This window comes from Bradyrhizobium prioriisuperbiae (assembly GCF_032397745.1).
GTDB classification, from domain to species: Bacteria; Pseudomonadota; Alphaproteobacteria; order Rhizobiales; family Xanthobacteraceae; genus Bradyrhizobium_A; species Bradyrhizobium_A prioriisuperbiae.
On sequence record NZ_CP135921.1, the window covers coordinates 1,547,385 to 1,662,727 of the forward strand.

Genomic DNA, 115,343 nt, shown 5'->3' on the forward strand with positions numbered 1-115,343 from the left:
CGCACCGCCGGCTTCCAGGCGTCAGCCACCGGCAACGCAAGCGCGGCGGAGGCCGCATCGATATAGTCATTGAGCGGATCGGAAGACGTCATGCCATCCCTGCTGTCGTTTCTGTCATTGCCACGCAAACGCTCTCAGTGAACCGGGAGCGGCGGGTGCGGGATCGCCGCCAGCAGCTCGCGGGTGTAGGCGGCTTTCGGATCGTCGAGCACGGCGGCACATGCGCCTTCCTCGACGATTCGTCCCGCCCGCATCACAATGACACGATCGCACAGCAAACGCACCACGTTCAGGTCATGCGATACGAACAGGTAACTCATGCCCAAAGAGTGCTTGAGATCCTGCAGCAGGTTCAGCACCACCGCCTGGACCGAGACGTCGAGCGCCGCGGTCGGCTCGTCCAGGATGATCAGGTCCGGCTTCAGAGCAATGGCGCGGGCAATGCCGACGCGGGCCTTCTGGCCACCGGACAATTGATGCGGAAAACGATCGAGCAGCGCCACCGGCAGGCCGACCTGGACTGCCAGTTCCTCGCAGCGCGCCCGCAGGGCACCACGACTCATCGCCTCATCCATCTGCAGGATGGGATCGGCGATGGCACGCGCCGCGGTGAAGCGTGGATTGAGGCTGTCGGTCGGATCCTGGAACACCATCTGGATCCGCTTGCGCAGCGCCGAGCGCGCGAACGCCTTCGGCAGCATGCTGCCGATCTCCTCGCCGTCGAACGCAATCCGGCCCGAGGTCTGGTCCAGCAGGCGCATCACCATCATCGACGTGGTCGATTTGCCGCAACCGGATTCGCCGACCAGGCCGACGCTTTCGCCCCGCTTGATGGAGAAGCTGATGCCGTCTACCGCCCGGAACTGCTCCGGCTCGACCGGCGGTTTGCGCGAGAACAGCTTTCCCAGCGAACTGCCGATGCCCTGGCGCGGGTATTCCTTGACCAGCTTTTCGACCAGCAGCAGCGGCCGCTCGGTCGAGGTCACCGTCGGTGCAGAGGCCACACTGTCGCTGAGCGCAACACGATCCTCGTCCGGCAGCAGGTCACGCAGTGAAACGCCGAGCCGCGGCGTCGCCCGCATCAGCTTGCGGGTGTAGGGGTGGACTGGATTGGCGAACACGTCGGCCGCGGCCGCGGTCTCGACCACCCGCCCCTTCTCCATCACCACCACGCGGTCGCAATACGCCGCCGCGAGGCCAAGGTCATGGGTGATCAGAATGGTGGACATGCCGCGCTGCCGGGTCAGCTCAACCACCAGATCCATCACCGCCTTCTGCGTCGTGACATCGAGACCGGTGGTCGGCTCGTCGGCGATCAGGAGCTGCGGATTACAGGCCAGCGCCAGCGCGATAACCACCCGCTGGCACATGCCGCCGGACAACTCGAACGGATACGCGTGATAACGTTCGCGCGGCCTCGCGATCTTGACCTGCTCCAGCGCCTCGATCGCCTTTTCGCCGCGCTCGGTATTCGAGGCCTGCGCGTGCTGGCGCAGTACGTCCTCGATCTGGTCGCCGACTTTGCGAATCGGATTGAGTGCGGCGCGCGGGTTCTGGAAGATCATCGAAATCTCCCGTCCCCGCAGGTCCCGCATCTGCGCCTCGCTGGCGTTCTTGACGTCGACCCCGGAGAACATCACCGATCCCTCGGCGATCCTGCCGGCCCGATCGAGAATCCGCATCACCGCATAAGATGTGACCGACTTGCCGGAGCCGGATTCACCGACAATGGCGAGGGTCTCACCCTTCGCCAGCGAGATGTTGACACTCTGCACCGCACGCACCGGACCGCGCCGGGTGGCGAATTCGACTGTCAAATCCCTTACGTCGAGCATTGGCACCGCGGACATTCTCATGTCCTCCGCTGCGGATCGAAGATATCGCGCAGGCCGTCGCCGAGCAGATTGAAGCAGAACACCGCGATCATCAGCGCGAGGCCTGGGAACAGCGCAATCCACCATTCCCCCGACACCATGAAAGCGGCGCCTTCCGCCACCATGATGCCCCACTCAGCGGTAGGCGGGCGCACGCCGAGACCGATGAACGAAAGCCCCGCGGCATTGAGGATGGCGTACCCCATGGTCAGCGACATCTGCACGATCATGATCGGCATGATGTTGGGCAGGATGTGACCGAGCAGGATGCGGAATTCACCATTTCCCGACAGCCGCGCCGCCTGCACGAAACCGGCCTCGCGGCGTATATTGGCCTCGGCGCGGGCCACCCGCGCATAGAGCGGAAAATTCACAATGGCTGTGGCGATGATGATGTTCTGCACGGTGTTGCCGAGCGCGGCGACAATCCCCATTGCCAGCACGAACAGCGGAAACGCCATGATGGTATCGGCGATCCGGCCGACGATGCGATCGGTCCAGCCACCGAAATAACCGGCGGCGACACCGGCAAGCCCGCCCATCAGGAACACCAGCACCACCGAGGCGACAGCAATGAACACGTCGAGCCGGGTGGCCACCACAACGCGGCTGAGAATATCGCGTCCGAGCTGATCGGTGCCGAACCAGTGCGCCACCGACGGCGGCTTCAGTGCCACGGCCGTGTTGCTGGCCAGCGGATCGTAGGGGACAAGCCAGGGCCCGAACACGGCGGCAATCAGGATCAGCACCAGCAGCCCGAACGCGAACGCCGTCACCGGGTTTTCGCTGAGGATGTAACGCGCGTGCTGAAATGTGGCTCCGAACCGCGAGGCCTGCGGCGTGGACGAGAGATCCGTTGTGGGCGCGACTGTGCTCATCCGTTCCCCCTCACCCTTCCATCCGTACCCGTGGATCGATCACACCGTAGAGAATGTCGATGATGAGATTGAGCAGCACATACATCACCGCCATGGTGAGCACGAAGCCCTGCACCGGTGCGAAATCGGACGCGATCAGCGCCTCGACCGCGTAGGAGCCGATGCCCGGCCATGCGAATACTTTTTCGACCAGAACATTGGCGCCGAGCAGGAACGAGAACACCATGCTGAGCGTGGTGATCACCGGCAGCATGGCATTGCGGAAGGCATAAGTGACGATCACGGTGCCGGGCGACAGGCCGCTGGCGCGCGCGGTGCGGACGAAGTCCGACGCCAGCACCGCCAGCATTGAGGCTCTGGTCATGCGCGCGATCGGCGCCAGCGAAAAGATCGCCAGCGTGGCGGCTGGGAGAATCAGCTGATTGAACGCGGAACGGAAGGCTTCAAAATCACGGGCAAACAGGCTGTCGATCAGATAGAAGCCGGTCACGTTTGCCGGGGCGGTGGCGAACACATCCAGCCGTCCCAGTGGCGCCGGCGACCATCCCAGCTTGAAATAGAACACGTAAACGAGCAGGAGGCCGGTGAAGAACACCGGCAACGACACACCCGCCGTGGTGGTGACCCGACACAGATGATCGATCCACGATCCCGGCTTCGTCGCCGCCAGGATGCCGAGCGGAATAGCAATGACCACTGCGAGCACCAGTCCGATCAGCGTCAGTTCGGCCGAGGCCGGTAACCGATTGCGCAGTTCAGTGGCGACCGGCTGTCCCGTGGTCAGCGAGGTGCCGAAATCACCACGCGCGAGATCCGCCGTATAGTTGAAGAATTGCTGGATCAGCGGCTTGTCGAGTCCCAGCTTCTTGCGGATCTGCTCGACGGCCTCCTTGCCCGCTGAAGGGCCGGCGAAGTAGGCGGCGGGATCGCCGGGCAATGCGCGGGTCAACAGGAACGTCACGATCACGACCCCGATGAGGCTCGGGATCGCGAACATCAGGCGCTTGCCGATCAAGCCGAGCATGCGACCACCCTCGCCTGTTACGCCTTTACCAGCGCGCGATAATCGAGCCGGCGGTGGAACCAGTATTGATAGCCGGAGATGTTTTTTTGCATCGCGACGTTGACATAGGGCTGATAGAGCGGAATGCGCGGGACATCGTTGAAGGCGAGATCGACGAAACCCTTGACGTCGGCGTCGTAGGCTGCGGTGTCGCCAACGGCCGCGGCCCTGCGCGCGCCGTCGATCAGCTTGTCCATCTCCGGCGACTTGTAACTCATGGTGTTGAAGACGGAATTGTTGCCGTGGTAGCACCAGTAGAAGAAGTATTCGGGGTAATCGAGCCAGCCCGAGAACACGTTGGTGTAGAGCGGCATCTCCTTCTTGTTCAGTTCGGTGCGCCAGTTGGCTCCGGGAATCTTGTTGAGCGTGGTCTTGATGCCGATCTGCGCCAGGCTTTCCTGCACCAGCACACAGAGTGGCTCATTGACTACCGCGAAACCGAGATCGAATGACAACGTGGTCTCGAAGCCGTTCGGATAACCGGCCTCTGCCAGCAACGCCTTGGCCTTGTTGATATCGGTGTCGTATTTCGTCGGCTGCGGCCATGACACATCGGTCGGCTTGGCGCCTGCCGCACCGAACATCGGATTGGCGAGCCCGAACAGCACCGCGTCCATGATCTTCTGATAAGGAATGGCGTAGGCCACTGCCTGACGGACCTTGGGATTGTCGAACGGCGGCTTGGTAACATTCATGCCGATATACTGGATGCCATTGCTGAACGGCAGCGACACGATGTCGAGCTTGCCGGCTTGCTTCAACTCGGCGAAGTCGCGATACGGCAGCTCGTAGGAGATGTCGGCGTCGCCGCGTTCCAGCAACGCGCGGCGGTTGCCGGCCTGCGGCACCATGCGCCAGATCACGCGCTTGATCTTGGGAAGGGGACCACCGACCCAGGCGTCATTGCGCTCCATCACCACTTCGGTGCCGGCGGTCCATTTGGTCACCTTGTAGGCGCCGGAGCCCGCGGTCTGCTGCTTGGTGTATTCGAGCCCCCAGGGGTCCTTTTCGGTCGCGCTCTTCTTCACCAGTTCGGAATTGACCACACAGGGCACGATGACGGCGAGGTCGGGAATCGTCAGCCGATCTTTCGTGGCAAAGTCGACCCGCACCGTGTTGTCGTCGACGACGACAAACTGCTCAGGCTTGGTCAGCGAGCCCGCACTCATCTGAAAAGTCGGAAACCCGCCGACACTGACGGCGCGGTCGAGCGACCATTTCACGTCCTTCGCAGTCACCGGCGCGCCGTCGTGGAAGGTCGCCTTTTTCTTCAGCTTGAAGGTCACGGACATGTCGCCGACGTTCATGTCTTCGGCGAGTTCGGGCTTGAACTTGTCGCGGTCGTAATAGGGCACCCCGCCGGGGCCGCTTTTCATCTCGTGGCCGATCAGGCGGTCGTAGCAGTTCCACGACACCTCGTAGCCGGGCACGTTGGTGCCGACGCCATGGATGTCCAGATTGTTCGGTCCGCTCTCGGATACGACCAGGAGTGTTTCGGAGCGCGCATCCGCCTTGGCAGCGGACCAGATCGCGGGCGCCGGCACCATGGCACCCGCCGCGAGCCCGGACAGTTTGAGGAAATCGCGACGCTTCATAAACATCTCCAAACGCGGTTTGGAGATGGCATCGCAAGGACTGTGCCAAAGCTTAGCAGTCGTTAGTATAAGGTATAAACATTTGATAAAATTAATATTTTTCTATTCGACGGTTAGGAGGAGGCGTAACCGCAATGCATACAACAGACCACCAATGCTTAATATTTAGACGACAGAGGTTGTTTGCACATGAATTGTCGGCCAACGCTCGATCGAAGACCGGGAAATTATCCCGGTAAAATCGGGATAATTTTCCTGTCGCCGAGCTCTTCCCCGAGGGTCATGATCGCCCCGCAACCAAGTCGCGTTGTTAGAATTGGTCAAATCGACCACTGCGAGGGACGCAGCGAATTGCCGCACCGCGCGTGCAGCGACTACAAGAAAGGGAGCGTGCGGCGCCGCCGAGCCGGGCACCGCACTGAAAAATAAGCCGCTTTTGTTGCGGCAACGACACCTCGGACCGATCGGCCATCCATGACCAGACACAACAGACCTTGCCGCGGCGGCGCGACCAGCAATTCATTCTCCCACGGCGGAGGGACCAGCCTCCTCTCGCCTGCCGCGCTCATCTCAGCAACGCTGCTGGCAATGTCGCCAGACACCGCACATGCGGCCACGGCCAACGCGCTATTGCCGCGCGACCTGTCACCCTGGGGCATGTTCATGAATGCCGACATGGTGGTGAAGGCCGTCATGGTTGGCCTCGCTCTTGCGTCACTGGTCACCTGGACGGTGTGGCTGGTGAAAAGCTGGGAATTGGCGCGCGCGACACGGCTGGCGAAACGGCGACTTGCGATCCTGGAGAGCGATACGACCCTCGCCGAGGCCGCGGGCGAGACCAGCGGCGGTGAAGACGCGGTCGCTCAAATTATCCAGTCGGCCTCGCGTGAACTGTCGCTCTCGGACCATGTGTATGATGACGGGCTGAAGGAACGCACGGCGCTGCGACTGGAACGGGTCGAGAGCGCAATGGCCCGGCGAATTAATCGCGGCACCGGCGTGCTTGCCACCATCGGCGCCACCGCGCCGTTCGTCGGCCTGTTCGGCACCGTATGGGGCATCATGAACTCCTTCATCGGCATCTCGGAGGCCAACACCACCAACCTCGCGGTGGTCGCGCCCGGCATCGCCGAAGCGCTGCTGGCGACCGCGATGGGCCTGATCGCCGCGATTCCGGCGGTGGTGATCTACAATCACCTGGCTCGTGCCACGACGGCGTACCGGGCGCTGCTCGGCGACGCCTCGGCGCAGGTGCTGCTGCTGATCAGCCGCGACCAGAGCCGGCGTCTGCCGCATATCGCGCGCGCCGCGGAGTAAGTGGAGTAACCGACGATGGGCGCAAGGCTCGGTGGCCGACGTGCGGCGGATGACGAACTGGTCGAAACCCACGAGATCAACGTCACGCCGTTCATCGACGTCATTCTCGTCCTTTTGATCATTTTCATGGTGGCGGCGCCGCTCGCGACCGTCGACATCGGCGTCGATCTGCCGGCGTCCACCGCCGAGCAGCAGCCGCGGCCGGACAAGCCGGTGTTCCTGACCGTGAAGCCGGACGCGACCATCGCCGTTGGAGAGAATGTGATTGCACGCGACGGGCTCGCGGCCACGCTGGACACTGCCACGGGAGGCAAGAAGGACGAGCGGATCTTTCTGCGCGCCGACAAGACCGTGAGCTATGGCGACCTGATGGAGGTGATGAACCTGCTGCGGGACTCCGGCTACCTGAAGATCGCGCTGGTCGGCCTCGAGGCGCGGGACGGCGCGCGATGACCATGCTTGCGCTCTATCAGGAGCCGGAGCGGCACGAGTTGCGGCGCTGGTCACTCGGCGCGCTGATCATCATGGCCCTTCATGTCGGCGCGCTGATTGGCGCCACCTATTGGTACCGAAGCCTGCCACCGCCCGGCACCACGATCCCCTCGATCCTGGTCGACCTGTCGCCCGTATCAACGGCACCGCAAACCCAGGTCGAGGATCCAAATCGGGCCCCAGGTCCTCAAATCGAACAGACGGAGGCCGCCACTCCACCGCCGCCTGAACCGCAGGTGGAGGAGACCATCGCCCCGACCCCACCACAGCAAAATCCGGTGGTGGCTGCGCCACCCGAAGAAAAGCCGAAGCCGATCACCGAGCCGGCCAAGCCGACCCCGGTCAAGGAGAAGGTTAAAAAGCCTGTCGAAAAGCGAGCCGTGCCGACAGCCACTGCGCCGCCGCGTGTCGAGCGGACCGCGCCGGTTCTGCAGTCCGCGGTGTCCGGCGCTTCCGCGGCCCGGGCCGCGGCCTCCTACGGCGCGCAACTGTCAGCGCATCTGCAACGCTTCAAGCGCCCCGCCGGTGCAGCGACCGGATCGGTCGTGCTGTTTATTACGGTTGGACGCAACGGCCAGTTGCTCGGCAGCCGTCTTGCGCGATCATCGGGCAATCCCGCAATCGACACTGAAGCGTTATCCTTGGCACGCCGGGCCCAGCCTCTTCCTGCATTCCCCCCCGAGATGAAGGAGAATTCGAAGAGTTTCAACGTGCCCTACAAGTTTTCGCCGGGCTGAAAAATTACGGTTGACCTAAGCGCGCCAATTCAGGCTTTCCGCAGAGCCGGTCAAGGATTCGCCCGCTCGAACTGCCGCAACAGCTTGTTGCCGCGCTCCACCGCCGCATCGAGCGCCTCCTGCGCGGTCTTTTTGCCGGAGAACGCCTGCTCCAGCTCTTCCTCGATCGCATCGCGGATCAGGACGAACGAGCCCAGACGAAGTCCTTTGGAGTTTTCCGTCGGCGGCCTCAGCGTGATCTGCTCGATGGCGATCGCCATGCCGGGATTGCGGTCATAGAAGCCTTGATTGCGCGTCAGGTCGTAGGCGGCACGGGTGATCGGCATATAGCCCGTATTCTGGTGCCAGGCCGCCTGCACTTCCGGACGCGACAGATAGGCGAAGAAGCGTGCAACGCCCTTGTATTCGTCGCGCGGGCGATCCTTCAGCACCCACAGCGTGGCGCCGCCGATGATGGAATTCTGCGGCGCACCTGGCACATCGGGCCAGTAGGGCAGCATGCCGTAGCCAACCTCGAACTTCGAATTGGCCCGGATGTCGGCTCGGGTGGCCGAGGATCCCAGGAAGATCCCGCACTCGCCGCGCTGGAAGCGTGGCTCGGCGGTGGTGGCCCGGCCGCTATAGTCGAAGACCTTGGTCTTTTGCCACGCGGCGAGCTGTGCGATGTGGCGAACCATCAACAGGTTGTTGAAGGTGAGCACGGCATCGATGCCACCCATGCCATTCGCCTTGGTTGCGATCGGCACGTTATGCAGTGCCGAAAAATTCTCGACATTGATCCAGGACGGCCAGTGGGTGGTGAACCCGCAGGGAGCACCGGCGGCACGCAGGCGCTGCGCCGCAGCCCCGAGCTCCGGCCAGGTCTTTGGCGGCACCTCCGGATCGAGCCCCGCCGCGCGAAACAGAGTCTTGTTGTAATAAAGGATTGGCGTCGAGGCATTGAACGGAAACGACAGCATGTTGCCGTCGAGATCCGTGTAATAGCCGGCCACGGCAGGCAGATAGGCCATCGGAAAGAACGCCTCGGCCTCGTCCCGCATCAGTTCGAACACCGGATAGGTCGCGCCTTTTGCCGCCATCATGGTCGCGGTGGCGATCTCGTTGACCTGGACGATGGCCGGCTGCGTTCGCGAGCGGAAGGCGAAAATCGCCGCGGTGACGGTCTCGGTGTAGTTGCCCTTGTAGACCGGGACGATCCGGTATTGAGCCTGCGAGCGGTTAAAGTCGTCGGCGAGCTTGTCCAGCTGCCGGCCAAGCTCGCCCTGCATGGCGTGCCACCAGACGATATCGGTCGCGGCGCGGACCGGGGCGGACAGCAGCGGCAGCAGCAGGGCGGCCGCCACAAGCCTCGATCGCCAGTTGCACCCCGTCCTCATCGAACTGTCCTTGTCCCAGCCTACTTCCGGGCCATGATGGGCCGGAAGGCTGGTATTTAACCCGCCGGACAGGCTTTTATGCCATCAGGACCCGGTTTTCCGGCCCTGGCGCACCGATAGCCAGCTCCGGGCGCTTTCTGTTAAGATCAAGTACATACCAATGTTTTTCGAAATTGATATTGGCCATGGGGTGATAAGTTGCCGCTGTTTCGTCGATCCCTCCCCGGCACCATCGCGGCTTTTGCGCTGACTGCGGCATGGACGGCGTTGGCCGGGCAGGCGGTTGCGCGAGAATTCCGCGCCGCGGACACCCAGGCCGAGGATTATCCAACGGTCCAGGCACTGCGCTACATGGGCAAGCTGGTGGCCGAGCGCAGCCACGGCGAATACATGATCCGGGTGTTTCATTCCAACCAACTCGGCGAGGAAAAAGAGACCATCGAGCAGACACGAGTCGGCGCCATTGATCTGAACCGCACCAATGTGGCGCCGATCGGCAGTTTCGTGCCCTCCGTCAACGTGCTGGCGCTGCCGTTTCTGTTCCGCTCCAATGACCACCTCAACAAGGTGCTCGACGGGCCGATCGGCAAGGAGATCCTGGCCAGTTTTGAGCCCTATGGATTCGTCGGTCTGGCGTTCTTCGATTCCGGGGCGCGGTCGGTCTACAACAGTGTCCGCCCGATCCGCAGCCTGGCCGACATGAAAGGCTTGCGGATTCGCGTGCAGCAATCGCCGCTGATGGTCAGCATGATCAAGGCGCTCGGCGCCGAACCGGTCGAACTGCCTTATGGCCAGGTGCGCACCGGGCTTGCCACCAAACTGATTGACGGCGCGGAGAACAACTGGCCCTCCTACGTCACCACGGATCACTATAAGTACGCCGGCAATTATACGCTGACCGAGCACACCATGAGCCCCGAAGTGCTGGTGATGTCGAAGAAGGCGTGGGACAGCCTGCCCCCGACAGGCCAGGCCATGTTCCGCGAGGCCGCGCAGGAAGCGAGCCTGTTCATGCGCAAGAAATGGAAGGAGCTTGAGGACAGTTCGCGGCAGCAGGCCGAGGCGGCCGGCATTTCGATCATCACCGAATTCGACCGCAAGCCGTTCGAAGCGGCAATGGCCGACGTGCACAAGCAGGCACTGCTCGATCCGGTGATGAGCGACCTCCTCAAGCGGATTCGCGATGTTCATTGAACCAACTGCGATAAATCGGGTCCAATACATCAAGTTCAGTCATCAGGTGCAGTGAGTTGCCCACCGTTTCCCCGACACCCAGCACGGCGCAGAGCACGAACGAGGGCGAGACCCTGGTCGCGCGCAGCCGCTTTGGCATCGTCAACCTGGTGCGTGCGGTACCGATCCGCTGGCGCATCCTCTCGATCGCGGCGCTGAACTCGGCCGTTGTCCTGGTGCTGGCCGGCCTGATCTGGAGCGGCGCCAAGGTGCTGGATTCGGCATGGGACGACGTGCGGCAAGTGCGCAAGTCGGACAAGGTGCTGGCGCTGCTGGAAAGCGAAACCGGGCGCCTGCAGAACCTGATCCATCGCTACATCAACCAGCCGAGTCCGGATCTGTTCGCGGAAATCCTGCTGCTGCGGGAAGCGGTGCTGGGAACGCTGAAGAGCCGCGCTTCCACCGACCCGATGCTGTCGGGATCGGTCGAGGAGCTCGAGCGGGTCACCGAATCGTTCCTCGACGGGTTCGGCGAGCTGCGTTCGGTGCAGGCGACCATCGCCAAGACCTATGAGCAGCAGGTGCTAACGCCGGCCAAGGACATTGCCGGACTCTACTCGATCATCGAAGGCGCCACCGGCCGGCGCGAGGCGCTGATCTGGCCGGCGCTTGGCAAATCGCGCGAAGCCTTCACCGCGATGCTGGTGGCGGCGAACGCCTATTATCTTTCACTTGCCAGTGAATCCGCTGAAGAGGCCCGCCGCAACACCGAGACCATTGAGCGCACCATTCCGGTCATGACGGATCTGGCCGAGAACGACCTGCAGCGCATCGCCCTGCAACGACTGAAGCAGCGCACCACGGCGCTGCGCGACGGCCTCGGCAAGCTCGCCGAGCAATTCGCATCACGCACAGCCCTGCTGCGCAACTCGATCGACGCCAGCCAGGCTGAAACCATCGCAGCCATCGACGGGCTGTCGGTGAAGATGCGGCAGCGCGAACAGCTCGCGCAAGAAAAATTCGACCGGACGCTGGCCGACATCTCGCGCAAGGTGCTGTCGATCTCGTTGTTCTTCCTCGCCGTCATCATTGTCGCCGGCATCGTGATCGCGCTAAGCATCCGCCTGCCGCTGCAGCAGATCATGACATCGATGCAGGCGATCACGTCCGGCGATCTCGACCGCAAGGTTCAGGGCACGCATGCCGTGGACGAAGTCGGCGCCATGGCCCGGTCGGTCGAGGTCTTCCGCGAAAATGCCATCGCCAAACGCACCGCCGAGGACGAACTGCGCGCGTCCAAGGAAAAAGCCGAGAACGCGCTTGCCGAGCTGAGCGCGGCCCAGCAGAACCTGATCGACGCGGAGCGGCTGGCCGCGCTGGGCGGCCTGGTCGCAGGTGTCGCCCATGAGGTCAACAATCCGATCGGCATCAGCCTCACGGTGGCATCGAGCTTTGCCCGGCGCACCGAAATGTTCGCCAACGATCTGAATGGGAGCGCACCGCTGCGGCGCTCGCAGCTCGACGAATTCATTCGCCTGTCGCGCGATGCCGCCCAGCAATTGGTCGGCAACCTGCAGCGCGCCGGTGAACTGATCCAGTCTTTCAAGCAGGTCGCTGTCGACCGATCCCATGCCGAGCAGCGAGAATTCGAATTGCGCGAAGCCACTGACCAGATCGTCGCCAGCCTCAGGCCGGTGCTGAAGAAGGCCCCGATCACGGTGGCCGTCGACGTGCCGGACGACCTGTTTCTCAACAGCTATCCTGGCTCCTACGGGCAGGTTCTGACCAATCTGTTCCTCAACGCCGCCACCCACGCGTTTCCCGACGGACGCGCCGGCACGATCAGCATCAGTGCGGCGCCGCATGGCACCGGCGATATCGAGCTGGTGTTCGCCGATGACGGCGTCGGCATGACGTCCGAGGTGCAGCGGCAGGCGTTCGATCCGTTCTTCACTACCCGCCGCAGCGAAGGCGGCACCGGGCTCGGCCTGCATATCGTCTACAATCTGGTCATCCAGCAGCTCGGCGGACGCATGAGACTGGAGTCACGGCCGGGACTGGGCACAACATTTCGCATTATCATCCCGAGAAACGCCCTGCGCGGCTCGGGATCCACCAGCAACGCAACAGAACGCGGAACAACGCAATGGCCGACCAGGACGATGTCCTCCATTTGATCGACGACTCCGGCCACGCGCCGGAGACAATCACCGGCCGCAAATGGAAGATCGCCGTGATCGATGACGATCATGCCGTGCACGAAGGCACGCGCTTTGCGCTGAGCGACTACAACCTCAACGGCCAGACGCTCGAAATTCTTTCAGCGTACTCCGCCGCCGACGGCCGGCTGCTGTTGCGGGAGCACCCCGACATCGCCGCCGTGCTGCTCGACGTGATCATGGAGACAGATGCCGCGGGTCTTGAACTCGTGCAGTACATTCGCAACGAGCTGAAGAACGAGACCGTGCGCATCATCCTGCGCACGGGACAGCCCGGGCAGGCGCCGGAGCGCCGCGTCATCGTGGACTATGACATCAACGACTATAAAGCGAAGACCGAGCTCACCGCCGACAAGCTGTTCACGTCACTGACCGCGGCGTTACGCAGCTACCAGCAGCTGGAACGGATGGTGCAGACCCGGCGCGGCCTCGAGATCATCATCGATGCCGCCTCCACTTTGTACGACTTCAAGTCGATGCAGCGCCTGGCCGAAGGCGTGCTGACGCAGATCACTTCGCTGCTGAACGTCGATTGCGCGGGGATTCTGGTGCTGCGCGACGGCGGCGACGTCGGCGACACGTTCTCAGTCCTTGCCGGCTCCGGCTGCTATAGCCGTTTTACCGGCTGCGATGCGTCGCGCCAGCTCGATATCGAGCTCCGCAACATGGTGGAGGCCGCATTCCACCGTCGCCGGCACGAGTTCGCCGATCATCGCACCGTGCTCTATGTGCGCACCGGCAGCGGCCGGGAGGTGATCGTGCTGCTCGAATCCGCCAAGGAGCTGTTGGATACCGACCGCGCACTGGTCGAGATTTTCGGCAGTCGGCTGTCGATCGCGTTCGACAACGTCATCCTTTACCAGCAGCTGCAGGACGCCAACGCGCAGCTCGAGGGCCGCGTGACGGAGCGAACCCGCGCGCTGATGACCGCCAACCGCCGGCTGTCCTCGCAGTGGCTGCGGCTGCAGCGCGCCAATGCCTTCAAGAACGAGGTGCTGGGCACCGTCGCTCACGACCTGAAGAATCCACTCGGCGTGATCCTCGGACGCACCGAAATGCTGAGTGAATTGATCAGCGTCGATTCCGCCCGGGAGCACGTCGTGGCGCAGGTCGATCACATCCGCGACGCCACCAAGCGGCTGACCACCATGGTCGATCACCTGATTTCCGATGCGATGGCGGATGCCTTCGACATCACCATTCGCCGCGAGCCGGTGGACATCGCCCTTCTGGTCACCGAAGTGGCGGAAGCAAACCAGCCTCTGGCGGTCAACAAACAGCAATCGCTGACGGTCTCGGCGCCGACCAACCAGATGGCGATGTGCGATTCCGACCGGATGCGAGAGGCGATCGACAACCTGGTCAGCAACGCCATCAAATACAGCCCGATCGGCGGCAAGATCTCGCTGGCCGTCGCCCATGATGCGGAGCAACTGACCATTCGCGTCACCGATCAAGGCGCCGGCCTTTCGCCCGAAGACATCGGACGGCTGTTCGGCCGCTTCCAGCGGCTGTCCGCCAAGCCGACCGCGGGCGAAAGCTCCACCGGTCTCGGCCTCTCCATCGTCAAACGGATCATCGACATGCACGGTGGCAACGTCTCCGCGCACAGCGCCGGCCCCGGTCAGGGCGCCACCTTCTCCATCACGTTGCCCAACAAGAAAACGGACTGACATGAGCCAGACGCCACACATCATTATTGTCGACGATGAAGCGCCGGCGCGCGAAATGGTGGGCGACTATCTGCGCATGCACGGATTTGGCGTCACGCTTTGCGACGGCGGCAAAAGCCTGCGCAGCGCCATCGAGATCGGCATGCCCGATCTGGTGGTGCTCGATCTGAACATGCCTGAGGAAGACGGGCTTTCGATCATTCGCGACCTGAAAAGCCGAATGAATGTTCCGGTCATCATGCTGACGGCCACCGCAAGCCCGATCGACCGGGTCGTGGGCCTCGAACTCGGCGCCGACGACTATCTCGCCAAGCCCTGCGAGCTGCGCGAACTGATGGCGCGGATCCGTTCGGTGTTGCGCCGAAGCGCTCCCGCAAAGGGCTCTGCGGCCGGCCCGGCGGAGGCCGCCAAGACCTCGAAAGACGCCTTGGTCCGGTTCGGAACCAAGTGGCTCGATCTCGATGCCCAGGCGCTGCGGGACGACGAAGGCAACGAGCACCCGCTGACGGCCTCGGAGTACGGGCTGCTCAAAGTGTTCGCCGCCAACCCGAAGCGGGTGCTGTCCCGTGAACGGCTGCTCGAACTGGCAAATGCCAGGGATAGCGAGGCTTTTGACCGGGCCGTCGACCTGCGGATCATGCGGATCAGGCGCAAGATCGAGCCGGATCCGGCCCGCCCGAGCGTGATCCGGACCATTCGTGGCGGCGGCTACCTTTTCTCGCCGACCGACGAAAAGGGCTAAAACCGCGCCCCGTCCGACAGGCTGGCAACGAGAACCCGCCATATCGCTCGAAAATGCTCTTCTTTTTCGTGCCGACGGCCGTGGAACCAAAAGGCCCGCGCGACAATGGCTTGACGGGTAATATTGAAATCATTGAGTTTTTTGGCCTATTGTTTCGTCGGACCTGTCGCGGCGAAACAAAAAGGTCCGGTCATGAAACCATTTTCCGCTTTCCGCGGAAACGGGATGAAACGCAGGTCCCTTATCAATCTCCCCAACGACGCGCGCCGAAGCGCGAGAGGGAGCCGATCATGCAGACCGCATTCGCAATCACCAACGCAGCCGCCCAAGGCGTTCTCGCCGCTCAGGCCACGTCGGATGAGATGTTGATCGAGAGCATCGCCGACGGTGAAAAGGGCGCAATGCACATCCTCTATGCCCGTCATCACGTCCGCGCCTATCGCTTCATTCTCCGGATCGTCCGGGACGCTTCGATCGCCGAGGACCTGGTCAGCCAAGTCTTTCTGGACGTGTGGCGCACCGCCGGCCAGTTCGAGCAGCGCTCGCAGGTGTCGACCTGGATCCTGTCAATCGCCCGTTTCAAGGCTCTCACCGCCCTGCGCCAGCGCCGCTTCGAGGATATCGAGCAGGACGAGGTGATGCAGATCGCCGATGAAAACGATACCCCGGAAGCCGCGTTCGATCGCTCCAGGACCAGCGCCATGCTGCGCGCCTGCATGAACAAGCTGTCGGACGCCCATCGCGAAGTGATCGATCTCGTCTACTACCACGAGAAGTCGGTGGAAGAAGCCGGCGCGATCATCGGTATTCCGCAGGCGACCGTGAAGACCCGCATGTTCTATGCCCGCAAGGCGCTGGCGGAGCTGCTCAAGAGCCAGGGCATCGACGGCCTGGCCGCATAAGGAGAGCACCATGCTGAAGCCAAGTCTTCTGAAGTCAAGTCTTCGCTTTTTCATCGTCCCGCTCGGCGCGATCTCCATGCTTGCGACACAGGCGAGCCAGAACCCGCAGCTCCGCGCCCAGCGCGATGGCGGAGCCAGCACAGTGCGCGAACAAGTGACCGATTGCAGCTTCAAGAGCTCGGCGGATGTCTGCGTCATTACTCCCGGCATTGATGTTCGCTAATTCTTCTTTCTGACTAAACACCTCCAAACGGCCCAAGCGGGATGCCCCCCGTCCGGGCCTTGGTGTTTTTGGGCCCCGCGCCAGATCGGTTTGATCCGCTTCACGCACACGTGAGGCCGGCGGTGTAACGCCGGGGACGTGCACCACGAAGATCGATCCATGCCCGCTTATCACGAGCGGCCTGCCTGATCGGTGTAACCTTGCCGGATCTCCTCCTTGCGCTGCTTGCCGGCGTTGTAACCATCGCCGCACCGTGCACCCTGCCGGTGCTGCCGATCCTGCTCGGCGCATCCGTCAGCCAGGACAGCAAGACCAGACCGGCTTTCATTGCACTCGGCTTTGTCGCCTCGTTCGCTGCGGTGGCGCTGCTGCTCAGCTCGCTCACGCGCGCCTTCGGTGTCGATCCGAATATTCTGCGCACCTTTGCAATCATCCTGCTTGCGGCCTTCGGCATGCTGATGCTCTGGCCGGCGCCGTTCGAGTGGCTGACGACGCAGATCGCGGGCCTGTCTCATGGTTTGCAGGGCCGTCGCCTTGGCGACCACTCCGGCAATATTGGCGGCTTCGTCCTCGGCGCCACGCTGGGCCTGGTGTGGACGCCTTGCGCTGGTCCGGTGCTCGGATCGATCCTGACCGTGATCGCGACTGCCGGCTCGTTTGGCTGGTCCGGCGTGCTGCTGCTGGCCTACGCGGTCGGTGCAGCCATTCCCATGCTTGCAATCGCCTATGGCGGCCAGGCCGTCACCACCCGCGTCCGCAGCGTCGCGCGTTTCGCTCCGCGATTGCAGCAGGCTTTCGGCATCATCGTGATCGCCTTCGCGGCCGCCATGTACTTTCAGTACGACACGGAAATCGCGGCATGGCTGACGGAATTTTATCCAAGCGGCCAGACCGGCCTCTAAACACAAGGGAGACATCCATGATCCGAGCCAGAATGTTGAGAACCACATTAACGTCCGCGGCCGTCGCCGCTCTCTGCCTGATCGGCGCTCCGAGCCTGGGCTGGAGCGAAGACGCCTCCGTCTCCGCTTCGCTCAGGCTTGCCGACACCAGCACCAGCGCGCCGGATTTCGTCGGCATCACGAGCTGGCTCAACTCCGCGCCATTGAACATCGCATCGTTGCGCGGCAAGGTGGTGCTGGTCGATTTCTGGACCTATGGCTGCATCAACTGCGTCCGCACCTTGCCGCACGTGACGCAGCTCTATGAAAAATACAAGGACAAGGGCCTGGTCGTGGTCGGTATCCACACGCCGGAATTTCCGTTCGAGCATTCCACCAGCAACGTCCAGTCCGCCCTTAAGCGGCACGGCATCCGATACCCGGTCGCACAGGACAACAATTCTGCAACCTGGAACGCGTATCGCAATCAGTACTGGCCGGCGCAGTACATCGTCGACCGCACTGGAAAGATCGTCTTTACCCATGCCGGCGAGGGCCAATACGACGAGATCGAACGCACTATCCAGAAATTACTGAGTGCAGAAAGTTGATTCGCCATCCGGTGAATGCCCTTCATTGGCCACGCTCGCTTTGTTCTGCATGCGGCGCGAGGAGCCGGTCCTGCGATAGGACAACTCGGCATATATCCATCACCGGCATGGCGTGATACATAACCGTTGCGATTCATCGTGACGGATACTCGCCATGCTGGAAGGTCTCGACGCCGTCGTTCTCGCACGCGCGCAGTTTGCGTTCACGATGTCGTTCCACATCATCTTTCCGGCCTTCTCGATCGGCCTCGCCAGCTATCTCGCGGTTCTGGAAGCGTTGTGGTTGTGGAGCGGCCGTGAGGTCTTCATCAATCTGTTCAACTACTGGCTGAAGATCTTCGCGGTGGCGTTCGGCATGGGTGTCGTGTCCGGCATCGTGATGTCGTATCAATTCGGCACAAACTGGGCGGCATTTTCCGACAAGACGGGACCGGTGATCGGCCCGCTGATGGCCTATGAGGTGCTCACCGCCTTCTTCCTCGAAGCAGGCTTTCTCGGCGTAATGCTGTTCGGGTTGAAACGGGTCGGCCCCAGGCTGCATTTTTTCGCCACGCTGATGGTGGCGGTCGGCACGCTGATCTCGGCGTTCTGGATTCTGTCAGCGAACTCGTGGATGCAGACACCAGCCGGCTACGCCATCAACGCTGCCGGGCAGTACATCGCCGCCGACTGGTGGAAGGTGATCTTCAATCCGTCATTTCCCTATCGCCTGGTGCACATGGTGCTGGCGGCCTATCTCACCACGGCCTTCGTGGTCGGCGCGGTCGGCGCTTTTCATCTGCTGCGGGACAGCGTCGGAGACGGCCCGCGCGTGATGTTCTCGATGGCGATGTGGATGGCGGCGCTGGTCGCGCCGGTCCAGATCCTGGCAGGCGACCAACACGGGCTTAACACGCTGGAGCATCAGCCCGCCAAGGTGATGGCCATGGAAGGCCACTTCCAGAGCCATCCGGATGGGGCGCCGCTGATCCTGTTCGGATTGCCGAGCCAGGATCGCGCAACCGTGGACTATGCCCTGCAGATCCCGAAGGCCTCGTCGCTGATACTCAAGCATTCGCTCGATGCACCGTTGAAAGGCCTCGACAGCGTCCCGCGCGAGAATTGGCCGTATGTGCCGATCGTGTTCTGGTCGTTCCGCATCATGGTCGGCATCGGCTTCCTGATGCTGGGCCTCGGCCTGTTCAGCCTGCTCGCACGCTGGCGCGGCGCCCTGTATCAATGGCGCCCCCTGCACTGGATGGCGCTGATGATGGGGCCCGCCGGCTTCATCGCCGTGCTGGCGGGCTGGGTCACCACCGAAGCCGGCCGGCAGCCATTCACCGTCTATGGCCTGTTGCGAACCGTCGACGCCGCATCGCCGCTCGCCGCACCGGCGGTCGCATCATCGCTGATTGCCTTTGTCATCGTCTACTTCGTGGTGTTCGCCGCTGGCGCCGTCTACATCCTGCGGCTGATGGCGGCACCACCGCATCATGGCGAGGAAGGTCCGAGCGCCGAGATGCCGGGACGTGCCGCCGGCCTGACGCCTGCGGTGGCAAGCGTCGCGGCCGGGCCGTCGCATCAGGGGAGGACATAGGCCATGCCGGATGTTCTCGACCTCACGATCATCTGGGCCTTCATCATCGCCTTCGCGGTGTTCGCCTACGTGGTGATGGACGGATTCGACCTCGGCCTTGGCATGCTGTTTCCATTCTTTCCCAGGAAACAGGATCGCGATGTCATGATGAATACGGTCGCGCCGGTCTGGGACGGCAACGAGACTTGGCTGGTGCTGGGGGGCGGCGGACTGTTCGCCGCATTTCCGCTGGCTTACGCAGTGCTGATGCCGGCACTGTACACGCCGATCATTGCCATGCTGCTGGGACTGGTGTTTCGCGGCGTCGCCTTCGAGTTCCGCTGGCGATCGCAGCGTGAACGCAATCTATGGGACATCGCCTTCGCCGGCGGCTCGCTGCTGGCCACACTGGCGCAGGGAATCGCACTTGGGGCCATCCTGCAAGGAATCAAGGTCAGCGGGCGCATCTACGGCGGTGGCTGGTGGGACTGGCTGACACCATTCAGCGTGCTTACCGGACTCGCTCTGGTCGCCGGATATGGCCTGCTCGGCGCAACCTGGCTGGTCATGAAGACCAACGGCGACCTCCGCGATCGCGCTTATGTGCTGAGCTGGCGATTCCTGGTGGCGACGCTGCTTGCCATTGCCGTTGTCAGTCTCGCAACGCCATTTCTCGAGGCGGAATATTGGCGGCGCTGGTTTGCCTGGCCCAACATCCTGCTGACCGCACCGGTGCCGATCGCGGTTGCCGCTGTTACGCTGCTGCTGGTCAACAGCCTCAGCAACAAGCAGGACTACCGTCCGTTCTTCCTCTCGCTGGTGCTGTTCGCTTTGTCCTATGCCGGCCTCGGCATCAGCATGTTTCCCTACATCGTGCCGCGCAGCATCACGATCTGGCAGGCCGCCGCACCGACCAACAGCCAGCAATTCATGCTGGTCGGCGTCGCGATCATGGTGCCGATCATCCTGATCTATACGGCCTTCGCCTACTGGGTATTCCGTGGCAAGGTCGACCACGGCACGGGCTATCATTGATGAAAGGCCAGCAGGCATCGCTGGCCATGCGGCTCGCCTGGTTTGTGGCCCTGTGGCTCGCCGGCGTTCTGACCGTGACGGTGATATCGTATGGGCTGCGGCTTTGGATCGCGCCTGCCTAGAATGCGCCAGCATCAGTTCGCGCGGCGATGCCTCACGCGAACCCGCCTCAAGATCGACGACATCAGGGTTTTACGAGAATCAGTCAAGTCAACCCCTATGCGGCTAACCCTTGCCAGCCTGCGACGGCTGGGCTTTGATGGCGCCGCTCTGCTCGACTAGATTATGATGCGATTAAAGGGAATCGCATCATAATCTCTTCTCTTTGTTTGAGCATGATCTTTTCGGAAAACCGGTTTCCACTTTTCCGGATCATGCTCTAGCGATGGACCGAATGGCAATGATCCGATTTCTCATCTGCATCCAGCTCGCGATCTTCGCGCTTCTGATTGCTCCCGCCTCCGAAGGCTTCACCCAGAACGCCGAGATGAACATCGACGATCAACCCGGCTTCGTGCCGGAGGATGAATCGCTGCCACCGGAGTATCAGCGCCAGATGGTGTTCTTCCGCACCACCGAGCCACCCGGCACCATCGTCATCCAGACAGCGGAGCGCTATCTCTATCTGGTCCAGGGCAACGGCCGGGCCATGCGCTACGGCATCGGCGTCGGCCGCGAAGGGTTCCAATGGCAAGGCTTGCTGAAGATCTCACGCAAGGCTGAGTGGCCCGACTGGACACCTCCGTCGGAAATGATCCAGCGCCAGCCTTATTTGCCGCGTTTCATGGCTGGCGGACCGGGCAACCCGATGGGCGCGCGGGCGCTGTATCTCGGCGCCACCGTCTACCGCATCCACGGCACCAACCAGCCGCAGACCATTGGAAGCGCGGTGTCGTCGGGCTGTTTCCGTCTGGTCAATGCCGACGTGACCGACCTGTTCAATCGCGTACCCGTGGGCACCAAGGTCGTTGTCCGGCAGCGGCCGGAGATCTGACCGTCGCATTCTCTGCCCAGCACAAATTCGCAAGACCCCGTCTTAACGAGAGAGTCCGATGTTCAAATCACTCGCTTCGCTGTCCAAATCTCTTGCTTTCAAGACGCTTGCCCGCGGACTCTCCGCTTCGGCGCTGACCGCGACGATCGGCCTTGCCGCCACAACGGCGCAGGCCCAGACGCTCACGGCGATCAAGGATCGCGGCCGCTTGCTCTGTGGTGTGTCCACCGGACTGACCGGATTCTCGATCGCTGACGACAAGGGCAACTGGACCGGTTTCGATGTCGATTTCTGCCGGGCGCTGTCGGCCGCGATCTTCAACGACGCCAGCAAGGTGACGTACGTTCCTCTCAATGCCAGCGAGCGATTTGCGGCCCTGAAGTCCAGCAAGATCGATGTGCTGTCGCGCAACTCGACATGGACGATGTCGCGCGAGACAGAATTCAATCTCCACTTCACCGGCACGACCTACTACGACGGTCAGGGCTTCATGGTGCGGCGGGCGCGCAACGCGGATTCCGCGCTTGATCTCAACGGAGCCAAGGTCTGCGTGCAGTCGGGAACGACAACGCAGTTCAATCTCGCCGACTACTTCCGCGCCAACAACATCAAGTACGACGAGATCCAGTTCACCACCGTCACCGACCTGATCAAGGCCTATGACAGCGGGCAGTGCGACGTCTTCACCAGCGACGTCTCGCAGTTGCATTCGGAACGCGCCAATTTCGCCAAGCCCGGTGACCACGTTATTCTTCCGGATGTCATTTCCAAGGAACCGCTGGGTCCGGTGGTTCGTCAGGGCGACGATCGCTGGCTCGAAATCGTCAAATGGACGCACTTCGCGATGCTGAACGCCGAAGAGCTCGGCGTGACCTCCAGGAACATCGATCAAGCGCTGCAATCAGCGAAGCCGGACGTGAAGCGGCTGGTCGGAACCGAAGGCAGCTATGGCGAAGAGATCGGCCTCACCCGGGATTGGGCCACCCGTATCATCCGCCTGGTCGGCAATTATGGCGAGGTCTACGATCGCAATGTCGGCGTCGGCACCAAGCTCGCCATCCCACGCGGATTGAACCAGCTGTGGAATTCCGGGGGAATTCAGTATGCCCCACCGATCCGCTGACGGTCCGGCAACAACCTAATGACGGGTTGGCGCAGTTTGCTGTGAGGTTATTCGCCGCAGCCGCCCGGTCAGCGCATCGATGGAAAACGGCTTTGCCAGAATTTCCGTCCCGGGTTCAAGGAAGCCGTCGCGCATGGCGGCATCTTCCGCATAGCCGGTGATGAACAACACCCGCAGATTCTTGCGTTGCAGGCGGGCAAAATCGGCGATCTGACGGCCATTCAGGCCGGGCAATCCGACATCGGTCACCAGAAGATCGATACGCCGGCCAGATTCGAGCACTGGAATGGCCCCTTTGTCGTCCGTGGCTTCGATCGTGGCATAGCCGAGGTCCTGCAAAGCTTCGATGAGCATCAGCCGCACCGCGCTGTCGTCTTCAATCACCAGCACTGTCTCCTCGGATGGCGATTGCGCGTCGTTTCCATCGCCTGAGGCCACCTTCGCCGGACCAAGATAGCGCGGGAGATACAGCGAAACGATTGTTCCCTCGCCCTCCAGGCTGTCGAGATGAATATGGCCGCGGGCCTGCTTGGCGTAGCCATAAACCATCGACAAACCGAGACCGGTGCCCTGCCCCATCGGCTTGGTGGTGAAAAACGGATCGAACGCACGTTTCTGGACGTCGGACGGCATGCCGACGCCGTTATCCCTGACGCGCATCACGATATAATCTCCAGGCGCGATCTCGCGCTGCGGATCGCCGGCGGCCACCGTCACGTTGTCGGCTTCAATGGTGAGCAGGCCGCCATCCGGCATCGCATCGCGCGCATCGATCGCAAGATTGATCAACGCGGTTTCGATCTGGTTGGCGTCGCCTTCCGCAATCCACAGATTGTCCGGCGTCGCGATGCGCACATCCACCTGCTCACTCAGCGTGCGCCGAAGCAAATCCTCCAGCGATACGATGAGGTGCTTGAGATCAAGCGGCTTGAGATCGAGCGCCTGACGCCGGGAGAATGCCAGCAACCGGTTGGTCAACCCTGCGGCCCGATTGGCGGACGTGACGGCGGCATCGATAAAGCGATCGACATCATTGGTGCGGCCCGAGGCGAGCCGCCGCTTGACGAGATCGAGGCCACCGATGATGCCAGTCAGCAGATTGTTGAAATCGTGCGCGATGCCCCCCGTCAACTGACCGACGGCCTCCATCTTCTGCGACTGCCGCAATTGCTCTTCCGCGGTCTGCAAGGCCTCCTGGGCCTTCTTTTCAGCGGTTACGTCGCGGCCCACCGCGTAGACCTGGCCATCGTCACGTGCCGCGGTCCAGGAGATCCAGCGATAAGACCCGTCCTTGTGACGAAAGCGATTTTCAAAGCGCGGCATCACGCCATCCGTGGCCAGATACGCGACCTGCGCCCGGGTGCGTTCGATATCGTCGGGATGTTCCAGCCACTCCGACGTCTTGCCCAGCAAGTCCTCCTCCGACCAGCCCAGCACGCTCGTCCAGGCCGGGTTGACGCTGAGGCACACGCCGCGCTTGTCCGTCACCAGCAGCATGTCCTCCGAGACGCTCCAGAGGCGATCGAGTTCGCGCGTGCTCTGCTCGACTTTCTGTTCCAGTGTCGTGTTGAGGCGCGCAAGCTCTGCCGCGGCAATCTCGCGCTCGGTGATATCGATATGCGCGCCGACCAGCCTGACGGCGCGGCCGTTCGCATCGCGCTCGATCTCGGCACTCACGGAAATCCAGCGGGTTTCTCCGTCACTGGGGCGGATAATGCGATATTGCGCATTATAGTCGCGTCCGCTCCCGGCAATCGCATCACGAAACTGCTTTTCGGTGAACACGCGATCGTCTGGATGGATACGCGCGACCCAAGCCTCGTGACTCTCATGCGCCGCTTCCGGCGGCAAGCCGTGAATCGTCAAATACTCGGGCGACCTGCGATTCTGGAAGCCGTTCTCGAAAAACACCTCGACGCCACCGACCTTGCCGATGCGCTGGACCCGCGCGAGCTCCGCCTCGCGTGCCCGCAACTGCCGCGCGGCAAGAACCTGCTTTGTGGTGTCCGACACGATCGCCAGAACGCCGGCCGGCAAGCCCTCCTCGTCGCGGATCGGGCTGTAGTCGAGATTGAGCCAGACGTCTTCCGGTCTACCGTTGCGGTTGAGCACGAGATGCTGATCGCGAAACGAGACCGCACGACCGGCAAGTCCGGCATCCATCACTCGCCGATTGAAATCGGCAACTTCGGGCCAGGTCTCGAAGATGGATTTGCCCAGCATCGCGGGATGCCGGTTGCCGGCGATGCCGACATAGGCATCGTTGTAGACCGTGATGCCATCGGCGCCCCACAGCAGGCACATCGGAACCGGTGACTGCATCATCATGTCGATGGCGGTCTTCAGGCTCTGTGGCCAGCGCAAGATCGGGCCCAATTGCGTCCGCGACCAGGGATGGTTGCGGATGAGAGCGCCCAGCCGGCCACCGCCGACAGGGAACAGGTCTTCGCTGAATCGCAGGGCAGGCTCTGCCGGGACCATTCGATGCTCACGGTAGCAGGCCAGGCGCGGGGATGCCCCTCATGCTACTTTAGTATGAAACTTGCCGGCCTTGGTCGTGCCCCGTCCGTCGTCAGCTTTTCCCGGTGCGGCACGCCTCGATTGCCGACAGAAAGCAGCTTATTTTCAATAGGTTATGCGAATTCAAAGAGATGAACCCGCGTCAGTATTTTCTCAGCCGCGCTAGTTGATCAGCATGAAAGTTTGAATCGCCAAAAAGTTCCTGACAAACACGTGCCCGCTTCATAAAAAATCCAATGTCGAACTGATCCGTCATCCCCATGCCGCCATGCATCTGCACCGCCTCCTGCACGGCAAGGGTCCCAGTGGTGCCAGCCTTGGCTTTGGCAACCGCAACCGCGGGGCCGGCCGCCTCGAAATTCTCGTCCAGCAGTTGCAGCGCCTTCAGCACCGTGGCCCGGGTCAGTTCGATTTCGCAATAAAGGTGGGCGGCGCGGTGCTGCAGGGCCTGAAACTCGCCGATCAACTTTCCGAACTGCTTGCGCTCCTTCAGATAGGTGACTGTGCGGCCGAAAACCTCTTCGGAGGCGCCCAGCAGCTCGGACGCGACCACACCGCGGCCGACATTGAGGATGCCTTCCAGCAGCACCCCGCCCTGGTCCACTTCCCCGAGCACGCCGTCCGCGGTCACGTCCACATCATCGAACACGATCCGCGCTGCATTGTGCGCGTCGACCATGGCGGTGCGTTCGACCGCGATGCCTTTGCTCTTCGGATTCACCAAAAACAGCGTCAGGCCGCCGGCCTCGCCCGGCGATCCCGAGGTGCGCGCCGCCACGATCAGAAGATCAGCCACATGACCATCGATCACGAAGCCCTTCGCACCGCTCAGCTTGAAGCCGTTGCCGGATCGTGTGGCCTGCATCGCCGTCTGCAGCGGCCGGTGCTTTGCCCCCTCGTCCACGGCCAGGGCGGCGATCAAGCCGCCCTTGGCGATTCCAGTGAGATACTCGGACTTCTGCGCCGCCGTTCCGCCGCGCGACAGCGCCAACGTCGCAAGCACGGCGGTGGACAGAAACGGCGAGGGCATCAAGGTGCGGCCGATCTCCTCCATGATAATGCCCGCTTCGACACACCCGAGCCCGGTGCCGCCGAATTCCTCCGGCACAAGCAAGCCGGAAAATCCCATCTCCGCAAAAGTGCCCCAGAGTTCGCGCGAGAAGCCCGTCGGGTCCTTGCTGTCGCGCAGTTGCCGCAGGTGCGACACCGGCGCCTTGGTACCAATCAGGCCGCGCGCGCTGTCGCGCAGCATCGATTGTTCTTCGTTGAGGACGAGTGCCATGACAAAAATCCGTTCAGATAAGAGATCGAGAAAAAGCGCCGCGCAGAGGCGGCGAGAGCCGCATCACGCGCCGGGCAGATCGAGAATGCGCTTGGCAACGATGCCGAGCATCACTTCGCTGGTGCCGCCCTCGATCGAGTTGGCCTTGGTCCGCAACCAGGCACGCGCGCGCGCGCCATCCTTGGACCGCTCACTTTCCCATTCCAGTGCGTCGCTGCCGCCGGCCGACATCAGGATTTCATACCGGCGCTTGTTCAGTTCGGTGCCGTAATATTTCATGGCCGACGAGAACGCCGGATGAGCCTGGCCGGCTTTGGCGAGATCCACCGCGCGCTCAGCCGCGCAGGCCAGCGCCGCTTCGTCGATTTCAAACGTCGCGATCTGGCCACGCAGCACCGGATCGTCCAGATGCCCGTGATCGTCGGTGCCGATCGAATCCGCGGCCACCTGCCCGAGCGGCCGGCCAACGCCGCGCTCGCCCATGCCGCTGATCATGGCGCGCTCATGCTGCAACAGGTATTTCGCCACGTCCCAGCCACGGTTGACCTGACCCAGCACATGGGACTGCGGCACCCGCACATTGTCGAAGAAGGTTTCGCAGAATGGCGACTTGCCGGAGATCAACAGGATCGGCTTGGTCGAAACGCCCGGCGAGGTCATGTCAAACAGGATGAAACTGATGCCGTCGTGCTTCTTCGCCGTGGAATCGGTGCGCACCAGGCAGAAGATCCAATCCGCGAAGTTCGCATACGACGTCCAGATCTTCTGGCCATTGATGATGAAGTCGTCACCATTGACCTCGGCGCGAGTCTGCAGCGAGGCGAGATCAGAGCCTGCATTCGGCTCGGAATAGCCCTGGCACCAGCGGATCGATCCCGCCGTGATCTTTGGCAGATGCTCGCGCTTCTGCGCGTCGGTGCCGTATTTCAACAGCGCCGGCCCGAGCATCGAAATGCCGAAGCTCACCAGCGGCAGCCGCGCCGATATCGCCGCCATCTCCTGGCGCAGGATCTTCGCCTCTTCACCGTCGAGGCCGCCGCCGCCATATTCCTTCGGCCAGTGCGGCACGGTCCAGCCCTTGTCGCGCATACGCTCGAACCAGATCCGTTGCGGCTCCGATGAAAAGGTCGCGTTGCGGCCGCCCCAGAAGGTGTCTTCCTCCTTGGTCATCGGCTTGCGCATCTCAGGCGGGCAATTGGCCTCCAGCCAGGCACGTGTGTCTTTGCGGAATTGATCGAGATCGGCCATCGCGCGTTTCCTGTGATTTAAATGTTGGACGCGACTTTAGCCGCGGCCTTGCGGAATTCAACAGATCGATGACAATTGGCCGCGCTTCGCACGACATGGCTGCCGCGCCTGTCAATCCCTCGCTCCAACAACAAGAACCGAAACCGGAGGAAATTCAACATGCGCCTCACCTGGATTTCGCCTAGCGAAATGACCGAGCATCAGCGCGCCACCTACGACGAATCCATCGCCAGCAAACGCGGCCGGCCACCGGAGCCGATGATGGCATGGTTGCACAGCCCGGAAATGGCGCGGCACGCGACGCGGCTCGGCGCCTTCCTGCGCTACGACACCACGCTGACGCCGCAACACTCCGAGCTTGCGATTCTGGTGACCGCACGGCACTGGAGCGCGAAGTTCGAATGGTATGCCCACAAGAAGCTGGCATTGGCCGCCGGCATGGACCACCGCATCATCGACGACATCAATGCGCGGCGTGTGCCGCAGTTCGACGATCCGAAGGCGCAAGTGATCTATGACGTCAGCAGATCGCTGCACGAGACCCATGTCGTCCCCAAACCGCTCTATGACAAAGCGCAGGAGTTGCTGGGACAACGAGGTTTCGTCGAGGTGATCGGCCTCGTCGGCTACTACACGCTGGTGTCGATGACCCTCAATGCCTACGAGTTCGGCCTGCCGGAGGGCGAGGTCTCCGATCTTGCGCCGTGAGAGCGTCGCCCCCACATAGCGGCATTAGCGTCCATGTGGGGACCGAGAGGTCATGTCCGATCCAGTTTCATCCGCCAGGCCGATCATTGCGGGCACCCGCATCGGCCATATTCACCTCAAGGTCGCCGACCTCGATCGCGCGCTCGGCTTCTATCGCGGCGTGCTCGGCTTTGAGCTGATGCAGCGTTATGGCGATCAGGCCGCGTTCATCGCCGCGGGAGGCTATCACCACCACATCGGACTGAACACCTGGGAAAGCAAGGGCGGCCATCCGCCGCCACCCGGCACCACCGGACTGTTTCACACCGCGATCCTGTATCCCACCCGCGCCGCGCTGGCGGATGCCCTGCAGCGCCTGATCGACGCGGGCATCGCGCTTGACGGCGCCAGCGATCACGGGGTCAGCGAGGCGCTTTATCTGCGCGATCCGGATCAGAACGGCGTCGAGCTTTACTGGGATCGCAGCGAGGACAAATTGCCGCGCAATGCTGACGGATCACTCGCCATGTTCACGCGCCGGCTTGACCTGCAGGATCTGCTGAAGCAGCGCGAGAGCGCCTGATCAGATGTCAGGCCTGTAGCCCGGATGAGCGCAGCGACATCCGGGAATCGTGCATGATGAGAATCCCGGATATCGCTTCGCTCATCCGGGCTACTTTCCCGAAAATCACGCCACCGCCCTGGGCCGCCGGCGAATCAGAACACCGATGGCCGCCGCGACTTCCAGCCCCATGCAGACATAAAACGGCAGGATGTAGCTGCCGGACAGGTCACGCAGCACGCCAATCACCGCCGGACCGCAGGCGGAGATCGCACTGCTGATCGCCGTGGTCAGGCTGACCACGACCCCGAAGGCGCGGCCATCGAACTCCTGATGCACAAGCATTGAGGGCAGCGTGATGGCATTGCCGACGGTGAAGCCGAACACCACGCTGGCGGCGAACAGAGCGGTTTCGCCCGGGATGTTGATCATCGCCAACAGCGCCAGCGCCTGGCTTGCGAACAGAACCGCCGAGGCGACGCGCTGATTGAGGCGGGAAATCAAGAAACCCATGATGACACGACCCACCACCGCCATGACGGTCATCAGCGACATCGCAAGGCCCGCCTTCTCGCGGCCGATCATCGGCTCCATGAACGAGATCAGATGCACGATGAAGCCAATCTGCGCCAGCAGCACCAGGGCAAACGGCAATGTAATAGTCCAGAACGACAACTGGCGGACGGTGTCGCCGCGAATTTGAGAGGGGGTCAGGGCTGCGATCTGGTTGCCATTGCTGTCTTGTCCGTGATGATCCCGATGTGGCGGCTGTCCGATCCCGAACAGGATGGTCGGCAACAGCACCACCGCCATGACCACGGCGATGCTCACGACGGCCGTCGTAAACCCGACGGCGCCGATCAAGGCGACCAGCAATGGCACGCCAACGATGCCGCCAACGCTTGCGCCATTGAGCGCCAGGCTGATGGCAAGCGCGCGCCGTGTGTCGAACCACTGGCCGATGGTGTTCGAAATCGACGCCATGGTCAGCCCGGCCCAGCCGAACGCCATCAGCGTGTAGACCACGTAAAGTTGCCAGGGCGCATTGACAAAGCCGAACAGCACGGTCGCCGATGTCATGCAGACGACGGCACCCGCCAGGAACGTTCGCAGTCCCAGCGCCCTGATGCCGTCGCTGACGAACACCACCAGGACTGCGCTGAACAAATAGAAGAACGTGGTTGCGGTCGAGATCGTCGCGGTCGGCCAGCCATGGGAGCGCTTCAGCTCGGCGAGATAGACGCCCTGGCCATAAAAGCCGAGCGCCCAGGCGAACGCCGCCATCAGGAAGCAGATCAGCACCACCCGCCATCCGCCATAGCGGATCGAGCTTTCATCGACGGCGGGTAGATTGGGGGAGGCATCCATCTGCAGCGCCTCCGGCAGTGCGGTGCAATAAAGAAAGGGGTGACACACCAGCGTATCACCCCTTCCCTACTCATTTGAAGCGCGGCTAGTGTGCTGAACGCGAAGTTCCTGTGAATGTGCAGCATGCTCTTTCAGGAGCTTCGCGTTCATAAGCACACTAGAAACTTATAAATTGCCAGTGTCCTTATCGCTTCGCAAGTTCGTACAGAGATCGCCGGAAACTCAACGAACTTGCGAAGCGGGACACTGGCGCATGCCTTCCGGCTGGACTATTCCCAGCTCAGCGCCCCGCCACTCTGGTATTCGATCACCCGGGTCTCGAAGAAGTTCTTCTCCTTCTTCAGGTCCATGGCTTCCGACATCCAGGGAAATGGATTTTCTGTCTGTGCAAACACCGGAGCCAGGCCAATCTGGGCGCAGCGGCGGTTGGCGATGAAGTGCATGTACTGTTCGCACAAAGCCGCGTTCAGGCCGAGGAAGCCGCGCGGCATGGTATCGCGACCATAACCGGCCTCCAGCTGTGCCGCGTCGTGCAGCATCTGCCGTGCCTCTTCCTTGAAGGCCGCCGTCCAGAGATGGGGGTTCTCGATCTTGATCTGGTTGATCACATCGATGCCGAAATTCAGATGGATCGATTCGTCGCGCAGGATGTACTGATACTGCTCGGCAATGCCGACCATCTTGTTGCGGCGTCCCAGCGACAGGATCTGCGCGAAGCCGGTGTAGAACCACATGCCTTCGAACACGACGTAGAACGCGATCAGGTCGCGCAGGAACGCCTGATCCTTCTCCAGCGTGCCGGTGGAGAACGACGGATTGTCGATGTTCTGGGTGTGCTTGAGCGCCCACGCCGCCTTCTCCGTGATCGAAGGAACTTCGCGGTACATGTTGAACAGCTCGCCTTCGTCGAGGCCGAGACTTTCCACGATGTACTGGAAGGTGTGGGTGTGCACCGCCTCCTCGAAGGCCTGGCGCAGCAGATACTGCCGGCATTCCGGATTGGTCAAATGGCGGTAGATCGCCAGCACGATGTTGTTGGCGACCAGCGACTCGGATGCGGCGAAGAATCCGAGATTGCGCTTGATCATGCGCCGCTCGTCCTCGGTCAGGCCGTCACGTGATTTCCACAACGCGATATCGGCCTGCATCGAGACTTCAGTGGGCATCCAGTGATTGTTGCAGCCGGCGAGATATTTCTCCCACGCCCACTTGTATTTCAGCGGCAACAGCTGATTGACGTCGGCGCGGGAGTTGATCATCGCCTTGTCGTCGACGCGAACGCGGCCGCCGGCGCGATCGATCACGGGGTCGACCGCGCCTGCCGGGGCGACCGCAAACGTCGGCGGCACGGGAACGATCACGGGCTTCACCAACGTGGATGAAGGGGTATCAGACCAGTCGAGCATGAATTGGTGTCCTTTGAAACTTGGTGTCGTGTGCCGAGGCGCATCGATTCCCCTCCGCGTCATGCGCGGGCTTGACCCGCGCATCCAGCTTCAAAACTCAACGCACATGCCGAGAAAGCTGGATTGCCGGGTCAAGCCCGGCAATGACGGAGGGAGAGGACTGCGCTTACTGGCACGCCTCGCAGTCCGGATCGTTGATCGAACATGCAAGTTGCGTCGGCAGCAGGATCGGCTCGGCGGCTTCCACTACGTTCGCCGACACGGCATTGAGCTTGCCGTCGGTGCCCTTCAGGGTCGACTTCTCGACATGGGTGGCGCTGCGCGAACGCAGGTAATAGGTGGTCTTCAGGCCGCGCTGCCACGCCAGCCGATAGAGCTGGTCGAGCTTCTTGCCCGACGGGTTGGCAATGTAGAGGTTGAGCGACTGCGCCTGGTCGATCCACTTCTGCCGCCGCGCGGCGGCCTCGATCAGCCAGGACGTGTCTATCTCGAACGCTGTGGCGTACAGCGCCTTGAGATCGTCGGGCACCCGATCGATCTGGCCAACGCTGCCATCGAAATACTTCAGGTCGGAGATCATCACCTCGTCCCACAGGCCGCGGGCCTTGAGGTCATGCACCAGCGCCGCGTTCACCACGGTGAAGTCGCCGGACATGTTCGATTTGACATACAGGTTCTGGTAGGCCGGCTCGATCGACTGCGCCACACCACAAATGTTGGAGATCGTCGCGGTCGGCGCGATCGCCATCACGTTGGAGTTGCGCATGCCGACCTTCTTGACCCGCGCACGCAGTGGCTCCCAGTCGAGTGCGACTGAGCGATCGAGATCCAGCACGCCGCCTCGCGCACCGGCCAGGTGCTCCACCGAATCGATCGGCAGGATGCCCCGGCTCCACAACGAGCCATCAAACGACGGATAGCGCCCGCGCTCGGCGGCGAGATCGACCGAGGCCGAGATGGCGTGGAAGCTCAGCGCTTCCATGCTCTGGTCGGCGAAAGCCACGGCGGCATCTGACGCATAGGGCAGACGCAGGATCTGGATCGCATCATGGAAACCCATGATGCCGAGCCCGACCGGGCGATGCTGCAGGTTGGAACGGCGCGCTTCCGGAATCGTGTAGAAATTGACATCGATGACGTTGTCGAGCATGCGCACCGCGGTCTTCACGGTGCGGGCGAGCTTGGCCTGGTCGAGACCAGTCGGTGTGACATGGGCGACGAGATTGATCGAGCCAAGGTTGCAGACGGCGACTTCGGTGTCCGAAGTGTTGAGCGTGATCTCGGTGCAGAGATTGGAGGAATGCACCACACCGATGTGATTCTGCGGCGAGCGGATGTTGCAGGGATCCTTGAAGGTGATCCACGGATGCCCGGTTTCGAACAGCATGGTCAGCATCTTGCGCCAGAGGTCGACCGCGCGCAGCGTCTTGTACACGCGCATGTCGCCGCGCGCCGCCTTGGCTTCATAGGCCTCATAGGCTTTGGCAAACGCCGGCCCGTAGAGATCATGCAGATCGGCGGTCTCGTCCGGTGAGAACAGCGTCCACTGGCCATCGGCCTCGATGCGCTGCATGAACAAGTCGGGCACCCAGTTGGCGGTGTTCATGTCATGGGTGCGGCGGCGATCGTCGCCGGTGTTCTTGCGCAGGTCGAGGAATTCCTCGATGTCGACATGCCAAGTCTCGAGGTAAGCGCAGACCGCGCCCTTGCGCTTGCCGCCCTGGTTGACGGCAATCGCAGTGTCGTTCGCAACCTTCAGGAACGGCACCACGCCCTGGCTCTCGCCGTTGGTGCCCTTGATGTGGGCGCCGAGGCCGCGGACACGGGTCCAGTCGTTGCCGAGGCCGCCGGAGTATTTCGCCAGCAGCGCATTGTCCTTGACCGACTTGAAGATGCCGTCGAGGTCATCGGGAACCGTGGTGAGAAAGCAGGACGACAGCTGCGGCCGCAGCGTGCCGGCATTGAACAGCGTCGGCGTCGAGGCCATGAAGTCGAATGACGACAAGAGTTCGTAGAACTCGATGGCGCGGGCTTCGCGATCGATCTCCCTGACCGCAACGCCCATGGCGACGCGCATGAAGAACGCCTGCGGCAGTTCGAACCGGGTGCCGTCGACATGCAGGAAATAGCGGTCGTACAGCGTCTGCAGTCCGAGGAACTGGAATTGCTGATCGCGCTCCGGCTTCAGGGCCGCCGCAAGCCGCGGCAGGTCGAACCGGCGCAATTCCGGATCGAGCAGTTCGTTGGCGATGCCGACATTGATGTAGGCGTGGAAATAATCGGCATAAAGGCCGGCCATCTCAGCCTGGCTGACCAGTTGCTCGCGCTTGTGCACGAAGGTCAAGGCTTCGCGGCGCAACGCATCCAGCAGCAGCCTCGCGCTGACATAAGCGTAATTCGGCTCCTGTTCGACCAAGGTGCGCGCGGCCATCACCTGGGCCTGGCCGAGCTCCTCGATGGTCATGCCGTCATAGAGATTGCGGCGGGCTTCGCTCAGAACCGGCTCGGTGGAGACGCCCTCCAATCCGGCGCAGGCTTCCGTGACAACGCGCAGCAGCCGCGCCTCATCGAGCGGACGCAATTGGCCATCACTGCCTTTGACATGCAGTGCGAGAGCAGCGGGCGCCGCCGTCGCTTCGGATGATTCGCGGCGCGCTTTTGCGCGCTCTTCGCGGTACAGCACATAAGCGCGGGCGACCTTGTGATGGCCGCCGCGCATCAGCGACAGCTCGACCTGGTCCTGGATGTCTTCGATGTGCAGTGCGCGCTGTGCATCGACGCGCCGGGTCAGCGCGGAGACCACCTGCGCGGTGAGCTCCTCGACAGCTTCGTGCACGCGGCGCGACGCGGCGGCGCTGGCGCCTTCGACGGCGAGGAACGCGCGCGTCACGGCGACCGCGATCTTGCCGGCGTCGAAGGTGCTGACGGTGCCGTTGCGGCGGATCACATGAAATGCCGGCGCGGAGAACGATGCGTCTTGCGGACGCGGTGCCGAAATCGGCGACACGTGACCGTTGTTGGAAATTTCGATGGAGAGAGACATTCGGCAACCCCTTCTTGGATCAGGGGGCTTGGGCCGTGGGACGCTGCGTGAATGCGGCCGACCATATGGCCAGCCGTCAGCAAGCGACCACCGGGGCACCCCGCCCGAGGACGATTCTGGTGTCACGGCAGGTCTCCTGGCTCCGGGTCGTCGCTTCAGTCTGCCTTCCCGGGCGCAAAAAACATGCGTCCAGTGGACTCGTGAGACGTCAGCTCGCCGTTACAGTTGCGGGGGCAGCACCGGCCTGGCCAACGATCGCGGAATGATCGCGCGGCGCACCGGCTTCCCTCTTAGCTTCCAAGACAGAGATCCTAGAAGAACCATGACCACAACATCTGGTATGAGCGCCCGATTCGCGTCAATAGGCTGACCGACTATTTGTTTGTGGATGCGCGTGGACAGCGGGGATGACGCTGCCCGGCAGCCGATGTTGTTACCAGATCGTTAAAACGGAACCGTCTGCCTCAGGTTTTCGGCGGAGTCGGATCGTAAAAGAAGCGCTCACGAAAAACCTTGTCGCCGCGCCACTCCTGCAGCGCGACCTCGTCGACCTTGCGCACGCGGCCCTCCCGGTCGGTGAGCTCGAAGATCCAGTGGATCGCCACATGGTCGCCTTCGACGGTCGAGGCCAGCGCCTTGGAATAGACGTTGGTCATGCGCGCCAGGACCCCGCGCTCATGCGCCACCAGCAGGTCGCGGCCGACACGCGGCGGCGCGGCGTTTTCCTGCATGCTGGCGTCTTCAGTGTAATAGCGCTCGATGGCGCCGGCGTGATCGCCGCTTTCAACCACGGCAATGAACTCATCGAGACGTGCGCGTGACGGCATGGAGACTCCCTTCGATCGGCTTGCGCTTGTTGTTTCAAGCTTCAAGTAAGCAGACGCCGGCCGATCGCAACGTCCGCCGCCCGACGAACCTGGGCGACGCCGTGCCGTGTCGCGCAGACCATTGCTTTTGCGAGTGAATTGCATGTGGCTTGCCAGCTCCTGCCGATCCATGTCACATTCAATTGCGAATAAGTTGCAATAGCAATATCCGCAGGCGCGTGGGGCCGCAATGGGACGTTCGACCGGATGGCCGAAACTGCTGGGTGGGCTGGCCTTGATGATTCCGGCGCTGATGCCGAGATCCGGCCGGGCCGCCGATATCACACTGCCGCTGAAGGCGCCGCTTTGGACAGCAGCCTATGACTGGAGCGGCGTTTATCTCGGCGGCCACGCGGGCTACGGCTTCGGCCGCGGCGATGCCACGGTGCGCGATCCGGATCAGGTCGGCGGACGTCACGGCTTTGGCGGCCAGATCGGCGGCGTGCAGGTCGGCTATAATTACGTGCTGCCGTCGCGCCTGCTGCTCGGCATCGAAGCCGACGCCATGCTGCCGAACTACTTTCTTTCCAACGGCGCGGTGTGGTCCGGCGCAACTGCGCAAAACAGCTTCACCGAGCAGGTCGACTACATCGCCACCCTGCGCGGGCGGCTCGGCTACGTCACCGGCAACTGGATGGTCTATGGCACCGGCGGCCTTGCGCTCTCGAGCAGCCAGGTCACCCGCAGCTCACTGAGCACCGACGACGAACTGACCAAAGGCCTGATGCGCACCGGCTGGGCCGCCGGCGCCGGCATCGAATACGGCTTCGCACGCGACTGGAGCGCGCGCCTTGAATATCTCCACGCGCATTTCGGGCAGTGGCGCACCGAGTTCAGCCCCGGCAGTTCCTATGCCTCCGCCATGAATTTTTCCGCCCTCAGGCTCGGGCTCAACCGCAAGCTCGACTGGTCCGATGTCACCGCCGCCTGGGACGGCCGCCCGATCACCGCCCCGGACAACAGCAATTGGGAAATCCACGGCCAGACCACCTACATCCAGCAGGCCTATCCGTCATTCCGCTCGCTTTATTACGGACCCAACAGCCTGCACGACAGCGCCCAGACCAAGCAGACCTGGAGCACCAGCCTGTTTCTCACCTTCGGCCTGTGGGATGGCGCGGAGCTCTATTACAACCCGGAACTATTGCAGGGCTTCGGCCTCAGCGACACCACGGGCCTTGGCGGCTTCCCGAACGGTGAAGCGCAGAAGTCGGATTTCCTCTATCCGCACTACAACACCTCGCGCCTGTTCCTGCGCCAGACCTTCGGCTTCGGCGGCGAACAGGAGACGATCAACAGCGACTACGGCCAGATGTCCGGCAAGCGCGACATCTCGCGGCTGACCATCCAGGTCGGCAAGTTCGCCGTGCATGACGTGTTCGACAACAACGCCTATGCGCAGGACGCCCGCGTCGACTTTCTCAACTGGTCGATCTGGGCCGCGGGCGCGTTCGATTATCCGGCCGACAAGGTCGGGCTGACTTATGGCGCCGTCGCCGAATTCAACCAGAAACAATGGGCGCTGCGCGCCGGTTACTTCCTCACCGGCAATGAATCGAACTCCAACAATTTCGACGGCGCCGTATTTCGCCGCGGCGCCTATCTCACCGAGATGGAGACGCGCTACACGCTGTTCTCGCAACCGGGCAAATTCCGCATCACCGGCTGGCTGAACAACTCTTTCGCCGGCAACTATCGCGGCGCGATCGATCTTACCGCGGCGATGCCCGGGCTCGATCCGACCGACGCATTGGTCGCGACACGCGAAGGGCGCATCAAATACGGCTACGTACTCGGGCTTGAACAATCGCTGACCGACACCATCGGCCTGTTCGGCCGCTGGAGCTGGAACAACGGCAAGAGCGAGATCGCGGCCTTCACCGACATCGACGCGTCGCTGTCCGGCGGTCTCTCGATCAAGGGCGCATCGTGGGGACGCCCCACCGACACCATCGGCATTGCCGGTGCGATCAACGCGCTGTCGAGGGATCACCGCGACTATCTTGCGATCGGCGGTCTCGGCATCCTGATCGGCGACGGCCAACTCAATTATCGCCAGGAGAAAATCTTCGAGGCGTACTACGCGATGAACGTGTTCGCCGGCACGGTCGCGACCCTCGATTATCAGTTCATTACCAACCCCGCTTACAACGCCGACCGCGGTCCGGTGTCGATCTTTTCCGGCCGCGTCCGCGCGGCTTTCTGACGCAAGCCGAAACCTCCGGGCCTTACCTGCGAGGTAATCGATCCGCGTCTCCGGATCATCAATATGGCCAAACCCGGAAGGGACCAACCTGTTGAAGGAACCAGCATCATGACCGACGCTTTGACCGCCCTGAAGATCGCCGAAGGCTATATCGCGCTGTGGAACGAGCGCAACGACAGCCGCCGCCGCGACCTGCTCGCTTCGAACTGGACACGCGACGCCCGTTACGTCGATCCGCTGATGGCGGGCGACGGCGCCGACGGCATCGACACCATGATCGCCGCCGTGCAGCAGCGCTTTCCGGACTTCGAATTCGCGCTGATCAGCAAGCCCGATGGTTATGGCGACTTTGTCCGCTTCCAGTGGGGCCTCGGCCCGCGCGGCGGCGACAATCCGATCAAGGGCACCGACTTCGTCGTTGTCGAAGCCGGTCGCATTCGCAACGTCACCGGCTTTCTCGATCAGGTCCCCGCGGGCGCGGCTTAAGCGATCCCAGCACAGCGGCTGCCGGTATTCGCCGGCGGCCGCAATCCAGCGATGCGGGCGGCTCACTTTCGTTCTCGCGTCGCCAGGATACAGTAAGCACCATCGATCCAGCACACCGGATGCCACAGACACGAGATGGATACGAAAACACTGAGCGACCTGACCGCGGACACGCGCCACCCCCTTGACGCCGCCACCACCCTTGCAGCGTCGGGCCCGAACCGATGGACCGGCCACACCAGCAAGCGCTATTGGGCCTTCATCGGCCCGTTCGGCGGCGCCACCGCCGCGGCGCTGCTGCGCGCCGCGCTGGATCATCCCGAGCGGATCGGCGATCCGCTGGCCCTGACGGTGAATTATTGCGCGCCAATCGTGGAGGGCGGATTCCACATCACCGCGCGTGCCGCCAAGACCAACCGCTCCACCCAGCACTGGACGCTCGAGCTGTTCCAGCAAGAGGGCGACGTGCTCGCGACTGCCACGGCGGTGTTCGCCAAGCGGCGCCCCGGCTGGACCCATGCGGTAACGACCATGCCGCGGGTGCCGCCACCGGACGGCATCAAGCGTTTTCCCGCCGGCATCACCACCCCTTGGGTCGACCAATACGACATGCGCTTTGCCGTGGGCACGCCGGCACTCGGCAAGACGCCGCAACCTGAGCCGCAGTCGGCGGAAACCATCCTGTGGCTGCGCGACGCGATCCCGCGGCCGCTCGATCATCTCTCGCTGGCATCGATGTCGGACGCGTTCTTCGGCCGGGTGTTTCACGTGCTCGGCGTGCTGGTGCCGTTCGGAACGGTGTCGCTGACCACCTATTTCCATTGCGGCGCGGACGAGATTTCGTCCACAGATGGCTGGGTGCTGGGCCGCGCCACTGCGAGTGCGTTCCGCGCAGGCTTCGGCGATCAGACCGCGGAGTTGTGGTCGCCAGATGGACAGTTGCTCGCCACCAGCGTGCAGGCGACGTATTTTCGCGACTGGAAGCCGGAAGAGTGAAGCTGTGAACGTAGCCCGGATGAGCGAAGCGATATCCGGGTAACCGCATGGCCAGTCAGCTCCCGGATGTCGCGGAGCCTGTCATCGGGCCGCGCTTCGCGCGGACCCGTTGGCTCATCCGGGCTACAGTTGGTAGCTGCCAGCCGCCTACTTGGTCGCGGCTTGCGCAAGTGCTGTGATCTTGTCCCAGTTGCCGGCCTTGATATCGGCGAGCGGGCACAGCCATGAGCCGCCGACGGCGATCACGTTGGGCTCGGCGAGCCATTCGGCCGCATTAGCGGCGCCGATGCCGCCGGTGGGGCAGAAGCGGGCCTGCGGAAACGGGCCGCCGAGCGCGCGCAGCGCGGAGATGCCGCCGGCCTGCTGAGCAGGAAAGAACTTGGTGATACTGAAGCCGCGCGCCAGCGCCGCCATCAACTCGGAGGCCGTGGCAATGCCCGGCACGAACGGCAGGTCGCTGTTAAATGCGGCATCCAGCAGATCTGGGGTCGCGCCGGGGCTCAGCGCGAATTTCGCGCCGATCGCCCGGGACTGCGCGAGGTCGGCCGCCGTCAGCACCGTGCCGATGCCGACGATCGCCTCGGGCACCTGCGCGATGATCGCCTTCGCGGCATCGACGGCAGGCGCGGTGCGCAGCGTGATCTCCAGCGTGCGCACGCCACCCGCCACCAGAGCCCGTGCCAGCGGCACCGCATCCTCGACCCGCTCGATGGTGATCACAGGGATCACCTTCGCCGCCTGGAACAGTTGCAGCAGAGTATCGTGGCGGGCAGAGGAGGAAGCGGTCATGGTGCGGTCTCACGGTGGGGGACAGCCGGCAAAATATCTTTAGGCATCGCTGCGAGCGGAATGATGGCGCCGGGATAGCCGACCACGACACCGGCCAACCGATGGCCCGCAGTCGCGGCGGCAACCGGATCGGCCCCGGCCAGACGTGCGGCGAGATAGGCAGCCGAAAAACTGTCGCCGGCCGCGGTGGTGTCGACGACGCGATCGACCGGCGCGGCCGTAACCATTTGATCGAAGCCTTGTGCCCTGACCCGGCTTCCCGGCTCGTTCAGCTTCAGCACCAGTTCGGGAACCTCGAGGCTATCGGCCACCGCTTCGCCCTTGCCTTCGCCGAACAGCAGATCGAGATCCTCCACCGACGCCAGCGCGATATCGGCGATGGCGAACATGGCGTGATAAACCTGTTGCGCCAGCGCGCGATCGGGCCAGCTCCGCGGCCGGAAATTGGTATCGAACGCCACCCGACGGCCGTCCCTGCGGGCCTGCGCGAGCGCCGCCATCAACCGGCTGCGGCCGGCGGCGTCATAAAGCGACAGCGTAATCCCCGAGAGATAGATCACATCGTAATCCGACAGCGCAGCAAGAATGGCCGCTGTCTGCGGCAGATCGAGCAGCGCGCGCGCCGCCGAACTCTCGCGCCAGTAGTAGAACCGGCGTTCGCCACTCGCGCTGGTTTCGATCACATAAAGGCCGGGCAGCTTGCCGGGGATCCGCACCACATGGTCCGTGCCGATGCCCTCGGCCTGCCAGCCCGCGACCATCTCGTCGCTCCAGGCATCGTCGCCAAGCGCGGTGATATAATCGACACTGGCGCCAAGCCGGGCGCAATAGGTCGCGGTGTTGAGCGTATCGCCGCCATAGCCGCGAGCGAGAGTCCCGCCCGCGGCTTGCGTCAGTTCGATCATGCATTCGCCGATACAGGCGATCTTCATCATGTCAGCCTGGGCTAGTTAACAAAATTGCCGCCCAGCTCATCATCGATGTGGATGCGGATGATGTCGTCGAAAGTCTTCTCGAATGTCGTGAAGCCCACCTTCCGCGCCCGCTCGTCGGAAAAATCACGCGGCCAGCCCGCCACGATGCTGATGATGGTGGGATCCGGTTCGCGCCGGACACGCGCCGCGACTTTTGGCCCGGCGACGCGCGCGAGCGCGGCAATCTGCTCGCCGGTGGTGGCGGACAGGCCCGGCATGCTCAGGCTGCGGCGCCAACCCAGTGTCTGCAGGTCCATGGTGCCGGCGTGCAGCAGGAAGCCGACCGCAGAGCGCGGCGAGGCGTGCCAGTGACGCACATCGTCGGAGACCGGCAGCACCGCCTCATGGCCGCTGAGCGGCTCGCGCAGGATGTTGGAGAAGAAACCGGAGGCGGCCTTGTTCGGCTTGCCCGGCCGCACGCAGATGGTCGGCAAGCGAATGCCGATGCCGTCGAGGAAGCCGCGGCGCGAATAATCCGCCAGCAACAATTCACCGATCGCCTTCTGAGTGCCATAGCTGGTCAAGGGCGTGAGGAAGAATTCGTCGTCGATCTTCTCATGGAACGGTGCGCCGAACACCGCGACCGACGAGGTGAAGACCACCCGCGGCTTGTAGCCGCCACTGATGGCGCGGATCGCCTCGAGCAGATAGCGGGTGCCGTCGAGATTGATGCGATAGCCCTTGTCGAAATCGGCCTCGGCCTCGCCGGAAACGATCGCCGCCAGATGGAAGATGGTGTCGGGCTTGCTGGCGACCAGCGGTTCAACGGCGCCGGGCACCGCGAAGTCGCAGGTGACGGTTTCGACCGGGATCGTCGTGTCGGGCTTTGCCGGCGCGACCACGTCCTGCAATGTGAGTTTTGTAATCGTGTCCTTGCCGAGCCGGCCATCGCGCAGCAGGCGTTCGGTGAGTTTGCGGCCGACCATGCCGGCCGCTCCAAGAATCAGGATATGCAAGACGTAACCCTTTCGTGAGGTTTTGTTGTTGGGGAGCGCCCGTTCCCCTTCCCATATTTCTACTCTATTTCTCTACTCTTTGACGGCGCCAGTCATCGCCGAAACATAGTGCTCGACGAAGAAAGAGTACAGGATCACCACGGGAATGGACCCCGTCAAGGCCGCTGCCATCAAGGCACCCCAGTGATAAACGTCGCCATTGACCAGTTCCGTGATGGCGCCCACCGGGATCGTCTTGTTCTCCGACGACGAGATGAAGGTCAGGGCGTAGATGAACTCGTTCCAGGACAGCGTGAACGCAAAAATCCCCGCTGAAATCAGCCCTGGCACCGATAGCGGCAGCGTGATCTTGGTCAGGATCTGCAGCCGGCTGGCGCCATCGATCAGCGCGCATTCTTCCAGCTCATAGGGAATGGTGCGGAAATAACCCATCAGCAGCCAAGTGCAGAACGGGATCAGGAACGTCGGATAGGTGAGGATGAGGGCGAGATTGCCGTCATAGAGACCGAGCTTGAACACGATGGCCGCCAGCGGAATGAACAGGATCGAGGGCGGCACCAGATAGGCGAGGAAGATCGCCATACCCACATAACGGGATCCCCTGTAGCGCAGACGCTCGATGGCATAGGCCGCGCAGACGCTGGCGAAGATCGAGATGAAGGTGGCCGACACCGAGACCACCACGGTGTTGTACATCCACTGCGGATAGTCAGTGTCGAAGAACAGTTTCTTGATGTGATCCAGCGTGGGATGCGCCACCCAGAACGGATTGTACTTCTCGTAGTCGTACATTTCCGCGTCCGGTTTGAACGTGGTGGTGGCCATCCAGTAGAATGGAAACAGCAGGAAGAACAGGATCAAGCCGAGCGGCAGATAGAGCCGCAGCAGCCGGCGCGGAAACCTGTCGAGATAGGCCATGCCCTCGATGTCGTTGTCGATCGCGGTCATTTCACTCTCCCCCACCCTGCTGCCATTTCCGGCGCTGCAGACCGAAATAACTGAACAGGATCGCCACCACGAGGAACGGAATCATCGCGTTCGCAATGGCGGCGCCTTCCCCGAGATTGCCGCCGGTGATGGCGCGCTGGAACGACAGCGTCGCCATCAGGTGGGTGGCGTTGATCGGGCCGCCACGGGTGATGGTGTAGATCAGCTGGAAGTCGGTGAAGGTCAGCAGCACCGAGAACGTCATCACCACGGCGATGATGGGTGACAGCATCGGCAGGGTGATGTAGCGGAAACGCTGCGCGTTGCTGGCGCCGTCCAGCGTCGCCGCTTCATAGAGCGACGGCGAGATGGTCTGCAGGCCGGCCAGCAGGGTGATGGCCACGAACGGCACTCCGCGCCAGATGTTGGCCACGATCACCGACCATCGCGCATTCCAGGGATCGCCGAGGAAGTCGATGTACGAATGGATGAAGCCGAGCTTGACCAGCACCCAGGACACGATCGAGAACTGCGAGTCGTAGATCCACCAGAACGCAATCGCGGAGAGCACGGTCGGCACCACGAACGGCAGCAGCACGATGGCGCGGATGATCGATTTGAACGGCAGCCGCTCGTTGAGCAGCACCGCGAGATAGAGCCCGAGCGCGAATTTGATGATGCTGGCCACCACGGTGTAGAGCGTGGTGTTGAACACCGACAGCCAGAATACGGTGTCCTTGGCCAGCGACGAAAAATTATTCCAGCCGATGAAACGCCCGGCTCCGCCGATCTTGGTGTCGGTCATGCCGAGCCAGAGCCCAAGCACCAGGGGATAAGCCAGAAACAGCAGCAGAATCGCCGCCGCCGGAAGCATGAACATGGCTCCCAGCGTGTTGCGGCCGTCGAGCATGCGCGACAGCTGGCTTTCGCGCACCCGACGCACGGTCGGTTCGGCAAGAACGGTCATGACCCACCCCAAGAAAAGAGGACAACGCGGCATGGCCGATGCATCGGCCATGCCGTCCATTTGTCTTGGGTCCGGTCAGACCTGATAGTAACGCTTGGCGCGCTCCGCGGCACGTTTCATCGCATCCTTCGGCGACTGGGTGCCGGTGGCCGCCTCGGCAAACATGTCGACCACCACGAAGTCACCCATCACGGCGGCGGAGGCGTAGCCGAGATCGCCGGCAAAGCCGTTGTCCTGGCAGCGCTTCATGCAGTCGCGGAATGGTGTGATCTTGGCATCCGAGGTCCAGATCGGGTTGTCGTTGTAGGCCGGCAGCGGCGGCGACACGTAGCCGTTGGAGGCTTTCTCCCAGGCGTCGTAGTTCTCCTTGTCCCACATGAAGCAAAGATATTCCTTCACCGCCTTGGGATACTTCGAGTGCTTGTAGCCGTAGGCCACCACGACGTTCTGCTGTTCGGTCGGCTTGCCCGACACGCCGATCGGCATCGGCGCATGGTCCATGTCCTTGGCGATCTCCTGCTGCTTCGGATCGGGCGAGTTCTTCGCCACGGTCCAGATCGAGATGCCGTTCAGGGTCAGGCTGAGTTCGCCGGACAGGAACGCCTTGTTGTTGTTGGAGTCGTTCCAGGACAGCACGCCTGGAATGAAGGTCTCGTAGAGTTGCTTGACGTATTCGAGGGCTGCCAGCGTCTCCGGCGATTCGATGACCACCTCGTTCTTCTCATTGACGACCTTGCCGCCATGCGCCCACAGCAGCCACTGGCACCAGCCGTTGGCATCGCCGGTGGCATGTCCCAAGGCAAAGCCGGGTGGCGTGCCGTTCTTCTTCAGGCCCTGGCAGAGCTTCAGAAAGCCGGGGAGATCGGTCGGGAATTTTTCGAATCCGGCCGCCTTCATATGGCTGATCCGATAATTCATGCAGCCGCCGGTCGCGCCTTGCGGGATCGCGATCCAGGTCTTGTCCTTCTTGCCGTACTTCTCCGCGACCGGATACCAGCCGCCGTATTTGGCGCCGAGATATTCGGCGACATCGGTGACATCGATCAGCTTCTCGGGGAATTTGAAGGGATCATCGAGAGTGCCGATGATCAGGTCAGGCCCGGCGCCGACATTGGCGGCCACCGCGGCCTTGGGACGGATATCGTCCCAGCTTTCGGCGTCGAGGCGAACCTTGATACCGGTCTTCTCGGAGAACTTCTTGGTCTGCGCCGCGAACTCGTCGAATTCGGCCTGGATGAACTGCTTCCAGCGCAGCACCCGGATCGACGCGCCGCTTTCCGGGACATTGGTCCAGGTCGGCTCTGCCGCCCGCACGGGAACAATTCCACTACCGCCTAACAACGCCGTCGCCGCAACGCCGGCTTTAATGACGTCGCGCCTGTTGAAGTCGCTCATAGTGACCCTCCCTTTGATTCCCCCGTGACCTTTTTTGCCATGACCTTTTTTGGCCAAGACCGTCTGGTTCTTTTGGGGGCGGCATCATGCCGTTTTCATTTGATCATGCGATTCCCATTCAATTTTCATAAAAACGGATACGCCTCGGCCGCATCGGCCGAGGCAGTTTCACTCAGTGCATGCACCTTTTCGCAGGTGTCTTGTTGAAAGCATGATCCACGGGATCACGCCCGATCGCGGCCGCGTTACGGACACGCTATTCCTTCACGGCGCCCGTCATCGCCGACACATAGTGCTCGACGAAGAAGGCGTAGAGAATCACCAGCGGCAGTGAACCGACGAAGGCGCCCGCCATCAGTGCGCCCCAGCGATAGATATCGCCGTCGACGAACTCGTTGACGATCGCCACCGGCACGGTCTTGTTCGGCGTCGACGACAACAGCGTCAGCGCGTAGATGAACTCGTTCCAGCACAGTGTGAACGAGAAGATGAAGGCGGAGATCAGACCCGGCACCGCCAGCGGCAGGATGATCTTGACCAGGATCTGCCAGCGGCTGGCGCCGTCGATCAGCGCGCATTCCTCGAGTTCGAACGGGATGGTCTTGAAGTAGCCCATCAACAGCCAAGTCGAGAACGGGATTAAAAGCGTCGGATAGACCAGGATCAGCGCCATCGGCGAATCGAACAAGCCATAGGCCTGGATCACCGTGGCCATCGGGATGAACAGGATCGACGGCGGCACCAGATAGGCGAAGAAGATCGCGGCGCCCACGAACGGCGCGCCCTTGAACTGCAGCCGCACGATCGAATAGGCCGCCAGCACCGAGGCCGCGATCGACAGGATGGTGGCGCCGGTTGCGACATACATCGTGTTCCAGAGCCAGCGCGGATACTGGGTTTCCAGCAGCAGCTTCTGAATGTGCTTCAGGGTCGGATGCACCACCCAGAACGGGTTGTAGGTCTCCATGTCGATCAGCTGGGCATCCGGTTTGATCGACGTCAGCGCCATCCAGTAGAACGGGAACAGCAGGACCACCAGGATGATGAACAGCGGGATATAGAGCGTGACGAGGCGCGACGGCAGCGTCTCGAGATAACTCATGCCCTCGGTGTGATCGCTGGCGTCTTTGGTCGACGCCACGTGGCCGGCAGCGGTGTCAGTCATTTTTGGTTCCACCCTGCTGCCATTTGCGCTGCTGCAACCCGAACCAGGACAGTGTGATCGCCGCCAGCAGAAACGGGATCATTGCGGTGGCGATCGCGGCGCCTTCGCCGAGACGGCCGCTCAGGATCGCGCGCTGATAACTCAAGGTCGCCATCAGATGCGTGGCGTTGACCGGACCACCGCGGGTCATCGCCCAGATCAGCTGGAAGTCGGTGAAGGTGAACAGCACCGAGAACGTCATCACCACGGCGATGATCGGGGTCAGCAGCGGATAGGTGATGTAGCGGAAGCGCTGCCAGGGCGTAGCGCCGTCCAGCGTCGCCGCCTCGTACAGCGACGGCGACACCGTCTGCAGGCCGGCCAGCAGCGTGATCGCCACAAACGGCACGCCGCGCCAGATATTGGCGAAAATCACGCTGCCGCGCGCCATGTTACCGTCGCCGAGAAAATTGATGTTCTCGGTGATCAGATGCATTTTCCGCAGCGACCAGGAAATGATCGAGAACTGCGCATCATAGATCCACCAGAACGCGATGGCCGAGAGCACGGTCGGCACGATGAAGGGAATCAACACCGCCGCGCGGATCAGCGCCTTGAACGGCATGTGCCGGTTCAGCAGCAGCGCCAGATACAGCCCGACCGCGAATTTGATGATGCTGGCGATGATCGTATAGAGCAGCGTGTTGAACACCGAGAGCCAGAACACGCTGTCGTCGGACAGCCACTGGTAATTCTCCAGGCCGACGAACTCGCCGACACGCCCGATCCGTGCATCGGTCAGGCTCAGCCACAGGCCGAGACCGAGCGGATAGGCGAGAAACAGAATCAGGAATGCCGCCGCCGGCAGCATGAACCAGAAGGCCAGCCAGTTGCGGTTGGACCGAAGTTGTTGCCAGGCCAGCGTCAGACTTGACGGCTGCTGGCGCGACCCCGAGGAGGCTTCCAAAACGGCCATATCAGCGACTGCTCCGAATGTCAGAACCGGCCCCGGCGTCACGCCGGGCGGAAGACGAAGTCTCGGCGCAAAAACAGAGCTGCGCCGAGACTGGTGTTTGACTTACGAGCGATAGATTCGTTTTGCCTGCCGCTCCGCATTCGCGATCGATCCCTTCAGATCTTCGCGACCGGTGCAGTAGTTGGCGTACATGTCCACCACGATGAAGTCCGCGATCGCAGCCGCGGCCTTTTCGCCCAGCTTGCCGACGCCAGCCGGCGTCAGCGTGCGTTTGGCGACGTCGCGGTACGGCGTCACCTTGGGATCCGAGGTCCAGATCGGATTGGCATCATAGGCCGCGAGGAACGGCGAGAGGTAGCCCTGCGCGGCCCCGATCCAGGGATTGAACTGATCGGCCTCCTGCATGAAGGCGGCGAACGCCTTGCACGCCTGCGGGACCTTGGTGAACGAGAAGGTCAGGATCGGGAACGACAGATGCAGTTCGGTCGGCTTGCCGACCGGACCGATCGGCATGTAGGAGTGATTCATGTCGTCCGCGATCGCCTTGTTCTCTTTCTTCGCAGTGACATAGATCGAGATGCCGTTGTTGGTGCAGTACAGTTCGCCGGCCAGGAACGCCTTGTTGTTGGAACTGTCGTTCCAGGACGCGGTGCCGGGAATGAATGTCTCGTACAGCGCCTTGATGTACTCCAGCGACTTGGCGGTTTCCGGCGAGTTGATGATGACCTTGTCGTCCTTGTCGACCAGATAGCCGCCGTGCGACCACAACGCCCAGTGCAGCCAGCCATTGGCGTCACCTGACGCGTGTCCCATCGCCATGCCGGATGGGGTGTTGTTCTTCTTCAGCGCCTTGCAGAGTTCGAGGAAGCCCGCGGTGTCCTTCGGGAATTCCTTGAAGCCCGCTTTTTCGCAGGCCGAGATGCGATAGTTCAGCAGCGCACCGGTGGTCGCCACCGGAATGCCGAGCCATTTGTTGCCGACCTTGGCATAAGCCTCCGCCGAAGGTGCCCAGCCGCCATACTTGCCGCCGAGATAAGCGGCGACGTCGGCCATGTCGAGGCACTTCTCGGGAAACAAATGCGGCAGCGAATAGAGACCCCAGACCATGTCGAGGCCCTGGCCGGTGTTGGCGGCGACCGAGGCTTTGGGCTGGATGTCGTCATAGGATTCGTTGGAGACGCTGACTTCGACGCCGGTCGCCTTGGTGAACGCCTGCACCATGGCCATGAACGCCTGGTCTTCGGCTTCGACGAAACGCTTCCAGCGCAGCAGATTGATTTTCGCACCCGCTTCCGGCTTCCACTGCGAGGCCTGCGCCCACGCCTTGGCAAAGCCGAACAGCTGGTCGGCAGACATCGCGGAAATACCTGCGGCGGCGGCAACGCCACCCTGCAGCAGTGAACGTCTGCTCGGATTGAAGTCAGTCATCCTCATTCCTCCTTTTTGCGCCGGCTTGTGATGTGCCGGCTGCTTCACGTCGGACCGTTGGTTTTTTGGTTTTGTTCGTGTCGTCTTTTGTCTCGTCGAGCTTCGCCGCAATCCTCGGTACGACGAAACTCCTCTTAATCTTGCCGAGAAAGCGCTCTTACAGGCGCTTGCCGGTTTCCTTGTCGAACAGGTGCACGGCGCTGGTGCGCGGCCGCAACCGGATGTTCTCGCCGGGGCGAACGGTCTGGCGCTCGCGGAACACCGAGATGATGTCCTGATTGCCGACACGGGCGACGACCTGGGTTTCCGACCCGGTCGGCTCGACCACCACCACCTCGGCCAGCACACCGTCGTCGGCCAGTTCGAGATGCTCGGGACGAACACCATAAACCACCGGCTTGCCATCCGAATTGGCGGGCACGTTCGCCAGCGGCAGCTTGGTGCCGTTCGCGGTCTCGACATGTGGCGACCCCGACGCCACCACCTTGCCTTCGATGAAATTCATCGCCGGCGATCCGATGAAGCCGGCAACGAACTGGTTGGCCGGGCGATCATAAAGGTCGAGCGGCGCGCCCATCTGCTCGATGACGCCGTCGTGCATCACCACGATCTTGTCGGCCATGGTCATGGCCTCGATCTGGTCATGGGTGACGTACACCGTGGTGGTCTTCAGCCGCTGGTGCAGTTCCTTGATCTCGGTGCGCATGGCGACACGCAGCTTGGCGTCGAGGTTCGACAGCGGCTCGTCGAACAGGAACACCTGCGGATCGCGCACGATGGCGCGGCCCATGGCCACGCGCTGGCGCTGACCGCCGGACAATTGCCGGGGATAGCGGTCGAGCAAAGGCTTCAAGCCGAGAATGTCGGCCGCCTTGCTGACGCGGGTCTCGATTTCCGACTTCGGCGCGCCGCGCAGCTTCATGGAGAACGCCATGTTGTCGGACACGGTCATGTGCGGATAGAGCGCATAGTTCTGGAACACCATGGCGATGTCCCGCTCTTTCGGGTGCACATTGTTCACGACCCGGTCGCCGATCGAGATGGTTCCCGACGTGATGTTCTCCAGCCCCGCCAGCATCCGCAGCAAGGTCGACTTGCCGCAGCCGGACGGGCCGACCAGAACGACGAATTCGCCGTCCTCGATCGGGATCGACACCCCGTGCAGAACCTCGAATCCGGCAAACGATTTACGTACGTCGTGAATTTGTACCGATGCCATGCAGTCCCTCCTGAATGAGCTGAGCGGGTATAGCAACGGCTACCCTCGCTTTTTCTTATTGTTTGTTAGCGGTTCATCTCTGTGCGCGGATTATACTCGGGTATTTCATACTCGACATTTCACATTCCCGTCGAGCCATGTTCGTGCCGCCCCATTGCCGACGCTGCTGAAAAATTGACCTGACCGCAGGGGCCGTCACCATGCATTTTTTGCTTGTGATTGCTTGTGATTGTTTCGTCGATGCAGCCGCACCATACTCCGTCGAAACATTCTCGGTCGCTGCCGACGTTCGCAGCAACCCAGATGTCGGGTCATGCATCCGTCATCGTGCTGCTGTTCCCAGTCTTGACTTGCCGTCACCTAACCATGCTCGTACATTGCATGCAATAGCCCGAAATGATCGCACGATGGATCGTTCTCGACGTATCGGCGGCAAAGATAATGCCGCCAACCGATCGAGGAACACGCCGAAAAAAATGTATCATGACGGGCGGCGGCGCCGGGCGTTGGACATCACGCCAAAACGGTGACGTGAATTCTAGACGATCACACCAGTGTGCACTGCGGGAGAAACAATGAAGAAGCCGGAAACTGCCTCAGAACGACCCCATCTCCGCTCCAGGCGCTGGTTCAACGACCCGTCCAATCCCGGCATGACCGCGCTCTATCTCGAGCGCTACCTGAATTATGGGCTGACCCGCGAAGAGCTGCAGTCCGGCAAGCCGATCATCGGCATCGCGCAGACCGGAAACGATCTCTCACCGTGCAACCGGCATCATCTCGAACTCGCACATCGTGTCCGCGAAGGCATTCGCGAGGCCGGCGGCATCGCGATGGAATTCCCCACGCACCCGATCCAGGAAACCGGCAAGCGGCCAACCGCAGCCCTCGATCGCAACCTGGCGTATCTCGGCCTGGTCGAAATCCTGTTCGGCTATCCACTCGATGGCGTGGTTCTGACCACCGGTTGCGACAAGACGACGCCGGCCTGCCTGATGGCGGCGGCCACCGTCAACCTGCCGGCGATCGTGCTGTCCGGCGGACCCATGCTGAACGGCTGGTTCAACGGCGAACGCACCGGTTCGGGCACCGTGGTGTGGAAATCGCGCGAAAAACTCGCCGCCGGCGAGATCGACTATGAAGAGTTCATGCAGATCGTGGCGTCGTCGGCTCCCTCCGTCGGCCACTGCAACACCATGGGCACGGCCTCGACCATGAATTCGCTGGCGGAAGCGCTCGGCATGTCGCTGCCGGGCTGCGCCGCTATACCGGCGCCCTACCGCGAGCGCGGCCAGATTGCCTATGAAACCGGCAAGCGGATTGTCGACATGGTCTGGGAAGACCTGAAACCCTCCGACATCCTCACCCGCAAGGCGTTCGAAAATGCCATCGTGGTCAACTCCGCGATCGGCGGCTCGACCAACGCGCCGATCCATATCAATGCACTGGCACGCCATATTGGTGTGGAACTGAAGATCGAGGACTGGCAGAGCGTCGGCCACGACGTGCCGCTGCTGGTCAACCTGCAACCGGCCGGCTTCTACCTCGGCGAGGAGTACCACCGCGCCGGCGGCGTCCCGACCGTGGTGCGCGAACTGATGCAGCACAAGCGCATCCACGAAGACGCCATCACCGTCAACGGCCGCACCATGGGCGACAACTGCCGGGACGCCGCCAAGGTCGACGGCGACGTGATCTGGAGTTACGACAAGCCGATGGTCAAGGACGCTGGCTTTATCGTCCTGCACGGCAATCTGTTCGATTCCGCAATCATGAAGACCAGCGTGATCTCCAAGGAGTTCCGCGATCGTTATCTGTCCGACCCGAAAAGCCCGAACGCCTTCAATGGCCGGGCCATCGTGTTCGAGGGGCCGGAAGACTATCATCATCGGATCGACGATCCCGAACTGAACATTGACGAACACTGCATGCTGTTCGTGCGCGGCGTCGGCCCGATCGGCTATCCCGGCGGCGCCGAAGTCGTGAACATGCAGCCGCCGGCGGCACTGATCAAACGCGGCATCCACGCCCTGCCCTGCATCGGAGACGGCCGGCAGTCCGGCACCTCCGGATCGCCCTCGATCCTCAACGCCTCGCCGGAGGCCGCGGCCGACGGCGGACTGGCGCTGCTCAAGACCGGCGACCGCGTCCGCATCGACCTCAACAAGGGCGAAGCCAACATCCTGATCAGCGATGAAGAGCTCGCGGAGCGAAAAGCCGCGCTGAAGGCCAAAGGCGGCTTCGGCTATCCGGCAAACCAGACCCCGTGGCAGGAGCTCTATCGCAACACCGTCGGCCAGCAATCGACCGGCGCCTGCATGGAGCTTGCGACACGGTACCAGAACATCGCCGGCACGGTGGGCGTGGCGCGCGATAATCATTGACGATCATGTAGCCCGGGTGAGCGAAGCGACACCCGGGATCTGCCCCGGATGTCGCGCTCACGCGCTCATCCGGGCTACGGACATTTCCCCTCATCCTGAGGAGCAGGCGCAGCCTGCGTCTCGAAGGATGAGGCCACATGGTTCGAGACGGCGCTGCGCGCCTCCTCACCATGAGGAGTGACATTCTCGACACTGCGCCAATGCAGAAACACCCATGAGGACATCATGACTGACCGACTGAAAGGCAAACGCGCCGTTGTCACCGCTGCGGCTGCGGGCATCGGGCGCGCCTGCGCCATCGCCTTCGCGCGCGAAGGGGCTACCGTGATTGCCACCGACATCAATGAAGCTGGCATCGCGACCCTGGGCAAGGACGGCATCGCTGAGACCACGCGGCTGGACGTGCGCAACACCGCCGAGGTCAATGCCTTCGCCAAGCGTGTCGGCAAGATCGACATCCTGCTCAATGCGGCCGGCTTCGTGCATCACGGCACCATCCTGGACTGCTCGGAGGAGGATTTTGACTTCTCGTTCGACCTCAACGTCAAGTCGATGCACCGGACCATCAGGGCCTTCCTGCCGGAGATGCTGGCGGGCGGCGGCGGCAGCATTGTCAACATCTCGTCCTGCGCGGCGTTGCGGCCCCCGGCCAACCGTTACGTCTACAGCGCCTCCAAGGCGGCCGTCTCGCTGCTGACGCGCTCGGTTGCATCAGACTTCATCACCCAGGGCATCCGCTGCAACAGCATCTGCCCCGGCACCGTGGAAACGCCTTCGATGCTGGAGCGCGCCGCCGCCGCGGGTCCCGATGGCCGCGAAAAATTCGTCAGCCGCCAGAAGATGGGCCGTCTCGGCACCGCGGAAGAAATCGCGGCCATGGCGATTTATCTCGGAAGTGATGAGAGCGCGTTCACCACCGGCGTCGACCTCGTGGTCGACGGCGGGTACATGCTCTAGAGTTTCCGTTCCGATAGAATCGGAACGGAAACTCTAGATTCTTATTTTGACGCGTTTTCTTCACGCGAACCGGTATCCACTTCGCTCGAAAACGCTATGACGTCGACCCGCGACGCGAGCAAAGGAGCCAGCATGAACGAGATCGATCTGAAGGGGCGCTGCGCCGTCGTCACCGGCGGCGCGCAGGGGTTTGGCCGCGCCATCACCGAGCGGTTTGTCGCCTCCGGCGCCAAGGTTGCGATCTGGGATGTGGACCAGGCGCTGATGGACAAGACCGCCAAGGAGATCGGCACCGCGGTGACGACGTTCAAGGTCGACGCGGCGGATCTGGCGGCCGTGGAGGCGGCGCGGGACAAGACCCTCGCCGCACTCGGCGGCATCGACATCCTCGTCAACAATGCGGGCATCGCCGGCGTCAATCGCACGGTCTGGGAAACCGACTACGACGAATGGCGCAAGGTGATGCGCATTAACCTCGACGGCCCCTTCATCTGCTGCAAGGCCATCGTGCCGACCATGATCAAGCAGAACTACGGGCGGATCATCAACATCTCCTCGGTCGCCGGCAAGGAAGGCAATCCCAACGCCGCGCACTACTCGGCCTCGAAAGCCGGCGTGATCGCGCTGACCAAGTCGCTGGGCAAGGAACTGGCCAACACCCAGATCGCGGTCAACGCCGTGACACCGGCCGCAGCGCGCACCGCGATATTCGACCAGATGACCCAGCAGCACATCGACTTCATGCTGTCGAAGATTCCACGCGGACGTTTTGTGCTGGTGGAAGAACTGGCGGCGATGGTGGCCTGGATGGCGTCGGAGGAGTGCGCGTTCACCACGGGTGCGGTGTTCGACATTTCGGGCGGGCGGGCGACGTATTAAGATCCGTAGCCTAATGAGCGAAGCGACACCCGGGACGGCGCGCCCCGGATATCGCGCTGACGCGCTCATCCGGGCTACAGATAACTGACGCTCACACCGGCCACTCCGCGATAAACCCCTTCGCCTTGTACGGCGCGATCTTGTCCCATTCCGCCAGCACCAGGGCGCGCAGGGCCGGATCGGTGTGCCAGAGCTCCAGCGGGGTGGCGAAGCTGTTGACCGTGACCAGCATCTTGTCCACCTCCGGCCAGTACCGGTGCAGCGTCATGGGATAGCGGCGCGAGGTCCAGGCGTTGCCGAGGCAAATCACGCTGCGGATATTGGCGCGGCCCAGGCGCGCATCGATCACCGGCAGGGAGAAGAAAACATTCTCGCCGGTGTTGGTGGCCCGGTGTTCTTCCAGGATCACGTCCGCCGGCACGCCGAGCGCGACCATGGCGGACTTTATGACAGCACACTCGGAGGCATCGCCGCCGGGCGTCACCCCGCCGCTGACAATGGCGAAACGGAACATGCGATCCTGCCAGAGCCGGCAGGCGGCCGCGACCCGCTGCGCCACGCCCTCCCGGGTGCCGAACACGAACAGCAGGTCGGCCGGCTTGAGCGGGGTTTTAGGAAAATGCGCCGCATTGATCGCGGCGATGTCTTCTGCGCTCGGCATGCGGCGGGATCGGTCGTCCATGGCTTGCACCCCGGAATCAGATGGGTGGAGCATGCGGCGCGGCAGCGCGCCGGCCAACACACGTTGGATTGCGGCCTGTTTCAGTGGGTGAGCCCCGGCCCGAAGCCGCGACATAATGGCCCTCCGATCCGTTGCCCGGTTAACCGGGAGCCGAAGGGGCCGCCCCGCGCCCCGAATCTGAGGTTATGATCGACCCGACACCGCCGCTGTCGCCCGAAAGTCGGGACAATGGCGGGGTGCTGACGTGGTGTCCGCCCCTTTCCCTGCCTTAGGGTCCCTTCGATGACGGATGAAACTCACATGCTGGTGCAGAAGCTCAGGGTCCGGCGCGGCTGGTCGCAAGAACAGCTGGCCGAGCTGACCGGGTTGAGCGTCCGGACCATTCAGCGGATCGAACGCGGCCAGGCGGCCAGCGCCGAATCGCTGAAGGCCCTTGCATCGGTTTTCGAAATCGACTTCGCCACCTTGAGGGAGCCGCAAATGCCAGCCACCGCAGAATCCCAGATCAGCGCCAACCATGTCGGCGCCAACGACGTCAGTGCCGAGGAGGCCCTGGCCCTTGCACATGTCCGCAAGATCAAAGGCTTTTATATGCACATTGCCCAGTATGCCCTGGTGATGGGGGTCCTGACGGTCGTCAACCTCCTGATCTATCCGCACCGTCTCTGGGTGATCTGGCCGGCGCTGGGCTGGGGCATTGGGCTCGCCCTGCACGGACTTCAGACCTTCGACAAGATCCCGTTCCTGAACGGCGCATGGGAAAAACGACAGGTCGAAAAGCGCCTGGGGCGCGAACTCTGAACGGCTGGGGAGTTCACCGATGAAAAATTTCCTCAAGGCGGCCCAATTGCTGGCCCTCGACCTGGCGTCGACCATCCTGTTTCTGGTCGTGTTTCTCCTGACGAACAACACTGCGCTTGCGGTCGGCCTCGGCGTCGGGTTCGGCCTCGCGCAGATCGCGATCCAGCTGATCCGCCGCAAGCCGATCGACACCATGGAATGGCTGAGCCTGTTCCTGGTGGTGTCCGCGGGTGCGGCAACATTGCTCACCAACGATCCGCGTTTCGTACTGTTCAAGCCCAGCGTGATCTACGCGATCGTCGGGATCGTGATGCTCAAGCCGGGCTGGATGAACCGCTATCTGCCCGCCATCGCCAAGACGGTGGTGCCCGACGTTGCCGTCGTGGTGGGCTTCTGCTGGGCCGGACTGATGTTCGTCTCCGCCGCGGTCAATGGCATTGTCGCTCTGAGCAGCAGCGTGACGACCTGGGCCGTGGTGATGCCGATTTTCGGCATCGTCAGCAAAGTGGTGATGTTCGTCGCAGGGTTTGCCGCCATGCGCCTGATCGCCCGACGTCGCGTGCAAGCGATGCCAGCCGCTGAGCGCGACGCGCTACTGGCTTCGGCGGGATAGGGATGAGGGCGGCGCGGCGAAGCGCCTGACGCGGCCCAACGGGAACCGCTCCCCTCACCCCGCCATCGACTTGAATGTCGCCGCGAGCAGCCGCAGCGTCGTGCGCGCGTGGCGGTCCGACGTGGTGGCATAGAGCATCACTTCGCGCGACGGCAGCTTTGGCAGGCCGAGGCGCGGGCCGACGTCGACGGTGCCGGGTGGCGCCACCCGCCGTGCGAGCGCGGCAACCGCAAGACCGGCGGAAACCGCAGCACCGATGGTGGCGAGACCGCCGCCGACAAACACTTCAGTCCACGGCACTTTCGCATCGTTGAGCGCCTTCACCGCCATGGCGCGCACGCTGCACGGCTCAGCCTGGGTCGCGATGCGCAGCGGCTCGCCCGCGGGATGGACAAAATCCGGTGCGGAGATCCAGCCGAAGGGCTCCTTGAACAGCACCTCGCCGCCACGGCCTTTGTTGTCATGGCGCAGCACGATGGCGGCATCGAGCACACCGGTGTCGAATTCCGCCAGCACGTCGCGCGAGGCAGCGATGCGCACCTCCAGCACCAGCGAGGGATCGAACGCATTCATCCGGCGCAACAGCAGCGGCAGCTCGCCGCCGACAATGTGATGGCTGATGCCGACAATCAGCCGGCGCCGTTCGACCGCGAACGAACCCATCGCGTTCTCATGCGCGGCGACAAGGTTGCGCGCCGCCCCGAGGAACGCACTGCCTTCGGCCGAGAGCCGCACCAGCCGCGGCGTGCGCTCCACCAGCCGGCGACCGAGGCCGCTTTCCAGGCGCTTGATCTTCAGGCTGACCGCGGACTGAGTGGTGTCCATCGCTTCCGCGGCGCGGGTGAAACTTTTGAGGTCCGCCACCAGCACGAAGGCCTGGACGGCTTCGAGATCGAGCGCTTTCATGGCCAGCCATTTAAATATGATATGATTGAAATATCATATCATACGGTTTTTCAATGACAAGACACGCCCTATGATCTGGGCATTGAAGGAGAACCAAGCCATGCCCCTCACCCATGTATCGCTCCGACACGGCAAGCCGGCGACCTATCGCAGGGACATTCTCGACGGCGTGTATCTGGCACTGCGCGAGACCTTCAACGTGCCGGACGAAGACCGCTTCATGACCATCACGGAACATGACGAGACGAATTTCACTTACAGCGCGAGTTATCTCGGCATCGCCCGCAGCGATGACCTGGTCATCATCCAGATCACGGTCAGCAACACCCGCGATGTCGCACAGAAGCAGGCGCTGTATCGCCGGATCGTCGAGCGCCTCACGGAGGCTCCCGGCGTGCGCCCCGAGGACGTGTTCATCAATCTTGTCGAGGTCAAGCCGGAGAACTGGTCGTTCGGCCACGGCATCGCGCAGTACGTCAAGAACGAGGCGTAGGCCATGCACGCGACCGCAGCGGCGCCACGGTGCTGCCGGGCTCCGATTTCGGGCTGTCGCCCTTCATCCGCATCACCTGCGCGGCGCCGCTGCCGGTGCTGGAGGAGGCAGGCCGGCGCATCGCGCTGACATGCCGGGAGTTGCAGCCATGACCAACTGTCAGAGAACGCGGCTGATGGCCCACCTGATCGGTCTCGCCTTCGGAGCCATCCTCATTCTCAGCCTTGCGGGCGCGGTGGTCGCCTCCACCCGCGTGCTCGGCTGGTAGCTAATGTTCCTCGCCGCGCAAATAGCCGTGGGTGCGGGAATCCGCCATCACCAAAGCCGAGATGAAGGCGATGGCGCACATGATCGTGACGTACCAGTAGAACGAGGATTCCGAGCCCGCGTCCTTGAACCACAGCGCGACATATTCGGCAGAGCCGCCGAAGATGGCGTTGGCGATGGCGTAAGCGAGGCCGACACCGAGCGCGCGCACTTCGGTCGGGAACATCTCGGCTTTCACCAGGCCGCTGATCGAGGTGTAGAACGAGACGATGGCGAGTGCGGCCACGATCAGAATGTAGGCGACATAGGGATTGGTCACCCCGCCGATCGCATACATCAGCGGCACCGTACACACCGTGGCGAGGCCGCCGAAGATCAGCATCGCGGTCTTGCGGCCGAACTTGTCGGCGAACATGCCGAACGGCGGCTGCATGATCATGTAAGTGAACAGCACCGCGGTCATCACCACATTGGCGGTGCGGTCGTTCATGTGCGCAGTGTTGACCAGATACTTCTGCATGTAGGTGGTGAAGGTGTAGAAAATCAGCGAACCGCCGGCGGTGTATCCCAGCACGATGAGGAAGGCGCGGCTGTGCTTGCCGAACAATTCGCTCAGCGAACCGGCTTCCTTGCGCGCACGAGTGTCCGCCGATGTGGTTTCGTGCAGCGACGCGCGCAGCAACAGCGCCACCACGGCACAGACCGCGCCGATGAAGAACGGGATGCGCCAGCCATATGACCGGAGGTCGCCGTCCGACATCGACTGCTGCACGATCAGGATCACCAGCGAGGCCAGCAGCTGGCCGCCGATCAGCGTGACGTACTGGAACGAGGCGAAGAAGCCGCGCCGGCCGGCGAGCGCAACCTCGCTCATATAGGTGGCGCTGGTGCCGTATTCGCCGCCGACCGACAGCCCCTGCACCATGCGCGCCAAGAGCAGCAGCGCCGGCGCGGCGGTGCCGATCTGTGCGTAGGTCGGCAACAGCGCGATGGCGAGCGAGCCCGCGCACATCATCAGCACCGAGATCATCATCGAGGTCTTGCGGCCGTATTTGTCGGCGATGAAGCCGAAGATGTAGCCGCCGATCGGCCGCATCAGGAAGCCGATGGCGAACACCGCAGCCGTCTGCAGCAGTTGCGTGGTCTGGTTGCCCTTGGGGAAGAAAGACGGCGCGAAATACAGCGCCGTAAAGGCATAGGCATAGAAATCGTACCACTCGACCAGGTTGCCGGAGGAACTGCCGAAGATCGCGAAAATGCGGCGGCGGCGATCGGCGGCATCGCCGGCAACGGGCGTCGTGGTTGCGGTCAAGGCGGCGTCCTCCCTCTGGGCTTCAGTGGGGCGGGCTTAACGGTTTTGCGCCACTGAGGCGAGTCATGCCTTCAATGCGGCAAGGTCATAGGCCCTGACCGCGGATTCGGCGCGGGTGCGGATCTCGGCGGCGGAAAAGCCGGGTTTGTACAGGAAGCTGCCGAGCCCGAACCCGGTGCAGCCCGCCGCGATGAACTCTGCGAAATTGTCGGGACTGGCGCCGCCCACCGCATAGAGCGGCATCGTTTCCGGCAGCACCGCCTTGATCGCACGGATGCCGGCCGGACCAAGAATCTCGGCGGGAAACAGCTTGAGCGCGGTGGCATGCAGACGAATGGCGCGAAACGCTTCGGTCGGCGTAAAGACCCCAGGATAGGACTGCAGCTCGCAGTCGCGGGTGCGGCGGATCACGTCGTCGTTACAGTCCGGCGAGACGATGAAGCGGCCGCCGGCCTCCACCACCGCATCCACCTGCTCCGGCGCGAGCACGGTGCCGGCGCCGAGCAACGCGCGCCCGTGGAATTCTTTCGCGGCCAAGGCGATCGAGATTAGCGGCTGCGGCGAGTTCAGCGGCACCTCGATCATCGTGATGCCGGCGCCGACCAGCGCGTCACATGCACCGAGAATCTCCGCCGGAGTGATCCCGCGCAGGATCGCGATCAAGGGACGTGGGTTTGTCATGGAGCCTCCTGTCAACACTGTCTCAAGCGCCGGCCGACCGCGCGGCTTTTAGGCCGGCAAGCACCGCATCGGTCGCATCAATTCGTCGGGACTGAACGCCAGCCATCGCCAGGCCCTGGGCATAGATCTGTGCCAGCGCTTCGCCACCGATCAGCGGGATCTCTCCGCCGCTGCCGATCCAGTCGCGTTGGCCGCCGATCTCCGATCCGACCAGCAGCCCGGACAGATATCCGGCGCACCATCCCGCCTGGCGGTCTGACAACAGCGACGCCGCGCGCACCCGAAACAGCTGGGTCATGAGTTTGTCAGGCGCGGCGAGCCCAGCGGCCAGACCATCCGTCAGCCCCTGCGCGCGATCGGCCGGATCGGGCTCGCCGGTGAAGGAGTGCCGCAGCACCGAATGAAGCCTCAACACCTCGAACACTTCGCCGGTCATCGCGGAGGTGAAGCCCTCGACGCGGCGGCCGTCGAGCCGCACCCATTTGCAATGGGTGCCGGGCATGCAGACCACGCCGGAAAAATTTGGCACCAGTGTCGTGAGGCCGAGCAACTGGGTTTCCTCGCCGCGCATGACGTCTTCCGCGCCTGGTCGCGCCTGGCACAGGCCGGGAAGAATGCGCGGCGACAACCGCGAGGCTGATAGCGCCGGCCGCACGGCTTTGCCCAGGAGATCATCGAGGCTGGTCGGCGTGGCGAGATAGGGGACCTCCAGCCAGCCCTGCCTGGCGCCGGCCATGCCGCAGATGATCACATCGACCGACGCTCCGTCTTGCGCGAGATGACCGGCCACAAGCTGCATCAGCACACCGGGATAATCCTCGCGGGCGAGCCGGCCCATGCCGCGATCGGAGGTCTCGGAAAACATCACCTCCGCGTCCCTGCCGATGCCCCAGGCACGCAGGTTCGACGTGCCCCAATCCACCGCGATCCAGTCTGGTTCGGCCATCACCGGGCTCTTCTTCCAATTGTCTCGTATCCAACCACTCGGCTTTGGCACGCGACGGCCGGGGATTACAAGTGCCCAATTTTGGAGCAGGTTCGACAACCCAAAAGGCGGGTTCACATGGTGCGCCAGGTTGCTCATCGCAATGGAATCCCGACACTATTTCAGACCTGTTTTTTCTCCCGCCGGGTAGCTGGAACCGTTGCAAAACCAGCGCCGGCATCACACATCCGGGCCTACCGGACGTGATACGAGACACCCTCATGTCAGCGCACGGTCGGACAAAGTTGTTGGGCTTGGCTTGAACCCGCGGTGATGCGCCGCGACTAAAGTGTGGGAACGACAACGGTCGGGATCGACCGGATACACGACAGATCGCAGGGACATTTCCATGATAGCGTTTGGTTCGAAAATTTTCTGGCATGCCATCAAGGCGGCCTGTGTGGTGATCGGCATCATGGCGGCGGCGCCGTCGAGCTATGCCCAATCGGGCCCGTTCAAGGGCCTCGGCGGCGCGTGGAACGGCACCGGCACCGTGCAGATCGCCGACGGCGGCAGCGAGCGCATCCGATGCCGCGCGACCTATACGGTCGATTCCGAGGGCAACAACCTGCAGCAGGTGCTGCGCTGCGCCAGCGACAGCTACAAGTTCGATCTCAACAGCGACGTCACCAATCGCGGCGGCAACCTGACCGGCACCTGGAGCGAGGTCAGCCGCGGCATCAATGGCGGCGTCGAGGGACGCGCCAGCCAGGGCCAGTTCAATGCGCTGGTGACCGCCAACGGTTTTGCGGCGGAGTTGTCCATGGTCGCCCGCGGCAACAAGCAGACCATCGCCATCAATTCGCAGAACACCCAGTTCAAGGGCGTGCAGATCACGCTGGCGCGTTAAGCGTTTCGTTCGGTTCAAAAGCAAAACGGCGACTCATCGAGCCGCCGTTTTTGTTTGGATGGAATGATGCCAAGTAGCCCGGGTGAGCGAAAGCGATACCCGGGATGTAGGGCTCGGAGCGCGCACCCCGGATGTCGCTTCGCTCATCCGGGCTACAGGCTGAAACGTTGTCCCCTGCCGGTCAGGTGCCGGTTTTCGCCGGGCCCTTAAGGGCGATGCGCACTTTCTCGCCAAGGCCGATCAGGAACATCGCCGTCGGCCGCAGGATGAAGAGGTCGGCGACCAGCGCCGCGATCATCGAGAATGCGCTGAGCCAGCCGAACAGCCGCAGCGACGGCAGGTCGGAGAACACCAGCACCGCGAGGCCGCAGGCCAGCACCACCGTGGTCAGGATCAGCGCCGGTCCCACCAGCACGGTGGCGCGCTCGACCGCTACCGCGGGGTCGGTGCCCGGCTCGCTTTCCAGCCGCAGGCGGTTGAGGAAGTGGATGGTCGCACTCAGCCCAAGCCCGAACGACACCGTCAGCGCCACCACGCTGGCGAACTGCAGCCCCTCGCCCAGCGCCCACAGCACCGTGCCGGACAGCACCACCGGGAAGATGCCCGGCAGGATGCTGGAGAACATCACCACCACCGAGCGGAAGGCCAGGCCGATGAAGATCGCCACGAACGCGAATTCGATGGTGAGGCCGGAGTTGAGCTTCTCGATCATGTTGGCGCTGTTGCGCGCCGCGATCGCCGAGAGGCCGGTGACCGCGATCTCATAACCCGGGTGCTTGGCACGCACCGCATTCATCGCCTTGTCGAGATCTTCCACCACCGGCAGGATCTGGCTGGAATCCTTGTCCGGCACGCGCGCGGACACCACCACGGCGTCCTGCTCGGCCGACACGAAACGGTTCTTGAGATAATTGGGAATCGCGTCGACATATTCCTTCAGTGTCGCGACATCATGGGAGCCGGCCTTTTCCGCCAGCCAGCGCCGCAGCGTCTCCAGCGACCAGACGTTGCCGACACCGGCCTGCTTCTCCACCAGCGCATGGACGTCGGCGATGGTCTGCAGCGTCTGCGGATCATAGAGCGAGGCGCCCTTGGGGAATTCGATCAGGATGTCGATCGGGTTGGCGCCGGTGAGTTTTGCATCGAGCCGGCTGGAGGCTTCGACCGCCTGCTGCTTGTCCGGCACCTGGTCGGCCAGGCGATAGCGCGGCTCGAGTTGGGAATAAACGACCCCGAGCCCACCCACCACCAGCAGCGCGATCAGGCTGAACAGCGCGGGACGCCCGACCATGCGCACCGCGATCCAGGCGCAGAAATTGCGCAGGGCGTTGACGCCGACGTCCGAGCCCTTGAACTTGGCCGCGAACTTCTGCTCGCCGCGCACCAAGAGAATGCCGAACACCGGCACGAACGACAGCACCACCAGGAGCGCGATAATCGTCGCCGCAAGCCCCGCCTCGCCGAAGGCGCGGATCAGGTCGGAGTTGGAGAACTGCAGCGCCAGGAACGAGATGCCGGCAGTGGCGTGGGTCAGCACGCAGGCCGGCCCGACCACGCGGATGGCGTTGCTGAAGGCGGTGACCTTGTCCTCGCCGGCGATCAGCCGGTCGCGCGCCGCGAAGGTCAGCTGCATCGAATCCGAGAAGCTGATCACCATGATCAGCGGCGTCATCACGTTGAGGAACATGTTGAGGCTGAAGCCGGCCCATCCCAGCCCGCCCAGCGCCAGCAGGATGGCCAGCAGCGGCGGGAACGCCGCGATCACCATGAACGAGATCTTGCGGAAGAACAAAATCGCGATCAGGCAGCCGGCAAGGATGCCGGCGATGTTGTAGACAAGGCCGTCGCGCTCCACCGCATTGCGGATTTCGAGCTGCATCACCGGCACGCCCGACAACTGGAACGACAGCCCGCTGTCGCCGAGATTCTGCGTCATCAGCTTGCGGATCTCGCCGACGGTGGGGCCAAGCCCGTTGCTCGACACCACCGAGGGCTCCAGCGACAGCACGATCAGCGCCAGCGTGCCGTCTTCCGACAGCAATTTGCCGCGGATGATCTCGTTGCCCTTCACCGTTTCGATGAACTTGTCGTAGTCGGCCCCCTCCGGCAGTTTTTCCGGGAACAGCGCCGCCGGGAACTTGCCCGGTGCCGGCGCCTGGCGCGCCGAGAACAGCGAGATGATGCCGCGGGTGCCGTCGACCAGTTGCAGGTCGGTCACGAGGTCACGCAGCTTCTCGAGGTTTTGCCGCTCCAGCAGCGTCTTGCCCTCGACCACCACCAGCACGTCGAACTCGGCCGACGGGAAACGTTTGGTCACCGCCTCATATTGCTTGTACTCGCGGGTCTCGGACCGGAACAGCTGGCTCAGCGAATCGTCGATCTTGATCCGCTGCAAACCGAAGAACGCACCGATGCACAGCGCAACCAGAACGATGCAGGACAGGATCGGCGCGCGCATCGCGATCAGCCCGACCCGCTCCAGCCCGAACGCAATACTCAGAGAGCGCCGGGCTGCATTTTCTTCCGCGCCGACGTCAATCTTCTCGGGGTCGAGCATGCACAATCCATTCTTGCGAATAAGGAAACTGGGTGGGGTCTAGCAAATTTTGAGGGAAATGGGGATATTCCTCAGGAATCAACGCGTTCCGCAGCCCCCGAGCGGCCTTCCGGGCCGCCCCGGATCGGGGCTGGATTTGGCCGCAGCACCCCTCTCCGTCCGGTTAAAGTCCAGAGGTGGGTTGGAAAAAAGGCATTTTTGGGCAAATCACGGAAAGTTCGAGCGGGGGGCGTGCCTGACCAGATGTCTCAGGCCCCTAAGGCAGCGCCTCGATTTTGTTCTCCGTCATGCCCGGCCTTGTGCCGGGCATCCACGACTTAACGACATAGCAGCAACAAAGACGTGGATGGCCGGGACAAGCCCGGCCATGACGAGTTCAATAATCAGTGCATGATCCGCGTTAGGCGCTTTTCGAGCCCCACCCTACCCCAGCGCCTGGGCGATGGCCTTGCCGCAGGTCTCGGTGTTGGCGGCGCCGCCGAGGTCGCGGGTGCGGAGCTTGTCTTCCTTGAGCACGGCCTCGATCGCGCCGACCACCGCCTTGGCGGCGTCGGGTTCGCCGAGATGGTCGAGCATCATCGCCGCCGACCAGATCTGGCCCACCGGATTGGCGATGCCTTGCCCCGCGATATCCGGCGCCGAGCCGTGCACCGGCTCGAACAGCGAGGGGAATTTGCGTTCGGGGTTGATGTTGCCCGACGGCGCGATGCCGATGGTGCCGGTGCAGGCGGGGCCCAGATCAGAGAGGATGTCGCCGAACAGGTTGGAGGCCACCACCACATCGAAGCGGTCCGGGTTCATGACGAAGTGCGCCGTGAGAATATCGATGTGGTATTTGTCCCAGCGGATGCCAGGATAATTCTTCGCCATCTCCTCCACCCGCTCGTCCCAGTACGGCATCGAAATCGAAATGCCGTTGGACTTGGTGGCCGAGGTCAGATGCTTCTTCTCGCGCTTGCTGGCGAGATCGAAGGCGAAGCGCAGGATGCGGTCGACACCGGTGCGGGTCATCACGGTTTCCTGCACCACGAATTCGCGATCGGTGCCGGGGAACGCGCGGCCGCCGATCGAGGAATATTCGCCCTCGGTGTTCTCGCGCACCACGAAGAAATCGATGTCGCCGGGCTTGCGGCCGGCCAGCGGCGATTTGACGCCCGGCATCAGCCGCACCGGACGCAGGTTGACGTACTGGTCGAACTCCCGGCGGAACAGGATCAGCGAGCCCCACAGCGAAATATGATCCGGGATTTTTTCCGGCCAGCCGACGGCGCCGAAGAAGATCGCGTCATGGCCGCCGATCTGCGCCTTCCAGTCGTCCGGCATCATCTGGCCGTGCTTGGCGTAATAGTCATAGGAGGAGAAATCGAAGGTATCGAGTTCGAGATCGAACTTGTATTTCGACGCAGCCGCTTCCAGCACCCGCAGGCCTTCCGGCACCGTTTCCTTGCCGATGCCGTCTCCGGCGAGAACTGCGATGCGATATTTTCTGTTGGTGCCGGTGGTGGCCATGGTGCGTATCCTGGTCTTGTTTGGGCTTGAAGGCGCGCCCGGGATTGGAACGGGGCCGCACACATTATGGCGCGCGTCCCCGGCTGGGAATGACTGGCGTTAAATACCAGCAATGCCGGTTAGGCCAGCCTGAAGATATCAGCGCAACATCACGATATCAGTCGGCGAACCGGTCGTTCGCGGTAATGATCGGCGCCCGGCGATCGGCCTCGCATGTCGTTGTTGACGGCTGATCGACCGCCGTTTGAAAAACAGAGAGTGGCATCGCACGCATGGAATTGCGACAGGACGAATGTCGCACCGGCCCACATAGCGGGACAGCATCGGCATTTGCAGCAGCGAACCGGCATGCGAACATCCGCCGAGCAACGCCGCCTGCGAATGCCTTTGTCGACGCTTGCTTGTCGGCGTGTCCCGTCTAATATATTACTTTCTTACCCTCGCGCCGCGGGCGCAGGGCCAACAATCAATCACCGCCGCAAAAGGCGGACCAGAGGGAGGACGACCATATGGCCAGCTTTGGCCCGACCCGCCGTACAGTGCTGCAGGGAGCACTCGCCACCAGCGCGCTCACCTTGAGCGGACTTCCCGCATTCGCCGATCCGGCCTGGAAGAAATATGCCGGCACCTCGATCGAGGCCAACCTGATCAAGGGCCCGCGCGGCGAGTTGCTGCAGCGCCATGAAAAGGAATTCACCGAACTCACCGGCATCAAGGTGTCGTCGGAACTGATCCCCGAGCAGCAGCAGCGCCAGAAAGCGGTGATCGAGCTGACATCAGGCAAGCCGAACTTCGACGTGGTGCATGTGAGTTATCACGTGCAGAAGCGGCAGTTCGACAAGGCCGGCTGGCTCGCCGACTTCTCCGGCTTCATCAAGGACCCGAACCTCACCACCAGCGATCTCAAGGCCGACGATTTCTCCGCGGCGGGACAGACCTACGCCACCACCGACAAGGGCCAGTTGCGCTCGCTGCCGTGGTCGGTCGACTACTTCATGCTGTACTACAACAAGGAAATCTTCGCGAAAAAGAACATCCCCTACCCCGATACGATCGAGGAGATGATCAAGGCCGCGGAACTGCTGAACGATCCGAAGGAAGGCATCGCCGGTTTCGTCGGCCGCGGCCTGCGCAACGCCAACCTGCCGATGTGGGCCAGCATCTATCTCGGCTACGGCCTCGACTTCATCGACGCCAAGGGCAACCTGCTCACCGACAGCCCGGAAGCGATCGAAGCCACCAAGCAGTATCAGTATCTCTTGACCAAGGCCGGCCCTCCCGGCATCGCCGGCTTCAACTGGATGGAATCCCAGGCCGCCTTCATCCAGGGCCGCGCCGCGATGTGGCTCGACGGCATCGGCTGGGCGCCGCCGCTGGAAGATCCGACCCGCTCGCGCGTGGTCGGCAAGGTCGGCTACGGCGTCATTCCGAAGGGACCGAAGATCCGGGCCTCGGCGACCTATGGCGACGGCATCGGCGTGGCCGAGACCAGCAAGAACAAGGAAGCCGCCTATCTCTATTGCGAATGGGCGGTGTCGAAGCTGATGGGCGCGCGCCTGCTGCAGATCGGCGGCGGCGTCCCCTTCCGCAATTCGGTGATCGAGGATCCGGAAACCCGCGCCGGCGTGAAGATGCCGAAGGAGTGGCTGGATTGCGTGCTGGGTTCGGCCAAGGTCAGCAAGCTCGGCCTGCCGGTGATCGTGCCGGTGGCCGAATTCCGCGACGTCATCGGCGCCGCGATCACCGCGACGCTGTCGGGCGCGGATCCCGCCACCGAGATGAAGAAGGCGACCGAACAGTTCAAGCCGATCCTGGAGAGAAGTGAGAAGGGGTGAGCTCCACGGAATTGAAGTCGTAGCCCGCATGAGCGAAGCGACATGCGGGAGCGTCTTCGCGGGTGGCCCCCGGATATCGCTACGCTCATCCGGGCTACGCGCTTCAACATTCTCAGTGTCATCGTCCGGCTTGACCGGACGATCCAGTAGGCAACAAGGCTGATGGTGGAGCGATGACGTCAGAAGCGGCGGGTTTCAGTTCCTATTCATCGCTTCAGCGATCTCACCATTCATACCGGGGTTACTGGATCGTCCGGTCAAGCCGGACGATGACACTGTGGGTGGTGAGACGCTGAGTTCTTGGAACACCTGTAGCCCGCATGAGCGCAGCGACATGCGGGGCTTTGAACTTCCCGGATATCGCTGCGCTCATCCGGGCTACGGACTTGAACACGACGTTCGCAAAGAGGATTTTTCGGCACATGGTTGACGCGAGCGTCAGAACAAGCGGCCTCGATGGCGTGACGCCGGCAAAGCCGGCCACCAGGGAATGGCGGCCGCCGACCTATTGGCCGTTTGTCGTGCCGGCGGTGCTGGTGGTCGGCGGCGTCATCGTGTTTCCGTGGGTGTTCACCGTCTGGATGAGCCTGCAGGGCTGGAAGGTCGGCGAACCCTCGCGGTTTGTCGGCCTCAGCAATTATGCGCGGCTGTTCACCGACGCGCGTTTCATCGATGCCACGATCCACACCATCATCTACACCGTGCTGGCGGTGGTGCTGCCGCTGGTGCTCGGCGTCTTCGCGGCTCTCATTTTTCATGCCAAATTTCCGGCGCGCGGCTTCCTGCGCGGTCTCTTCGTGATGCCGATGATGGCGACCCCGGTCGCCATCGCGCTGGTCTGGACCATGATGTTCCACCCGCAGCTGGGCGTGATGAACTACCTGTTGTCGCTGGTCGGCATCCCCGCGCAGCTCTGGATCTTCCATCCGGCCACCGTGATTCCATCGCTGGTGATGGTCGAGACCTGGCAGTGGACGCCGCTGGTGATGCTGATCCTGCTCGGCGGCCTCGCGGCGATTCCGACCGAGCCCTACGAAAGCGCGCAAATCGACGGCGCCACCCAGTGGCAGATGTTCCGCTTCATCACCCTGCCGATGCTGGCCCCGTTCATCCTGGTCGCCGCCATCATCCGCTCCATCGATGCAGTCAAGAGTTTCGACATCATCTTCGCCATGACGCAGGGCGGCCCCGGCAACGCATCGGAGACCATCAACCTCTATCTCTATTCGGTGGCGTTCGTTTATTACGACGTCGGGTACGGCTCGGCGATCGCGCTGGTGTTCTTCCTGCTGGTGGTGGCGCTGTCGGTGCTGCTGCTGTATTTGCGCCGCCGCACCCAGTGGATGGAATTGGGGACATCTTAAATGAAGGTCTGCGCATGATCCGGCAATGGCTCAATCAGGCCGCACTGGTTTTCGTCGCAATCGTGCTGGTGTCGCCGGCGATCCTGTTTTTCATCTGGATGATCTCGCTGTCGCTCAAGCTCGAGATCGACAACTCGTCCTATCCGCCGATCCTGATCCCGACCAAAGTCACCTGGGACAACTACATCCAGGTGATGCAGTCCAATCGCTTCGTGCAGTATTTTGTCAACAGCCTGATCGTCACCGGATCGGCGACGCTGCTCGGCCTCCTCGTCGGCGTGCCCGCGGGTTATGGCATCTCGCGCATGAAGGCGATGAAGGCGGCGTTCGTGGTGCTGATCGCGCGCATGACGCCGGGCCTCTCCTATTTGATCCCGCTGTTCCTGCTGTTCCAATGGATGGGGGTGATGGGCACGCTGCTGCCGCAGATCCTGATCCATCTCGTCATCACCGTGCCGATCGTGATCTACATCATGATCAGCTATTTCGACACCACGCCGATGGAGCTGGAGGAAGCCGCCATCATCGACGGCGCCGGCCGCTGGCAGGTGTTCCGCCATGTCGCGCTTCCCATTGCGAAACCGGGCATCGCCGTCTCCCTCATCCTGGCGGTGATCTTTTCCTGGAACAATTTCGCTTTTGGCATCGTGCTGGCGGGACGTGAAACCCGCACCCTGCCGGTCGCCGTCTACAACATGATCTCGTACGACCAGTTGAGCTGGGGCCCGCTCGCGGCCGCGGCGCTGGTCGTCACCCTGCCGGTGCTGCTGCTCACCATGTTCGCCCAGCGCCAGATCGTCGCCGGCCTCACCGCCGGCGCGGTGAAAGGCGGCTGAGGACATGGCCAAGCCCGCATTCCATGGCATCCACGGCATCGTCTATGCGATGTTCGACGCCGACGAAAAGCTGGACCGCGCGGCAATGCGGCGGCAGGTCGCTTTCTGCCTCGACGCCGGCGTGCATGGCATGGCGGCGCTGGGCCTTGCCACCGAAGTCTCCAAGCTGACGGTGTCCGAGCGCTGCGCCGTGATGGAATGGGTGTCGGAGGACGTCGGCGGCAAAGTGCCGCTCGCCTTCACCATCTTCGGCTCCTCCGTTGCCGAGCAGATCGCGCAAGTGCGCGTGGCCGAGACCAACAAGGCCGACTGGGTGATCCTGCAGCCGCCGATGGTCGGCAGCCACAGCGCCGCCGAATACATCACCTTCTTCGGCCGCATCGCCGAGGCCACATCCCTGCCGGTCGGCATCCAGAACGCGCCGGCCTATATGGGCCGCGGCCTCACCGCCGCCGAGATCGCCGAACTGGTCACGCGTTATCCCAACATCTGTCTCCTGAAAGGCGAGGGACCCGCCACCGACATCAAGACCGTGATCGATCTCACGGAGGGTCGCGTCCCCGTGTTCAACGGCCGCGGCGGTCTTGAATTGATCGACAACCTCCGCGCCGGTTGCGCCGGACTCATTCTCGCCCCCGACGTGATCGACCATGCCGTCCGCGCCTACAACGCCTACCGCGCCGGCGACATCGCGCAAGCCGAACGCATCGAACAAGACATCCTGCCCGCCATCGTGTTCGTAATGCAGTCCGTCGAAAGCCTGATCTGCCACGGCAAACGCCTGTTCGCGGCGCGGGCTGGGCTCACGGTGCATGATCGTGCACCGGCGATGCAGCCGACGGCGTTCGGGTTGGAGTTGGTGGAGAGGTTTGCGGAGAGGCTGGGGCGGACTGGGTAGGCTTTGCCTCCAGATGTGGTGAACTGCAAATTCAGGGAATGGCAGGCTGCGTCTCACTGACAGGCATCCAGCCGGCGTGGCTGCGCAGGAAGAGCGGGCAGCCGTAGACCGCACGGACCGCAAGCGGCGCGGAGAGTGACGCGACCGGCGCTTCCCAGCGATTGGTTTGCTTCATGGCGACGATCATGCCGGTGATGTCGGCGCCGGCCTTCTGCAACAGACGCACGGCAGCCACCGCGGTCGCGCCGGTGGAGATCGCATCGTCGACGAGAACCACCCGTCGGCCTTCGATCAGGGGCAACAGGTTGGGGTCCAGCCGCAATTGCTTGCCGCCTTCGGGGCTCGTGATCGAGGTGACCGGCTCGGATAGCGCATCGTCATACCAGAACTTGCGCGAATACCCGAGCGGGACATAGCGCGGCTGTCCAAGCCGCTCGGCCACCAGCGAGGCAAAGGCAAGGCCCAGCGTCGGCAATCCGACAATGATCTCGGCATCGTTTGCGCGCGCCTGTGTGGCCATGTGGTCAACCAGCGCCGCAACAACGATGTGCGAGGCCTGGTTGGCAATCAGGGACGCAACGGCGTGATTGCCGTCGGGCAATCGGCGCAGCGGCAGAACCAGGAAGCGGCCGCAGGGCAGACTGACAGGATAGCCGAAGCGATAGGGCGGCGCTGCCGCAAACCGCGCAGGCACCTGCGGCGTCAGGGTCTGCCAATAGCCGGTTGTCGGCTCGGTGTAGGTCTCATGCGCAGTCATCGCGATGCAGTGCTTACATCCGGAACCAAATGATCGTGAGTCACGATGTGCCATCAGTGTGAAGCAATTATCGCACCAACTCCAGCAACTGCCGACAATCCGCCGCTCATTGAGATTCGTCACCCCCGAGCAGCATCCCCGCTGCCGGGGAGATGCATATACCACGGCGACAGGGGCGCCGGCGCCAAGCCGAACTGCAGGGCGCGCGTGGCGATGTCCACGTCCGACACCGGCGCCGCCAACCAAGCTATTCCCGTTGAAACAAGGGTAACATATATGTTACCCTGCTCCGATGGTTGAAATTCGCTACTACGTCGGCTGCGGGCGATGCCACGCCATTCGCCGACTGGTTCGCGGAGCTCGATGCAGTCGCGGGCGCAAAGATCACGCGCGCGATTGCCCGCATGGAGCAAGGCAATTTCTCCAACGTCAAAAGCGTTGGCGAGGGCGTGCTGGAATACAAGATCGATTTCGGCCCCGGCTACCGGGTCTATTTCGGCCGGGATGGCGACACCATCGTGATCTTGCTGACAGGTGGAACAAAGAAGCGGCAGCAACGGGATATCGAGGCAGCGCATGGCTACTGGCGGGACTACAAAAAAAGCAAACGCGGACAGCGCTGAACGGAGACGAACAATGGTAAAGGCAAAACCCTTCAAGGAATTGGTTCAAAGCCGAGTCAAGACCGACAAGAAATTTGCCGAGGCGCTTCTGCGCGAGGGCATCGATGCGATGCTGGGCGGCGACGTCGATACCGGCAAAACCATTCTGCGCGACTACATCAAGGCGACGGTTGGTTTTGAAAAGCTGGGTGAGGCAACCGGAGCGCCGGCCAAGAGCCTGATCCGCATGTTCGGCCCTCGTGGAAACCCGCAGGCCAAGAACCTGTTCAACGTGCTCGGCTATTTGCAAAAGCGCGCGGGCGTGCGGCTTCACGTCAATTGACTGCCATTCCATGGACTTGACATGCCCGCAAAACGCGTCACGCGTTCCTACGCCGGCAAGGGCGCGGTGCGGTACGCATGGTGAGGACGGGCAGGCGGCCCGGTCTCAGACGCTTCCGGCTTCCGGCCAGGCCACCAATTGTGAAACTCACACCAGCTCAAGCCGGAGCGTCCGCCCGACCATTCGCGCCGCGCGTTGCAAGGTCGAAATCGTCACATTGCCGTCTTTGGGATCGAGCAAGCGGCTGACCTGGCTGCGGCTGGTTTTCATGCGCTCGGCAAGGCGTTTCTGAGACATCTTCCCGGCCTTCATCGCCTCGGAGAGTTGCCAGGCCAAAACCTCCTTGATCGCGATGGCCTCGAATTCTTCAAGCTTGCCGTCGACTTTCAGGATATCGTCAAGCGCGGTCAGCTTCGTTGCAGAGCGCGAGGCCTTCGTCTTTTTTCTGGTCACCTTCTTCTTCATCGCGCGAACCTTCTTCATGGTCCGAATTCCTTCTTACGCTTGCGGGCCAGTGCCAGTTCATCGTCGGGAGTCTTCTGGGTTTTCTTGATAAACCCGTGAAGCACCACAATTCGATTCTCCAGCACACAGAACAATACGCGGGCAATTCGGTTGCTGGGCAAGGTCGTCCGGACTTCCCACAAGCCGTCCCCCATCGCCCGGCACAATGGCATGCCGACCGGCCACCGGAACTGCACCCGCATCAGGTCCAGGCCGATCGCACTTCGGTCGGATACGTCGAGGCCGCGCAGCCAATCCCGAACGACCTCGAAGCCACCCCGTGTGCGGTAGAAGACGACCGGGATTTTCTGAGGCTGCTTAGCCGCCATACTGCCCTATATATGATACATGGACCATATAATGTACATACCGCACAACAAATCCAAATAAGGCAAGTGGAGGTGATTCATGGCGCTGTTGTGCCGCCGCGGTCGTCCATGGTTCGTGCAGGGGACGACGGTTCTCGGCAGATGTCATTGGGGCGAAAGTAACCGGCTTGCCGCTGGTTGAGCCGACGGCTAGGCTCACAATTGGAAACCACCACTCCTCATCGTTTCGGATCGCCTCATGTCAAAACTCCCCGATCTCGAAGGCCTCGCGATCTTTGCCAAGGTCGTGGAGATGCGTTCGTTCGTGGGCGCCGCCACCGAGCTCGGGCTCTCCAAGGCGACGGTGTCGAAGGCGATCAGCCGGGTGGAGACGCGGCTGGGGGCGCGGCTGTTCAACCGGACGTCGCGGCGGTTCGCGCTGACCGATGCCGGCAAGATGCTGGCGGAACGCGCGGCGCGGATTCTCGCCGAAGGGGAAGCGGCGGAGAACGATGCGCTGGCGCAATCGGCGACGCCGCGCGGGCGCATTCGCCTGGCGGTGCCGATGTCGTTCGGGGTGCGCAGCGTGGCGGCGCTGCTGCCGGAATTTCTGGAGCGCTATCCGGAAATTTCGATCGACCTGCATCTGAGCGACGCCATCGTCGACCTGATCGGCGAAGGCTTCGACGCGGCGCTGCGCATCGCGGTGATGCCGGATTCCTCGCTGGTGGCGCGGCGCCTCTGCGCCATTAATAGATATGTGCTGGCGGCGCCGTCCTATCTCGCGCGCGAGGGGCGGCCGACCCATCCACTCGATCTCGCCAAGCACAAGTGCCTGACCTACAGCTATCTGCACACCGCCGACAGCTGGCACTTCACAGGCCCGGATGGCGAGCATGTCAGCGTCCGGCCCGCCGGGCCGCTGCGGGTCAACAACAGCGATGCCGTCATGCCGACATTGATCGCGGGCCTCGGCATCGCGGCGCTGCCGGAATTCATCGCCGCCGATGCGCTGGCCACCGGCGAGATCGAGATCATCCTGGAGGACTGGCAGATCCCGCAGGCGGCACTGCACTTCGTGACGCCGTCAGCAGGCCCGCGGCCGGCACGGATCGATGCGCTGGCGGAGTTTCTGGCCAAGCGGCTGTCGAAGCCGTCATGGGTGACGTGTGAAGAGGCGAAGAGGAAGAGGCTGCCGAAGATGGTGGCGCGGGACGTGGCGGCTGGGCCGCGGAAGCGGGTCAAGGCGAAGGTTTAGAGCGTGATGAGCTGAGGCTCGATCAACGTGATCCGTCACCCTGAGGTGGCCATCCGAAGGATGGCCCTCGAAGGGCGACGGCCCGAGCAGTGACTCTGGGGCCGTTCATCCTTCGAGGCGCGCAAGAGCGCGCACCTCAGGATGACGGAATATAGCTCAGCTTAGTCAGCGCGCACGCGGGCGATGTACTTGCCGAAGGCCTCCAGCTGCTGCGACACGAACTTCTTCGTAGTCTCGTCGGTGAGTTCGAGCTTGTCGTTGAACTTGGTGTGAGCCGAGCCGACGAAGATTTCCGGCGTGTTGAAGGTGTGGGCATTCAGGAACACCAGGATCGAGCGCAGGTGATACTGCATGCGCGCGCCGCCGAGCGGGCCGCCGGTGGCGGACTGGATCGCGACGGGCTTGTCCTTGAAGGGCTGGCTTTCCAGGCGCGACACCCAGTCGATGGCATTCTTCAGCGCACCGGGCACCGAGTAGTTGTATTCCGGGGTGATGATCACGACGCCGTCGGCGTTGCGGATCGCGTCGGCAAACGTCTTCACCGCCTCGGGGAAACCGCTGCCGTTCTGGACGTCGGCATTGTAGAGCGGAAAGCTGTCATAGGACGGCGCTTCCGTCAGCTTCATGTCAGCCGGCGCCAGTGCCGGCAAGGCGCGCTGCAGGGCGGTGTTGAAAGAGCCCTTGCGCAGGCTGCCGCTGATGGTGAGCACATTGATGGTCATGGTCGAAACGTCCCTCGTCTTAGCTGCGAAAAACAAAAAGCGCGGCGGGGCGCTTGCTCGCCCTCACCGTGCCGACCATGACCATAGCTCACCCCGCTGGCGGCAATATAGAAACCTTTGAAACTCATCGTTTCTTGATCTGGCCCGCGCAGGGAGATCTCCGTCAGACCTTGGCAGCTTCGACCGCCTTTTGGTGCTCCGCGGCCAAGGCTTCATCCATCGCCGCGACCTTGAGCGCGGCGGGCCGCTGTGTCACGCGTTTGACATATGCCGTGACGGTGTCGCTCTCGGGAATCAGCTTGAACAGCGATCCCCAATGCAACGCATTGCCCCACAGGATATCGGCGGCGGAAATCTTGTCGCCCAGCAGGTAGGGACGATCCGTCACCTGGCTCACCACGGCCTGCAGCATGGTGTCGAAATCGCCATAAGGCGACATCGCCGGCGGCGCCGGATCACGCTTCATCGCCCTGTCCACCAGGCCGGGCTCGTAACACGCGGCGTAATAGACCAGCCAGCGCAGATAGGCCCCGCGCCGGGGATCGGTCAGCGCGGGCGCAAGGCCCGCCTGCGGAAACAGGTCGGCGAGATGGATGAAAATCGCCACCTGCTCGGTCACAAGCGTCTCGCCATGCAGGATGGCCGGCACTTTGCCCAGCTGATTGATGGCGAGATACGCCGGCTGCCGCTGCTCGCCTGCCTTCATGTTGAGAACCTTGAGCTCATAGGGCGCGCCGAGCTCTTCAAGCAGGGTCAGCGCACCGGACGATCGGGTCTGAGGGGAATGGAAGAAGGTGATGGGGGCGGATTGGCTCACGGGCTGTGTCCTCTCGGGGCTGGGCGCCGGCTGAAGCCGCCGGCCCGGGCCTTTTAGGACCCCATACCTGTCATCTTTTGTCAGGTTGAAGTACGCTGTCGGACATGCGTGCGAGCCGGCTTCTTTCGATCCTGATCACTCTTCAAGCCCGTGGGCGGGTGACGGCCCAGGCCCTGGCCGACGACTGTGAAGTGTCGCTGCGGACGATCTATCGCGACATCGATGCGCTCAGCGCCGCCGGCGTTCCCGTGTACAGCGATCGCGGATCGACCGGCGGCTACCGGCTGCTGGACGGCTATCGCGTGCGCCTCAACGGGCTGTCGGCCCAGGAGGCCGATGCGCTGTTTCTCTCCGGCCTGTCGGGGCCGGCCGCCGCGCTGGGACTCGGCGCGGTCCTGACGGCGGCGCAACTGAAAATCACCGCAGCACTTCCGCCCGAGCTGCGGCCTGCGGCGGAGCGGATGCGGGCGCGCTTTCATCTCGATGCGCCGGGCTGGTTTCATGCGGCGGAGCAGCCGGCCTCGCTGCAGCAGATCGCAACGGCCGTGTGGGAGGAGCGGCTGGTCCAGATCCGCTATCGCAGCTGGAAGGCGGAAAAGCATCGCCAGGTGGCGCCGCTCGGCATCGTGCTGAAAAGCGGCGCCTGGTACATGGTGGGAGCGGTGCAAGAATCGGTGCAAGGCAAGCCGCGCACCTACCGGATCAACCGCATCAGAGACATCGCGGTGCTGGACGAACGGTTCGCGCGTCCCGCGGAGTTCAGCCTCGAATCCTACTGGAGCGACGCGACGCGGCGGCTGGAGGACGAACTTCATCCGCGCCGAGCGCGGGTTCGCATCTCACCCACCGGCATGAAGCTGCTGGAGCACCTGACATCGCCTTTCGCCGTCTCGCGCATGGAGATCAGCGAGCCGGACAGCGAGGGCTATCGCATCGTCACCCTACCGATCGGCGCGTCAGACTGGCACGCCAGCAGCGACATCCTGCGGTTCGGCATCGAGGCGGAGGTGCTGGAGCCGCCGGAGCTGCGGACGAAGATGAGGGAGATCGCGAAGGAATTGCGGCAGCGGTATCGCTGATAGGGCAGATCTGTCGTTGTTGGAGGAGACGAAGGCACTCCACTCACTGTTGTCATCACCGGGCTGTCCCGTAAGCGCCAAGATTCACTGTTCGTGCGCCGAGGCGTTTTCCACACTCTGCTGTCATGCCCGCGGAATGCGGGCATCCAGTACGCCCGGTATGAACGGGCGATGACACCGAGAGTGGAGAGACGCTTCAACGACGGTTGACGCCGATCGCCCCCAACCCCGCCAGCGCAACTGTCTGGCTCGCCGCACCTGCACCCGGCGCATCGACTCTTGCCATCGTCAATGTATGCCGTCCCGGCGCGAGCCCCTCGGCTACCACCACGACGTCGCGCTTGACCACCATGTCGGCATCGACGGTCAGCGCCGCCACGCCATCGACCCAGAACTGGACGCGTCCCGCATCATTGGGCGGACGCACCACCACCGCGACGATGCCGGTGCCGGAGAATTCGAAACTCACCTGTCCACTTTTTTCGGTGCCGGTCCAGAACACGGCGCCCTTGTCATCGGTGATACGCGTCCAGCCGTCGTTGCGCGACGGCGTCAGGCTGACGGAACGGCGCCAGGAGACGAACTGATAAGCATCGGAATGAAGCGGCGACGGCAGTGGCGCGAGGGGCCCGGCATCCGGGACTCCCGCCTTGTCGGCGTCATCCAGCAGCGCGGTGACGAGACGCGCGGCGACCGCGTGGCCGGCATCGTTGGGATGCGCGGCGTCGACAAGGAAATCCGACCAGCGCAGGCGCCCGGCCGCCATCTCCGGCCACAGCGCATCGCGAAAACTCACCATCGGCAAACGATAGTGCGCACCGATCGGCGCCTGCATCTCCTGCAGGTTGCCGCCGCCTTCCCACATCATGAACAGCAGCAGCAGCGCCGGCGCATTCGGCCGCGCCAGGATCTGCCGCACCAGGCCTTCATACGCCGCTGCATCGGCGCTGGCATCGTTCACCGCGAACTCGATGACAACCAGATCGGGCTTGGCCTCCAGCAGATCGCGCTGCGCGCGGAAGACGCCGTACAGCGAACCGGTGCCGCTGAAACCGGCATTGACCAGGCGAAGCGCGCTGCGCGGAAATTTGTCCTGCCACCAGGCCCGCACCCGCGCGACATAACTGTTCTCCGGCACAGTCGCGAGCGAACCTTCGGTGATCGAGCCGCCGATCACGCCAAGGGTGATCCGCTCGCCACGGCGCGCTTTGGCGAAGACGCGTTGCAGCCGGGTGAAGTCGGCGCCCGGCAGCCGGGACCGTGCGATCATCTCCGGCGTCAACGGATCGCCGACCGCTGCGGCAGCATGGCTCCATCCGAGTCCTAAAATGCAGGAGCCGAGCAGCAAGGTGGCCTTTCGGCGGGACAAACCGGCCGTCTTGCGACGCATGTCGGGCAGCGTCGTCACGCAGGCACGGCGTTCCGCCGCCAGTTGCGGCTAGCTGTGAGGAACGGACGCTCCACCAGGCGATAACAGACCCAGGCGAAGACCAAACCCGCGGTTATCGCCAGCAACGTGAAGGCGATATAGACCAGTGGTTGCTGCACATCGAACAGCCGTTTCGCCACGCCCCACACCGCGGCCACCGCGAAGATGTGGAAGAGATAAAGCGAATAGGACGTATCGCCGATGAACTTCAGCACGGCGCTGCGCGGCAGCCGTCCGGCGACTTCGATCTGCAGGCCGATCAGCACGATGCAGATGGCGGTGGCCGACATCAGGAGATGCACGGGCAACAGTGCATGCTCGGCATTGTCCCAGGGGATGAGATAGAACAGCGCCAGCAGCACCGGCAGCGCGGCAAGCGCCAGAGACCGGGCGAGCGGGCCGCGCATGGCGATACCGGACCGATAGAACTGCGCCAGCACGGTGCCGCAGCAGAAGCCGGCAAGGCTCATGCTGGTGTAGAACGCCTGCACATGGCTGGGATGATTCAGCATCAGGCCGATCGCAATCAGGACAGTGAACAGGCCGCACAGCACCGCGGTGCGCGCGCGTGATTCCAGGAAGAAGAGACTGGCGAACACCACATAGAAGAAGGCTTCGTAGTCCAGCGTCCAGCCGAGCGTCAGCAACGGCGCCTTCGGCTCGATCGAGGGAATGAACAGCAACGACTTGATGAAGCCTTCAAAGCTCGGAACCGTGGTGCGGAACTGGTTCGGCATCGCCAGCGCCAGCACCGTCACCAGCACGGTGGCCGCCCAGTAGGCCGGCACGATGCGGATGGCGCGGCGCCCCAAAAACTCCTGCGGCTTGAAGGTGCCGTGGCCTGCGATCATGGTCATGATGAAGCCGCTGATCACAAAAAACACCTCGACGCCGAGCCGCCCCGTCTTCAGCAGCCCCATGTTGTACTCGGCGATCGGCCATTGCAGCACATGGGTGACCAGCACGCTGAGCGCCGCAAACCCGCGAAGATACTGGATCGACAGCAGTTGCCCGTGTCCATTTACCGTCTCAAAACGAGCCGGAGCCGCAGCGGTCTGTCCCATGGTGGCACGCCCTTTTGCTGTTTGCGCGTTGGTTGGGGACGCCCGTGCAAGCGGTGGGCCGGAGGCCGCGGGATAGAGCGGGATGAGTTTGAGTCGACTCGTTAACAACAACAAACAGCGCTCTCCCTCTCCCCGCGTTTGCGGGGAGAGGGTTGGGGTGAGGGGCTGTATCAAGACACGGAATTCATGGCGACGCCCCCTCACCCGCCGCGCAAAAGCGCGGCGACCTCTCCCCGCACGCGGCAGGGCTGTCCCGGGAAAAATCACGCATAGGTGAACCCCAGCTGATCGGGAGAGAACCTGGGTTTTGGCCTGCTCGGATTGACGGGTGGCGGGGTGTCAATTTCTGCGATCGGTTTTCGCATGAACAGGCGTTGGCAAACGAGCTCAGCGAAACGTAGCTGCAGCATCGGCAAGGAATTCAGACGCCGCGCGAGGCGCAGGAGCAGATAGGCGATCATCGCGGCTATGATTTGCAGCCGAATGGCGTTGTCGTTCTTGCCCATGAACTTGTGGAGGTTGAGATGCTGCTTGATCCAGCGGAACAGGAGCTCGATCTGCCAGCGGCTCTTGTAGAGAGCCGCAATCTCGACTGCCGTGCGTTCGAGATCGTTGGTGATGAGAGTGATCATTCCCCCTTTGTCACGCCTGACCTTGATGCGTCGCAATGGGATCGGCAGACTGGAATCGCCCTTGCTGGCGAGCGAGACATTGGCATCGGCGATGACTCTGAAGCCGTCGCCTATGGTCTTGCGCACGTACCGGGACTTTGTCATGCGCAAGCGCGTGTTCACCTTGACGCGGGTGACGAAGAAAGCCTTGGCAGCATTGATCTTCTTCCACCAGCCAAAGTGATAATAGCCCTTGTCGAAAACGTAGGTCGCACCGGCTTCCAGCTCCGTTTGACGGCCGATCTCGACGTCATTGACGGTCGCCGGCGTAATCTCGACACAACGCGGGACATCGTTCCCTGGATGATAGACGACGTGCATCTTCAGGCCGCGGATACGGCCATTCCATTCGGCCCATTCGCACATCTTGCCCAACGGCACCGGGCTCGAGTCGATCAACCGAACCATCTCGGCCCCTTCCACCCGCGTGTGTCGATCGGCCTTCTTTGCCAGCATCGCGAAAGTTTCCGCGAAAATACTCACCGGACGACGTGCATTCGCACGCGAGAGTGTCGAGCGAGGGGTCTTGCCTACACCCAAATGATAATGCTGATGGGAGTTTGCCTTAGAGGTCGCTTCCACAGCGCGCAGGCTCGTGACCCCGCCCAATTGGGCGCCCACCATCGCCACAAGATGATCCCAGCTTTTGAACGTCTTGTCGTAGGCATTACCGTTATGTCGCTCGACGATTTCCCGAAATTGTCGTCGATCAATCGGTTTGAGGAGCTCCCCAAAGATGCTATTCACGTATTGCATGCCCGGCCCTTTTCTGTGTCTCGACAACCAGAAAGTATCCGGTTCACGCTGGAGTCGCCGGGCATGCGCTGCGGCATAGTGAATCATTCCCGGGACAGCCCTGCGCACGCGGGGAGAGGTGAATGCAATCAGTGCGGATGGCGAGAGCAACCCACACTACCCCCAGAACCAACAGCCGTTGCTTGCGGCAACCCACAGGAGGGCGGTGATAGATCGGATGGGCTGCGAGATCAGCAGCAGTGCTCTTACCGGAGACAGCCCATGCCCAACTCCATCAGTGCGGGACAAACCACGGTCGATCGTCCCCTGCTTGCGCCCGGTGACATCGTCACCGTCACCACCTCGTTCAACATTCTGCAGAACCTCGGCAACACCGCGTTCAATGTCCAGCTGACCCACATCGCCAGCAGCCAGACGGTCGGCGCCACCACCAAGGGCGTGCCCGCCGCGGATTTGACGACCGGCGCCACGGTGTCGATGAAGCACAGCTTCACGATTCCGGCGAACGCCCCGACCGGCCCTTACAGCGTCGTGCTGACCGCCAACACCGCCGACAGCAATTGGACGCTGCTGTTCGAGGATGACAATGCAGCGGGACTTCTGGTGCAGACTGCGGCGGTTAAGGCCGGCCCGACCAGCACCAGCCCCTCCACGGTGATCCTCGGCCACACCATCACGGTGGCGACATCGTTCACCGTGCTGCAGAATCTCGGCACCACGGCGTTCACCATCCAGCTGTTCCACATCGCCAGCGATCAATCGATCGGCATCCACACCGAGGGATTCACGCCGAGCCAGGTCACCAGCGGCAGCATCGTCCCGCTGTCCCACACCTTCACCATTCCGGTGAACGTGCCCACCGGCGATTACCGGGTGTCGCTGACGGCCAACGTCGCCGACAGCAACTTTACGCTGCTGTATGTGCTGCCGATCGCGCAGGCCTTCAGCGTGCAGACGGCCGCCGTGTCGATCTTTCCCAAGGCCGCCGGCGCGTTCGTCAACTGGGGCGACGACGGCCGCGAATCCAACATGGCGATCTGGGAGGACTGGCTGAACCAGACGTCGTCGTCGGTGCGGGCGATGGATTTCTACGGCGGCTCGGTCTGGTCGGACTTTTTCGACAACGACTGGCTTCCCGGTTTCTGGCTCAACGTCAATCCCGACCGCAAGCTGGTGTGGAGCATTCCCCTGACTGTCTCGGGCACGCCCCTTGCCGACATCGGCGCCGGACTGCACGATGCCGAGTTCATCAACGCCGCCACCAAGATCGCCGCCGCGCAGCCCGACGCCATCATCCGCATCGGCTGGGAGATGAACATCGCGGGGGGATCGGGGACGGCGGTGAACCAGACTGCGGATTACATCGAGGCGTACCGGCGGGTGGTCGCAATCTTCCGCGCGCAGTCCTCAGCCTTCACGTTCGACTGGTGCCCGGGCTGGGGGGCGCAGGACATGCCGGCGGATCAGGCCTACCCCGGCGACGACGTGGTCGATTACATCGGCCTCGACGTCTACGATTATGTCGGCGGCACCAGTGTGCAGCAGCGCTGGATCGACAATTACCTGAATGCGCCGTTCGGCCTGACCTGGCACAAGACCTTTGCCGCCGCCCATGGCAAACCGATCAGCTATCCGGAATGGGGCGTCGGCCAGGCCGGCGACAACCCCTATTTCATCCAACAGATGCACGCCTGGTTGACCGACAATGCCGGGCAACTGGCCTACGCCTGCTATTTCGATGTCGACGGCGCCTGGCCGACGCAGATCGACAATGGCGAATTCCCGCTGTCGCAGGCGCAGTTCGTGTCGCTGTTCAGCGCGCCATAAAATCCTGCCGACGTCCTGCGCGCGGATTAATCCACGCGCAGGACGACCGGCCGAGCCTCGCCTAGCCGGCGGAGACGGCCGTCGCGCTCATTTTCGTCGGATCTGTTTTGACGGCGCGTCGAATCGCGCGACCGGCCGATCCATCTGCCAAAGCTCCACATCGTGGCTGTCGACCAGACGACTGGCCGATGTGACCGCCGAGTCGTCATCGGCGCAATCCATCTGAACCACGCCGATGAACTGGTCGTGTCGCCCGACGATATAGGCACGATAGACTGTCATGTTGGCCTCCAAAATCTCAAGTCGCGCGAACGCCTTGCTGATGAATTTGCCTCCCGATGCGTATGAATTCGAGAGGGATTGCTCTCTTGTTTTGTAGGCGCGGAATAAAAGCCGCCTAACCGTCAGGCCGGAATATTCTCGCGAAAAATGATTTCGCTGCGGGGAGGCTCCACGCCGAACTCCGCGGGCCGGCCGGCACGCAGATTGTCGAAGATGGCGACGCAGCTCATCATGGCGTTGAGGGGATTTTGCGTGATCACCGCATCCATGGTGCCGTCGATCAGGAGCGCGCGGGTGTCCGCGGACAGGCCGTGCCCGACAAACACCACATCGTGCGCGCGCCGCGCTTCCCTCAGCGCACGACCGACGCCATCAGCGCCGCCGCCGATGTTGTAGATCCCGCCGAGATCGGGGTGCTGCGCCAGCAACATGCGTGTCTGGCGATAGTTCTTGTCGGCGTCGTCCTGGCCCTCGCGCAGGCCCACCACCTTGATGGCAGGAAACAACTCCTCGAACAGATGCAGGAATCCCATCTCGCGCTCCTCATGTGCGCGATAACTGAGGCTGCCAGCGATGACAGCCACCTTGGCCGGACGTTGGCCGATGAAGCGGGCGATCAGATAACCGGCGGTACGCCCGGCGGAGCGGTTGTCGAGCCCGACATAGGCCGCGCGGCGGGCATTGAGGATGTCGGAGATCAGGGTCACGCTCGGCACGCCGCGGGCGTTGAGATTGTTGACGGCTTCGCGCACGGCAGGATGCTCCAGCGCCATGAAGGCGACGCCGTCGGCCCTGTCGCGCTGGTCCCACAGTGCGCGCGCCAGAAGCTCTGGGTTGAAACTCCTGATGGTCTCGACGGTGGCGCGGACATTGAACGCCGCCAACCTGTCGCCGGAATGAGCCACGAGCTGGCCGAGCATCGCCAGGAACCGATTGGTGCCGGCGGGCAGCAGGAACACCAGCCGCATCGGCTTCGGCGTCATCGCCGCAAGGATCTGCTCCGCCGGCATGTAGTCGAGCTCAGTGGCGGCCTTGAGCACCCGCTGCACGGTGATGGCGCGAACGCCGGGGCGTCGGTTCAGCACACGATCGACCGTCGCGGTGGAGACCCCGGCAAGCCGCGCCACATCGGCGATGCGGCTCAGGCCAGAAACCTTGACGTCAGCGATCTGTCTGGCCACCCGTGCCTCCATCAAAAACCATCAAGCTTCGTATTTGACACCAGAGACCGGTGTCATGTTTTCTGAGACAGGACGCAGAAGCCACATCAAATCACATCAGAAATCCGAGATCAAAAACATCGGAATGTTCGGGGAGGACGTCATGACCCATCTGTCGCGTCGCGGTGCGCTTGGCGCCTTCGGGGGCCTGGCCGCCGCCGGCCTCATCGGCGCGCCGCGGCTTGCCCGGGCCGCGGAATTCCCGCTCAAATACGGCAACAATTTGCCTGCCACCCATCCGCTGAACGTTCGCGCGCAGCAGGCCGCCGACCGGATCGCCAAGGAGACCCATGGCCGGGCCGAACTGTCGATCTTCCCGAACAACCAGCTCGGCGGCGACACCGACATGCTGTCGCAGGTGCGCAGCGGCAGCATCAGCTTCTTCACGCCCTCGGCGCTGGTGATTGCGACCCTGGTGCCAGTCGCCGCGATCAATGCGGTGGGCTTTGCCTTCCGCGACTACGACCAGGTCTGGACAGCGATGGACGGCAAGCTCGGCGCCCATGTCCGCGCCGCCATCGGCAAGGTGAATCTCCATGCCTTCGAGACCATGTGGGACAACGGCTTCCGGCAGATGACCACGGGCTCGCGGCCGATCGAAACCGCTGGGGATATGGAAGGCCTGAAGATCCGCGTGCCGGTGAGCCCGCTGAGCATCGCGATGTTCAAGGCGCTGGGTTCGGCGCCAACCAGCCTGCAGTTCAGCGAGGTCTATTCCTCGCTGCAGACCCGCATCGTCGACGCACAGGAAAATCCGCTGCCTATCATCGATGTCGCGAAACTCTACGAGGTGCAGAAATATTGCGCGCTGTCGAACCACATCTGGGACGGCTTCTGGTTCGTCGGCCATGGCCGCACCTGGGCCGCATTGCCTGACGACATCAAGGCCGTCATCAGCAGGGCGATCAACGAGGCCGGTTTAAAGCAGCGCGACGACATCAGGGCGTTCAACGAGACCGTGCAGAAGCAGCTGCAGGCCAAGGGCCTGGCCTTCAACCGGCCGGCCCCCGACAGCTTCCGCGCGAGGCTGCGCGACGCAGGCTTTTACAACGAGTGGAAGGGCCGGTTCGGCGAGGAGGCGTGGAGCCTGCTCGAAAGCGCCGTGGGCAAGCTGACGTGAGCGCCGAACACACGACCATCAACAACCACGGCGCTGCTCCTCACCCTACGGAGCGGCATCGCAATGGACACAGCCTCTCTTCAAGGACCCCATCATGAGTCGTTTGTTCGGCGACATCCGCCAGGCGGGCTATGTCGTCACCGATATCGAAGAGGCCATGGACCATTGGAGCCGGGTGCTCGGCATCGGGCCGTGGTTCTACAATCCACGGGTCCCGATCGTGAACTATCGTTATCGCGGCGAGGCCTACACGCCGCATCATTCGGTTGCGCTGGCCAACTCCGGCCCGCTGCAGCTCGAACTGATCCAGATCCATGGCGACGCGCCGTCCATGTATCGCGATTTTCTGAAAGCCGGCCACAGCGGGCTGCAGCATGTCGCCTACTGGACCGAAACCTACGACGCCGATCTCGCGCGTCTCGAAACTAAGGGCTTCAAGGCGGCGATGAGCGGAGAAGTCGGCGCGCGCGGCCGCTTCGTCTATTTCGATACCGAATACCATCCGGGTACGGTCATCGAACTGTCCGAGGTCTCGGGCCCAAAGGGCAAGATGTTCGATCTCATTCGCCAATCTTCGTGGGCCTGGGACGGCAAGGATCCGGTCCGCTCCTTCCCCGATCTCTCGATTCTCTGAAAGCCCGAGACTGACCGCCGGCGCGCCATCCGCACATTTGCGTGAGCCGCGAATAACTTTCCATGATGACGGGGCCGGCGAGATAACCATGCTGGCATGACGCCCGGCCGGACGGCCGGGCTGGATTTGTTGCATACGGCCATGCAGGTCTGGGCCTGCTGCAAAGGTCGCGACCGGACTATGTAGGGCGCTGGCGTATTCAAACGCCCCACACATCTCCCATTTCGCTTCAGATTCGATCGATACCGCCCATGGACGCGCGTTCCCCCGAAAAGCCGGCAACCGAGATAGACGGGCTGCCGCCTGAGCGGCGGCGCTGGGCAGTGCTCGCCCTGTTCACCGCGCTGGCCATGGCCTCGCTCGACACGGCGATTGCCAATGTCGCGCTGCCGGCCATTGCCGCCGACCTTCATGTCAGCCCCGCCGACGTGGTCTGGGTGGTCAATATCTACCAGATCGCCATGGTCGCGACCCTGCTGCCGCTGGCGGCGCTGGGCGAGATCGTCGGCCACCAGCGCATCTATCTCGGCGGCCTGATCCTGTTCACACTGGCCTCGCTGCTGTGCGCGTTCGCATGGTCGCTGGAGACGCTGTTGATCGCCCGCGCCCTGCAGGGCCTCGGCGCCAGCGGCATCATGAGCGTCAACACCGCGCTGGTGCGCTTTGTCTATCCCCGCCGGATGCTGGGGCACGGCTTCGGCCTGAACGCGATGGTGGTCGCAACCGCATTCACCGTCGGTCCCACCGTTGCGTCCGGGATCATGTCGGTCGGGCCGTGGACCTGGCTGTTCGGCGTCAATGTCCCGTTCGGCATCATTGCCGTCATTGTCGGCCTGAAGGTGCTGCCGGATACGCCGAGGGCGAGCCACGCCTTCGATTGGCCGGGCGCCGTGCTGGCGTCTGCCTGCCTCGGCCTGTTCATTGTCGCGCTCGGCAGCGCCGGGCATCAGACTGACCTGCGATGGGTCGGCCTCGAACTCGCCGGCGCCGTGCTGCTGGCCGCGGTGCTGATGCGCCGCCAGGCCGATCACCCGGCGCCGATGCTGCCGATCGATCTGTTCCGGCGGCCGATCTTTGCGCTGTCCGCCGTCACCGCCATGTGCTCGTTCGCGGCCCAAGGTCTCGCCTTCGTGTCACTGCCGTTCTATTTCGAGCACAGCCTGGGACTGACCGCGGTTGCGACGGGCTTTCTGATCACGCCATGGTCATTGGTGGTCGGCATCATGGCGCCGATTGCCGGCCGACTGTCGGACCGCTTTCCCGCCGGCATTCTCGGCGGCATCGGTCTGATCATTCTCGCCATCGGCATGGTGCTGCTGGCGACCCTGCCGGACAATCCGAGCATCGCCAACATCGTCTGGCGGATGGCGGTGTGCGGCTTCGGGTTCGGGTTCTTCCAGTCCCCCAACATGAAGGCGCTGATGTCGAGCGCACCGGCGGATCGCAGCGGCGGCGCCAGCGGCATCGTGGCGACCGCGCGCCTGACCGGGCAGACCATCGGCGCGGCAGTGGCCGCGTTCTGCTTCAGCCTGTTCGTGGCCCAAGGGCCGACCATCGCGCTGGCACTCGGCGCAGGCTTCGCTTCGATCGGCGCGATAATGAGCTTTTTGCGGCTGGTTGCGAAAAAGCCGGCGCGATAGGCCAGACCTACTCAAGCCGGCGCAGCGTGCCCTTGAAGCGAAGGCTACGTTTGCCGGCGAGCGCCGTGGCCTCGATCTCGGCTCCGGTCTCGCTATATGTCCCGGAAAAACCGATGCCGACTTCATAGCCGCCGAAGATATGCTGCTCGCCTTGGCGGCGCGTGTGCTCGCTGTTCACCAGCGATCCCTTCCAGCGGCCGTTGGCCGAACTGTAGGCGCCGATATAATTGAACGACGCATCGCCGCCGTGAATCTCACCGTCATGCAGCACCACCACGCCGGTGTTGCCGCCACTGACGCCGTCGAGCATGGTGATGTGCATGGAATAAAGGCCATTGCCGATGCCGCCTGGCCCGGGCGCGGCAACCGGCGGCAGTGTGTCGTCTCCGATTAACGTCATCACCGAATTGAAGACCACGCCGGGCAACTGTGTCGTTCCGCCTTCGAACTGAAGTTCTTCACCTTGCCGCTTGCCCTTCAGGGTCAGGGTGATCTTGTCGATACCGAACAGCGGCCGGAAGTTGGGATCCTCATTGTGCCGAACGGTTGAGCACACGACGGATATCGCGTCATCGCCGCCGTCATAACTGCCGATGAATGCGAACGCCGAATTGCCGCCGAGCAGCTTGCCGTCCTGGGCGTAGATCACGCCACATCCGGTTCCGTGAACGGTCCGGAATTCGACCTTGTAAAGCCCCTGTTGCACAGCACGGTCCCCGCCGGAGCCCGGTTCACGTCGCGAACCGCACGCCAGCCTTGTCTTTCCGCCCGACCTCCCCGGGGTCCCGCCCGAGGCATGCCGCGTCAGAAAGACGGCTTCCACCTTGCGCTCACGCGGTCTTCGAAAAATCCGATCGTGCTCGCGCGCCCAACCGCAGCGTATTATCGCGGAACGGTTGCAGCAACAGTCTCGATGCGCGCGGGCGCGATCGGACACGGTACACTGGATATCAAGCGTCGACGCGATTGCCGGTTGCTTGTCGAGGATCAGTAGTTTTGTGACAAATACTCGACAATCTTGCCGGCGTCGGTGTCGTCGATCGGCGCTCCGAACACCTTGATCATCTTGGTGACTTCGGCCTGCCAGAAATCCTTCTTGAATTTCGGGCCCTGCGGCTGGGTCTTGATATAGTCGACCGAATGGCAGGCGGTGCAGTTGTTCTGCACCACGTCGAGATTGGGCCCCGGCTTGAGTGTCGCCGTCTCGTCGGGAAGCCTGTAGCCCACCGGCTTTGCATATGCCGCAGCTGAGATGCCGCCGAGCACCGCAATCAGCAGCATCGGGACAAGAGGAATCCTCACCATCGCCATCCCCCTCAAGCCGCCGTGACGGATGTGGTTTCGATCACATTGCGCATGTAACCGGGCGGGTTCCACTGCGCGGTCACGGGTTGGGTCTGGCCGCCCCCATTGGTGGCGCGGGCCTGGATGTCATGGGCCCCGGCGGCCAGCGTCACGGGCAGCCACCACTGCCGGAAGGAGTATTTGCCGAGGTCCTTGCCGAGCTTCGCCGCCGTCCAAGTCTTGCCGCCGTCGGTCGACACATCGACCTCCTTGATGCCCTTGCCGCCATCGAAGGCGATGCCTTTCACCAGGGTCGGCTGGCCGGCTCTCACCTTCGCGCCATTGCTCAGGTTGGTGACGAAGGAGCGGACATTGAAGCGATTGATCGGAATGGTGGCTTTCGGCGCGGTGCCGGGTTCGACACAAGCGCAATCGGTGTCCGGAATCCGGTAGGCGCTTTTCATCCAGAAGCCATCGAACGTGTTGTCGATCACCGTGATCTCGTTGAGGTGCTTGATCCAGTAGGTGCCGTAATAGCCGGGAACCACCAGCCGCAGCGGAAAGCCGTTCAGCACCGGCAGATCGCGACCGTTCATGGCATAAGCCAGCATCACCTCGCCGTCGCGGGCGTGATCGATGTCCAGCGCCTTGACGAAATCCGGTGTCTTGTCGCTGATCGGACCATCCATGCCGTTGAACGTCACCTGCCTCGCGCCCTGCTGCACGCCGGCCTTGTCGAGCACCGCCTTCAGCGGCACGCCGCGCCAGCGCGCATTGCCCATAGCGCCATTGGCGAGCTGGCCGCCGGCCACGCGCGGGTTGGAAAAGCCGCGGCTGTTGCCGGAGCACTGGTTGACCGCCACGATCTCGATCGACGGCATTTTCCGGATCTCGGCCATCGACAGCTTGAGCGGTGTGTCGACCTTGCCCTTGATCTCCAGCGAGAATGTCGCCGCATCGATCTCGAGGGGAATGTCGGCGAGGTGATAACGCACGAAGAACGCATCGTTCGGCGTGATCACGCTTCCATTGAACACCGCAAACGGCGTTTCCAGCTGCGGCGGCCGGCTGGTGAGCCCGATCATCGGCCGCTTCTGCGGATACCTGACCAGGGGACGTTCGCCATTGTCGAACGGCAGGGTGACGGCGTCGGCCGCCAAAACCGATCGCGAAAAGGCAAGTCTTGAGCTGAGGGTTGAAGCCGCTCCGAATGCCGCAAACATGGCTCCGGAGCGCATGAGGCTGCGCCTGTCGATCACGGTGATCCTCCCACCCGTTGCCTCGCGTCCACATGACGCTTGGCTGTCGTCGCGCCGTGCCTGCAATCGCATTGCAGGCCGGTACGATCGTCAAATCAGGTGACAGGATGACGCGGCTTGGCGGCTCGTGCAAGCGAACGGTGCGTGACGTCAGCGATTTTCGCATCGCACCCAACTGGCGCAGCAGGCCTGCCACAGATAAGATTCTTTCCACATACAGGGAATAAACACTCTTGGCCTCCCGACGCGGCTCCACCGTCAAACCCGAACTCGCGATCACACCGGCGCAGGCCCAGGCACTCGTCGCTCGCGTGATGGAGGGCTGCACGGTAACCGCAGTGACCGAGTTGCACGGAGGCGAGATCGGCGCGGTTTACCAGATCGACTTTGCGGAGCGGACTTCATCGCTGATCCTCAAGGTCTATCCCGAGGCACTGCACTGGAAAATGCGGAAGGAAGCGAATGTCTGCCGTCTGTTTGCAGACAGGCTCGGCGTGCCGGTCCCGCGCATTCTCCTCGCCGACGATTCCCGGTCTTTGATCGACCTGAACTTCATTGTGATGAGCAAACTCGAAGGTCGACTCCTGGGCGAGATCGAGCGGACATTGACAGCGCCGCAGCTGTTCGCTGTATATTCTCAAATGGGACAGTTGCTACGCGAGATCCATCGCATAGCCATGGACAGCTTCGGTTATATCGGCCCCGATGGCGTATGGACGGCTCACACCAACAACCACGCATACGTCACATTCCAGTTCGAAAAGAAGCTCGCCGATTTCGTCAAGCACGGCGGCGACTCGACGCTCTGCGATCGCGCGAAGGCCTTCATCGTTGCGCACGCGCCGCTGCTGGAGGGATGCCACGCTGCATCGCTCTGCCACTTCGACTTTCACGCCGGCAACGTCCTCGCCTTGCCGGCCAATGGAGCGCCGCGGCTTTCGGGGCTGCTCGACTTCGAGGGCGCGATCGCCGGCGATCCGCTGATGGATCTGGCCAAGGCGATGTACTACTTCACCGCGGCCGACGCGCCCAAGATCGAGGGACTGCTCGACGGCTACGGCGCCATAGACCGGCCGGACTGGCAATCAACGCTCGCCCTGTACCGGCTCTACTGCACCCTTGAGCTCTGGTGCTGGATGGCGCAGATCGGCAACCACGCCGCGCTCCCCGGCCTCACCGCGGAGCTGCAGCGATCGCTTTAACCTGCTGCCGCGCTCACACCGTTTCGAAACGGACTTTCAGCGCACCCTTCCAAAGCACGGTCTTGCCGAGTTCGGGCAGACGCTCGAGCCCTGAGGTCAGCGTGATGAAGTGATTGCCGGCGAGCTGGCCCATCTTACTGGCGAAGTGCACGCCGCCATAGGCCAGCAGGATCTCGGTTTCGCTGATGCCGCCGGGATAGAGAATGATCTGGCCCGGCGCCGGATAGCTGGTGTGGTTTTCGTAGCCCACCCCGAAATTCAGGTCGCCGAGCGGCAGCCAGACACCCTCGCCGCTCCACCGCACATGGATCATGTGGCTCTCGAACGGCATCGCCCGCTTGAACGCCTCGCAGGTTTTGGGCGCCAGCTGCTCCTCGAAGCGGGCATCAAAAATGAAATCTCCGGCGCGGATCACGAGTTTGCTCATGTCGGTCTCGTCAGTGTTGGCGGCCATGGGCCGATGGAATTGCTATTGGGCGGCGAGGCCCGGACATGACCGGGTTTGCCGGCCCGGTCAATACCGTGCCGCAACCGCACCGCAAACGCAATCCGCCTTGGTCCGGAAGCAGGATTTGCCGCCGCCTAGCGCTGCGGCATGCCCTCGGGAATGATGGTCTGCACGATCGAGGCATCGAGCGCTTCATAATCGTGCAATCCGATGGTGGCATAAAGTTCGGCGCGGGTCTGCATCCGCTCCACCATCCGATGCGTGCCGCCGTCGCGGGCGATGGCGGCGAACAACTGTTCCTGTGCCTTGCTGGCAACCCGCAACGCCGACACCGGCCAGATCACCATGCGATATCCCATCGCCTCGAATTCGGCCGCGGTATAGAACGGCGTCGTGCCGAACTCGGTCATGTTGGCGAGCAGCGGCACGCCGGGCATCCGCTCTGCAAAAGCCCGGAACATCTCGGCGGTGTTGAGCGCCTCCGGGAAGATCGCATCCGCACCGGCCTCCATGTAAAGCTTCGCCCGCGCCACCGCACCGTCGAGGCCTTCGCTGGCGGCGGCATCGGTCCGGGCAACGATGACCAGATGCCGCCGCGCCCTGGCTGCCGCAGCCACCTTGGCCGCCATGTCATGGGCGTCCGCGAGTTTCTTGTCGTTGAGGTGGCCGCATTTTTTCGGCAGCAACTGATCCTCGATATGGACTGCGGCTGCGCCCGCGTCCTCGAAGGTGCGCACCATGTGCATCACATTGAGCGCTTCGCCGTAGCCGGTGTCGCCATCGACCAGCAGCGGCAAGCCGGAGGCGCGGGCCACCTGGCGGATGAAGAACGCGACTTCGTCAACGGTGATGATGCCGAGATCGGGCAGGCCCATCGATGCGGTCATGGCGGCGCCGGACAGATAAAGCGCGGCAAAACCGGCCGCCTTCGCCTGCAACGCGGCCATGCCGTTGTGCGTTCCCGGCATCTGCAGGATGCCGGGCTGCTGCAGCAGGGCGCGGAAACGAACACCAGCGGGTTGATCTGCGAGCTCCGCTCCGACGAGATAGGTCATGACGATGTCCTTGATGGTGTCCTTGGGGTTAGGCCGCGCGCGGCGTCGGCGCGCCGTGGTCGCGCTGATCGAGCGGCACGAATGTGCGGTTTTCAGGACCGATATAATTCGCCGACGGACGGATGATCTTGTTGTCGGCACGCTGCTCGATCACATGGGCCGCCCAGCCGGAGGTGCGGGCGATCACAAACAGCGGCGTGAACATCGCGGTTGGCACGCCCATCTGGTGATAGGACACCGCACTGAACCAGTCGAGATTGGCGAACATCTTCTTGGTCTCGCTCATCACTGCCTCGATCCTATCCGCGATCTCGAACATGCGCAGACTGCCGCCGGCAGCTGAGAGCCGCCGCGCCACTTCCTTGATTATCTTGTTGCGCGGATCGGCAATCGTATAGACCGGATGGCCGAAGCCGATCACGACTTCCTTGGCGGCGACACGGCGGCGGATATCGGTCTCCGCTTCGTCCGCATTCGCGTAACGCTTCTGGATCTCGAACGCGACCTCATTGGCGCCGCCGTGCTTCGGCCCGCGCAAGGCGCCGATCGCACCGGTGATGGCCGAATACATGTCGGCGCCGGTGCCGGCGATCGAACGCGCTGTGAAGGTCGAGGCGTTGAACTCGTGCTCGGCATAGAGAATGAGCGAGGTGTGCATGGCGCGCTCGTGCGCCGCGGACGGCTTGCGCCCGTGCAGCAGATGCAGCACATGCGCGCCGATCGAGTCGTCGTCAGTCTCGACCTCGATGCGCCGGCCGTGATGCGCATAATGATGCCAGTACAGCAGCATCGATCCGAGTGAGGCCATCAACCGGTCGGCGATGTCGCGCGCGCCGGGTGCACTGTGGTCATGCATCTCCGGCAGCACGCAGCCCAGCGTCGACACGCCGCTGCGCAGCACGTCCATCGGATGCGCCGCCGCCGGCAACTGCTCCAGCGTGCGCAGCACCGCGGCCGGGAGGCCGCGCAAAGCGGCGAGCTTGGCCTTGTAGGCGCGCAGCTCGGCCGGTGTCGGCAGGCTGCCGTGCACGAGCAGATGCGCGATCTCCTCGAACTCGCAGGCATCCGCCACGTCGAGGATGTCGTAACCGCGGTAATGCAGGTCGTTGCCGCTGCGGCCGACCGTGCACAGCGCGGTGTTGCCGACGACCACGCCGGACAGCGCCACGGATTTCTTCGGAGCCGGTTTGACGTCCATGATCGCCTCCATTGTTGTCACCCAGCAGTGGCGCGGCGTGCCGCGGTTGCACCGGCCTGCCAATCGAAAATGCCGCGTGTTGATACCTGCCCGAGCAGCTTCGGATCGACGGTGAAGGTGAGATCGGTGAGCTTGCCCGCTTCCAGCGAGGTCAATCGCTCGACGGTCGCCAGGAAGCGGTCCTGCTCCGCGGACGCAATCACGCCCTCCGACAGGCTGCGGAATTTCCTGACATAGTCGAGCCGCTTGAAGGGACGGGCGCCAAGCGGATGGGCATCGGCCACCGCGATCTCGTCGCTGATCACCGTGCCGTTTTGCAAGGTCACCACCACGCGGCCGCCGAAGGCTTTGTCGCTCGCGTCGCGACTGTGATAGCGCCGCGTCCATTCCGCATCTTCCACCGTGGAGATCTTGTGCCAGAGATCGACCGTGGCGGGCCTGCATGCCCGCTCCGGCGCATAGGACTTTTCGTGGTGCCAACCGCCGTCCTCCAGCGCCACCGCGAAGATGTACATGATGGAATGGTCCAGGGTTTCGCGGCTGGCGGCGGGATCCATCTTCTGCGGATCGTTGGCGCCGGTGCCGATCACATAATGGGTGTGATGGCTGGTGTGGATCACGATGCTCTTGATCGCAGTGAGATCGCCGACCCGCAGCGCCAAACGCCGCGCCAGGTCGATCAGCGCCTGGCTCTGGTATTCGGCCGAATGCTCCTTGGTGTAGGTATCGAGAATGGCGCGCTTGGGCTCGCCCGGCTCCGGCAGCGGCACGATGTATTCCGCTTTCGGACCACTGAGCAGCCAGGCAATGAAACCATCCTCGCCCTCATAGGCCGGCGACGGGGCACCTTCACCGCGCATCACCCGGTCCACCGCCTCGATCGCCATCTTGCCGGCGAAGGCCGGGGCATAGGCCTTCCAGCTGGAAATCTCGCCCTTGCGCGACTGCCGCGTGGTGGTGGTGACATGCAGCGCCTGCTGCACCGCCTGGAAGATGGTTTCGGTCGGCAGTCCGAGCAGCGCGCCGATGCCGGCGGCGGCGGACGGACCGAGGTGAGCGATATGGTCGATCTTGTGTTCGTGCAGGCAGATGCCTTTCACCAGGTCGACCTGGATTTCGTAAGCTGCTGCGAGGCCGCGCACGAGATCGGCGCCGGAGAGACCGCCATGCTGCGCCACCGCCAGCACCGGCGGAATGTTGTCGCCGGGGTGGGAATAATCAGCCGCGAGAAAGGTGTCGTGGAAATCGAGCTCACGCACCGCGACGCCGTTGGCCCACGCCGCCCATTCCGGCGACACCCGCTCGCCGCGCGCGAGCCCGAACACCGTGGCGCCGGGCTGGAACGGGTGCGCCTGCGCCTGTGCGCGGGCGCTCGCCACCGGACGCCGCGCGACTGACGCCGCCGCCACCGCGGCATTGTCGATGATGCGGTTGCCGATCATCTCCACCACATCGGCTTCGACGGCGACGGGATCGGATGCCACGGCCGCGATCTTCCAGGCCAGTTGATCGGCGCGCTCAAGATGCTCGGCGGATTTGTAAGTGCGAACGGAATGCTGCTTCACGACACGGTTTCCTTGTCGGCTCGAGAGATTGTCTTGGTTTCTGTTTTGGATTTTGGAATCCGGACCGGGCGGCCGCTGGCATTGACCGCGACCATCTCGAAGGTGCCGCGCACCGCGGCCGTGCGCTGGCCGCTCAGCAGATCTTCGCGGATCATGTCGACGGCCACCGTCATGGCGCTGCTGCCACTGCGCACCACCCGCGCCACCAGTTCGATCAACTCGCCAACCCGCACCGGCTCATCAAAAGCGATCCGGTCGGACCGCGCCATCACCACCGGGCAGCGGGCATGTCGGCTGGCCGCCACGAATGCAGCCTTGCCCATCAGGCTGAGCGCCATGCCGCCGAACAGGGTGCCGTAATGATTGGCGTGCTCCGGAAACACCATCTCGACAAACCGGGTCTCGGCGGGATCGGCCTCGCTGGGGATGGCGGTTCGCATTGGCCTCACTCCCTGAAGGCTTGAGCTTTTGTCAGAACTTCGCAATATCCACATATGAAACAGATGAAAATGACTGAAACAGCGTAGTTTTGCAAAGAGATCAGCGCGGAATTGCGAAGTTTGCAAAGTCAGGAGAGCGGCATGAAGAAGTCTTTCATGGGCGTGCGGCTGAAGCGGCTGCGGGACGAGCGGCAGTTGACGCAGGCTGCGCTCGCCGGCCGGCTCGGCATTTCGCTGAGCTATCTCAACCAGCTCGAGAACAACCAGCGGCCGCTGACCGTGCCGGTGTTGCTGGCGCTGAATGCCGCGTTCGGCCTCGACGTGCAGATGTTCGCCGAGGACGACGAGGCGCGGCTGATCTCGGACCTGCGCGAGGCGCTGTCCGATCCGGCGCTGGGCGAAACCATCGCCACCGCCGAATTGCGCGAACTCGCGTTGAACATGCCGGCGGTCGGGCGCGTGCTGGTCGGCCTCAACCAGAAATATCGCCGCGCCCTGGAGCAGACCGCGGCGCTGGCGGCGCGGCTCGGCGAGGACCGCCAGGCCGAGGCGACCATCCTGCCGTCGACGCCGTTCGAGGAGGTGCGCGATTTCTTCTATGCGCAGCACAATTATTTTCCGGTGCTGGACGAGGCCGCGGAGGCCATGGGCGCGCGCATGCAGCAACGCGTCGGCCAGCCGATGCCGGCGCTGCAAACCTATCTGACGCAGCATCACGGCATCAGCGTGGTGATCGACGCGGTCGATGACCTCGCCTCCGGAACCCAGCGCCGGTTCGATCCCCGGACCCGGACGATTTATCTGTCGCCGCGTCTGCGGCCCGGGCAGCAGGCGTTTCAGCTCGGCACCCAGATCGCCATGCTGGCGCTCGACAGCGAGTTGCGCGACCTGGTCGACAAGGCCGGACTCACCAGCAACGATGCCCGCGGCCTCGCCCGCATCGGCCTCGCCAACTATTTCGCCAGCGCGCTGATCCTGCCCTATACGCAGTTCCTCGAGGCCGCCGAACAGCGTCGTTACGACATCGACCTGCTCGGCCATCAGTTCGGTGTCGGGTTCGAGACCGTCTGCCACCGATTGAGCACGCTGCAGCGGCCGGGCGCGCGCGGCATTTCCTTCTTCTTCATCCGGGTCGATCGCGCCGGCAACATCTCCAAGCGGCAATCGGCCACCGACTTCCATTTCTCGCGGGTCGGCGGCACCTGCCCGCTATGGAATGTATATGAAGCATTCGCGAGCCCGGGGCGGATTCTCACCCAGCTGGCGCGGATGCCGGATGAGCGGACATATTTGTGGATCGCACGCACGGTGTCGCACGGCCGCGGCGGCTATGGGGCGCCAGGCAAGAGTTTTGCCGTGGCGCTGGGGTGCGATGTCCGGCACGCAGAGCGCATTGTCTATTCGCAGGGCCTCGACACCACCGATCCATCGTCGGCAACCCCGATCGGCGTCGGCTGCAAGGTGTGCGAGCGGCTCGCCTGTCCGCAACGCGCGTTTCCGGCGGTCGGCCGCGACCTGACCATCGACGACACCCGCACGCGCTTCGCGCCGTACGCGACATCGATGTGAGCGGTGATCGCCCGCGCCTCACCTGAGAAAAATTTCCATCTCTCCCACAAAAGTGAAACGTCTTTGCGGATCACGGGTCGGTAACGGCAACTTTGGCAAATTCCCTCATCGGATGGGGCTAGACTCGTTCCAAGGTCCTGAGGACGGAGGAACGCCCGATGAAGCACGAAACTCCGCTGCAGTTTGCCGCCGGCGACTACCGCCTCGAGGATCGTTACACCAAAGACAGCGGCCGGGTGTTTCTCACCGGCACCCAGGCTGTCGCCCGCATCGCCTTCGACCAGGCCCGGCGCGACCGCGCCGCGGGACTGAAGACCGCGGGGTTTGTGTCCGGCTATCGCGGCTCGCCACTTGGCGGCGTCGATCTGGAATTGTGGCGCGCCAAGGATCTGCTGAAAGAACTCGACATCGCCTTCATGCCGGCGGTGAACGAGGATCTCGCCGCCACCGCCGTGCTCGGATCGCAGCAGGTGGAGACACAGGCCGAACGCAAGGTCGAAGGCGTATTCGGGCTCTGGTACGGCAAGGGCCCCGGTGTCGACCGCGCCGGCGACGCGCTCAAACACGGCAATGCCTACGGCTCGTCGCCCCATGGCGGCGTGCTGGTGGTGGCGGGCGACGACCATGGCTGCGTCTCGTCGTCGATGCCGCATCAGTCCGACGTCGCGTTCATGACCTTTTTCATGCCGACGCTCAATCCGGCATCGATCTCGGAATACCTGGCGTTCGGCGAATATGGCTACGCGCTGTCGCGCTACTCCGGCATGTGGGTCGGCTTCAAGGCGATCTCGGAGACCGTGGAAGCCGGCGCCTCCATCGACCTCACGCCGGACCGCGTGTTCAACGCGCCCGACTTCACCCCGCCGCCCAGCGGCCTGCACTATCGATGGCCGGACCTGCCGGGCCCGCAGATCGAGAGCCGGATGGCGGCCAAAAAGAAAGCCGTGCAGGCGTTCGCCGACGCCAATCCGATCGACCGGCACATCTACGAACTCTCCCACGCGCAATACGGCATCGTCACCACCGGCAAGGGCCATCTCGATTTGATGGAGGCGCTGCGGCTGCTCGATCTCGACGAGGCCGCCTGCCGCACGCTTGGCATCGACATCTACAAGATCGGCCTGGTGTGGCCGCTGGCGGTGCGCGATACGCTGGCCTTCATCCAGGGCAAGCAGGAAGTGCTCGTTATCGAGGAGAAGCGCGGCATCATCGAGAGCCAGCTCAAGGAATATTTTTATGATTTTCCGGGCTCCAAGCCGGAACGCATGGTGGGCAAGACCGACGAGGATGGAGAGGACCTGATCCCCTGGATCGGCGAACTCTCGCCGCGGCTCTTGGCACCTATCGTGGCCGCGCGTCTCGACAAGTTCTTTCCCGAACTCAGCCTGCCGGCAAAGGCGCGCGCACTAAAGGCGCAGGACGACCGTGTGATCCAGATCCCGGGCGCGACACGCACACCGTACTTCTGCTCCGGCTGCCCGCACAACACCTCCACCAAGGTGCCGGAGGGATCAAAGGCGCTGGCCGGCATCGGCTGCCACTTCATGGCAAGCTGGATGGACCGCGAGACCTCGTCGCTGATCCAGATGGGTGGCGAAGGCGTGAACTGGACCGCGGCATCGATGTTCACAGGCCGCGGGCACATCTTCCAGAACCTTGGCGAAGGCACCTATTATCATTCCGGCTCGATGGCGATCCGCCAGGCGATCGCGGCCAAAGCGAACATCACCTACAAGATTCTCTACAACGACGCTGTCGCCATGACCGGCGGCCAGCCAGTCGACGGCCCGATCAGCGTGCAGGCGATCGCACACTCGGTGCGCGCCGAGGGCGTGCAGCGCATCGCGCTGGTGTCGGACGATCCCGACAAGTTCTCCCTTCGTGATTTCCCTGCCGGCGTCACGCTGCATGATCGCAGCGATCTCGATCCCGTACAGCGCGAGCTGCGCGTGATCCCTGGCGTCACCGTTTTGATTTACGAGCAGACCTGCGCCACCGAGAAGCGGCGACGGCGCAAGCGCGGCACCATGACCGACCCGAAGCGTTTTGCCGTGATCAATGACCTGGTGTGCGAGGGTTGCGGCGACTGTTCGGTGGAATCCAATTGCTTGAGCGTCGAGCCGAAGGAGACGCCGTTCGGCCGCAAACGCAAGATCAATCTATCAACCTGCAACAAGGACTTTTCCTGCCTCAACGGCTTCTGCCCGAGTTTCGTCACGGTCGAGGGCGCGACGCGCCGGCGCAAAGCGGTTGATCTCAGTGGCCTTCGCGACAAGGCGGCTGCATTGCCGACGCCCGCGATGGCCACGCTGGACAAGCCATTTGACCTGCTGGTCACCGGTGTCGGCGGCACCGGCGTCGTCACCATCGGCGCATTGATCGCGATGGCGGCGCATCTGGAAGGCAAGGGCGCCAGCGTGCTGGACTTCATGGGCTTCGCCCAGAAATTCGGACCGGTGCTGAGTTTTCTGCGGCTAGCCGCGCGGCCCGACCAGATCCACCAGGTGAGGATCGACGACGGCGCGGCGGACGCGCTGATCGGCTGTGACGTGGTGGTGTCGTCGTCGCCGAAGGCATCATCCACCTATCGCAGCGGCATGGGCGCGGTGGTCAATTCCGCCGAGATGCCGACCGGCGACATTGTGCGGCTGCGCGATGCCGACCTGAACGTGACGGGACGGCTCGGTGCCCTGGCCCGGACCATCGGCGCGGCGAACCTACGCGCCCTCGATGCCAACGGCCTGGCCGAGCGCCTGTGCGGTGATGCGGTGTTCGCCAACATGATCATGCTCGGCGCGGCCTGGCAGCAGGGCCTGGTGCCGGTGTCGCTCGACGCGCTGATGCGCGCGATTGACCTCAACAAGGTCCAGACCGACAGAAACAAAGCCGCGTTCGCAATCGGGCGCCTCGCCTGCGCCAATCCCGCAGCCTTGTCGGAGAACGATCCCGCCGAGGCACCGGAAACACTCGACAGCATCGTCACGCGACGCACTGATTTTCTCACGCAGTACCAGAACGCGGCCTGGGCCCAGCGCTATCGCACGACCGTCGATCGCGTCCGGGCCGCGGAACGGCCGTTTGGAACGCAGACCCTGACCGAAGCGGCCGCGCGGTCCCTGTTCAAGCTCATGTCCTACAAGGACGAGTATGAAGTCGCCCGTCTGCACATGGAGACCGGCTTCATCGACAGGCTTCGCGACGAGTTCGACGGCGACTTCCGGATCAACTACCATCTCGCGCCACCAATGCTGCCGCTGGGCCGTGATGCCCGCGGACGTCCACGCAAGATCCAACTGGGACAGTGGATGCAGCTGCCATTCAAGCTGCTGGCGCGGCTGAAGGGCCTGCGTGGCACGCCGTTGGACCCATTCGGTTATACGGCCGAGCGCAAGATGGAACGCGCGCTGATCGGCTGGTATGAGGACCTGATCGCGCTGATGCTGCGCGACCTGCCGCGCGTGGGTACGACGCGCCTGCTGCCGATTGCTTCGGCCCCCATGGATATCCGCGGCTACGGGCCGGTGAAGGACAAGGCGGTGCACGAGGTGCGCGCGCGGGTGGAGGCGCTGATTGCAGAGCTTGCGACGGGGAGCGAACCGCGGCGCGCGGCGTAACGCGGCCTCCCAGCTTGTAGCCGGGGTGAGCGAAGCGATACCCGGGACAGTCCTCGGATATCGCGCTCGCGCGCTCATCCGGGCTACGGATCATCACCCCTCCCCTCATCCTGAGGAGCCCGCACTGCGGGCGTCTCGAAGGATGGGGCCGAGGCGTCAGTGGCCTCGTGGTTCGAGACGCGCGGCTTTGCCGCGCTCCTCACCATGAGGAGACAGGCAACATGTGTCACCCAATTTATCACCCCGCGACCACCGCAAACCCCCGCGCACGCAGGCCACGTCGGTCGTCATGCAGGGACGTGATGAGACGGTCGCGGCTGCCGCCAATGTGCTGCTGAAGCAACGACGCCGCGGCATCCGCATTACCGTCTCTGACCGCCACGACAATCTCGTGATGCTCGGCCCAGGCGCGATCGCGCGCAGCTTCGTCGCGCACTTCGAGCCAGCGGGCGCGCGACAATCGCATCATCGCGTCCTTCACACCGCGGAACAGGAATTCGTTGCCGGACAGCCGCGCCAACTCGATGTGAAAATCCATGCCGACGCGATGCCATTCCTCGCGCGAGGTCTCGCTGTCACAGGACTCGAGCAATCCCTCGACCGCGTCGATGCCACCGCGATCCGCAAGCGCACAGGTCAGCCGTACGGCGGCGACCTCCACCGCTTCGCGATAGACCGAAATCTGCTCGAGCTCGCCGAGATTGATCGGCGCCACCGTCCAGCCGCGCCCATCGCGGCCAACCAGCCCCTCGGTTTCGAGACGCAGCAGCGCTGCGCGAATCGGGGTGCGCGAGGCTTCGAACCGCGCTTCGATCCAGCGCTCGGTAAGGCGCTCGCCCGGCCCGATCTCAAGGCCGAGGATCATGTCGCGAAGCTGCTGCTCCACCTGCTGCATCTGAGACATGCGCCAACCCGACCCCTGCCGCATTGACACCCGGCGATCCAGGTGCTGAATGTATCCCAAATTGGTATCCCAAATAGAGAACCGCCGCAACCATTTGTTTTCTCAAGTGAACGCCGGCCAGACTGGACCTCGGATATGGCTCTCGACAGCACCGCAGCCGCTCCGGACGACACCGCTCACTGGCGGGGCAACCTGCTTGTGGTGGTGCTGGGCTCCTTCACCACCATCGTGGCGATGACCCTGCTGCTGCCATTCCTGCCGATCTATGTGGAGCAGCTTGGCGTCACCGATCATGCCGCCATCGCGCAGTGGTCGGGAGCTGCCTATGGCGCAACGTTTTTCGCGGCCGCGCTGGTGGCGCCGCTGTGGGGCCATCTCGCCGACCGCTATGGCCGCAAGCTGATGCTGATCCGCGCCAGCCTCGGCATGGCGATTGCGATGCCGCTGATCGGCATGGCGCATGATGTGTGGCAGCTGGTGCTGCTGCGGCTGTTTGTCGGTCTCGCCGGCGGCTATGCCTCGGGCTCGATGATCCTGGTGGCGACACAGACGCCGAAGGATCGCTCCGGCTGGGCGCTGGGCGTGCTGTCGTCTGGCATCATGGCCGGCAACCTGGTCGGCCCGCTGATCGGCGGCGCGCTGCCGCCGCTGATCGGCATCCGCGACACCTTCTGGCTGTCCGGCGCGGTGATTTTCGTGACGTTTCTGGCCACCTGCTTTTTCATCAAGGAAGAAACGCGTCCGAAAGGCGCGAAGGCCAAGGCATCGAGCGGCGGCTGGGCAAGCATTCCCGACAAGGGGCCATTGCTGGCGATGCTGACGACCGGGCTGCTGCTGATGGTCGCCAACATGTCGATCGAGCCGATCATCACGGTCTACGTCGCCGAACTGGTGCAGGACGCCAGCAAAGTGACGCTGGTCTCCGGCGTCGTGATGTCGGCCGCAGCACTCGGCAGCATTCTCTCCGCATCCCGTCTCGGCAAGCTCGCCGATCGCATCGGGCACTGGCGCGTGATCATCGGCGCGCTGGCGGTGGCCGCCGTGCTTTTGATCCCGCAGGCTTTCGTCACCAGCGGCTGGCAACTGATCGGCCTGCGTTTCCTGATGGGGATTGCACTTGGCGGACTGCTGCCCTGCATCGCGGCGGTGATCCGTCACAACGTGCCGGACCGTGTGTCCGGCGCGGCACTGGGATACTCGACGTCGTCGCAATATGCGGGACAGGTGGTGGGGCCGCTGCTCGGCGGCTTCATCGGCGGCCACATCGGCATGCGCGCGGTATTCCTCGGCACCTGCGTGCTGATGGCGCTGGGCGCGGCCTATAACTGGTGGGTGCTGCGATCGCGGCAAGCAATCCGAACCGCCGCATGATCGGTGGCGGACACGCGTTGATGTTGACGACTTGTCCGTCGGGGCCCGCGCGTGGTCATCGACACCGCACCATCCAATCCGCATCGGCAACAAATTGGACATCTGGCAAGGAGCTTTCGCTCGCTTCGGAATTCGAAAAGCGAGTCAAGTTCGCGTGAGACGATAACGGTCAACCATACCGAACGCTCACATCTTCGCGTCTTGACCCAAAACAGACGCAGCGCAACAGTCGCGGCAACAAGAGCTGTACGGCATTTCCATCCCCTGGGAGAAAGCCATGTCACAACGCAGCCCCTCGCGCGATGCGAGTCGTCGCAATTTTCTGAAAGGCGCAACACTTGCCGGCGCCGCGGCGCTGACCACGCCGGCAGCCGCCAACACGCCGCCGCCGGATCTTCCCGCCGATCGCCCCAAGGCTCCGGTTCCCGGACCGAGACTCGCCGCGGCCGAGACGACGCTGCCGCCTGTCGATCCGGATCCGGTCAAGCAGAGCAGCAGCGGCGGCGACTTCATGGTCGACGTGCTCAAGACCCTCGACATCGACTACCTGGCGATGAATTGCGCCTCCAGCTTCCGCGGCCTGCACGAGGCGCTGGTCAATCACGGCGGCAACAAGCCGGAGATCCTGACTTGCGCGCATGAGGAAATCGCGGTCCACATGGCGCAGGGTTACGCCAAGATCGAAGGCAAGCCGATGGCGATGATCTGCCACGGCGTGGTCGGTCTGCAGCATGCCACCATGGCGATGTACAACGCCTGGTGCGACCGCGTGCCGATGCTGGTGATGGGCGGCAACATCATCGAGGCGAACAAGCGTGGCCCCGGCGCCGAATGGGTGCATTCGGCGATCGATCCGGCGGCGATCGTGCGGGACTTCGTCAAGTGGGACGACCAGCCGACCTCGCTGCAGCACTTCGCCGAATCGGCGGTGCGGGCCTACAAGGTGGCGGTGACACCGCCGATGGCGCCGGTGATGCTGTCACTCGACGCCGAGTTGCAGGAAAATCCGATCGGCGATCCGGCGGCGCTGCGGATTCCGCGGCTGGCCACAGTAATCCCACCGCAGGGCAACGACGCGGCGCTGGCACAGCTGGCCAAGATGCTGGTCGACGCCGAAACCCCTGTCATCATCTGCGACCGCATGGCCCGTACGCCGGCCGGCATGACGCGGCTGGTGGAGCTGGCGGAAACGCTGCAATGCGCCGTGATCGACAATTTCGGCCGCATGAATTTCCCCTCGCGGCATCCGCTCAACCAGTCGTTCCGGCGCTCCATCATCTCGCAGGCGGACGTCATCCTGGCGCTCGAGGTCAACGAATTGTGGGGCTCGCTCAACGACTTCAGCGATCGCATCGTGCGCAGTTCAGCGCCGAAGTATAAGAAGACTGCCAAGATCGTCACCCTCGGCAGTCGCGACCTCTACATGAAATCCAACTATCAGGATTTCGGCCGCTACCAGGAGGTCGACCTGACCATTGCCGGCGATGCGGAAGCGAGCCTGCCGGCGCTGACCGAACAGGTGAAGCGCCTGATCGATGAAGGCAAAAAATCCACCTTCGAAGCCCGTGGCAAGAAGCTTGCCGGCGCCAAGCTCGCCACCATCGCGCAGGCGAAGTCGGACGCCACCATCGGCTGGGATGCGAGCCCGATCACCACCGCGCGGCTGTGCGCGGAGCTCTACGGCCAGATCAAGGACGAGGATTGGTCGCTGGTCGGCACCTCGATCCGCCTGTCGTGGCCGCACAAATTGTGGAACATCGACAAATCCTACCAATGGAATGGCGGCTCGGGCGGCGCCGGCGTCGGCTACACCCTGCCTGCCTCCCTCGGCGCGGCGCTCGCCAACAAGCGCCACGGCCGCCTGACGGTGGCCATCGGCGGCGACGGTGACTTCATGTTCGTGCCGAGCACGCTATGGACCGCCGCGCATCACCGTATTCCGCTGCTCTACATCGTGCACAACAATCGCGCCTATCACCAGGAGTACATGTATCTGCAGGCGATGGCCGCGCGTCACGGCCGCGGCATCACCAACACCGATATCGGCACCACGATCAAGGATCCGAATGTCGACTACGCCACGGTGGCGCGCGGCTTCGGTGTCTATGGCGAGGGTCCGATCTCCGATCCCAGGGATCTCGGCCCCGCGCTGAAGCGCGCCATCGCCGTGGTGAAAACCGGCCAACCTGCATTGGTCGACGTGGTGATGGATCAGCGCTGAGGGAGATGGCGATGATACAGTTTGCTTGTTTCGTGCGACGCGCGGCCCTTATCGCACTGATCATCGCTGCCGGTGCAACCGGCGGATGGACTGTCGCGCAGGCCGACGATACGCCGCCGCCCGGCGATCCCGTCAACGGCCAGCGTGTCTATCTCGCCGACGGCTGCTTCATGTGCCATGGCCGCGCCGGCCAGGGCGGCCAGTTCAACTATCAAACACCGGTGCTGGCGCAGATCGCACTCCCGGTGGACTCGTTCATCGCCTTCCTGCGCGCAGCGCCGAACGACATGCCTTCGTTCTCCGCCGACGTGCTCTCCGACAAGGATGCCGCCGACATCCATGCCTTCCTCAGCACGCTACCTGGACCGAAACCGGCCAAGGACTTTCCGCTGTTGAACCAGTGAGCGGCTTCTCGACCATCGGGGCCACGGCCCCGGGGGTCATTGCAGGGGCATAACCCGCTGTCGCAAATGGACAATTTTATGCACTCTGGAACAATGAATCCTTCTTGACTTCGGTCGGTCGACCGAATTATTAGATTCCGGCGCGGTTAGGAGCCTGGCCATCGCCGGAGGAGGGCCGCACGGAGGTCCGAAATGGCGCGCGCAACTGCAGCCAAGGTCGACACCAGCATCGCAGTGCTCGAAGCCGCCAAGAAAGTGTTGCACCAGAACGGCTATGCGAAGCTGTCGACCCGGGATGTCGCAGCCGCAGCCGGCGTGCCGCTGAGCCAGATCCATTATCACTTCGGCTCCAAGCAGGGCATGCTGCTGGCGCTGTACGAGTATCTCAACTCGCAATTGCTCGACCGCCAGAACGCGATGTACGCCAACACCACACTGACGCTGTCGCAGCAATGGGACCTGGCGTGCGACTACCTCGATGACGACATCGCCTCGGGCTACGTGCGCATCATGCAGGAATTGGTCGCCGCGAGCTGGTCCGATCCGGAGGTCGCCAAGGTGCTTCGCGCCGGCCTCAAGGGATGGCTCGATCTGCTGACCGAGGCCGCGCGCCGGGCCGAACGCAGCTTCGGCAGTCTCGGCCCATTTTCGGCCGAGGAAATCGCCGGCCTTGTCGCCCAGGCGTTCATCGGCGGAGAGAGCCTCTATCTGCTCGGCGCCGAGCAAGAGGGCCTGCCGGTCCGCCGGGTGCTGCGGCGCGTCGGCGATCTCATTCGTTTTGCTGAAGGCAACTCATCGAAGAGGTGACGTGATGCGTGCAAAGCTGCCCAGCAAGGAAGGGTTCGTCACGCGCGACGGCGTGAAGCTGCATTACGAGATCTATGGCAACGGCGCCGACACCATGGTGTTCCTGCCGCCGTGGTCGATCGTCCACTCCCGGGTCTACAAGGCGCAGCTGCCCTATTTCAGTGAACGTTTCCGTTGCATCACATATGATGGCCGCGGCAACGGCAAGTCCGACCGGCCGACGGAGGTCGCGGCCTATTCACTGGACAATTACCTGGCGGATGCACTGGCGGTGATGGACGCCACCGAAACGGGGCCATCCATCATCGTCGGCCTTTCATTTGCCGGTCTGCTTGCCTGCATGCTCGCCGCACATCATCCACATCGGGTCAGGGCCGCCGTTCTGGTCGGGACCGTGGCAAGCACGGGCCCCGAACACCCTCATTTGTCGCACAAGAATTTCCTTGCGAAGCGCGAACGGTTCGATGGCTGGGACAAATTCAACCGCGCCTACTGGCAGACAAACTACCCCGATTTCGCGGAGCACTTCATCAAGAGCATCTTTCCGGAGCCGCATTCGACCAAGCAGATTGAAGACGGCATCCGCTATGCCGGCGATACCAACGGTCCGGTGCTGACCAGAACCGTCGAGGCGCGCATCATCCCGCCGACACTCGATGTCAGTGAGGCGATGTATCGCAAGATCCACTGCCCTGTGCTGATGATCCATGGCGACGACGACCAGATCCAGCCCTATGCCCGCGGGCAGCGCGTGGCCGAGATCACCGGCGCCGAACTCGTGACCATCGCCGGTGGTGGCCACAATCCGCTGGGCCGAATCCCTGCGAAGTGCAACGCGCTGATGGTCGATTTCTTCGATCGCAAACTAGGCATCACCGCGCCGAAACGCCCGGCGGGCCGGACCGGCAAAACCAAAAAGGTGCTTTATCTCTCGTCCCCGATCGGTCTCGGGCACGGCCGCCGCGACATCGCCATCACGCGGGAATTGCGCAAGCTGCATCCGGACCTGCAGGTCGACTGGCTGGCGCAGGATCCGGTGACACGCCTGCTCACGGCCTATAGCGAGACCATCCATCCGCTCAGCGCGCGTCTCGCCAGCGAATCCGAACACATCGAGAGGGAATCGGGTGAGCATGAGCTGCATGTATTCCAGGCCATCCGCCGCATGGACGAAATGCTGATCGCGAACTTTATGCTGTTCCAGGATGCCGTGGTGCAGGGCGGCTATGACCTCGTGATCGCCGACGAGGCCTGGGACGTCGACCACTTCTGGCATGAGCATCCCGAACTGAAAGCATCCAAGCTCGCCTGGTTCACCGATTTCGTCGGTTATCTGCCGATGGCGAGCGGTGGCGACCACGAGGCCTTTCTCACCACCGACTACAATGCCGAGATGATCGAGCATGTCGAGCGCCAAACGGGCGTGCGCGACCGCGCCATCTTTGTCGGCGAAGCGGACGATGTCATTGCCCGCTCGTTCGGCCGGGATCTGCCTGACATGCGCGACTGGGTGCCGCGGCATTTCGATTACGCGGGTTACATCATCGGCGAGCACCCGCGGGCGTTCGGCAGCCGCGCCGACCTGCGCCAAAGTCTCGGTTACCGCGCGGATGAGCGGGTGTGTATCGTCACCGTCGGCGGCTCCGGCGTCGGCGCGCACCTGATCCGACGCATCCTGCAGGGCTATGCCATGGTCCGCACCAGACTGCCCGAGTTGCGCATGATCGTGGTGGCAGGCCCGCGCATCGATCCCGCGTCTCTCGGCGCACCCGCCGGTGTCGATGTCCGGAGTTTCGAGCCGAACCTCGACCGCCACCTCGCCGCGTGCGACCTGGCGCTGGTCCAGGGCGGCCTCACCACCTGCATGGAGCTCACCGCCGCAGGAACGCCATTCATCTATTTCCCGCTCAGGAATCACTTCGAGCAGAATTTCCACGTCGCCCATCGCCTCGATCAATATCGCGCCGGGCGGCGCATGGACTACGCCACATCGACCCCGGACATGATCGCGGACGCCATGGTCGATGTGCTGAAGACGCCGGTGAATTTCAAGCCGGTCGCTGCCGACGGCGCCGCGCGAGCGGCCCGCATGCTGGCCGAGCTCTTCTAGAGATCGGCACCAGGGCGCTCAAGAAAACCGCGCGAGGGACCGCGCATTGTCACCAACGCCGGCGTGCTCGCAAACGCGACGCACGGCCTGCGTCGTGTCGCGCATAAAAACCACCGCGGTGGCGGTACTACCGCTCCGCCTTTCGAGACAGGAGATCCTTTCATGGGTCGTTTGATCGCATTTATCTATGGACTTGTGTCCTACGCCATCTTCTTCGTCACGTTCCTCTACGCCGTCGGTTTTGTCGCAGGCCTCGTGGTGCCGAAAACCATCGATACCGGCGCGATCGCCCCAACGACGGAAGCGCTGATCGTCAACCTGCTGCTGATGTCGCTGTTCGCGATCCAGCACAGCGTGATGGCGCGCAAGCCGTTCAAGTTGTGGTGGACGCAATTCGTGCCGAAATCCGTGGAACGCAGCACCTATGTGCTGTTCTCCAGCTTCGCTCTCGCCCTGCTGTTCTGGCAATGGCGGCCGCTGCCCGCGGTGGTCTGGCAAATCGCCAACCCGCAGCTCGCGATGGCGATCACGGCACTGGCGTTCGTCGGCTGGCTGATCGTGCTGACCAGCACCTACCTGATCAACCATTTCGAGCTGTTCGGGCTGCACCAAGTCATCAACAACCTGACCGGCCGCGAGATGCCTGCGCCACTTTTCCGCACGCCGCTGTATTACAAGTTCGTGCGGCATCCGATCTATCTCGGCTTCATTATCGCATTCTGGGCGGCGCCGACCATGACCGTGGGGCATCTGCTGTTTGCCGCCGTCACCACCGCCTACATTTTCGTCGGCATCTTGCTGGAAGAGCGCGACCTCGTCGATCTCTTCGGCGACGAGTACCTTCGCTACAAACAGCGCGTGTCGATGCTGGTGCCGTGGCGCAAGTCGGCGTGACCCAAGCCGGCGCAACAGACGGCTCCGCTCGGAAATTATTTGATCCAGAGCTTCAGCGGAACCGTCTGCCGATCGGCGCATGTCATGGTGCCAGTATAGAAGTCCGCCATCTTGCCGCTATAGGTGCATTCGACGCCGGCGAGCACCAGCGTCGCATTCACGCGCGACGACGCCGGCGTCGACATCTGCAAACGCATCTCCCCGGTCTTCTGCTCCGGGCCGTCCTGTGTGCACAAGCCGGTGTGTGTCATGGTCAGCGGCCCGGCATACTCCCTGATGCGTCCCGGCGACTTTTCCGTAACGGTCGCGGTCAGCTCCCATTCGCCGGCGAACCCGGCATAGCCCGTGACTTTCAGAGATTGGGCTTGCGAAGATTGGACCTGTGGGGATTGAGCTTGAAGCGGCTGTGCTTGCGCCGGCACGGTCACGACACTCAAACCGATCAGCAAGCACAGTCTTCTCACGACAATCTCCTGCGTCGGCCGGCGTCAGCGCTTCCTGAGAAAGGCGCGTGCATCGGCAATTTCAGTCCTGGTCTTGTCGGCATCGCCGGCAACAGCCACGACCTTCTTATGGTACTCCAGCGCCCTGGCGCTGTCGCCGGACTTCTCGGCGGCGGCCGCGGCGCCGGACAAGGCGCCCAGCCGGTTCGGCTCCTTCTTCAGCGTCGCCTCGAACGCCGCGAGCGCGTCGACCGCCCTGCCACTCTCCAGCAACATGACGCCGTGGAGCTCCCGCGCCGGTCGCGGCACGCCCGGTGTCACCGGATGCTTCTCGGTTTTGTCTTCGGCATCGGCGGCAACGTTCATCGCCTTCAACGCGTCATCGCGCCTGCCTTCGGCATAAAGCACCCAGGCGGAGGCAATCTGCGCCTGAATATCGACCTGCTCCGACCAATAAGCATCCTTGGCCAGGCGCAATTTGTCGCGCAATTCGCCGAGTCTGGCGATATCCACCTTGGCCTCCTCCGAACGGCCGAGGCGGGCGGCGCCGAGCGCCCGCGCGAAATGGGTCATGGCATCGGCATAAAGGAACTGGCTGGGACGGACCGGCAGTTCCGCCGCGCCCTTCCAGTCGCCGCGCTCGATCATGTAGCGCGCCGGGCTGACCGCGAGCGCATAGGGACCGACAAAACGATTGGGGTTGATGCCGGCAACCGCCGCCATCTCATCGACCACGGCGCGTGCCTTGCCGTCCTGCCCGAGCTGAAGATAGGCATAGACCAGATAGTCCATGGCATGCAGTTGCTCGTCGAAATCCTTCTCGGACTTCGCCGATCGTGCCGAATTGGTGTTAGACGCGATCGATTCCTTCCATAGGCCGAGACGCGTGAAGATATGCGACGGCATGTGCTGGGCATGGGGCGCGGCGGGCGCGATCCGGGCATAACGACGGGCCGCATCGAGACCCTTCGCGGCGATCGGCGGATAGTCGGTGAGGTGAATCATGTAATGGGTCACGCCGGGATGCTGCGGCTGGCGCCGCATGATCGGCGCGATGATGTCAGCGCCCTTGAGCTGATTGGCGTAGGTCTTGTCGGCGGGCGAGGCCGAGGTATTGAGCGCGAGCGCATGATGGATCTGCGCCTCGTCGTCGTCGGGATAGCGTTGCGCCAGTGCTTCCATGGCTTTGGCATAAGCCAGCAGGCGCGTGCGGTGGTCGACCTTGTCGTAATCGACGTACATCCGCGCCAACGCATCGAGGTAGTCACGTTCGCGCTGGGTCTTCGGGGACATCGCCTGGCCTTTTTGAATGGCCGCCAGGCCGAGCGGAAGATTGGGCACGGGCGGAGGCGCATGGGGATTGTAGAGCAGGCTCAGCGCAATGCCCCAATGGGCAATGCTGCACTCCGGATCAACCTTCAACACGTCCTCGAACGCGCTCTGCGATGCGCGGTACCAGAACGAATGCTGATACAGCATGGCGCGGTCGAACAGCTTCTGCGCCTCCGGCTTGCACGACGTTTCGAAATGCACGGCACCGAGCTTTTTGTCGTCGCCTTGTGCGAAGATCGGCCTGATAACCGAAACGCCGGCCGCGACAACAACGGCCATCGCAAATGTCACATATGCTGTCCTGATCACGCTAATTTCTCCCGGTTTATGCATGCAGCCTGCGGCCTGCGCATGAGATGCGTTGCGCGATTGAACGCCCGGTGCGTCAAATCAGCCGTTAGCGCGGCGTCAACGCCGGCGTTAGTCGACAGCCATCGCCCAGCCCGGCAAAATGTCTCGGGGGCAGAGTGTCTCGGGATTTGAACCATATGAAGCGTATGGCGACCCATGGATGACATGAACAAAGCCGACATCGGCACATACAGGCTCGCCCTGCTCGGTCGCTTTGAACTGACAGGCCCCTGCGGCAGCATCGATATCGCAAGCAGGAAGGCGATTGCGACTTTGGCATACCTCGCCTGCGCGACGCCTCACCCGCAGCGGCGCGAGAAACTGACTCACCTGTTATGGGGATCGCATCCCGAGATGCAGGCGCGGCAGAACCTGCGCCAGACGCTTTATGTGCTGCGGCAAGGCCTCGGCCCGGATGCGCTGATCAGCGACGGCGATTACATCTCCCTCAAGCCCGGCTTGCTGGCCTGCGACGTTCCGCGGTTCGAGACCCTGATCCGCGACGGCAGCCGTGACGCGCTGGCCGCGGCTGTCGACCTGCACAAGGGCCTGTTTCTGACCGACATCGACATCGCCGAGGAAGACTGGGACCAATGGCTGAAGAATGAGCGCCAGCGGCTGCATGGATTGGCGCTCGACACCTTAATCAAGCTCGGCCAGCTGGAATTGGCCCTGGGCAAACCGGAGGCGGCGATCAAGGCCGCCGATCAGGCCATCACCACCAACGATCTGCGCGAGGATGCGCACCGGCTGATGATCCAGGCACTGGCGGCGGGCGGACGGCGCCCGGACGCCCTGCGGCACTACGAACATCTGACTGCGCTGCTGAAGCACGAGCTTGATGTCGAGCCGGATGCCGGCACCAAGGCCCTGGTCAACGAGCTCCGCTGTTCACAGTCGGCAGGCATGGAACAGGATCGCTCGCAGATATCGATCGCGCCCATCGGCAACGAAGGACCACCCCTGCCGTTGCCAGATCGCCCTTCGATCGCGGTGCTGCCATTCTCCAACATGAGCGACGATCCGGATCAGGAGCACTTCGCCGACGGCATGTCGGAAGATCTGATCACCGGGCTTGCCCGCATCCGCTGGCTGTTTGTGATCGCCCGCAACTCGACCTTCGTTTACAAACAGCGCGCAGTGGATGTGAAGCAGGTCTCCCGCGAGCTCGGCGTGCGTTATGTCCTGGAAGGCAGCGTGCGGCGTTCCGGCCGGCAGTTGCGCGTCAGTGCGCAATTGATCGACGCGATCACCGGTGGCCATCACTGGGCCGAGCGTTACGACCGGGAGCTAGGCGATATCTTCGCCGTGCAGGATGAAATCACCCGCAGCGTTGCTGCGGCGATCGAACCGCATTTGCTGGCCGCGGAAGGCGTGCGCGCGCTGTCGCACTCGGCCGACGATCTCTGCGCATGGGAGATGGTCGCGCGTGCGCAAGTGCACGCGTGGCGGCTGACGCGGCCGGACCATGAAATCGCCATCGATACGCTGAACCGGGCGGTGCAGGCTTATCCCGATTACGCACCGGCGCAATGCCTGCTGGGATACTGCCTGGCGTTTGCGGTTCACATGGGCTGGCTCGATCGCGACGAAGGATTGCGGTCCGGCCGGTTGCACGCCGTCCGGTCAATCGCACTCGATGAGCGCGATCCCTGCGGACATATCGCACTCGGTTATCTGGCATTGATGGAACGGCGAACGTCCGACGCGATCGCAGCGTTTCGTCAGGCGGTCGACCTCAACCCCAATTCGGCGATGGGCCGCTACCATCTCAGCCATGGCCTGGCGTTTGCGGGGCAGGATCGCGAAGCCATCACGCAAGCCGATGAAACCATCCGGCTCAGTCCGCTGGATCCGATGAAGGCACTGTTTCTGGGCGCCATCGCAGTAGCGCATTATGTGGCGGGACGATACGAAGAGGCCTGCCATTTCACCACCGAAGCCGCCCGCTTGCGCCCCGGATTTCAGGGCGCGCAACGGATGCGCTGCGCCAGCCTGGCCCAGGCCGGGCGCGTCGAAGAAGCCCGGGCGCTGCTGGCGACGGTGCGACGCGACCAACCCAAACTCTCGATCGACTGGATCAAAGCCAGCGTCCCCTACCAGACGCCCGAATTGATGGAGCAGTTTCTGGAGGGGATGCGGAAGGCGGGACTGAATGACGATCGCCCCGTGTTGAGTGGTCGCCGGGAGGCGCGGCGATGACGGAGACAGCCCGTCACGACGCCTGGCAGGCCGGCGACAGCTACGATCTCTACATGGGACGCTGGAGCCGACAGATCGCACCGCGCTTTCTCGACTGGCTCGAAACACCCCGCGATCGCGACTGGCTGGAGATCGGATGCGGGACCGGCGCGCTGTCCGCGACCATCCTGGCGCAGGGGCAACCAAGCAGTCTCGTTGCCATCGATCCGTCAGCGGACTTCGTTGCAAAGGCGCGCGCGAATGTGCCGGATCGGTGCGTCTCGTTTCAGGTGGGCGATGCGCAGGCGCTGACCCAGGAAACCGCCAGCCGCGATGTCGTCGCGTCGGCGCTGACATTGAATTTCGTGCCCGACAGGGATCGCGCGCTGTCCGAGATGAAACGGGTGGCCCGCATCGGCGGCATCGTCGGATTCTATGTCTGGGACTATCCCGGCCGCGGTGTGGAGTTCATGCAGGCGTTCTGGGATGCGGCAACGACACTCGATCCCAAGGCCCTGGATCTCACCGAGGACAAGCGTTTTCCCTTCTGCACGCCGGATGGACTGACCGCGCTGGCGACGCGCGCCGGCCTCGCATCCGTCACCTGCGCACCGATCGAAGCCCCGACAGTGTTCAGGGATTTCGAGGATTATTGGCACCCCTTCACCCTGGGCGCGGGGCCGGCCCCCGGTTATTGCAGGAATCTCGAACCCGCGGCACGGCAGCGTCTGAAAGAGAAGCTGCACGACAGTTTGCCGCGACGTGCCGATGGTGCGATCGCGCTGACAACGCGCGCGTGGGCGATCAAGGCGCGGATCGTTTGACTGCTGCTTTCTTGACGCCTGCTTTCTTCACGCCCGCTTTCGACCTTGACGACTGCGGGGCATCCGGCCGTGTCGCAAGCCAGATCCGGTGTCGTGCGCCTTTGCGGGATCCGGTCG

The 115,343-nt window shown here is 63.1% G+C and carries 104 protein-coding genes and 1 riboswitch (2 of these 105 cut by a window edge); of the genes, 52 read left to right on the top strand and 52 right to left on the bottom strand.

The features are described 5' to 3' along the window. The 5 genes in view from RS897_RS07225 to RS897_RS07245 are tightly spaced (at most 42 nt apart) and all read right to left on the bottom strand, a layout consistent with a single transcriptional unit that may run on beyond the window. A protein-coding gene (locus tag RS897_RS07225; RefSeq protein ID WP_315835901.1) for a DUF4089 domain-containing protein crosses the window boundary here: on the bottom strand, positions 1–92 show its 5' portion. 94 nt of this gene lie to the left of the window's left edge; the window shows 92 of its 186 coding nt (coding positions 1–92); the start codon lies at positions 90–92; its stop codon lies beyond the left edge, outside the window. Between the two features lie 42 nt (positions 93–134). After that, positions 135–1,850 carry a dipeptide ABC transporter ATP-binding protein gene (locus tag RS897_RS07230; protein ID WP_315835902.1) on the bottom strand — a complete coding sequence of 572 codons (1,716 nt, stop codon included), beginning with the start codon at positions 1,848–1,850 and terminating at the stop codon, positions 135–137. A gap of 2 nt (positions 1,851–1,852) precedes the next feature. Next, positions 1,853–2,752 (bottom strand): ABC transporter permease, encoded by a 900-nt coding sequence (locus RS897_RS07235; RefSeq protein ID WP_315835903.1) that lies wholly within the window; start codon positions 2,750–2,752, stop codon positions 1,853–1,855. Positions 2,753–2,762: 10 nt separating this feature from the next. Continuing rightward, complete coding sequence (locus RS897_RS07240) at positions 2,763–3,776, bottom strand: ABC transporter permease (RefSeq protein WP_315835904.1); 1,014 nt, start codon at positions 3,774–3,776, stop codon at positions 2,763–2,765. Positions 3,777–3,793: 17 nt separating this feature from the next. Beyond that, positions 3,794–5,410 (bottom strand): ABC transporter substrate-binding protein, encoded by a 1,617-nt coding sequence (locus RS897_RS07245; RefSeq protein ID WP_315835905.1) that lies wholly within the window; start codon positions 5,408–5,410, stop codon positions 3,794–3,796. A 588-nt stretch (positions 5,411–5,998) separates the two neighbouring features. Here RS897_RS07245 and exbB point away from each other — a divergent pair. The 3 genes from exbB to RS897_RS07260 are packed head-to-tail and all read left to right on the top strand — an operon-like array spanning position 5,999 to position 7,956. Then, the gene (exbB, locus tag RS897_RS07250) at positions 5,999–6,727 is read left to right on the top strand and encodes a tonB-system energizer ExbB (protein WP_315835906.1); all 729 of its coding nucleotides are present in this window, start codon (positions 5,999–6,001) and stop codon (positions 6,725–6,727) included. 15 nt (positions 6,728–6,742) lie between these two features. Beyond that, entirely contained in the window at positions 6,743–7,180 is a 438-nt protein-coding gene (exbD, locus tag RS897_RS07255; RefSeq protein ID WP_315835907.1) for a TonB system transport protein ExbD, read from the top strand. Beyond that, a complete protein-coding gene (locus RS897_RS07260; RefSeq protein ID WP_315835908.1) occupies positions 7,177–7,956 on the top strand; it encodes an energy transducer TonB family protein in 780 nt (259 codons plus the stop codon). The genes exbD and RS897_RS07260 overlap by 4 nt, the downstream gene beginning before the upstream one ends. A 50-nt stretch (positions 7,957–8,006) precedes the next feature. Here the strand turns inward: RS897_RS07260 and ugpB are convergent, their stop codons facing one another. Beyond that, complete coding sequence (gene ugpB, locus RS897_RS07265) at positions 8,007–9,332, bottom strand: sn-glycerol-3-phosphate ABC transporter substrate-binding protein UgpB (RefSeq protein WP_315835909.1); 1,326 nt, start codon at positions 9,330–9,332, stop codon at positions 8,007–8,009. A 198-nt stretch (positions 9,333–9,530) separates the two neighbouring features. Here ugpB and RS897_RS07270 point away from each other — a divergent pair, with 198 nt between their 5' ends. From RS897_RS07270 to RS897_RS07330, 13 genes are all read left to right on the top strand, one after another. Then, positions 9,531–10,526 carry a TRAP transporter substrate-binding protein gene (locus RS897_RS07270; protein ID WP_407654449.1) on the top strand — a complete coding sequence of 332 codons (996 nt, stop codon included), beginning with the start codon at positions 9,531–9,533 and terminating at the stop codon, positions 10,524–10,526. Positions 10,527–10,639: 113 nt separating this feature from the next. Next, on the top strand, positions 10,640–12,682 hold the full coding sequence (locus RS897_RS07275) for a sensor histidine kinase (protein ID WP_315838548.1): 2,043 nt from the start codon (positions 10,640–10,642) through the stop codon (positions 12,680–12,682). Next, positions 12,652–14,397 (top strand): ATP-binding response regulator, encoded by a 1,746-nt coding sequence (locus RS897_RS07280; protein WP_315835910.1) that lies wholly within the window; start codon positions 12,652–12,654, stop codon positions 14,395–14,397. The genes RS897_RS07275 and RS897_RS07280 overlap by 31 nt, the downstream gene beginning before the upstream one ends. A 1-nt stretch (position 14,398) precedes the next feature. Then, on the top strand, positions 14,399–15,139 hold the full coding sequence (locus RS897_RS07285; protein WP_315835911.1) for a response regulator: 741 nt from the start codon (positions 14,399–14,401) through the stop codon (positions 15,137–15,139). Positions 15,140–15,429: 290 nt separating this feature from the next. Continuing rightward, positions 15,430–16,041, top strand: a complete 612-nt coding sequence (locus tag RS897_RS07290) for a sigma-70 family RNA polymerase sigma factor (protein ID WP_315838549.1) — start codon at positions 15,430–15,432, stop codon at positions 16,039–16,041. A gap of 10 nt (positions 16,042–16,051) precedes the next feature. Continuing rightward, positions 16,052–16,264 (top strand): hypothetical protein, encoded by a 213-nt coding sequence (locus RS897_RS07295; RefSeq protein WP_315835912.1) that lies wholly within the window; start codon positions 16,052–16,054, stop codon positions 16,262–16,264. A 200-nt stretch (positions 16,265–16,464) separates the two neighbouring features. After that, positions 16,465–17,166, top strand: coding sequence for a cytochrome c biogenesis CcdA family protein (locus RS897_RS07300; RefSeq protein WP_315835913.1), 702 nt, complete (start codon positions 16,465–16,467; stop codon positions 17,164–17,166). Positions 17,167–17,183: 17 nt separating this feature from the next. After that, entirely contained in the window at positions 17,184–17,756 is a 573-nt protein-coding gene (locus RS897_RS07305) for a thioredoxin family protein (protein ID WP_315835914.1), read from the top strand. A 154-nt stretch (positions 17,757–17,910) separates the two neighbouring features. Next, positions 17,911–19,332, top strand: coding sequence for a cytochrome ubiquinol oxidase subunit I (locus RS897_RS07310; RefSeq protein ID WP_315835915.1), 1,422 nt, complete (start codon positions 17,911–17,913; stop codon positions 19,330–19,332). Positions 19,333–19,335: 3 nt separating this feature from the next. After that, entirely contained in the window at positions 19,336–20,346 is a 1,011-nt protein-coding gene (cydB, locus tag RS897_RS07315; protein ID WP_315835916.1) for a cytochrome d ubiquinol oxidase subunit II, read from the top strand. Continuing rightward, the gene (locus RS897_RS07320) at positions 20,346–20,468 is read left to right on the top strand and encodes a DUF2474 domain-containing protein (protein WP_315835917.1); all 123 of its coding nucleotides are present in this window, start codon (positions 20,346–20,348) and stop codon (positions 20,466–20,468) included. Before cydB ends, RS897_RS07320 begins: the two co-directional genes overlap by 1 nt. Before the next feature lie 272 nt (positions 20,469–20,740). Further along, positions 20,741–21,340 carry a L,D-transpeptidase gene (locus RS897_RS07325; RefSeq protein ID WP_407654450.1) on the top strand — a complete coding sequence of 200 codons (600 nt, stop codon included), beginning with the start codon at positions 20,741–20,743 and terminating at the stop codon, positions 21,338–21,340. Positions 21,341–21,398: 58 nt separating this feature from the next. Then, positions 21,399–22,463 carry an amino acid ABC transporter substrate-binding protein gene (locus RS897_RS07330; RefSeq protein WP_315835919.1) on the top strand — a complete coding sequence of 355 codons (1,065 nt, stop codon included), beginning with the start codon at positions 21,399–21,401 and terminating at the stop codon, positions 22,461–22,463. A 15-nt stretch (positions 22,464–22,478) separates the two neighbouring features. Here the strand turns inward: RS897_RS07330 and RS897_RS07335 are convergent, their stop codons facing one another. The 3 genes from RS897_RS07335 to RS897_RS07345 form a co-directional block, all read right to left on the bottom strand. Then, positions 22,479–24,944 carry a PAS domain S-box protein gene (locus tag RS897_RS07335; RefSeq protein ID WP_315835920.1) on the bottom strand — a complete coding sequence of 822 codons (2,466 nt, stop codon included), beginning with the start codon at positions 24,942–24,944 and terminating at the stop codon, positions 22,479–22,481. A gap of 181 nt (positions 24,945–25,125) precedes the next feature. Beyond that, complete coding sequence (locus tag RS897_RS07340; protein ID WP_315835921.1) at positions 25,126–26,265, bottom strand: acyl-CoA dehydrogenase family protein; 1,140 nt, start codon at positions 26,263–26,265, stop codon at positions 25,126–25,128. A gap of 63 nt (positions 26,266–26,328) precedes the next feature. Next, complete coding sequence (locus RS897_RS07345; protein ID WP_315835922.1) at positions 26,329–27,513, bottom strand: acyl-CoA dehydrogenase family protein; 1,185 nt, start codon at positions 27,511–27,513, stop codon at positions 26,329–26,331. Between the two features lie 159 nt (positions 27,514–27,672). On the opposite strand from RS897_RS07345, the gene RS897_RS07350 reads away from it, so the two are divergent. Together RS897_RS07350 and RS897_RS07355 are read left to right on the top strand one after the other, a co-directional pair. Next, complete coding sequence (locus tag RS897_RS07350; protein ID WP_315835923.1) at positions 27,673–28,221, top strand: carboxymuconolactone decarboxylase family protein; 549 nt, start codon at positions 27,673–27,675, stop codon at positions 28,219–28,221. Between the two features lie 52 nt (positions 28,222–28,273). Continuing rightward, complete coding sequence (locus RS897_RS07355; RefSeq protein WP_315835924.1) at positions 28,274–28,783, top strand: VOC family protein; 510 nt, start codon at positions 28,274–28,276, stop codon at positions 28,781–28,783. Between the two features lie 105 nt (positions 28,784–28,888). On the opposite strand, the gene RS897_RS07360 is transcribed toward RS897_RS07355, so the two are convergent. The 4 genes from RS897_RS07360 to RS897_RS07375 all read right to left on the bottom strand — a co-directional run bounded on the left by RS897_RS07360 (position 28,889) and on the right by RS897_RS07375 (position 35,406). Next, entirely contained in the window at positions 28,889–30,130 is a 1,242-nt protein-coding gene (locus tag RS897_RS07360) for an MFS transporter (protein WP_315835925.1), read from the bottom strand. 269 nt (positions 30,131–30,399) lie between these two features. Beyond that, the gene (locus RS897_RS07365; protein ID WP_315835926.1) at positions 30,400–31,536 is read right to left on the bottom strand and encodes a ribonucleotide-diphosphate reductase subunit beta; all 1,137 of its coding nucleotides are present in this window, start codon (positions 31,534–31,536) and stop codon (positions 30,400–30,402) included. A gap of 166 nt (positions 31,537–31,702) precedes the next feature. Further along, positions 31,703–34,579 carry a ribonucleoside-diphosphate reductase subunit alpha gene (locus tag RS897_RS07370; RefSeq protein WP_315835927.1) on the bottom strand — a complete coding sequence of 959 codons (2,877 nt, stop codon included), beginning with the start codon at positions 34,577–34,579 and terminating at the stop codon, positions 31,703–31,705. A 109-nt stretch (positions 34,580–34,688) separates the two neighbouring features. After that, a riboswitch (cobalamin riboswitch) is annotated at positions 34,689–34,919 on the bottom strand. Positions 34,920–35,043: 124 nt separating this feature from the next. Beyond that, entirely contained in the window at positions 35,044–35,406 is a 363-nt protein-coding gene (locus tag RS897_RS07375) for a nuclear transport factor 2 family protein (RefSeq protein WP_315835928.1), read from the bottom strand. A 229-nt stretch (positions 35,407–35,635) separates the two neighbouring features. On the opposite strand from RS897_RS07375, the gene RS897_RS07380 reads away from it, so the two are divergent. The 3 genes from RS897_RS07380 (at position 35,636) to RS897_RS07390 (ending at position 39,133) form a co-directional block, all read left to right on the top strand. Continuing rightward, positions 35,636–37,651: a carbohydrate porin gene (locus RS897_RS07380; protein WP_315835929.1), complete on the top strand. Its 2,016-nt coding sequence runs from the start codon at positions 35,636–35,638 to the stop codon at positions 37,649–37,651. A gap of 108 nt (positions 37,652–37,759) precedes the next feature. After that, complete coding sequence (locus tag RS897_RS07385; protein ID WP_315835930.1) at positions 37,760–38,137, top strand: nuclear transport factor 2 family protein; 378 nt, start codon at positions 37,760–37,762, stop codon at positions 38,135–38,137. Positions 38,138–38,272: 135 nt separating this feature from the next. After that, positions 38,273–39,133 carry an acyl-CoA thioesterase gene (locus tag RS897_RS07390; protein WP_315835931.1) on the top strand — a complete coding sequence of 287 codons (861 nt, stop codon included), beginning with the start codon at positions 38,273–38,275 and terminating at the stop codon, positions 39,131–39,133. A 147-nt stretch (positions 39,134–39,280) separates the two neighbouring features. Here the strand turns inward: RS897_RS07390 and eda are convergent, their stop codons facing one another. The 10 genes from eda to RS897_RS07440 all read right to left on the bottom strand — a co-directional run bounded on the left by eda (position 39,281) and on the right by RS897_RS07440 (position 49,908). Next, positions 39,281–39,922, bottom strand: a complete 642-nt coding sequence (gene eda / locus RS897_RS07395; protein WP_315835932.1) for a bifunctional 4-hydroxy-2-oxoglutarate aldolase/2-dehydro-3-deoxy-phosphogluconate aldolase — start codon at positions 39,920–39,922, stop codon at positions 39,281–39,283. Further along, positions 39,919–40,857 carry a sugar kinase gene (locus RS897_RS07400; protein WP_315835933.1) on the bottom strand — a complete coding sequence of 313 codons (939 nt, stop codon included), beginning with the start codon at positions 40,855–40,857 and terminating at the stop codon, positions 39,919–39,921. Before RS897_RS07400 ends, eda begins: the two co-directional genes overlap by 4 nt. An 11-nt stretch (positions 40,858–40,868) precedes the next feature. Continuing rightward, positions 40,869–41,852: a D-erythronate dehydrogenase gene (denD, locus tag RS897_RS07405; protein ID WP_315835934.1), complete on the bottom strand. Its 984-nt coding sequence runs from the start codon at positions 41,850–41,852 to the stop codon at positions 40,869–40,871. Between the two features lie 72 nt (positions 41,853–41,924). Then, entirely contained in the window at positions 41,925–42,800 is an 876-nt protein-coding gene (locus RS897_RS07410) for a carbohydrate ABC transporter permease (RefSeq protein ID WP_315835935.1), read from the bottom strand. A 1-nt stretch (position 42,801) separates the two neighbouring features. Next, on the bottom strand, positions 42,802–43,746 hold the full coding sequence (locus tag RS897_RS07415; RefSeq protein WP_315835936.1) for a carbohydrate ABC transporter permease: 945 nt from the start codon (positions 43,744–43,746) through the stop codon (positions 42,802–42,804). Positions 43,747–43,821: 75 nt separating this feature from the next. Beyond that, a complete protein-coding gene (locus RS897_RS07420) occupies positions 43,822–45,141 on the bottom strand; it encodes an ABC transporter substrate-binding protein (RefSeq protein ID WP_315835937.1) in 1,320 nt (439 codons plus the stop codon). Positions 45,142–45,397: 256 nt separating this feature from the next. Beyond that, positions 45,398–46,306, bottom strand: coding sequence for a carbohydrate ABC transporter permease (locus tag RS897_RS07425; protein WP_315835938.1), 909 nt, complete (start codon positions 46,304–46,306; stop codon positions 45,398–45,400). Further along, positions 46,299–47,261, bottom strand: a complete 963-nt coding sequence (locus RS897_RS07430; protein WP_315835939.1) for a carbohydrate ABC transporter permease — start codon at positions 47,259–47,261, stop codon at positions 46,299–46,301. Before RS897_RS07430 ends, RS897_RS07425 begins: the two co-directional genes overlap by 8 nt. Positions 47,262–47,363: 102 nt before the next feature. Further along, a complete protein-coding gene (locus RS897_RS07435) occupies positions 47,364–48,689 on the bottom strand; it encodes an ABC transporter substrate-binding protein (protein WP_315835940.1) in 1,326 nt (441 codons plus the stop codon). 157 nt (positions 48,690–48,846) lie between these two features. Beyond that, a complete protein-coding gene (locus RS897_RS07440) occupies positions 48,847–49,908 on the bottom strand; it encodes an ABC transporter ATP-binding protein (protein WP_315835941.1) in 1,062 nt (353 codons plus the stop codon). A 200-nt stretch (positions 49,909–50,108) separates the two neighbouring features. Between RS897_RS07440 and RS897_RS07445 the strand changes: the two genes are divergently transcribed. The 4 genes from RS897_RS07445 to RS897_RS07460 all read left to right on the top strand — a co-directional run bounded on the left by RS897_RS07445 (position 50,109) and on the right by RS897_RS07460 (position 54,128). Further along, positions 50,109–50,438: a hypothetical protein gene (locus RS897_RS07445; RefSeq protein ID WP_315835942.1), complete on the top strand. Its 330-nt coding sequence runs from the start codon at positions 50,109–50,111 to the stop codon at positions 50,436–50,438. Between the two features lie 45 nt (positions 50,439–50,483). Then, entirely contained in the window at positions 50,484–52,292 is a 1,809-nt protein-coding gene (locus RS897_RS07450; protein ID WP_315835943.1) for an IlvD/Edd family dehydratase, read from the top strand. A 225-nt stretch (positions 52,293–52,517) separates the two neighbouring features. Further along, on the top strand, positions 52,518–53,249 hold the full coding sequence (locus RS897_RS07455) for an SDR family oxidoreductase (RefSeq protein ID WP_315835944.1): 732 nt from the start codon (positions 52,518–52,520) through the stop codon (positions 53,247–53,249). Between the two features lie 132 nt (positions 53,250–53,381). After that, the gene (locus tag RS897_RS07460; RefSeq protein ID WP_315835945.1) at positions 53,382–54,128 is read left to right on the top strand and encodes an SDR family NAD(P)-dependent oxidoreductase; all 747 of its coding nucleotides are present in this window, start codon (positions 53,382–53,384) and stop codon (positions 54,126–54,128) included. A gap of 91 nt (positions 54,129–54,219) precedes the next feature. Here the strand turns inward: RS897_RS07460 and RS897_RS07465 are convergent, their stop codons facing one another. Beyond that, a complete protein-coding gene (locus RS897_RS07465) occupies positions 54,220–54,810 on the bottom strand; it encodes a YdcF family protein (RefSeq protein ID WP_315835946.1) in 591 nt (196 codons plus the stop codon). Positions 54,811–55,092: 282 nt separating this feature from the next. On the opposite strand from RS897_RS07465, the gene RS897_RS07470 reads away from it, so the two are divergent. Then, positions 55,093–55,611, top strand: coding sequence for a 2TM domain-containing protein (locus tag RS897_RS07470; protein WP_315835947.1), 519 nt, complete (start codon positions 55,093–55,095; stop codon positions 55,609–55,611). Positions 55,612–55,630: 19 nt separating this feature from the next. Then, on the top strand, positions 55,631–56,224 hold the full coding sequence (locus RS897_RS07475) for a septation protein IspZ (protein ID WP_315835948.1): 594 nt from the start codon (positions 55,631–55,633) through the stop codon (positions 56,222–56,224). A gap of 54 nt (positions 56,225–56,278) precedes the next feature. Here RS897_RS07475 and RS897_RS07480 read toward each other — a convergent pair whose 3' ends face one another. Continuing rightward, positions 56,279–57,130: a LysR family transcriptional regulator gene (locus RS897_RS07480; protein ID WP_315835949.1), complete on the bottom strand. Its 852-nt coding sequence runs from the start codon at positions 57,128–57,130 to the stop codon at positions 56,279–56,281. Positions 57,131–57,230: 100 nt separating this feature from the next. Here RS897_RS07480 and RS897_RS07485 point away from each other — a divergent pair, with 100 nt between their 5' ends. Continuing rightward, positions 57,231–57,623, top strand: a complete 393-nt coding sequence (locus RS897_RS07485; RefSeq protein WP_315835950.1) for a tautomerase family protein — start codon at positions 57,231–57,233, stop codon at positions 57,621–57,623. A 268-nt stretch (positions 57,624–57,891) separates the two neighbouring features. Here RS897_RS07485 and RS897_RS07490 read toward each other — a convergent pair whose 3' ends face one another. From RS897_RS07490 to RS897_RS07500, 3 genes are all read right to left on the bottom strand, one after another. Then, on the bottom strand, positions 57,892–59,202 hold the full coding sequence (locus tag RS897_RS07490) for an MFS family transporter (protein WP_315835951.1): 1,311 nt from the start codon (positions 59,200–59,202) through the stop codon (positions 57,892–57,894). A gap of 63 nt (positions 59,203–59,265) precedes the next feature. Further along, entirely contained in the window at positions 59,266–59,883 is a 618-nt protein-coding gene (locus RS897_RS07495; protein ID WP_315835952.1) for a 2-dehydro-3-deoxy-6-phosphogalactonate aldolase, read from the bottom strand. A gap of 22 nt (positions 59,884–59,905) precedes the next feature. After that, a complete protein-coding gene (locus RS897_RS07500) occupies positions 59,906–60,829 on the bottom strand; it encodes a 2-dehydro-3-deoxygalactonokinase (protein WP_315835953.1) in 924 nt (307 codons plus the stop codon). A gap of 388 nt (positions 60,830–61,217) precedes the next feature. Here RS897_RS07500 and RS897_RS07505 point away from each other — a divergent pair, with 388 nt between their 5' ends. After that, positions 61,218–61,718 carry a hypothetical protein gene (locus RS897_RS07505; protein ID WP_315835954.1) on the top strand — a complete coding sequence of 167 codons (501 nt, stop codon included), beginning with the start codon at positions 61,218–61,220 and terminating at the stop codon, positions 61,716–61,718. 181 nt (positions 61,719–61,899) lie between these two features. Here the strand turns inward: RS897_RS07505 and RS897_RS07510 are convergent, their stop codons facing one another. Both RS897_RS07510 and RS897_RS07515 read right to left on the bottom strand, forming a co-directional pair. Next, positions 61,900–64,275 carry an efflux RND transporter permease subunit gene (locus tag RS897_RS07510; protein ID WP_315835955.1) on the bottom strand — a complete coding sequence of 792 codons (2,376 nt, stop codon included), beginning with the start codon at positions 64,273–64,275 and terminating at the stop codon, positions 61,900–61,902. A gap of 423 nt (positions 64,276–64,698) precedes the next feature. Beyond that, the gene (locus tag RS897_RS07515; RefSeq protein WP_315835956.1) at positions 64,699–65,784 is read right to left on the bottom strand and encodes a tartrate dehydrogenase; all 1,086 of its coding nucleotides are present in this window, start codon (positions 65,782–65,784) and stop codon (positions 64,699–64,701) included. 509 nt (positions 65,785–66,293) lie between these two features. Between RS897_RS07515 and RS897_RS07520 the strand changes: the two genes are divergently transcribed. From RS897_RS07520 to RS897_RS07535, 4 genes are all read left to right on the top strand, one after another. Beyond that, on the top strand, positions 66,294–67,619 hold the full coding sequence (locus RS897_RS07520; RefSeq protein WP_315835957.1) for an ABC transporter substrate-binding protein: 1,326 nt from the start codon (positions 66,294–66,296) through the stop codon (positions 67,617–67,619). A gap of 422 nt (positions 67,620–68,041) precedes the next feature. Next, positions 68,042–68,983, top strand: a complete 942-nt coding sequence (locus RS897_RS07525; RefSeq protein ID WP_315835958.1) for a carbohydrate ABC transporter permease — start codon at positions 68,042–68,044, stop codon at positions 68,981–68,983. A gap of 14 nt (positions 68,984–68,997) precedes the next feature. Next, positions 68,998–69,819: a carbohydrate ABC transporter permease gene (locus RS897_RS07530; RefSeq protein WP_315835959.1), complete on the top strand. Its 822-nt coding sequence runs from the start codon at positions 68,998–69,000 to the stop codon at positions 69,817–69,819. A gap of 4 nt (positions 69,820–69,823) precedes the next feature. Continuing rightward, the gene (locus RS897_RS07535; protein WP_315835960.1) at positions 69,824–70,717 is read left to right on the top strand and encodes a dihydrodipicolinate synthase family protein; all 894 of its coding nucleotides are present in this window, start codon (positions 69,824–69,826) and stop codon (positions 70,715–70,717) included. Positions 70,718–70,748: 31 nt separating this feature from the next. Here RS897_RS07535 and RS897_RS07540 read toward each other — a convergent pair whose 3' ends face one another. Then, on the bottom strand, positions 70,749–71,474 hold the full coding sequence (locus RS897_RS07540; RefSeq protein ID WP_315835961.1) for a phosphoribosyltransferase: 726 nt from the start codon (positions 71,472–71,474) through the stop codon (positions 70,749–70,751). 296 nt (positions 71,475–71,770) lie between these two features. Here RS897_RS07540 and RS897_RS07545 point away from each other — a divergent pair, with 296 nt between their 5' ends. Together RS897_RS07545 and RS897_RS07550 are read left to right on the top strand one after the other, a co-directional pair. Continuing rightward, positions 71,771–72,097 carry a type II toxin-antitoxin system RelE/ParE family toxin gene (locus RS897_RS07545; RefSeq protein WP_315835962.1) on the top strand — a complete coding sequence of 109 codons (327 nt, stop codon included), beginning with the start codon at positions 71,771–71,773 and terminating at the stop codon, positions 72,095–72,097. Next, on the top strand, positions 72,051–72,419 hold the full coding sequence (locus RS897_RS07550; RefSeq protein WP_315835963.1) for a transcriptional regulator: 369 nt from the start codon (positions 72,051–72,053) through the stop codon (positions 72,417–72,419). The genes RS897_RS07545 and RS897_RS07550 overlap by 47 nt, the downstream gene beginning before the upstream one ends. A 147-nt stretch (positions 72,420–72,566) precedes the next feature. On the opposite strand, the gene RS897_RS07555 is transcribed toward RS897_RS07550, so the two are convergent. Both RS897_RS07555 and RS897_RS07560 read right to left on the bottom strand, forming a co-directional pair. Next, positions 72,567–72,884, bottom strand: a complete 318-nt coding sequence (locus tag RS897_RS07555) for a helix-turn-helix domain-containing protein (RefSeq protein ID WP_315835964.1) — start codon at positions 72,882–72,884, stop codon at positions 72,567–72,569. Between the two features lie 14 nt (positions 72,885–72,898). Beyond that, positions 72,899–73,252 carry a type II toxin-antitoxin system RelE/ParE family toxin gene (locus RS897_RS07560; protein ID WP_315835965.1) on the bottom strand — a complete coding sequence of 118 codons (354 nt, stop codon included), beginning with the start codon at positions 73,250–73,252 and terminating at the stop codon, positions 72,899–72,901. 238 nt (positions 73,253–73,490) lie between these two features. Between RS897_RS07560 and RS897_RS07565 the strand changes: the two genes are divergently transcribed. Further along, entirely contained in the window at positions 73,491–74,489 is a 999-nt protein-coding gene (locus RS897_RS07565; protein ID WP_315835966.1) for a LysR family transcriptional regulator, read from the top strand. 161 nt (positions 74,490–74,650) lie between these two features. On the opposite strand, the gene RS897_RS07570 is transcribed toward RS897_RS07565, so the two are convergent. Continuing rightward, on the bottom strand, positions 74,651–75,211 hold the full coding sequence (locus RS897_RS07570) for an NADPH-dependent FMN reductase (protein WP_315835967.1): 561 nt from the start codon (positions 75,209–75,211) through the stop codon (positions 74,651–74,653). A gap of 163 nt (positions 75,212–75,374) precedes the next feature. Beyond that, a complete protein-coding gene (locus RS897_RS07575; protein ID WP_315835968.1) occupies positions 75,375–76,028 on the bottom strand; it encodes a glutathione S-transferase family protein in 654 nt (217 codons plus the stop codon). A gap of 104 nt (positions 76,029–76,132) precedes the next feature. On the opposite strand from RS897_RS07575, the gene RS897_RS07580 reads away from it, so the two are divergent. Continuing rightward, complete coding sequence (locus RS897_RS07580) at positions 76,133–77,107, top strand: helix-turn-helix transcriptional regulator (protein ID WP_315835969.1); 975 nt, start codon at positions 76,133–76,135, stop codon at positions 77,105–77,107. Positions 77,108–77,303: 196 nt separating this feature from the next. Here RS897_RS07580 and RS897_RS07585 read toward each other — a convergent pair whose 3' ends face one another. The 3 genes from RS897_RS07585 to RS897_RS07595 all read right to left on the bottom strand — a co-directional run bounded on the left by RS897_RS07585 (position 77,304) and on the right by RS897_RS07595 (position 81,027). Continuing rightward, on the bottom strand, positions 77,304–78,515 hold the full coding sequence (locus tag RS897_RS07585) for an SGNH/GDSL hydrolase family protein (RefSeq protein ID WP_315835970.1): 1,212 nt from the start codon (positions 78,513–78,515) through the stop codon (positions 77,304–77,306). Continuing rightward, a complete protein-coding gene (locus tag RS897_RS07590) occupies positions 78,512–79,600 on the bottom strand; it encodes an acyltransferase family protein (RefSeq protein WP_315835971.1) in 1,089 nt (362 codons plus the stop codon). Before RS897_RS07590 ends, RS897_RS07585 begins: the two co-directional genes overlap by 4 nt. 263 nt (positions 79,601–79,863) lie before the next feature. Then, entirely contained in the window at positions 79,864–81,027 is a 1,164-nt protein-coding gene (locus RS897_RS07595) for an IS4 family transposase (protein ID WP_315838550.1), read from the bottom strand. 261 nt (positions 81,028–81,288) lie between these two features. Here RS897_RS07595 and RS897_RS07600 point away from each other — a divergent pair, with 261 nt between their 5' ends. Beyond that, positions 81,289–82,854: a hypothetical protein gene (locus RS897_RS07600; protein ID WP_315835972.1), complete on the top strand. Its 1,566-nt coding sequence runs from the start codon at positions 81,289–81,291 to the stop codon at positions 82,852–82,854. Positions 82,855–82,941: 87 nt separating this feature from the next. On the opposite strand, the gene RS897_RS07605 is transcribed toward RS897_RS07600, so the two are convergent. Beyond that, the gene (locus RS897_RS07605) at positions 82,942–83,136 is read right to left on the bottom strand and encodes a hypothetical protein (protein ID WP_315835973.1); all 195 of its coding nucleotides are present in this window, start codon (positions 83,134–83,136) and stop codon (positions 82,942–82,944) included. Between the two features lie 122 nt (positions 83,137–83,258). Next, on the bottom strand, positions 83,259–84,317 hold the full coding sequence (locus RS897_RS07610) for a LacI family DNA-binding transcriptional regulator (protein WP_315835974.1): 1,059 nt from the start codon (positions 84,315–84,317) through the stop codon (positions 83,259–83,261). A gap of 142 nt (positions 84,318–84,459) precedes the next feature. Here RS897_RS07610 and RS897_RS07615 point away from each other — a divergent pair, with 142 nt between their 5' ends. From RS897_RS07615 to RS897_RS07625, 3 genes are all read left to right on the top strand, one after another. Beyond that, on the top strand, positions 84,460–85,476 hold the full coding sequence (locus tag RS897_RS07615) for a TRAP transporter substrate-binding protein (protein ID WP_315835975.1): 1,017 nt from the start codon (positions 84,460–84,462) through the stop codon (positions 85,474–85,476). A gap of 94 nt (positions 85,477–85,570) precedes the next feature. Beyond that, positions 85,571–86,110, top strand: coding sequence for a VOC family protein (locus RS897_RS07620; RefSeq protein ID WP_315835976.1), 540 nt, complete (start codon positions 85,571–85,573; stop codon positions 86,108–86,110). 251 nt (positions 86,111–86,361) lie between these two features. Continuing rightward, complete coding sequence (locus tag RS897_RS07625; protein WP_315835977.1) at positions 86,362–87,750, top strand: MFS transporter; 1,389 nt, start codon at positions 86,362–86,364, stop codon at positions 87,748–87,750. A gap of 7 nt (positions 87,751–87,757) precedes the next feature. Here RS897_RS07625 and RS897_RS07630 read toward each other — a convergent pair whose 3' ends face one another. The 3 genes from RS897_RS07630 to sorA form a co-directional block, all read right to left on the bottom strand. Next, entirely contained in the window at positions 87,758–88,456 is a 699-nt protein-coding gene (locus tag RS897_RS07630) for a GrlR family regulatory protein (RefSeq protein ID WP_315835978.1), read from the bottom strand. Positions 88,457–88,737: 281 nt separating this feature from the next. Then, on the bottom strand, positions 88,738–89,061 hold the full coding sequence (gene sorB / locus RS897_RS07635) for a SorB family sulfite dehydrogenase c-type cytochrome subunit (RefSeq protein ID WP_407654451.1): 324 nt from the start codon (positions 89,059–89,061) through the stop codon (positions 88,738–88,740). Positions 89,062–89,066: 5 nt separating this feature from the next. Further along, entirely contained in the window at positions 89,067–90,293 is a 1,227-nt protein-coding gene (sorA, locus tag RS897_RS07640) for a SorA family sulfite dehydrogenase catalytic subunit (protein ID WP_315835979.1), read from the bottom strand. Between the two features lie 233 nt (positions 90,294–90,526). Here sorA and RS897_RS07645 point away from each other — a divergent pair, with 233 nt between their 5' ends. Continuing rightward, complete coding sequence (locus RS897_RS07645; RefSeq protein ID WP_315835980.1) at positions 90,527–91,495, top strand: phosphotransferase family protein; 969 nt, start codon at positions 90,527–90,529, stop codon at positions 91,493–91,495. Between the two features lie 13 nt (positions 91,496–91,508). Here RS897_RS07645 and RS897_RS07650 read toward each other — a convergent pair whose 3' ends face one another. The 5 genes from RS897_RS07650 to RS897_RS07670 form a co-directional block, all read right to left on the bottom strand. Next, entirely contained in the window at positions 91,509–91,922 is a 414-nt protein-coding gene (locus RS897_RS07650) for a DUF3830 family protein (RefSeq protein WP_315835981.1), read from the bottom strand. A 155-nt stretch (positions 91,923–92,077) separates the two neighbouring features. Next, complete coding sequence (gene prpB, locus RS897_RS07655) at positions 92,078–92,998, bottom strand: methylisocitrate lyase (RefSeq protein ID WP_315835982.1); 921 nt, start codon at positions 92,996–92,998, stop codon at positions 92,078–92,080. A gap of 28 nt (positions 92,999–93,026) precedes the next feature. Beyond that, positions 93,027–94,196 carry a bifunctional 2-methylcitrate synthase/citrate synthase gene (gene prpC / locus RS897_RS07660; protein ID WP_315835983.1) on the bottom strand — a complete coding sequence of 390 codons (1,170 nt, stop codon included), beginning with the start codon at positions 94,194–94,196 and terminating at the stop codon, positions 93,027–93,029. A 17-nt stretch (positions 94,197–94,213) separates the two neighbouring features. Continuing rightward, positions 94,214–95,761, bottom strand: a complete 1,548-nt coding sequence (locus RS897_RS07665) for an MmgE/PrpD family protein (protein WP_315835984.1) — start codon at positions 95,759–95,761, stop codon at positions 94,214–94,216. After that, complete coding sequence (locus RS897_RS07670) at positions 95,758–96,201, bottom strand: acyl-CoA thioesterase (protein WP_315835985.1); 444 nt, start codon at positions 96,199–96,201, stop codon at positions 95,758–95,760. The genes RS897_RS07665 and RS897_RS07670 overlap by 4 nt, the downstream gene beginning before the upstream one ends. Positions 96,202–96,342: 141 nt before the next feature. Here RS897_RS07670 and RS897_RS07675 point away from each other — a divergent pair, with 141 nt between their 5' ends. Further along, positions 96,343–97,770 carry a short-chain fatty acyl-CoA regulator family protein gene (locus RS897_RS07675; RefSeq protein WP_315835986.1) on the top strand — a complete coding sequence of 476 codons (1,428 nt, stop codon included), beginning with the start codon at positions 96,343–96,345 and terminating at the stop codon, positions 97,768–97,770. Positions 97,771–97,928: 158 nt separating this feature from the next. Then, positions 97,929–101,384 (top strand): indolepyruvate ferredoxin oxidoreductase family protein, encoded by a 3,456-nt coding sequence (locus RS897_RS07680; RefSeq protein ID WP_315835987.1) that lies wholly within the window; start codon positions 97,929–97,931, stop codon positions 101,382–101,384. Positions 101,385–101,622: 238 nt separating this feature from the next. Here the strand turns inward: RS897_RS07680 and RS897_RS07685 are convergent, their stop codons facing one another. Beyond that, positions 101,623–102,288 (bottom strand): GntR family transcriptional regulator, encoded by a 666-nt coding sequence (locus RS897_RS07685; RefSeq protein WP_315835988.1) that lies wholly within the window; start codon positions 102,286–102,288, stop codon positions 101,623–101,625. 135 nt (positions 102,289–102,423) lie between these two features. Here RS897_RS07685 and RS897_RS07690 point away from each other — a divergent pair, with 135 nt between their 5' ends. The 6 genes from RS897_RS07690 (at position 102,424) to mddA (ending at position 110,095) form a co-directional block, all read left to right on the top strand. Continuing rightward, positions 102,424–103,659, top strand: coding sequence for a multidrug efflux MFS transporter (locus tag RS897_RS07690; protein ID WP_315835989.1), 1,236 nt, complete (start codon positions 102,424–102,426; stop codon positions 103,657–103,659). Positions 103,660–103,936: 277 nt separating this feature from the next. Next, a complete protein-coding gene (locus RS897_RS07695; RefSeq protein WP_315835990.1) occupies positions 103,937–105,880 on the top strand; it encodes a thiamine pyrophosphate-binding protein in 1,944 nt (647 codons plus the stop codon). An 11-nt stretch (positions 105,881–105,891) separates the two neighbouring features. Further along, positions 105,892–106,284: a c-type cytochrome gene (locus RS897_RS07700; RefSeq protein ID WP_315835991.1), complete on the top strand. Its 393-nt coding sequence runs from the start codon at positions 105,892–105,894 to the stop codon at positions 106,282–106,284. Between the two features lie 192 nt (positions 106,285–106,476). Next, positions 106,477–107,091, top strand: a complete 615-nt coding sequence (locus tag RS897_RS07705; protein ID WP_315835992.1) for a TetR/AcrR family transcriptional regulator — start codon at positions 106,477–106,479, stop codon at positions 107,089–107,091. Positions 107,092–107,095: 4 nt separating this feature from the next. Continuing rightward, the gene (locus tag RS897_RS07710; RefSeq protein ID WP_315835993.1) at positions 107,096–109,201 is read left to right on the top strand and encodes an alpha/beta fold hydrolase; all 2,106 of its coding nucleotides are present in this window, start codon (positions 107,096–107,098) and stop codon (positions 109,199–109,201) included. A 162-nt stretch (positions 109,202–109,363) separates the two neighbouring features. Beyond that, complete coding sequence (gene mddA / locus RS897_RS07715) at positions 109,364–110,095, top strand: methanethiol S-methyltransferase (protein WP_315835994.1); 732 nt, start codon at positions 109,364–109,366, stop codon at positions 110,093–110,095. A 35-nt stretch (positions 110,096–110,130) separates the two neighbouring features. Here the strand turns inward: mddA and RS897_RS07720 are convergent, their stop codons facing one another. Continuing rightward, positions 110,131–110,544, bottom strand: a complete 414-nt coding sequence (locus tag RS897_RS07720) for a hypothetical protein (protein ID WP_315835995.1) — start codon at positions 110,542–110,544, stop codon at positions 110,131–110,133. A gap of 39 nt (positions 110,545–110,583) precedes the next feature. Then, positions 110,584–112,179: a tetratricopeptide repeat protein gene (locus tag RS897_RS07725; RefSeq protein ID WP_315835996.1), complete on the bottom strand. Its 1,596-nt coding sequence runs from the start codon at positions 112,177–112,179 to the stop codon at positions 110,584–110,586. A 207-nt stretch (positions 112,180–112,386) separates the two neighbouring features. On the opposite strand from RS897_RS07725, the gene RS897_RS07730 reads away from it, so the two are divergent. Together RS897_RS07730 and RS897_RS07735 are read left to right on the top strand one after the other, a co-directional pair. Continuing rightward, on the top strand, positions 112,387–114,423 hold the full coding sequence (locus tag RS897_RS07730) for a BTAD domain-containing putative transcriptional regulator (protein WP_315835997.1): 2,037 nt from the start codon (positions 112,387–112,389) through the stop codon (positions 114,421–114,423). Further along, the gene (locus RS897_RS07735; protein ID WP_315835998.1) at positions 114,420–115,226 is read left to right on the top strand and encodes a class I SAM-dependent methyltransferase; all 807 of its coding nucleotides are present in this window, start codon (positions 114,420–114,422) and stop codon (positions 115,224–115,226) included. The genes RS897_RS07730 and RS897_RS07735 overlap by 4 nt, the downstream gene beginning before the upstream one ends. On the opposite strand, the gene RS897_RS07740 is transcribed toward RS897_RS07735, so the two are convergent. Then, positions 115,207–115,343: the final stretch of a spermidine synthase gene (locus RS897_RS07740; RefSeq protein WP_315835999.1), read on the bottom strand. The gene runs 619 nt beyond the window's last position; 137 of the gene's 756 nt are visible here — the last part of the coding sequence; its start codon lies off the right edge, out of view; its stop codon occupies positions 115,207–115,209. The genes RS897_RS07735 and RS897_RS07740 overlap by 20 nt on opposite strands.

Excerpts from the sequence above, each read along its gene's own strand:
- RS897_RS07230 (WP_315835902.1), bottom strand. The coding sequence starts at position 1,850 with ATGTCCGCGGTGCCAATGCTCGACGTAAGGGATTTGACAGTCGAATTC.
- RS897_RS07235 (WP_315835903.1), bottom strand. The coding sequence starts at position 2,752 with ATGAGCACAGTCGCGCCCACAACGGATCTCTCGTCCACGCCGCAGGCC.
- RS897_RS07240 (WP_315835904.1), bottom strand. The coding sequence starts at position 3,776 with ATGCTCGGCTTGATCGGCAAGCGCCTGATGTTCGCGATCCCGAGCCTC.
- RS897_RS07245 (WP_315835905.1), bottom strand. The coding sequence starts at position 5,410 with ATGAAGCGTCGCGATTTCCTCAAACTGTCCGGGCTCGCGGCGGGTGCC.
- exbB (WP_315835906.1), top strand. The coding sequence starts at position 5,999 with ATGTCGCCAGACACCGCACATGCGGCCACGGCCAACGCGCTATTGCCG.
- exbD (WP_315835907.1), top strand. The coding sequence starts at position 6,743 with ATGGGCGCAAGGCTCGGTGGCCGACGTGCGGCGGATGACGAACTGGTC.
- RS897_RS07260 (WP_315835908.1), top strand. The coding sequence starts at position 7,177 with ATGACCATGCTTGCGCTCTATCAGGAGCCGGAGCGGCACGAGTTGCGG.
- ugpB (WP_315835909.1), bottom strand. The coding sequence starts at position 9,332 with ATGAGGACGGGGTGCAACTGGCGATCGAGGCTTGTGGCGGCCGCCCTG.
- RS897_RS07280 (WP_315835910.1), top strand. The coding sequence starts at position 12,652 with ATGGCCGACCAGGACGATGTCCTCCATTTGATCGACGACTCCGGCCAC.
- RS897_RS07285 (WP_315835911.1), top strand. The coding sequence starts at position 14,399 with ATGAGCCAGACGCCACACATCATTATTGTCGACGATGAAGCGCCGGCG.
- RS897_RS07290 (WP_315838549.1), top strand. The coding sequence starts at position 15,430 with ATGCAGACCGCATTCGCAATCACCAACGCAGCCGCCCAAGGCGTTCTC.
- RS897_RS07295 (WP_315835912.1), top strand. The coding sequence starts at position 16,052 with ATGCTGAAGCCAAGTCTTCTGAAGTCAAGTCTTCGCTTTTTCATCGTC.
- RS897_RS07305 (WP_315835914.1), top strand. The coding sequence starts at position 17,184 with ATGATCCGAGCCAGAATGTTGAGAACCACATTAACGTCCGCGGCCGTC.
- RS897_RS07310 (WP_315835915.1), top strand. The coding sequence starts at position 17,911 with ATGCTGGAAGGTCTCGACGCCGTCGTTCTCGCACGCGCGCAGTTTGCG.
- cydB (WP_315835916.1), top strand. The coding sequence starts at position 19,336 with ATGCCGGATGTTCTCGACCTCACGATCATCTGGGCCTTCATCATCGCC.
- RS897_RS07320 (WP_315835917.1), top strand. The coding sequence starts at position 20,346 with ATGAAAGGCCAGCAGGCATCGCTGGCCATGCGGCTCGCCTGGTTTGTG.
- RS897_RS07325 (WP_407654450.1), top strand. The coding sequence starts at position 20,741 with ATGGCAATGATCCGATTTCTCATCTGCATCCAGCTCGCGATCTTCGCG.
- RS897_RS07330 (WP_315835919.1), top strand. The coding sequence starts at position 21,399 with ATGTTCAAATCACTCGCTTCGCTGTCCAAATCTCTTGCTTTCAAGACG.
- RS897_RS07335 (WP_315835920.1), bottom strand. The coding sequence starts at position 24,944 with ATGGTCCCGGCAGAGCCTGCCCTGCGATTCAGCGAAGACCTGTTCCCT.
- RS897_RS07340 (WP_315835921.1), bottom strand. The coding sequence starts at position 26,265 with ATGGCACTCGTCCTCAACGAAGAACAATCGATGCTGCGCGACAGCGCG.
- RS897_RS07345 (WP_315835922.1), bottom strand. The coding sequence starts at position 27,513 with ATGGCCGATCTCGATCAATTCCGCAAAGACACACGTGCCTGGCTGGAG.
- RS897_RS07350 (WP_315835923.1), top strand. The coding sequence starts at position 27,673 with ATGCGCCTCACCTGGATTTCGCCTAGCGAAATGACCGAGCATCAGCGC.
- RS897_RS07355 (WP_315835924.1), top strand. The coding sequence starts at position 28,274 with ATGTCCGATCCAGTTTCATCCGCCAGGCCGATCATTGCGGGCACCCGC.
- RS897_RS07360 (WP_315835925.1), bottom strand. The coding sequence starts at position 30,130 with ATGGATGCCTCCCCCAATCTACCCGCCGTCGATGAAAGCTCGATCCGC.
- RS897_RS07365 (WP_315835926.1), bottom strand. The coding sequence starts at position 31,536 with ATGCTCGACTGGTCTGATACCCCTTCATCCACGTTGGTGAAGCCCGTG.
- RS897_RS07370 (WP_315835927.1), bottom strand. The coding sequence starts at position 34,579 with ATGTCTCTCTCCATCGAAATTTCCAACAACGGTCACGTGTCGCCGATT.
- RS897_RS07375 (WP_315835928.1), bottom strand. The coding sequence starts at position 35,406 with ATGCCGTCACGCGCACGTCTCGATGAGTTCATTGCCGTGGTTGAAAGC.
- RS897_RS07380 (WP_315835929.1), top strand. The coding sequence starts at position 35,636 with ATGGGACGTTCGACCGGATGGCCGAAACTGCTGGGTGGGCTGGCCTTG.
- RS897_RS07385 (WP_315835930.1), top strand. The coding sequence starts at position 37,760 with ATGACCGACGCTTTGACCGCCCTGAAGATCGCCGAAGGCTATATCGCG.
- RS897_RS07390 (WP_315835931.1), top strand. The coding sequence starts at position 38,273 with ATGGATACGAAAACACTGAGCGACCTGACCGCGGACACGCGCCACCCC.
- eda (WP_315835932.1), bottom strand. The coding sequence starts at position 39,922 with ATGACCGCTTCCTCCTCTGCCCGCCACGATACTCTGCTGCAACTGTTC.
- RS897_RS07400 (WP_315835933.1), bottom strand. The coding sequence starts at position 40,857 with ATGATGAAGATCGCCTGTATCGGCGAATGCATGATCGAACTGACGCAA.
- RS897_RS07410 (WP_315835935.1), bottom strand. The coding sequence starts at position 42,800 with ATGACCGCGATCGACAACGACATCGAGGGCATGGCCTATCTCGACAGG.
- RS897_RS07415 (WP_315835936.1), bottom strand. The coding sequence starts at position 43,746 with ATGACCGTTCTTGCCGAACCGACCGTGCGTCGGGTGCGCGAAAGCCAG.
- RS897_RS07420 (WP_315835937.1), bottom strand. The coding sequence starts at position 45,141 with ATGAGCGACTTCAACAGGCGCGACGTCATTAAAGCCGGCGTTGCGGCG.
- RS897_RS07425 (WP_315835938.1), bottom strand. The coding sequence starts at position 46,306 with ATGACTGACACCGCTGCCGGCCACGTGGCGTCGACCAAAGACGCCAGC.
- RS897_RS07430 (WP_315835939.1), bottom strand. The coding sequence starts at position 47,261 with ATGGCCGTTTTGGAAGCCTCCTCGGGGTCGCGCCAGCAGCCGTCAAGT.
- RS897_RS07435 (WP_315835940.1), bottom strand. The coding sequence starts at position 48,689 with ATGACTGACTTCAATCCGAGCAGACGTTCACTGCTGCAGGGTGGCGTT.
- RS897_RS07440 (WP_315835941.1), bottom strand. The coding sequence starts at position 49,908 with ATGGCATCGGTACAAATTCACGACGTACGTAAATCGTTTGCCGGATTC.
- RS897_RS07445 (WP_315835942.1), top strand. The coding sequence starts at position 50,109 with ATGCATTTTTTGCTTGTGATTGCTTGTGATTGTTTCGTCGATGCAGCC.
- RS897_RS07450 (WP_315835943.1), top strand. The coding sequence starts at position 50,484 with ATGAAGAAGCCGGAAACTGCCTCAGAACGACCCCATCTCCGCTCCAGG.
- RS897_RS07455 (WP_315835944.1), top strand. The coding sequence starts at position 52,518 with ATGACTGACCGACTGAAAGGCAAACGCGCCGTTGTCACCGCTGCGGCT.
- RS897_RS07460 (WP_315835945.1), top strand. The coding sequence starts at position 53,382 with ATGAACGAGATCGATCTGAAGGGGCGCTGCGCCGTCGTCACCGGCGGC.
- RS897_RS07465 (WP_315835946.1), bottom strand. The coding sequence starts at position 54,810 with ATGGACGACCGATCCCGCCGCATGCCGAGCGCAGAAGACATCGCCGCG.
- RS897_RS07470 (WP_315835947.1), top strand. The coding sequence starts at position 55,093 with ATGACGGATGAAACTCACATGCTGGTGCAGAAGCTCAGGGTCCGGCGC.
- RS897_RS07475 (WP_315835948.1), top strand. The coding sequence starts at position 55,631 with ATGAAAAATTTCCTCAAGGCGGCCCAATTGCTGGCCCTCGACCTGGCG.
- RS897_RS07480 (WP_315835949.1), bottom strand. The coding sequence starts at position 57,130 with ATGAAAGCGCTCGATCTCGAAGCCGTCCAGGCCTTCGTGCTGGTGGCG.
- RS897_RS07485 (WP_315835950.1), top strand. The coding sequence starts at position 57,231 with ATGCCCCTCACCCATGTATCGCTCCGACACGGCAAGCCGGCGACCTAT.
- RS897_RS07495 (WP_315835952.1), bottom strand. The coding sequence starts at position 59,883 with ATGACAAACCCACGTCCCTTGATCGCGATCCTGCGCGGGATCACTCCG.
- RS897_RS07500 (WP_315835953.1), bottom strand. The coding sequence starts at position 60,829 with ATGGCCGAACCAGACTGGATCGCGGTGGATTGGGGCACGTCGAACCTG.
- RS897_RS07505 (WP_315835954.1), top strand. The coding sequence starts at position 61,218 with ATGATAGCGTTTGGTTCGAAAATTTTCTGGCATGCCATCAAGGCGGCC.
- RS897_RS07510 (WP_315835955.1), bottom strand. The coding sequence starts at position 64,275 with ATGCTCGACCCCGAGAAGATTGACGTCGGCGCGGAAGAAAATGCAGCC.
- RS897_RS07515 (WP_315835956.1), bottom strand. The coding sequence starts at position 65,784 with ATGGCCACCACCGGCACCAACAGAAAATATCGCATCGCAGTTCTCGCC.
- RS897_RS07520 (WP_315835957.1), top strand. The coding sequence starts at position 66,294 with ATGGCCAGCTTTGGCCCGACCCGCCGTACAGTGCTGCAGGGAGCACTC.
- RS897_RS07525 (WP_315835958.1), top strand. The coding sequence starts at position 68,042 with ATGGTTGACGCGAGCGTCAGAACAAGCGGCCTCGATGGCGTGACGCCG.
- RS897_RS07530 (WP_315835959.1), top strand. The coding sequence starts at position 68,998 with ATGATCCGGCAATGGCTCAATCAGGCCGCACTGGTTTTCGTCGCAATC.
- RS897_RS07535 (WP_315835960.1), top strand. The coding sequence starts at position 69,824 with ATGGCCAAGCCCGCATTCCATGGCATCCACGGCATCGTCTATGCGATG.
- RS897_RS07540 (WP_315835961.1), bottom strand. The coding sequence starts at position 71,474 with ATGACTGCGCATGAGACCTACACCGAGCCGACAACCGGCTATTGGCAG.
- RS897_RS07550 (WP_315835963.1), top strand. The coding sequence starts at position 72,051 with ATGGCTACTGGCGGGACTACAAAAAAAGCAAACGCGGACAGCGCTGAA.
- RS897_RS07555 (WP_315835964.1), bottom strand. The coding sequence starts at position 72,884 with ATGAAGAAGAAGGTGACCAGAAAAAAGACGAAGGCCTCGCGCTCTGCA.
- RS897_RS07560 (WP_315835965.1), bottom strand. The coding sequence starts at position 73,252 with ATGGCGGCTAAGCAGCCTCAGAAAATCCCGGTCGTCTTCTACCGCACA.
- RS897_RS07565 (WP_315835966.1), top strand. The coding sequence starts at position 73,491 with ATGTCAAAACTCCCCGATCTCGAAGGCCTCGCGATCTTTGCCAAGGTC.
- RS897_RS07570 (WP_315835967.1), bottom strand. The coding sequence starts at position 75,211 with ATGACCATCAATGTGCTCACCATCAGCGGCAGCCTGCGCAAGGGCTCT.
- RS897_RS07580 (WP_315835969.1), top strand. The coding sequence starts at position 76,133 with ATGCGTGCGAGCCGGCTTCTTTCGATCCTGATCACTCTTCAAGCCCGT.
- RS897_RS07590 (WP_315835971.1), bottom strand. The coding sequence starts at position 79,600 with ATGGGACAGACCGCTGCGGCTCCGGCTCGTTTTGAGACGGTAAATGGA.
- RS897_RS07595 (WP_315838550.1), bottom strand. The coding sequence starts at position 81,027 with ATGCAATACGTGAATAGCATCTTTGGGGAGCTCCTCAAACCGATTGAT.
- RS897_RS07600 (WP_315835972.1), top strand. The coding sequence starts at position 81,289 with ATGCCCAACTCCATCAGTGCGGGACAAACCACGGTCGATCGTCCCCTG.
- RS897_RS07605 (WP_315835973.1), bottom strand. The coding sequence starts at position 83,136 with ATGACAGTCTATCGTGCCTATATCGTCGGGCGACACGACCAGTTCATC.
- RS897_RS07615 (WP_315835975.1), top strand. The coding sequence starts at position 84,460 with ATGACCCATCTGTCGCGTCGCGGTGCGCTTGGCGCCTTCGGGGGCCTG.
- RS897_RS07620 (WP_315835976.1), top strand. The coding sequence starts at position 85,571 with ATGAGTCGTTTGTTCGGCGACATCCGCCAGGCGGGCTATGTCGTCACC.
- RS897_RS07625 (WP_315835977.1), top strand. The coding sequence starts at position 86,362 with ATGGACGCGCGTTCCCCCGAAAAGCCGGCAACCGAGATAGACGGGCTG.
- sorB (WP_407654451.1), bottom strand. The coding sequence starts at position 89,061 with ATGGCGATGGTGAGGATTCCTCTTGTCCCGATGCTGCTGATTGCGGTG.
- RS897_RS07650 (WP_315835981.1), bottom strand. The coding sequence starts at position 91,922 with ATGAGCAAACTCGTGATCCGCGCCGGAGATTTCATTTTTGATGCCCGC.
- prpB (WP_315835982.1), bottom strand. The coding sequence starts at position 92,998 with ATGACCTATCTCGTCGGAGCGGAGCTCGCAGATCAACCCGCTGGTGTT.
- prpC (WP_315835983.1), bottom strand. The coding sequence starts at position 94,196 with ATGGACGTCAAACCGGCTCCGAAGAAATCCGTGGCGCTGTCCGGCGTG.
- RS897_RS07670 (WP_315835985.1), bottom strand. The coding sequence starts at position 96,201 with ATGCGAACCGCCATCCCCAGCGAGGCCGATCCCGCCGAGACCCGGTTT.
- RS897_RS07675 (WP_315835986.1), top strand. The coding sequence starts at position 96,343 with ATGAAGAAGTCTTTCATGGGCGTGCGGCTGAAGCGGCTGCGGGACGAG.
- RS897_RS07680 (WP_315835987.1), top strand. The coding sequence starts at position 97,929 with ATGAAGCACGAAACTCCGCTGCAGTTTGCCGCCGGCGACTACCGCCTC.
- RS897_RS07685 (WP_315835988.1), bottom strand. The coding sequence starts at position 102,288 with ATGTCTCAGATGCAGCAGGTGGAGCAGCAGCTTCGCGACATGATCCTC.
- RS897_RS07690 (WP_315835989.1), top strand. The coding sequence starts at position 102,424 with ATGGCTCTCGACAGCACCGCAGCCGCTCCGGACGACACCGCTCACTGG.
- RS897_RS07695 (WP_315835990.1), top strand. The coding sequence starts at position 103,937 with ATGTCACAACGCAGCCCCTCGCGCGATGCGAGTCGTCGCAATTTTCTG.
- RS897_RS07700 (WP_315835991.1), top strand. The coding sequence starts at position 105,892 with ATGATACAGTTTGCTTGTTTCGTGCGACGCGCGGCCCTTATCGCACTG.
- RS897_RS07705 (WP_315835992.1), top strand. The coding sequence starts at position 106,477 with ATGGCGCGCGCAACTGCAGCCAAGGTCGACACCAGCATCGCAGTGCTC.
- RS897_RS07710 (WP_315835993.1), top strand. The coding sequence starts at position 107,096 with ATGCGTGCAAAGCTGCCCAGCAAGGAAGGGTTCGTCACGCGCGACGGC.
- mddA (WP_315835994.1), top strand. The coding sequence starts at position 109,364 with ATGGGTCGTTTGATCGCATTTATCTATGGACTTGTGTCCTACGCCATC.
- RS897_RS07730 (WP_315835997.1), top strand. The coding sequence starts at position 112,387 with ATGAACAAAGCCGACATCGGCACATACAGGCTCGCCCTGCTCGGTCGC.
- RS897_RS07735 (WP_315835998.1), top strand. The coding sequence starts at position 114,420 with ATGACGGAGACAGCCCGTCACGACGCCTGGCAGGCCGGCGACAGCTAC.